The sequence below is a fragment of the Microbacterium sp. C5A9 genome (assembly GCF_022627955.1).
In the GTDB taxonomy this organism is placed as follows: domain Bacteria; phylum Actinomycetota; class Actinomycetes; order Actinomycetales; family Microbacteriaceae; genus Microbacterium.
Genome location: NZ_JABXGD010000002.1, coordinates 392,868 through 505,209, shown reverse-complemented (window position 1 = coordinate 505,209; position 112,342 = coordinate 392,868). Strand labels below are relative to the sequence as shown.

114 protein-coding genes and 3 tRNA genes (2 of these 117 only partly in view) are annotated in these 112,342 nt (G+C 66.8%); 64 read left to right on the top strand and 53 right to left on the bottom strand.

The genetic code is table 11. From position 1 onward, the window contains the following. The 4 genes from pyk to HWD99_RS05675 all read left to right on the top strand — a co-directional run. Window positions 1-1,058: the 3' portion of a pyruvate kinase gene (gene pyk / locus HWD99_RS05690; protein WP_241795254.1), read on the top strand. 394 nt of this gene lie to the left of the window's left edge; the window shows 1,058 of its 1,452 coding nt (coding positions 395-1,452); the start codon falls outside the window, past its left edge; the stop codon is at window positions 1,056-1,058. Window positions 1,059-1,069: 11 nt separating this feature from the next. Next, window positions 1,070-1,783, top strand: coding sequence for a triacylglycerol lipase (locus HWD99_RS05685; protein WP_241795253.1), 714 nt, complete (start codon window positions 1,070-1,072; stop codon window positions 1,781-1,783). Between the two features lie 118 nt (window positions 1,784-1,901). Continuing rightward, window positions 1,902-2,726 (top strand): sugar phosphate isomerase/epimerase, encoded by an 825-nt coding sequence (locus tag HWD99_RS05680; protein ID WP_241795252.1) that lies wholly within the window; start codon window positions 1,902-1,904, stop codon window positions 2,724-2,726. Next, entirely contained in the window at window positions 2,723-3,847 is a 1,125-nt protein-coding gene (locus HWD99_RS05675) for a Gfo/Idh/MocA family protein (RefSeq protein ID WP_241795251.1), read from the top strand. The genes HWD99_RS05680 and HWD99_RS05675 overlap by 4 nt, the downstream gene beginning before the upstream one ends. Window positions 3,848-3,959: 112 nt before the next feature. On the opposite strand, the gene HWD99_RS05670 is transcribed toward HWD99_RS05675, so the two are convergent. Beyond that, on the bottom strand, window positions 3,960-4,565 hold the full coding sequence (locus tag HWD99_RS05670) for a TetR/AcrR family transcriptional regulator (protein WP_241795250.1): 606 nt from the start codon (window positions 4,563-4,565) through the stop codon (window positions 3,960-3,962). A 130-nt stretch (window positions 4,566-4,695) separates the two neighbouring features. Continuing rightward, window positions 4,696-4,778 (bottom strand) — tRNA-Leu (locus HWD99_RS05665). A 100-nt stretch (window positions 4,779-4,878) separates the two neighbouring features. Between HWD99_RS05665 and HWD99_RS05660 the strand changes: the two genes are divergently transcribed. Then, window positions 4,879-5,499: an ANTAR domain-containing response regulator gene (locus tag HWD99_RS05660; protein ID WP_067118227.1), complete on the top strand. Its 621-nt coding sequence runs from the start codon at window positions 4,879-4,881 to the stop codon at window positions 5,497-5,499. Between the two features lie 4 nt (window positions 5,500-5,503). Continuing rightward, window positions 5,504-6,067: a GNAT family N-acetyltransferase gene (locus tag HWD99_RS05655; protein WP_241795249.1), complete on the top strand. Its 564-nt coding sequence runs from the start codon at window positions 5,504-5,506 to the stop codon at window positions 6,065-6,067. Here the strand turns inward: HWD99_RS05655 and HWD99_RS05650 are convergent. After that, window positions 6,042-6,470 (bottom strand): hotdog fold thioesterase, encoded by a 429-nt coding sequence (locus HWD99_RS05650; protein ID WP_241795248.1) that lies wholly within the window; start codon window positions 6,468-6,470, stop codon window positions 6,042-6,044. The genes HWD99_RS05655 and HWD99_RS05650 overlap by 26 nt on opposite strands. A 45-nt stretch (window positions 6,471-6,515) precedes the next feature. Between HWD99_RS05650 and polA the strand changes: the two genes are divergently transcribed. The 7 genes from polA (at window position 6,516) to HWD99_RS05615 (ending at window position 15,801) form a co-directional block, all read left to right on the top strand. Further along, complete coding sequence (polA, locus tag HWD99_RS05645) at window positions 6,516-9,149, top strand: DNA polymerase I (protein WP_241795247.1); 2,634 nt, start codon at window positions 6,516-6,518, stop codon at window positions 9,147-9,149. A gap of 64 nt (window positions 9,150-9,213) precedes the next feature. Beyond that, window positions 9,214-10,899: a DUF885 domain-containing protein gene (locus tag HWD99_RS05640; protein WP_241795246.1), complete on the top strand. Its 1,686-nt coding sequence runs from the start codon at window positions 9,214-9,216 to the stop codon at window positions 10,897-10,899. 45 nt (window positions 10,900-10,944) lie between these two features. Next, complete coding sequence (locus HWD99_RS05635) at window positions 10,945-11,979, top strand: LLM class flavin-dependent oxidoreductase (protein ID WP_241795245.1); 1,035 nt, start codon at window positions 10,945-10,947, stop codon at window positions 11,977-11,979. Window positions 11,980-12,025: 46 nt separating this feature from the next. Further along, window positions 12,026-13,378: an MFS transporter gene (locus HWD99_RS05630; protein ID WP_241795244.1), complete on the top strand. Its 1,353-nt coding sequence runs from the start codon at window positions 12,026-12,028 to the stop codon at window positions 13,376-13,378. Between the two features lie 37 nt (window positions 13,379-13,415). Continuing rightward, on the top strand, window positions 13,416-14,174 hold the full coding sequence (locus HWD99_RS05625) for an SGNH/GDSL hydrolase family protein (RefSeq protein WP_241795243.1): 759 nt from the start codon (window positions 13,416-13,418) through the stop codon (window positions 14,172-14,174). Then, window positions 14,171-14,929 (top strand): SUMF1/EgtB/PvdO family nonheme iron enzyme, encoded by a 759-nt coding sequence (locus HWD99_RS05620; protein WP_241795242.1) that lies wholly within the window; start codon window positions 14,171-14,173, stop codon window positions 14,927-14,929. Before HWD99_RS05625 ends, HWD99_RS05620 begins: the two co-directional genes overlap by 4 nt. Window positions 14,930-14,988: 59 nt before the next feature. After that, complete coding sequence (locus HWD99_RS05615) at window positions 14,989-15,801, top strand: arginase family protein (protein ID WP_241795241.1); 813 nt, start codon at window positions 14,989-14,991, stop codon at window positions 15,799-15,801. 13 nt (window positions 15,802-15,814) lie between these two features. Here HWD99_RS05615 and HWD99_RS05610 read toward each other — a convergent pair whose 3' ends face one another. Beyond that, window positions 15,815-16,240 carry a GNAT family N-acetyltransferase gene (locus tag HWD99_RS05610; protein ID WP_241795240.1) on the bottom strand — a complete coding sequence of 142 codons (426 nt, stop codon included), beginning with the start codon at window positions 16,238-16,240 and terminating at the stop codon, window positions 15,815-15,817. Between the two features lie 19 nt (window positions 16,241-16,259). Then, on the bottom strand, window positions 16,260-17,585 hold the full coding sequence (locus HWD99_RS05605; RefSeq protein WP_241795239.1) for a nitrate/nitrite transporter: 1,326 nt from the start codon (window positions 17,583-17,585) through the stop codon (window positions 16,260-16,262). Between the two features lie 95 nt (window positions 17,586-17,680). Between HWD99_RS05605 and HWD99_RS05600 the strand changes: the two genes are divergently transcribed. From HWD99_RS05600 to HWD99_RS05580, 5 genes are all read left to right on the top strand, one after another. Further along, window positions 17,681-18,049, top strand: coding sequence for a VOC family protein (locus HWD99_RS05600; protein ID WP_241795238.1), 369 nt, complete (start codon window positions 17,681-17,683; stop codon window positions 18,047-18,049). Window positions 18,050-18,064: 15 nt separating this feature from the next. Next, complete coding sequence (locus tag HWD99_RS05595; protein ID WP_241795237.1) at window positions 18,065-18,604, top strand: GNAT family N-acetyltransferase; 540 nt, start codon at window positions 18,065-18,067, stop codon at window positions 18,602-18,604. After that, entirely contained in the window at window positions 18,588-19,199 is a 612-nt protein-coding gene (locus HWD99_RS05590) for a GNAT family N-acetyltransferase (protein ID WP_241795236.1), read from the top strand. Before HWD99_RS05595 ends, HWD99_RS05590 begins: the two co-directional genes overlap by 17 nt. 56 nt (window positions 19,200-19,255) lie before the next feature. Beyond that, window positions 19,256-19,699, top strand: a complete 444-nt coding sequence (locus HWD99_RS05585; RefSeq protein ID WP_241795235.1) for an NUDIX hydrolase — start codon at window positions 19,256-19,258, stop codon at window positions 19,697-19,699. Between the two features lie 229 nt (window positions 19,700-19,928). Then, window positions 19,929-21,293, top strand: coding sequence for an amino acid permease (locus HWD99_RS05580; protein ID WP_241795234.1), 1,365 nt, complete (start codon window positions 19,929-19,931; stop codon window positions 21,291-21,293). Here the strand turns inward: HWD99_RS05580 and HWD99_RS05575 are convergent. Together HWD99_RS05575 and HWD99_RS18470 are read right to left on the bottom strand one after the other, a co-directional pair. After that, window positions 21,254-21,973 (bottom strand): hypothetical protein, encoded by a 720-nt coding sequence (locus tag HWD99_RS05575; RefSeq protein WP_241795233.1) that lies wholly within the window; start codon window positions 21,971-21,973, stop codon window positions 21,254-21,256. The genes HWD99_RS05580 and HWD99_RS05575 overlap by 40 nt on opposite strands. Window positions 21,974-23,315: 1,342 nt before the next feature. Further along, on the bottom strand, window positions 23,316-23,450 hold the full coding sequence (locus HWD99_RS18470) for a hypothetical protein (protein WP_274617976.1): 135 nt from the start codon (window positions 23,448-23,450) through the stop codon (window positions 23,316-23,318). 65 nt (window positions 23,451-23,515) lie between these two features. Here HWD99_RS18470 and HWD99_RS05570 point away from each other — a divergent pair, with 65 nt between their 5' ends. Then, entirely contained in the window at window positions 23,516-23,887 is a 372-nt protein-coding gene (locus tag HWD99_RS05570) for a metalloregulator ArsR/SmtB family transcription factor (protein WP_308220684.1), read from the top strand. Continuing rightward, window positions 23,887-24,828, top strand: a complete 942-nt coding sequence (locus HWD99_RS05565) for a cation diffusion facilitator family transporter (RefSeq protein ID WP_126893194.1) — start codon at window positions 23,887-23,889, stop codon at window positions 24,826-24,828. Before HWD99_RS05570 ends, HWD99_RS05565 begins: the two co-directional genes overlap by 1 nt. A 152-nt stretch (window positions 24,829-24,980) precedes the next feature. Here HWD99_RS05565 and HWD99_RS05560 read toward each other — a convergent pair whose 3' ends face one another. Both HWD99_RS05560 and HWD99_RS05555 read right to left on the bottom strand, forming a co-directional pair. Continuing rightward, complete coding sequence (locus tag HWD99_RS05560) at window positions 24,981-26,780, bottom strand: cation-translocating P-type ATPase (RefSeq protein ID WP_241795441.1); 1,800 nt, start codon at window positions 26,778-26,780, stop codon at window positions 24,981-24,983. 275 nt (window positions 26,781-27,055) lie between these two features. Then, window positions 27,056-27,430, bottom strand: coding sequence for a helix-turn-helix transcriptional regulator (locus HWD99_RS05555; RefSeq protein ID WP_241795232.1), 375 nt, complete (start codon window positions 27,428-27,430; stop codon window positions 27,056-27,058). A gap of 611 nt (window positions 27,431-28,041) precedes the next feature. Here HWD99_RS05555 and HWD99_RS05550 point away from each other — a divergent pair. From HWD99_RS05550 to ccsB, 16 genes are all read left to right on the top strand, one after another. Continuing rightward, window positions 28,042-28,614 (top strand): DUF3515 family protein, encoded by a 573-nt coding sequence (locus tag HWD99_RS05550; protein WP_241795231.1) that lies wholly within the window; start codon window positions 28,042-28,044, stop codon window positions 28,612-28,614. Window positions 28,615-28,793: 179 nt separating this feature from the next. Further along, a complete protein-coding gene (locus HWD99_RS05545) occupies window positions 28,794-30,512 on the top strand; it encodes a cytochrome c oxidase assembly protein (protein ID WP_241795230.1) in 1,719 nt (572 codons plus the stop codon). Then, window positions 30,509-31,168: a copper resistance CopC family protein gene (locus HWD99_RS05540; RefSeq protein ID WP_241795229.1), complete on the top strand. Its 660-nt coding sequence runs from the start codon at window positions 30,509-30,511 to the stop codon at window positions 31,166-31,168. Before HWD99_RS05545 ends, HWD99_RS05540 begins: the two co-directional genes overlap by 4 nt. A gap of 114 nt (window positions 31,169-31,282) precedes the next feature. After that, window positions 31,283-31,687 (top strand): hypothetical protein, encoded by a 405-nt coding sequence (locus tag HWD99_RS05535; protein WP_241795228.1) that lies wholly within the window; start codon window positions 31,283-31,285, stop codon window positions 31,685-31,687. An 87-nt stretch (window positions 31,688-31,774) separates the two neighbouring features. Continuing rightward, window positions 31,775-32,440, top strand: coding sequence for a thioredoxin domain-containing protein (locus tag HWD99_RS05530; protein WP_241795227.1), 666 nt, complete (start codon window positions 31,775-31,777; stop codon window positions 32,438-32,440). Then, window positions 32,437-33,450, top strand: a complete 1,014-nt coding sequence (locus tag HWD99_RS05525; RefSeq protein ID WP_241795226.1) for an NAD(P)-binding domain-containing protein — start codon at window positions 32,437-32,439, stop codon at window positions 33,448-33,450. The genes HWD99_RS05530 and HWD99_RS05525 overlap by 4 nt, the downstream gene beginning before the upstream one ends. Before the next feature lie 279 nt (window positions 33,451-33,729). After that, window positions 33,730-33,879 (top strand): hypothetical protein, encoded by a 150-nt coding sequence (locus tag HWD99_RS05520; protein WP_156149084.1) that lies wholly within the window; start codon window positions 33,730-33,732, stop codon window positions 33,877-33,879. Between the two features lie 2 nt (window positions 33,880-33,881). Then, a complete protein-coding gene (locus HWD99_RS05515) occupies window positions 33,882-34,424 on the top strand; it encodes a signal peptidase II (protein ID WP_045262819.1) in 543 nt (180 codons plus the stop codon). After that, complete coding sequence (locus tag HWD99_RS05510; RefSeq protein WP_241795225.1) at window positions 34,421-34,756, top strand: DUF6804 family protein; 336 nt, start codon at window positions 34,421-34,423, stop codon at window positions 34,754-34,756. Before HWD99_RS05515 ends, HWD99_RS05510 begins: the two co-directional genes overlap by 4 nt. 49 nt (window positions 34,757-34,805) lie before the next feature. Then, entirely contained in the window at window positions 34,806-35,744 is a 939-nt protein-coding gene (locus HWD99_RS05505) for a cytochrome c oxidase assembly protein (RefSeq protein ID WP_241795224.1), read from the top strand. Between the two features lie 3 nt (window positions 35,745-35,747). Beyond that, complete coding sequence (lnt, locus tag HWD99_RS05500) at window positions 35,748-37,370, top strand: apolipoprotein N-acyltransferase (RefSeq protein WP_241795223.1); 1,623 nt, start codon at window positions 35,748-35,750, stop codon at window positions 37,368-37,370. A gap of 337 nt (window positions 37,371-37,707) precedes the next feature. After that, window positions 37,708-38,388 (top strand): M23 family metallopeptidase, encoded by a 681-nt coding sequence (locus tag HWD99_RS05495; RefSeq protein ID WP_241795222.1) that lies wholly within the window; start codon window positions 37,708-37,710, stop codon window positions 38,386-38,388. A 639-nt stretch (window positions 38,389-39,027) separates the two neighbouring features. Next, on the top strand, window positions 39,028-39,693 hold the full coding sequence (locus tag HWD99_RS05490; RefSeq protein WP_241795221.1) for a TlpA disulfide reductase family protein: 666 nt from the start codon (window positions 39,028-39,030) through the stop codon (window positions 39,691-39,693). Further along, on the top strand, window positions 39,690-40,445 hold the full coding sequence (locus tag HWD99_RS05485) for a cytochrome c biogenesis CcdA family protein (protein WP_241795220.1): 756 nt from the start codon (window positions 39,690-39,692) through the stop codon (window positions 40,443-40,445). The genes HWD99_RS05490 and HWD99_RS05485 overlap by 4 nt, the downstream gene beginning before the upstream one ends. Next, window positions 40,426-42,147: a cytochrome c biogenesis protein ResB gene (locus HWD99_RS05480; RefSeq protein WP_241795219.1), complete on the top strand. Its 1,722-nt coding sequence runs from the start codon at window positions 40,426-40,428 to the stop codon at window positions 42,145-42,147. The genes HWD99_RS05485 and HWD99_RS05480 overlap by 20 nt, the downstream gene beginning before the upstream one ends. Further along, window positions 42,144-43,151 (top strand): c-type cytochrome biogenesis protein CcsB, encoded by a 1,008-nt coding sequence (gene ccsB, locus HWD99_RS05475; RefSeq protein ID WP_241795218.1) that lies wholly within the window; start codon window positions 42,144-42,146, stop codon window positions 43,149-43,151. Before HWD99_RS05480 ends, ccsB begins: the two co-directional genes overlap by 4 nt. A 23-nt stretch (window positions 43,152-43,174) precedes the next feature. On the opposite strand, the gene HWD99_RS05470 is transcribed toward ccsB, so the two are convergent. Continuing rightward, a complete protein-coding gene (locus tag HWD99_RS05470; RefSeq protein WP_241795440.1) occupies window positions 43,175-44,533 on the bottom strand; it encodes a peptidoglycan DD-metalloendopeptidase family protein in 1,359 nt (452 codons plus the stop codon). Between the two features lie 108 nt (window positions 44,534-44,641). Here HWD99_RS05470 and HWD99_RS05465 point away from each other — a divergent pair, with 108 nt between their 5' ends. Continuing rightward, the gene (locus HWD99_RS05465; RefSeq protein ID WP_241795217.1) at window positions 44,642-44,998 is read left to right on the top strand and encodes a helix-turn-helix transcriptional regulator; all 357 of its coding nucleotides are present in this window, start codon (window positions 44,642-44,644) and stop codon (window positions 44,996-44,998) included. A gap of 392 nt (window positions 44,999-45,390) precedes the next feature. On the opposite strand, the gene HWD99_RS05460 is transcribed toward HWD99_RS05465, so the two are convergent. Beyond that, entirely contained in the window at window positions 45,391-46,770 is a 1,380-nt protein-coding gene (locus tag HWD99_RS05460) for an SAVED domain-containing protein (RefSeq protein ID WP_241795216.1), read from the bottom strand. A 169-nt stretch (window positions 46,771-46,939) separates the two neighbouring features. Here HWD99_RS05460 and HWD99_RS05455 point away from each other — a divergent pair, with 169 nt between their 5' ends. The 4 genes from HWD99_RS05455 to HWD99_RS05440 are packed head-to-tail and all read left to right on the top strand — an operon-like array spanning window position 46,940 to window position 50,152. Then, window positions 46,940-47,896, top strand: a complete 957-nt coding sequence (locus HWD99_RS05455) for a nucleotidyltransferase (protein ID WP_241795215.1) — start codon at window positions 46,940-46,942, stop codon at window positions 47,894-47,896. Continuing rightward, window positions 47,893-48,405: a hypothetical protein gene (locus HWD99_RS05450; RefSeq protein ID WP_241795214.1), complete on the top strand. Its 513-nt coding sequence runs from the start codon at window positions 47,893-47,895 to the stop codon at window positions 48,403-48,405. Before HWD99_RS05455 ends, HWD99_RS05450 begins: the two co-directional genes overlap by 4 nt. Further along, window positions 48,402-49,685 carry a ThiF family adenylyltransferase gene (locus HWD99_RS05445; RefSeq protein ID WP_126893212.1) on the top strand — a complete coding sequence of 428 codons (1,284 nt, stop codon included), beginning with the start codon at window positions 48,402-48,404 and terminating at the stop codon, window positions 49,683-49,685. The genes HWD99_RS05450 and HWD99_RS05445 overlap by 4 nt, the downstream gene beginning before the upstream one ends. 8 nt (window positions 49,686-49,693) lie before the next feature. Further along, window positions 49,694-50,152 carry a Mov34/MPN/PAD-1 family protein gene (locus tag HWD99_RS05440; RefSeq protein ID WP_241795213.1) on the top strand — a complete coding sequence of 153 codons (459 nt, stop codon included), beginning with the start codon at window positions 49,694-49,696 and terminating at the stop codon, window positions 50,150-50,152. Between the two features lie 711 nt (window positions 50,153-50,863). Here the strand turns inward: HWD99_RS05440 and HWD99_RS05435 are convergent. Further along, window positions 50,864-51,691 carry a metallophosphoesterase gene (locus HWD99_RS05435; RefSeq protein ID WP_241795212.1) on the bottom strand — a complete coding sequence of 276 codons (828 nt, stop codon included), beginning with the start codon at window positions 51,689-51,691 and terminating at the stop codon, window positions 50,864-50,866. Window positions 51,692-51,728: 37 nt separating this feature from the next. Next, a complete protein-coding gene (locus tag HWD99_RS05430; RefSeq protein ID WP_241795211.1) occupies window positions 51,729-52,130 on the bottom strand; it encodes a hypothetical protein in 402 nt (133 codons plus the stop codon). A 196-nt stretch (window positions 52,131-52,326) separates the two neighbouring features. On the opposite strand from HWD99_RS05430, the gene HWD99_RS05425 reads away from it, so the two are divergent. Beyond that, a complete protein-coding gene (locus HWD99_RS05425) occupies window positions 52,327-52,611 on the top strand; it encodes a helix-turn-helix transcriptional regulator (RefSeq protein ID WP_126893216.1) in 285 nt (94 codons plus the stop codon). Window positions 52,612-52,623: 12 nt separating this feature from the next. Here HWD99_RS05425 and HWD99_RS05420 read toward each other — a convergent pair whose 3' ends face one another. From HWD99_RS05420 to HWD99_RS05410, 3 genes are all read right to left on the bottom strand, one after another. Continuing rightward, window positions 52,624-53,769, bottom strand: a complete 1,146-nt coding sequence (locus tag HWD99_RS05420) for a hypothetical protein (protein ID WP_241795210.1) — start codon at window positions 53,767-53,769, stop codon at window positions 52,624-52,626. A 341-nt stretch (window positions 53,770-54,110) separates the two neighbouring features. Then, window positions 54,111-54,437, bottom strand: a complete 327-nt coding sequence (locus tag HWD99_RS05415) for a helix-turn-helix transcriptional regulator (protein ID WP_126893218.1) — start codon at window positions 54,435-54,437, stop codon at window positions 54,111-54,113. A gap of 14 nt (window positions 54,438-54,451) precedes the next feature. After that, the gene (locus HWD99_RS05410) at window positions 54,452-55,528 is read right to left on the bottom strand and encodes a tyrosine-type recombinase/integrase (protein ID WP_126893219.1); all 1,077 of its coding nucleotides are present in this window, start codon (window positions 55,526-55,528) and stop codon (window positions 54,452-54,454) included. A gap of 355 nt (window positions 55,529-55,883) precedes the next feature. Between HWD99_RS05410 and HWD99_RS05405 the strand changes: the two genes are divergently transcribed. Then, a complete protein-coding gene (locus tag HWD99_RS05405; RefSeq protein ID WP_241795209.1) occupies window positions 55,884-56,729 on the top strand; it encodes a bifunctional 2-polyprenyl-6-hydroxyphenol methylase/3-demethylubiquinol 3-O-methyltransferase UbiG in 846 nt (281 codons plus the stop codon). 11 nt (window positions 56,730-56,740) lie between these two features. Here HWD99_RS05405 and HWD99_RS05400 read toward each other — a convergent pair whose 3' ends face one another. The 3 genes from HWD99_RS05400 to HWD99_RS05390 are packed head-to-tail and all read right to left on the bottom strand — an operon-like array spanning window position 56,741 to window position 59,929. After that, entirely contained in the window at window positions 56,741-59,089 is a 2,349-nt protein-coding gene (locus HWD99_RS05400; protein WP_241795208.1) for an excinuclease ABC subunit UvrA, read from the bottom strand. 26 nt (window positions 59,090-59,115) lie between these two features. Continuing rightward, a complete protein-coding gene (locus tag HWD99_RS05395) occupies window positions 59,116-59,526 on the bottom strand; it encodes a VOC family protein (protein WP_241795207.1) in 411 nt (136 codons plus the stop codon). Window positions 59,527-59,530: 4 nt separating this feature from the next. Continuing rightward, window positions 59,531-59,929, bottom strand: a complete 399-nt coding sequence (locus HWD99_RS05390) for a helix-turn-helix transcriptional regulator (RefSeq protein WP_241795439.1) — start codon at window positions 59,927-59,929, stop codon at window positions 59,531-59,533. 182 nt (window positions 59,930-60,111) lie between these two features. Between HWD99_RS05390 and HWD99_RS05385 the strand changes: the two genes are divergently transcribed. Next, a complete protein-coding gene (locus HWD99_RS05385; protein WP_241795206.1) occupies window positions 60,112-60,681 on the top strand; it encodes an HdeD family acid-resistance protein in 570 nt (189 codons plus the stop codon). Between the two features lie 62 nt (window positions 60,682-60,743). Here HWD99_RS05385 and HWD99_RS05380 read toward each other — a convergent pair whose 3' ends face one another. Further along, window positions 60,744-61,508, bottom strand: coding sequence for an SDR family oxidoreductase (locus HWD99_RS05380; RefSeq protein ID WP_241795205.1), 765 nt, complete (start codon window positions 61,506-61,508; stop codon window positions 60,744-60,746). A gap of 120 nt (window positions 61,509-61,628) precedes the next feature. Between HWD99_RS05380 and HWD99_RS05375 the strand changes: the two genes are divergently transcribed. The 4 genes from HWD99_RS05375 to HWD99_RS05360 all read left to right on the top strand — a co-directional run bounded on the left by HWD99_RS05375 (window position 61,629) and on the right by HWD99_RS05360 (window position 64,323). Beyond that, window positions 61,629-62,102: an NfeD family protein gene (locus HWD99_RS05375; protein WP_241795204.1), complete on the top strand. Its 474-nt coding sequence runs from the start codon at window positions 61,629-61,631 to the stop codon at window positions 62,100-62,102. Window positions 62,103-62,110: 8 nt separating this feature from the next. Beyond that, a complete protein-coding gene (locus tag HWD99_RS05370; RefSeq protein WP_241795203.1) occupies window positions 62,111-63,043 on the top strand; it encodes an SPFH domain-containing protein in 933 nt (310 codons plus the stop codon). Next, entirely contained in the window at window positions 63,040-63,813 is a 774-nt protein-coding gene (locus tag HWD99_RS05365; protein WP_241795202.1) for a glycerophosphodiester phosphodiesterase family protein, read from the top strand. Before HWD99_RS05370 ends, HWD99_RS05365 begins: the two co-directional genes overlap by 4 nt. 126 nt (window positions 63,814-63,939) lie before the next feature. Then, window positions 63,940-64,323 carry an RNA polymerase-binding protein RbpA gene (locus HWD99_RS05360; protein ID WP_241795201.1) on the top strand — a complete coding sequence of 128 codons (384 nt, stop codon included), beginning with the start codon at window positions 63,940-63,942 and terminating at the stop codon, window positions 64,321-64,323. Here the strand turns inward: HWD99_RS05360 and lnt (HWD99_RS05355) are convergent, their stop codons facing one another. The 9 genes from lnt (HWD99_RS05355) to HWD99_RS05315 are packed head-to-tail and all read right to left on the bottom strand — an operon-like array spanning window position 64,324 to window position 74,015. Then, the gene (lnt, locus tag HWD99_RS05355) at window positions 64,324-65,847 is read right to left on the bottom strand and encodes an apolipoprotein N-acyltransferase (protein WP_241795200.1); all 1,524 of its coding nucleotides are present in this window, start codon (window positions 65,845-65,847) and stop codon (window positions 64,324-64,326) included. 12 nt (window positions 65,848-65,859) lie between these two features. After that, window positions 65,860-68,334, bottom strand: coding sequence for an RNA helicase (locus HWD99_RS05350; protein ID WP_241795199.1), 2,475 nt, complete (start codon window positions 68,332-68,334; stop codon window positions 65,860-65,862). Next, window positions 68,331-69,089 (bottom strand): twin-arginine translocase subunit TatC, encoded by a 759-nt coding sequence (tatC, locus tag HWD99_RS05345; protein WP_241795198.1) that lies wholly within the window; start codon window positions 69,087-69,089, stop codon window positions 68,331-68,333. Before tatC ends, HWD99_RS05350 begins: the two co-directional genes overlap by 4 nt. Before the next feature lie 54 nt (window positions 69,090-69,143). Further along, complete coding sequence (gene tatA / locus HWD99_RS05340) at window positions 69,144-69,404, bottom strand: Sec-independent protein translocase subunit TatA (protein WP_241795197.1); 261 nt, start codon at window positions 69,402-69,404, stop codon at window positions 69,144-69,146. 26 nt (window positions 69,405-69,430) lie between these two features. Next, complete coding sequence (locus HWD99_RS05335) at window positions 69,431-70,420, bottom strand: YafY family protein (RefSeq protein WP_241795196.1); 990 nt, start codon at window positions 70,418-70,420, stop codon at window positions 69,431-69,433. Further along, the gene (locus tag HWD99_RS05330) at window positions 70,417-71,409 is read right to left on the bottom strand and encodes a YafY family protein (RefSeq protein WP_241795195.1); all 993 of its coding nucleotides are present in this window, start codon (window positions 71,407-71,409) and stop codon (window positions 70,417-70,419) included. The genes HWD99_RS05335 and HWD99_RS05330 overlap by 4 nt, the downstream gene beginning before the upstream one ends. Beyond that, window positions 71,409-72,320, bottom strand: coding sequence for a hypothetical protein (locus HWD99_RS05325; protein WP_241795194.1), 912 nt, complete (start codon window positions 72,318-72,320; stop codon window positions 71,409-71,411). The genes HWD99_RS05330 and HWD99_RS05325 overlap by 1 nt, the downstream gene beginning before the upstream one ends. A gap of 10 nt (window positions 72,321-72,330) precedes the next feature. Beyond that, window positions 72,331-73,368, bottom strand: a complete 1,038-nt coding sequence (locus HWD99_RS05320; RefSeq protein WP_241795193.1) for a tRNA (adenine-N1)-methyltransferase — start codon at window positions 73,366-73,368, stop codon at window positions 72,331-72,333. Further along, window positions 73,365-74,015, bottom strand: a complete 651-nt coding sequence (locus HWD99_RS05315) for an HAD family phosphatase (protein ID WP_241795438.1) — start codon at window positions 74,013-74,015, stop codon at window positions 73,365-73,367. The genes HWD99_RS05320 and HWD99_RS05315 overlap by 4 nt, the downstream gene beginning before the upstream one ends. A 124-nt stretch (window positions 74,016-74,139) precedes the next feature. Between HWD99_RS05315 and HWD99_RS05310 the strand changes: the two genes are divergently transcribed. Next, window positions 74,140-74,988, top strand: coding sequence for a PAC2 family protein (locus HWD99_RS05310; protein WP_241795192.1), 849 nt, complete (start codon window positions 74,140-74,142; stop codon window positions 74,986-74,988). 16 nt (window positions 74,989-75,004) lie between these two features. Here the strand turns inward: HWD99_RS05310 and HWD99_RS05305 are convergent, their stop codons facing one another. Then, on the bottom strand, window positions 75,005-75,829 hold the full coding sequence (locus tag HWD99_RS05305) for an undecaprenyl-diphosphate phosphatase (protein ID WP_241795191.1): 825 nt from the start codon (window positions 75,827-75,829) through the stop codon (window positions 75,005-75,007). 47 nt (window positions 75,830-75,876) lie between these two features. Then, window positions 75,877-77,172: a M20/M25/M40 family metallo-hydrolase gene (locus tag HWD99_RS05300; protein WP_241795190.1), complete on the bottom strand. Its 1,296-nt coding sequence runs from the start codon at window positions 77,170-77,172 to the stop codon at window positions 75,877-75,879. Between the two features lie 113 nt (window positions 77,173-77,285). On the opposite strand from HWD99_RS05300, the gene HWD99_RS05295 reads away from it, so the two are divergent. Beyond that, window positions 77,286-77,368 (top strand) — tRNA-Leu (locus HWD99_RS05295). 80 nt (window positions 77,369-77,448) lie between these two features. Here HWD99_RS05295 and HWD99_RS05290 read toward each other — a convergent pair. Together HWD99_RS05290 and HWD99_RS05285 are read right to left on the bottom strand one after the other, a co-directional pair. Then, window positions 77,449-78,549 carry a VIT1/CCC1 family protein gene (locus HWD99_RS05290; RefSeq protein WP_241795189.1) on the bottom strand — a complete coding sequence of 367 codons (1,101 nt, stop codon included), beginning with the start codon at window positions 78,547-78,549 and terminating at the stop codon, window positions 77,449-77,451. A gap of 139 nt (window positions 78,550-78,688) precedes the next feature. Further along, window positions 78,689-80,431 carry a DEAD/DEAH box helicase gene (locus HWD99_RS05285; RefSeq protein ID WP_241795188.1) on the bottom strand — a complete coding sequence of 581 codons (1,743 nt, stop codon included), beginning with the start codon at window positions 80,429-80,431 and terminating at the stop codon, window positions 78,689-78,691. A 146-nt stretch (window positions 80,432-80,577) separates the two neighbouring features. On the opposite strand from HWD99_RS05285, the gene HWD99_RS05280 reads away from it, so the two are divergent. Next, window positions 80,578-81,405: an SGNH/GDSL hydrolase family protein gene (locus HWD99_RS05280; RefSeq protein ID WP_241795187.1), complete on the top strand. Its 828-nt coding sequence runs from the start codon at window positions 80,578-80,580 to the stop codon at window positions 81,403-81,405. Window positions 81,406-81,422: 17 nt separating this feature from the next. On the opposite strand, the gene HWD99_RS05275 is transcribed toward HWD99_RS05280, so the two are convergent. Beyond that, window positions 81,423-82,226: an RNA methyltransferase gene (locus HWD99_RS05275; RefSeq protein WP_241795186.1), complete on the bottom strand. Its 804-nt coding sequence runs from the start codon at window positions 82,224-82,226 to the stop codon at window positions 81,423-81,425. 104 nt (window positions 82,227-82,330) lie between these two features. Between HWD99_RS05275 and HWD99_RS05270 the strand changes: the two genes are divergently transcribed. Then, the gene (locus HWD99_RS05270; RefSeq protein ID WP_241795185.1) at window positions 82,331-83,170 is read left to right on the top strand and encodes a Sir2 family NAD-dependent protein deacetylase; all 840 of its coding nucleotides are present in this window, start codon (window positions 82,331-82,333) and stop codon (window positions 83,168-83,170) included. After that, window positions 83,167-83,754 (top strand): histidine phosphatase family protein, encoded by a 588-nt coding sequence (locus HWD99_RS05265; protein WP_241795184.1) that lies wholly within the window; start codon window positions 83,167-83,169, stop codon window positions 83,752-83,754. The genes HWD99_RS05270 and HWD99_RS05265 overlap by 4 nt, the downstream gene beginning before the upstream one ends. An 82-nt stretch (window positions 83,755-83,836) precedes the next feature. Here HWD99_RS05265 and HWD99_RS05260 read toward each other — a convergent pair whose 3' ends face one another. From HWD99_RS05260 to HWD99_RS05240, 5 genes are read right to left on the bottom strand one after another with little or no spacing between them, the layout of a single operon-like run. Then, complete coding sequence (locus HWD99_RS05260; protein ID WP_241795183.1) at window positions 83,837-84,643, bottom strand: CoA ester lyase; 807 nt, start codon at window positions 84,641-84,643, stop codon at window positions 83,837-83,839. After that, on the bottom strand, window positions 84,640-85,125 hold the full coding sequence (locus tag HWD99_RS05255) for a MaoC family dehydratase (protein ID WP_241795182.1): 486 nt from the start codon (window positions 85,123-85,125) through the stop codon (window positions 84,640-84,642). The genes HWD99_RS05260 and HWD99_RS05255 overlap by 4 nt, the downstream gene beginning before the upstream one ends. Window positions 85,126-85,134: 9 nt before the next feature. Next, on the bottom strand, window positions 85,135-86,286 hold the full coding sequence (locus tag HWD99_RS05250) for an acyl-CoA dehydrogenase family protein (protein WP_241795181.1): 1,152 nt from the start codon (window positions 86,284-86,286) through the stop codon (window positions 85,135-85,137). Further along, window positions 86,283-88,202 carry a biotin carboxylase N-terminal domain-containing protein gene (locus HWD99_RS05245; protein WP_241795180.1) on the bottom strand — a complete coding sequence of 640 codons (1,920 nt, stop codon included), beginning with the start codon at window positions 88,200-88,202 and terminating at the stop codon, window positions 86,283-86,285. The genes HWD99_RS05250 and HWD99_RS05245 overlap by 4 nt, the downstream gene beginning before the upstream one ends. Before the next feature lie 7 nt (window positions 88,203-88,209). Further along, on the bottom strand, window positions 88,210-89,763 hold the full coding sequence (locus HWD99_RS05240; protein ID WP_241795179.1) for a carboxyl transferase domain-containing protein: 1,554 nt from the start codon (window positions 89,761-89,763) through the stop codon (window positions 88,210-88,212). Window positions 89,764-89,874: 111 nt separating this feature from the next. Between HWD99_RS05240 and HWD99_RS05235 the strand changes: the two genes are divergently transcribed. Further along, entirely contained in the window at window positions 89,875-90,468 is a 594-nt protein-coding gene (locus HWD99_RS05235; RefSeq protein ID WP_241795178.1) for a TetR/AcrR family transcriptional regulator, read from the top strand. Here HWD99_RS05235 and HWD99_RS05230 read toward each other — a convergent pair. The 3 genes from HWD99_RS05230 to pdhA are packed head-to-tail and all read right to left on the bottom strand — an operon-like array spanning window position 90,461 to window position 93,967. After that, a complete protein-coding gene (locus HWD99_RS05230) occupies window positions 90,461-91,843 on the bottom strand; it encodes a dihydrolipoamide acetyltransferase family protein (RefSeq protein WP_241795177.1) in 1,383 nt (460 codons plus the stop codon). The genes HWD99_RS05235 and HWD99_RS05230 overlap by 8 nt on opposite strands. Next, complete coding sequence (locus tag HWD99_RS05225) at window positions 91,840-92,850, bottom strand: alpha-ketoacid dehydrogenase subunit beta (RefSeq protein WP_241795176.1); 1,011 nt, start codon at window positions 92,848-92,850, stop codon at window positions 91,840-91,842. Before HWD99_RS05225 ends, HWD99_RS05230 begins: the two co-directional genes overlap by 4 nt. 1 nt (window position 92,851) lies before the next feature. Continuing rightward, the gene (gene pdhA, locus HWD99_RS05220) at window positions 92,852-93,967 is read right to left on the bottom strand and encodes a pyruvate dehydrogenase (acetyl-transferring) E1 component subunit alpha (RefSeq protein ID WP_374205453.1); all 1,116 of its coding nucleotides are present in this window, start codon (window positions 93,965-93,967) and stop codon (window positions 92,852-92,854) included. Window positions 93,968-94,137: 170 nt separating this feature from the next. On the opposite strand from pdhA, the gene HWD99_RS05215 reads away from it, so the two are divergent. Beyond that, window positions 94,138-94,611 carry an Lrp/AsnC family transcriptional regulator gene (locus tag HWD99_RS05215; protein WP_241795174.1) on the top strand — a complete coding sequence of 158 codons (474 nt, stop codon included), beginning with the start codon at window positions 94,138-94,140 and terminating at the stop codon, window positions 94,609-94,611. Here HWD99_RS05215 and HWD99_RS05210 read toward each other — a convergent pair. Next, window positions 94,583-95,482: an alpha/beta fold hydrolase gene (locus tag HWD99_RS05210; protein WP_241795173.1), complete on the bottom strand. Its 900-nt coding sequence runs from the start codon at window positions 95,480-95,482 to the stop codon at window positions 94,583-94,585. The genes HWD99_RS05215 and HWD99_RS05210 overlap by 29 nt on opposite strands. Window positions 95,483-95,562: 80 nt before the next feature. Here HWD99_RS05210 and HWD99_RS05205 point away from each other — a divergent pair, with 80 nt between their 5' ends. From HWD99_RS05205 to HWD99_RS05195, 3 genes are all read left to right on the top strand, one after another. Next, a complete protein-coding gene (locus HWD99_RS05205; protein WP_241795172.1) occupies window positions 95,563-96,300 on the top strand; it encodes an exonuclease domain-containing protein in 738 nt (245 codons plus the stop codon). Between the two features lie 17 nt (window positions 96,301-96,317). Beyond that, on the top strand, window positions 96,318-97,226 hold the full coding sequence (locus tag HWD99_RS05200) for an AraC family transcriptional regulator (RefSeq protein WP_241795171.1): 909 nt from the start codon (window positions 96,318-96,320) through the stop codon (window positions 97,224-97,226). An 85-nt stretch (window positions 97,227-97,311) separates the two neighbouring features. Next, window positions 97,312-97,641, top strand: a complete 330-nt coding sequence (locus tag HWD99_RS05195) for a hypothetical protein (protein ID WP_241795170.1) — start codon at window positions 97,312-97,314, stop codon at window positions 97,639-97,641. Between the two features lie 29 nt (window positions 97,642-97,670). Here HWD99_RS05195 and HWD99_RS05190 read toward each other — a convergent pair. Continuing rightward, window positions 97,671-97,744, bottom strand: a tRNA-Ile gene (locus tag HWD99_RS05190). A gap of 32 nt (window positions 97,745-97,776) precedes the next feature. Then, window positions 97,777-98,313: a gamma carbonic anhydrase family protein gene (locus HWD99_RS05185; RefSeq protein WP_241795169.1), complete on the bottom strand. Its 537-nt coding sequence runs from the start codon at window positions 98,311-98,313 to the stop codon at window positions 97,777-97,779. A gap of 140 nt (window positions 98,314-98,453) precedes the next feature. Between HWD99_RS05185 and HWD99_RS05180 the strand changes: the two genes are divergently transcribed. After that, window positions 98,454-98,939, top strand: coding sequence for a Dps family protein (locus HWD99_RS05180; RefSeq protein ID WP_241795168.1), 486 nt, complete (start codon window positions 98,454-98,456; stop codon window positions 98,937-98,939). 64 nt (window positions 98,940-99,003) lie between these two features. Here HWD99_RS05180 and HWD99_RS05175 read toward each other — a convergent pair whose 3' ends face one another. From HWD99_RS05175 to HWD99_RS05155, 5 genes are read right to left on the bottom strand one after another with little or no spacing between them, the layout of a single operon-like run. Then, a complete protein-coding gene (locus HWD99_RS05175) occupies window positions 99,004-100,500 on the bottom strand; it encodes an amidohydrolase (protein WP_241795167.1) in 1,497 nt (498 codons plus the stop codon). Beyond that, complete coding sequence (locus tag HWD99_RS05170) at window positions 100,497-101,138, bottom strand: FMN-binding negative transcriptional regulator (protein WP_241795166.1); 642 nt, start codon at window positions 101,136-101,138, stop codon at window positions 100,497-100,499. Before HWD99_RS05170 ends, HWD99_RS05175 begins: the two co-directional genes overlap by 4 nt. Window positions 101,139-101,161: 23 nt before the next feature. Continuing rightward, complete coding sequence (locus tag HWD99_RS05165; RefSeq protein ID WP_241795165.1) at window positions 101,162-102,160, bottom strand: Fpg/Nei family DNA glycosylase; 999 nt, start codon at window positions 102,158-102,160, stop codon at window positions 101,162-101,164. 1 nt (window position 102,161) lies between these two features. Further along, entirely contained in the window at window positions 102,162-102,647 is a 486-nt protein-coding gene (locus HWD99_RS05160; RefSeq protein WP_241795164.1) for a ribose-5-phosphate isomerase, read from the bottom strand. Between the two features lie 37 nt (window positions 102,648-102,684). Beyond that, window positions 102,685-103,872, bottom strand: a complete 1,188-nt coding sequence (locus HWD99_RS05155) for a ferrochelatase (protein WP_241795163.1) — start codon at window positions 103,870-103,872, stop codon at window positions 102,685-102,687. A gap of 121 nt (window positions 103,873-103,993) precedes the next feature. Here HWD99_RS05155 and pepN point away from each other — a divergent pair, with 121 nt between their 5' ends. The 4 genes from pepN to HWD99_RS05135 all read left to right on the top strand — a co-directional run bounded on the left by pepN (window position 103,994) and on the right by HWD99_RS05135 (window position 109,797). Further along, a complete protein-coding gene (gene pepN, locus HWD99_RS05150) occupies window positions 103,994-106,546 on the top strand; it encodes an aminopeptidase N (protein ID WP_241795162.1) in 2,553 nt (850 codons plus the stop codon). A 73-nt stretch (window positions 106,547-106,619) separates the two neighbouring features. Beyond that, a complete protein-coding gene (locus tag HWD99_RS05145; RefSeq protein WP_274617974.1) occupies window positions 106,620-107,696 on the top strand; it encodes a mechanosensitive ion channel domain-containing protein in 1,077 nt (358 codons plus the stop codon). Beyond that, window positions 107,693-108,142, top strand: coding sequence for a globin (locus tag HWD99_RS05140; RefSeq protein ID WP_241795161.1), 450 nt, complete (start codon window positions 107,693-107,695; stop codon window positions 108,140-108,142). Before HWD99_RS05145 ends, HWD99_RS05140 begins: the two co-directional genes overlap by 4 nt. After that, entirely contained in the window at window positions 108,139-109,797 is a 1,659-nt protein-coding gene (locus HWD99_RS05135) for an FAD-binding dehydrogenase (protein ID WP_241795160.1), read from the top strand. Before HWD99_RS05140 ends, HWD99_RS05135 begins: the two co-directional genes overlap by 4 nt. 7 nt (window positions 109,798-109,804) lie before the next feature. Here the strand turns inward: HWD99_RS05135 and HWD99_RS05130 are convergent, their stop codons facing one another. Beyond that, window positions 109,805-110,470, bottom strand: a complete 666-nt coding sequence (locus HWD99_RS05130; protein WP_241795159.1) for a hypothetical protein — start codon at window positions 110,468-110,470, stop codon at window positions 109,805-109,807. 50 nt (window positions 110,471-110,520) lie between these two features. Here HWD99_RS05130 and HWD99_RS05125 point away from each other — a divergent pair, with 50 nt between their 5' ends. Then, on the top strand, window positions 110,521-111,408 hold the full coding sequence (locus HWD99_RS05125; protein ID WP_241795158.1) for an acyl-CoA thioesterase II: 888 nt from the start codon (window positions 110,521-110,523) through the stop codon (window positions 111,406-111,408). A 15-nt stretch (window positions 111,409-111,423) separates the two neighbouring features. Here HWD99_RS05125 and HWD99_RS05120 read toward each other — a convergent pair whose 3' ends face one another. Next, window positions 111,424-111,912, bottom strand: coding sequence for a thioesterase family protein (locus tag HWD99_RS05120; RefSeq protein WP_241795157.1), 489 nt, complete (start codon window positions 111,910-111,912; stop codon window positions 111,424-111,426). Window positions 111,913-111,918: 6 nt separating this feature from the next. Then, on the bottom strand, window positions 111,919-112,342 hold the final stretch of the coding sequence (gene ettA, locus HWD99_RS05115; protein WP_201469684.1) for an energy-dependent translational throttle protein EttA. It continues 1,256 nt past the right edge of the window; the window shows 424 of its 1,680 coding nt (coding positions 1,257-1,680); its start codon lies beyond the right edge, outside the window; the stop codon is at window positions 111,919-111,921.

Below are 112,342 nucleotides of genomic sequence, written 5' to 3'. Positions count from 1 at the left end.
TCGTCGAGACCGACGGCGTGACCGTCACGACGAAGGTCATCGTGGCCGGAGCCGTCTCCAACAACAAGGGCATCAACCTGCCCGGCGTGGCTGTCAACGTGCCCGCGCTGAGCGAGAAGGACGAGGATGACCTCCGCTGGGGTCTGCGCATCGGCGCCGACCTCATCGCCCTCTCGTTCGTGCGCAACGCGGCCGACGTCAGCCGCGTGCACGAGATCATGGCGGAAGAGGGCGTCAAGGTCCCCGTCATCGCCAAGGTCGAGAAGCCGCAGGCCGTCGATGCTCTCGAGGAGATCGTCGACGCGTTCGACGCGATCATGGTGGCCCGTGGCGACCTCGGCGTCGAGCTTCCGCTCGAGGCCGTGCCGATCGTCCAGAAGCGCGCGGTCGAGCTCGCGCGTCGTATGGCGAAGCCGGTCATCGTCGCGACCCAGATGCTCGAGTCGATGATCAACAGCCCCGTGCCCACGCGCGCCGAGACGTCCGACGTCGCGAACGCCGTGCTCGACGGCGCCGACGCCGTGATGCTCTCGGGCGAGACCAGCGTGGGAGACTACCCGGTCGTCGTCGTGGAGACCATGGCCCGCATCATCGAGTCGACCGAGGAGCACGGCCTCGAGCGCATCGCGCCTCTGACGACCAAGCCGCGCACCCAGGGCGGTGCGATCACCCTCGCCGCTCTCGAGGTCGCCGAGTTCGTCGAGGCGAAGTACCTGTGCGTCTTCACCCAGTCGGGTGACTCCGCCCGCCGCCTGTCGCGTCTGCGCTCGCGCATCCCGATGATCGCCTTCACCCCGGAGCCCGGCATCCGCCGCCGCATGGCCCTCACCTGGGGCATCCAGTCGAACCTCGTCGACATGGTGCAGCACACCGACCTGATGTATCTGCAGGTCGATGACTATCTGCTCAGCAACGGTCTCGCGGCCGAAGGCGACAAGGTCGTCGTGATCTCCGGATCCCCTCCCGGAATCGTCGGCTCGACCAACGACATCCGCGTCCACAAGGTGGGCGATGCCGTCAACGGCGCCGCTCCCATCTACAAGGAGGCGACCGTCTGATCGGACGGACAGTGAAGGGGCGGAGCCACGGTTCCGCCCCTTCGGCGTATCCGCGCATCGCCGCCTGGCGGCGTCTGACCTGGTGGATCGCCGACTATGCGTACGCCGTGTACTGGCAGGTGCGTGCGGCCTTCGGGCGTCGCGATCCGGCCGACTTCCGCACGGGCGAACGAGCACCGATCGTCATCATCCCCGGTGTCTACGAGACGTGGCGATTCATGCAGCCGCTCGTGACCGCGCTGCATGATCGGGGCCATCCGGTGCACGTCGTCGAGACGCTGTCGAACAACCGGCGTCCCCTCCTCGAGACCGCGCGGCTCGTCACCGCGGTGATGGTGGGGGAGCAGATGACGGATGCGATCATCGTCGCGCACAGCAAGGGCGGTCTGGCCGGCAAGGCGGTGATGACCGGCGGCGAAGGCCACCGGGTGCGGGCGATGATCGCGATCGCGGCTCCCTTCGGAGGCTCTCGTTACGCGAGACTGTTCCCGGCGCGATCCGTGCGGGCGTTCTCCCCGTCCGATCCGGATCTCCGGGATCTCGCGCGCAGGCTCGAGGTGAACGACCGGATCGTGTCGGTGTACGCGTCGTTCGACCCGCACATCCCCGAGGGAAGCGAGCTCCGTGGTGCGAAGAAGAACGTCAGGCTCGAGACCGGTGGGCATTTCCGCGTTCTCGCCGATCCCCACGTCCTCTCCGAGATCGTGGAACTCACCGAGGCCTGACCTGATATCCCGACACGGGGACGGGCTGCGATTCTGACAACTTCCACATGGAGGTTTCTGCTAATCTGATCGCTGACGACGTGGGTCGTCAGCGATCGCACAACGAAGGAAGGTCACCGTGGCCCTGCCAGAAGCCTCAGTCCAGCTGTACACACTCGCAGCGGAGTTCTCCGCCGACATGGAGGGATCGCTCGAGAAGCTCGCGGCGATCGGCCTGCGCAAGGTCGAGGCATTCGACTTCGTGCGTCGCCCCGACGAGATCCGCGCCGCGCTCGATGCCGCCGGACTCGCCTCACCCACCGGCCACGCGCCGCTGCTGTCGGACGAGCTGTGGACGCCGGACGGCTCCATCCCGACCCCTGCTCCCGAGGTCGTCTTCGAGGCCGCTGCGAAGGTCGGTCTGACGACCGTCATCGACCCGTTCGTCGCACCGGAGCGCTGGTTCACGCTCGAGGGCGTGACGGACATCGCCGACCGGCTGAACGCGCTCGTCGAGACGGCGGCCGGGTTCGGGCTCTCGGTCGGATACCACAACCACGCACAGGAGTTCGTCGAGAGCTTCGACGGCGAGACCGCCTTCGAGCGCTTCGTGGCCCTCACCGATGCCCGGGTCGCCATCGAACTCGACCTGTACTGGGCGCTCGTCGGCGGGCAGGACGTGCCTGCGCTCGTCTCGCGCCTCGGCGACCGGCTCGTCGCGGCGCACGTCAAGGACGGCGTCGCTCCCGCGAGCAACCCCTTCGCGCCCGGCGCACCCGAGTTCGGCTCCGGCGCGCTCGACCAGCGTCACGCCGGCACGGGCGACGTGCCTCTCGCCGACGCGCTGCGCGCCGCGACCGACCTGAAGTACGCGATCATCGAGTACGACAACGCCCCTGGTGACGTCTTCGCCGACATCGCGGCCAGTTACTCGTTCCTCGTCGAGGGTGGGTTCGCACGATGAGCGCGGTCGGCATCGGAATCATCGGCGTCGGAGTCATCAGCGACACCTACCTCGAGAACCTGTCGTCGTTCCCCGACGTCGAGGTTCTCATCGTCGGCGATCTGCTGGTGGACCGGGCTCAGGCACAGGCCGAGAAGTACGGTGTGCCCGCGTTCGGCTCTGCGGCAGATGTGCTCGCCCACCCGGGCGTCGACCTCGTCGTGAACCTCACCATCCCGGCCGTGCACATCGAGGTCTCCCGCGCCGCGATCGCCGCCGGCAAGCACGTGTGGACCGAGAAGCCGCTGGGCCTCGATCGCGTCGGCGCCGCGGAGCTCCTGCGTGAGGCGGCAGATGCCGGCCTCCGGGTCGGCTCGGCCCCCGACACGCTGCTCGGCCCCGGCTTCCAGGCCGCACGCCGGGCGATCGACGACGGCGTGATCGGTCGACCGCTGTTCGCGCAGACCGTGTTCCAGACCCAGGGTCCCGACCTCTGGCACCCGAGCCCCGCCTTCCTGTTCGCCGAGGGTGCAGGTCCGCTGCTCGACATGGGGCCGTACTACTTCTCGGCGCTCGTGAGCCTGCTCGGCCCCGTCGACCGGGTGTCCGCTGTCGGTTCGAAGGCTCGGGAAGAGCGTCAGATCCACGCCGGGCCGAACGCCGGAACCACGTTCCCGGTGGAGGTGCCGTCGACGATCCAGATCGTCACGGCGTTCGAGGCCGGAGCGCAGGCGCAGAGCCTGCTGAGCTTCGACTCCGCGCTCGAGCGCCACGGCATCGTCGAGATCCACGGCACCGAGGGAACGATCGTGATCCCCGACCCGAACACGTTCGCGGGCCGCATCGCCTACGTGAAGCCGCTCGGCGTGATCCGCGACGGCATGTCCTTCACGCAGGAGTGGATCGAGATCGAGCACGAAGACACCGAGGTCGGCCGCGGTCTCGGTGCGCTCGACATGGTTCGTGCGATCGCCGAGGGGCGTCCGCATGTCGCCTCTGGCGAGCTCGGCTTCCACGTGCTCGACGTCCTGCTCTCCGCACAGGAGGCCGCGGCGACGGGTACCACCGTCGTGGTCGAGAGCACGGTCGCACCCGTGCCGCTGCTCCCCGCGGGCTTCGACCCGTTCGCAGCGACGCTCTGACGCGACCGCACTGCGCACCCAGGCCCTCGGGCCGCCGGACCTGACCGGCGGCCCGAGGGCCTTCACGTGTGATCAGGGGGCGTGGACGTGCGCCTGCCGCCGAGCCAGGGGCTCAGTCGCGAGCGAGCAGGCGGTCCAGCATCTCGAGAGCCGCTTCGTGGTCGACCGCGGGATCGAGCAGCCACTGCGTCTGCAGACCGTCGGACGCCGCGATCACGAGCGCCGCGACGAGGCTCGGGTCGAGATCGTCACGCAGTTGCCCGGACTCCTGCATGGCCCGCACGCGCCCCGCCATCTCCGTCCGAAGCCGGGAGAAGCGCTGCGTGGCGAACTCATGGGCCACCGGGTGGTTCTCCTCGAGGGCGGTGGTCACCAGCATCGAGTACAGCTGCACCAATCCGGGGATCGTGCGGTTCTCCTCGGCGGAGACCTTCATCATCATCGCGGGGCTCAGATCGCTCTGCTTCGGATGCTCGTCATCCGTACGCCGCTCCGACTCCCGATACACGGCGACGAGCAGCTCCTCCAGAGAGCCGAAGTAGTGCGTGAGGGCCGCGTGGGTCACGCCCACCTCCTCCGCGATCGCACGGAGCGTGGTCTTCTTCGAGCCACGTCGGGCGAAGACCTCGATCGCCTTGTCGAGGATCTCCTGACGCCGGGCGATGCCCTTCGCGTATCGGCCCCGGGCGCGGGGGGCACCGGGGGAGGGATCGGTCATCTCCCGATGATATCGAGGGTGACGGGGCATCACGGCTGCGGCGGCTCTCCGGGGCGACGCTCACGGCGCGCATCGCGACGGAGATCGCATCGTGGCCGAGCGGCGGATCGGTCGGACGAAAGACTGAGAGTGCCGGCGGTGGGACTCGAACCCACACGCCCTTTCGGACAAAGCATTTTGAGTGCTCCGCGTCTGCCATTCCGCCACGCCGGCTCGTGTGTCGCGTGTTCGACCTTATCGCAGGACACACCGCTCAGCGGCCACGCCCACCGCCTTCAGGAACGGCGACCACGCTCTCCAGTAGGATGGAGTCGTGACCGAGCAAGAACAGGCAGCTGAGCAGCCCACGGCATCCGCACCCCGACGCGTCGTCGTCGCCGAGGACGAGTCGCTGATCCGTCTCGACATCGTCGAGATCCTCCGCGACAACGGCTTCGATGTGGTCGGCGAGGCAGGTGACGGCGAGACCGCAGTCGCGCTCGCGACCGAGCTTCGCCCCGACCTGGTCATCATGGACGTGAAGATGCCCCAGCTCGACGGCATCAGCGCAGCCGAGAAGCTGCACAAGGGCAACATCGCCCCCGTCGTGCTCCTCACCGCCTTCAGCCAGAAGGAACTCGTGGAGCGGGCGAGCGAGGCCGGTGCGCTGGCGTACGTCGTCAAGCCGTTCACGCCGAACGACCTTCTCCCGGCGATCGAGATCGCGCTGGCGCGCCACGAGCAGATCATCACGCTCGAGGCCGAGGTCGCCGACATGGTCGAGCGCTTCGAGACCCGCAAGCTCGTCGACCGTGCCAAGGGCCTGCTGAACGAGAAGATGGGCCTGTCGGAGCCCGAGGCGTTCCGCTGGATCCAGAAGGCCTCGATGGATCGCCGTCTCACGATGCAGGACGTCGCGAAGGCGATCATCGAGCAGCTCGCTCCGAAGAAGTAGGGGAGTGCGTCCGCTCGACGCGGAGCACGTCCTTCGCGAGATCCGCGCCGGAGACGGTGAAGAACTCGCACGCGCCTATGCCTCGAACCGGGATCACCTGGCTCCGTGGGAGCCGCTCCGAGACGATTCGTTCTACACCGCGGAGTGGCAGGAGACGCATGTGCGTCAGTGCGTCGTGGATGCCGCGGACGGACGAGGCGCACGCTTCGTCATCGAGTCCCACGATGGTCGGATCGTGGGTCGCGTCAATCTCAACAACATCGTGCGCGGAGCGTTCCGCAGCGCCGATCTCGGCTACTGGGTCGACTCCGGCCACGCCCGTCGCGGCCTGGCGTCGCGGGGCGTCCGAGCGATCTCCGAGTACGCCCGTGACGATCTGCTTCTGCACCGCATCCAGGCTGCGACGCTGCTGCACAACCTCGCCTCGCAGCGGGTGCTCACCGCGAACGGCTTCGAGCGCATCGGACTGGCACCGAAGTACCTCCACATCGCGGGGGAGTGGCAGGACCACGTGCTCTTCCAACTGCTGCTGGAAGAGCCGCTCAGCCCGCGGCGGGAGCGTCCTTGATCACGTTCGTGATGCGGATCGTCGAGCAGCGGCGCCCCTGATCGTCGCTCACGACGATCTCGTGCACCGTGACCGTGCGCCCCAGGTGGACCGGCGTGCACACGCCGGTCACGATTCCCGACGTGGCGGATCGCGTGTGGGTCGCGTTGATGTCGAGGCCGACCGCGAGCCGACCCGGGCCCGCATGCAGATTCGCCGACATCGATCCGAGCGATTCACCGAGCACGACGTAGGCCCCGCCGTGCATGAGACCCACCGGCTGGGTGTTGCCCTCCACCGGCATGGTCGCGACGCTGCGTTCCACGGTGAACTCGAGGATCTCGATGCCCATCTTGTCGGCGAGCGCGCCCATGCCGCGGGCGGCAGCCCAGTCGAGTCCTGCAGTGGTCGCGGTCTCGGTCATGGTTCCTCCTCGGCGAGTGTCTGCCGTCATCGTTAGGCTGACAGGGTGACGGACTCCGCAAAGCCTACCCTCATGGTCGTCGACGGCCATTCGCTCGCCTATCGTGCCTTCTTCGCCCTCCCGGTCGAGAACTTCACGACCAAGGACAACCAGCACACGAACGCCATCTACGGCTTCCTGTCGATGCTGGTCAACCTCATCAAGGCCGAGCAGCCGACCCACCTGGCCATCGCGTTCGACACGTCCCGCCACTCGTTCCGCACCGACGAGTACCCGGAGTACAAGGCGACGCGGTCGGAGACGCCGCAGGAGTTCCGTGGTCAGATCCCGCTCCTCCAGGACTGCCTCGCGGCGATGTCCATCCCCGTCCTCACGAAGGAGGGCGTCGAGGCGGACGACATCCTCGCCACGCTCTCCTCTCAGGGCGCGGAGAAGGGGTACGACGTGCTCGTCGTCTCCGGCGACCGTGACACGATCCAGCTCGTCACCGATCAGGTCACCCTGCTCTACCCGTCGGTGCAGGGCGTCTCGCAGCTGAAGCGCTACGACCCGACGACCGTGCAGGAGCGATACGGCGTGCGCCCCGAGCAGTACCCGGACATCGCCGCACTGGTGGGGGAGACGAGCGACAACCTGCCCGGCGTGCCGAAGGTGGGCGAGAAGACCGCGGTGAAGTGGCTCACCCAGTTCGGCTCGCTCGACGAGCTGCTCGACCGATCCGGCGAGATCAAGGGCGTGGTCGGCGGCAACCTGCGCGATCACATCGAGGATGTGCGCCGCAACCGCAGGCTCAACCGGCTGCTCACCGACGTCGAACTCCCCGTCGCTCCCGACGACCTCGCGGTCACGCCGATCGATGCGCAGGCCGTGCGCGACATCTTCGCGCGCCTCGAGTTCCGCACGCTCCTTCCTCGCGTGTTCGAGGCGGTCGGCGCCGGCGAGGTGGCCGACGATCCGGCATCCATCGTCGTGCTTCCCGCACCGGTCGAGATCAGCGGGTCCGAGTTCGCGACCTGGGCCGGCGCGCAGACGGGAGAGGTGTCTCTGAAGATCGTCACTCAGGGCGGCGTTCCCACGCGACTCGGCGCCGCGACCGACGCCGAACTGCGGGATCTCGACTGGAGCGACGACGTCGCAGCCCCGGTGCGCGAGTGGCTCGAATCCGCGGCACCCAAGGTCTTGCACGACGCCAAGCCTCAGGTGAAGGCGCTGCTTCGCCAGGGGGTCCGCCTCGGCGGCCTCGCCTACGACACGAGCCTGGCCGGCTGGCTGCTGCGCCCGAGCTTCCCCGACAAGACGCTCAGCGATCTGGTCGAACGGTACCTCGGCGAGAAGCTGCCCGAGGCTGATCCCTCCCAGCTGGTGCCGGAGACCGAGGGGGCCACGCCGTCTCAGGAAGCCTGGTTCGCTCTGCGGGTGGCTGCCGCCCTCCGCGAGGACATCCCGGAATCAGTCGCCGCGGTGCTCACCGACATCGAGCTTCCGACCCTGACCACGCTCGCCGACATGGAGATCGCCGGTGTGGCAGTCTCGCATGAGGTGCTCTCGACCTTCTCCGGCGAGCTCGCCACGCGCGCCGAGACGATCGCACAGGAGGCTTTCGGCATCGTCGGCAGAGAGTTCAACCTCGGCTCTCCCAAGCAGCTGCAGGAAGTGCTGTTCGACGACCTGCAGCTGCCCAAGACGCGCAAGACGAAGACGGGGTACTCGACGGATGCCGCGGTGCTCGCCGATCTGCAGGAGAGTCACCCGCATCCGTTCCTCGGGCTTCTCCTGCAGCACCGTGAGGCGACCAAGCTCCGCCAGATCATCGAATCGCTCGACACGGCGATCGGCGCCGACGATCGTGTGCACACGACCTACGTTCAGACCGGAAGCCAGACGGGTCGCCTGTCGAGCACCGATCCCAACCTGCAGAACATCCCGGTGCGCACCGAGGAGTCCCGGCGCATCCGCAGCGCGTTCCAGGTCGGGGAGGGGTACGACGCCCTGCTCACCGCCGACTACTCGCAGATCGAGATGCGCATCATGGCGCACCTCTCCGGCGACGAAGGATTGATCGAGGCGTTCAACAGCGGCGAGGATCTGCACCGTTTCGTCGGTGCGCGAGTGTTCGGCGTCGATCCGAGCGACGTCACGGCTGCCATGCGCACCAAGGTCAAGGCGATGTCGTACGGACTCGTCTACGGCCTCTCGGCGTTCGGCCTGTCGAAGCAGCTTCGCATCGAGCAGTCCGAGGCGAAGCAGTTGATGGTCGAGTACTTCGCCCGATTCGGCGCGGTGCGCGATTACCTCCGCGCCTCGGTGATGCAGGCGAAGGAGGTCGGCTACACCGAGACGATCTTCGGTCGTCGTCGACCGTTCCCCGACCTCGCGAGCCCCAACCGGGTGCTGCGCGAGAACGCCGAGCGCGCGGCGCTCAACGCCCCCATCCAGGGGAGCGCCGCCGACATCATGAAGATCGCGCTGCTGCACATCCACAACGACCTCCGCACGGAGGGCCTGAGCTCTCGCGTGCTCCTGCAGATCCACGACGAGCTCGTCGTCGAGGTCGCCCCGGGCGAGTGGGATGCGACCGAGCGGATCGTGCGCGCGCGCATGGGCGATGCCGCCGATCTCACTGTTCCGTTGGACGTGCAGGTCGGTCGCGGACGCGATTGGAACGAAGCGGCCCACTGAGTCGCCGCGGCTCGGCTGATGCACCCGATATGTTGCGCCAGCCGAGCCGGACTACTCTGGAAGGATGACTGCAGCCCCCCGCACTCCGTCTGCCATCGACAAGGTCGCCGAAGACTGGGTCGACACCATCGCCGTACTCGCCCCGACTCTCGGCACCTACATCGGCCGGGATGAGGTCAACGACCGGTTCGGTGATCTGAGTCCGGAAGGGCATCAGGAGATCGCGAACGCGACGCGTGCGACCCTGGCCAAGCTCAGCGCGCTCGAGCCGGTCGACGCGATCGACGCCATCACGAAGACCGACCTCACAGCCGAGTTGACTCTCGATCTCGAGCTGCACGATGCCGACTGGCACCTCCGCGACCTGAACGTGATCGCCTCGGCCGCGCAGGACGTGCGTTCGGCGTTCGATCTCATGCCGACCGCGACCGCCGACGACTGGTCGGTGATCGCCACCCGACTGGCTGCCGTCCCCGATGCCCTGCGTGGCTACACCGAGACGCTGCGCGCCGGAATCGCGTCCGGCGTCACCCCCGCTCGCCGTCAGGTCGTCGAGGTCGCCACTCAGATCGACCGGTACACCGCAGACGACGGATTCTTCGCCGCATTCGTCGCCGATGCAGCGCCGGAGGACGGGAACCTGCCGGCATCCCTGGCGCGCACGCTCGCCGACAACTCCGCCGCTGCGCGCGTCGCGTACGACGAGCTGCGTCGATTCCTCGCCGAGGAGCTCGCGCCGGCCGCGACCGAGGTCGACGCGGTCGGACGAGAGCTGTACGCGCTCAACTCGCGTCGCTTCCTCGGCGCGACGATCGACCTCGACGAGACCTACGAATGGGGGCGCGAAGAACTCGCCCGGATGGTCGCCGAGCAGACGGCGATCGCGAATGAGATCCTCCCCGGTTCATCCGTCGAAGAGGCCGTCGCTCACCTGGAGGCGGACCCCGCCCGCAAGCTCGTCGGCACCGACGCGCTCCAGCGGTGGATGCAGGAGACCAGCGACCGCGCCGTATCCGAGCTCGGCGCCACGCATTTCGACATCCCCGACGCGATCCGCACTCTCGAGTGCATGATCGCGCCGACGCAGGAGGGCGGGATCTACTACACGGGCCCCACCGATGACTTCTCGCGTCCCGGCCGCATGTGGTGGTCGGTGCCCGAGGGCGTGACCGAGTTCGACACCTGGCGCGAACTCACCACCGTGTACCACGAGGGAGTTCCGGGACATCACCTGCAGATCGCGCAGGCCGTGTACAACCGCGCCGAACTCAACTCCTGGCGTCGTCTGCTCGCGGGCACCTCGGGGCACGCCGAGGGGTGGGCCCTGTATGCAGAGAGGCTGATGCAGCAGCTGGGCTACCTCGACGACCCCGCCGATCGACTCGGCATGCTCGACGGACAGCGTATGCGTGCGGCACGCGTGGTGCTCGACATCGGCGTGCACCTGGGCAAGCCACGCCTCGACGGCACCGGTGTCTGGGACGCGGATTACGCGCTGGACTTCATGCGGCAGAACGTCAACATGTCGGATCAGTTCGTGCAGTTCGAGGTCAACCGCTACCTCGGATGGCCAGGACAGGCGCCGTCGTACAAGGTCGGTCAGCGCATCTGGGAGCAGACGCGCGACGCGTATCAGGCCGAGCGCGGGAGCGATTTCGACGTCAAGGAGTTCCACAAGCGCGCCCTCGACATGGGCGGTGTGGGGCTCGACACGCTTCGCACGGCGCTTCTGTCCCGCCGAGGGGAATGATCGCCGCCGAACCGGTGTTCATTCACCTGAATAGAAAGGGCTGACATGAGCATCGAGTTCGGGCTGGACACCTTCGGCGACATCACACGAGGCGACGACGGCGAGCTTCTGACGGGCGCGCAGACGATCCGCAACATCGTCGAGCAGGCCGAGATGGCCGACCGCGTGGGGATCGACTTCTTCGGCGTGGGGGAGCACCATCGTCCCGAGTTCGCCGTCTCCGCCCCCGAGATGGTGCTCGCCACCATCGCCGGCCGGACGAACAACATCCGTCTCGGCACAGCGGTGACCGTGCTCTCATCGGATGACCCGGTGCGCGTGTACGAGCGCTTCGCGACTCTCGACGCCCTGTCGAACGGTCGTGCCGAGGTCGTGCTCGGACGAGGGTCTTTCATCGAGTCGTTCCCGTTGTTCGGCTACGACCTGCACGACTACGACGCTCTGTTCGAGCAGAAGCTCGAACTCTTCGTCCAGCTGCTCACCGAGCAGCCGGTCACCTGGTCGGGATCGATGCGCGCGTCGCTCGAGAACGCCGACGTCTTCCCGAAGACGGCGAACGGTCTGCGGACCTGGGTCGGCGTCGGCGGCAGCCCCGAGTCCGTCGTGCGGGTCGCGCGGCACGGACTGGGGCTCATGCTCGCGATCATCGGCGGTCCTGCCGGGCGCTTCGCCCCGTTCGTCGACCTGTATCACCGCTCGGTGGCGTCGTTCGGCACGACATCTCACCCGATCGCCGTGCATTCTCCCGGTCACATCGCCGACACCGACGACGAGGCATGGGACGCCGCCTACTCGGGGTTCGAGGCCATGAACAACACGATCGGCGCCGAGCGCGGATGGCCCCCGTACAGCCGTGCGCGATTCCAGAACGACATCGGCCCCGCCGGAGCGACTTATGCGGGCTCGCCGGAGCGTGTCGCCGCGAAGATCGCCGACACCGTGCGCACGCTCGGGCTCGGCCGGTTCGACCTGAAGTACGCCACCGGAACGCTCTCGCACGAGTCGATGATGCGCAGCATCGAGCTCTACGGCACCGAGGTCATCCCTCGGGTGCGCAGGCTCCTCGCCGATCGCGACTGAGACCCAGACGCACGGCCGGTGACGGGCGCACCTCTACGATGAGGGAATGGCCAACACCTCGTTGCCGAGCCGTGCCTCGCTCGCCGGACGACTCGACGATCTGCCGTTCACCCGCCGCCACCTGCGTCTGCTCACGGGGTCCGGGGTCGGCTGGGCGCTCGACGCGATGGATGTCGGACTCATCTCCTTCATCCTCGCCGCGCTGACCCAACAGTGGGGGCTGACGAAGACGGATGCCGGGTGGATCGCGTCCGTCGGATTCATCGGCATGGCGATAGGGGCGACTCTCGGCGGTCTTCTCGCCGACCGACTGGGGCGTCGACAGGTGTTCGCCCTGACGCTCCTCGTCTACGGGATCGCGACGGGTGCGAGTGCTCTCGTCGGGGGTCTCGCCGCACTGCTCGTCCTGCGCTTCCTCGTGGGGCTGGGGCTCGGTGCCGAGCTCCCGGTCGCATCCACGTATGTCAGCGAGTTCGCGCCGGCGCGGATCCGCGGCCGGCTGATCGTGATCCTCGAAGCGTTCTGGGCGCTCGGATGGACTGCGGCCGCCCTGATCGGCTACTTCGTGATCCCGGCATCGGAGAACGGTTGGCGCTGGGCGTTCGCACTCGGAGCCATCCCCGCCGTCTACGCCCTGATCGTGCGCTGGGGCCTGCCCGAGTCGCCGCGCTGGCTCGCCTCTCGCGGACGGATCGCCGAGGCCGACCGCATCGTGTCGATGTTCGAGGCGGACGCGGGTGTCGAACCGGGGCCGGCCATCCGCCGCGAGCCCGCGTCGCGCTCGATCGCCGTGACCACGCGGGCGCGCCTCACCACCCTCTGGAACGCTGAGTTCCGGGTCCGGACGCTGTGCCTGTGGGTCGTGTGGCTGTGCGTGAACTTCGCCTACTACGGAGCGTTCATCTGGATACCGAGCATCCTGGTCGATGCCGGGTTCGATCTCGTGCGCTCGTTCGGGTTCACGCTCATCATCACGCTCGCACAGCTGCCGGGTTATGCGGTCGCCGCGTGGCTGATCGAGGTGTGGGGGCGCCGCACCACCCTGTCGGTGTTCCTGATCGGGTCCGCCGTCTCGGCCGTGTTCTTCGGCACGTCGACGACCGAGGTCGCGATCATCGCTTCGGGAATGGCTCTGTCGTTCTTCAACCTCGGCGCCTGGGGAGCGCTCTACGCGGTCACGCCGGAGATCTACCCGACGTCGCTCCGCGGAACCGGGGCAGGATGGGCAGCGGGCGTCGGGCGCATCGCCTCGATCGTCGCGCCGCTCGCCGTTCCCGTGATGCTGGTCGCCGGCGGCGCCCCACTGCTCTTCGCGGTCTTCGGCGCCTGCTTCGTGGTCGCGGCCGCAGCCGCGTGGGGACTCGTCGACCGGCGCGGCGAAGCGCTCGACGATCGATGAGCGCCCCGACGTCTGCACCCGGCAATAGGCTGGATCCGTGACAGAGGTTCGGTATGTGGCAATCGGCGATTCCTTCACGGAAGGGGTCGGCGACGTCCTCCCCGACGGTCGCGAACGCGGCTGGGCCGACCTCGCGGCGCAGGGGTGGGCCGACGCGTCGGGGCACCCCGTCAAGTACGCGAATCTCGCGATCCGCGGAAAGCTCGCCTGGCCCATCGTCGAGCAGCAGCTCGAGCCGGCGCTCGCACTGCGCCCGACACACCTCTCGTTCAACGGCGGCGGCAACGACATGCTCCGTCCCCGCACCGATCTCGAGCACATCGCCGATGCCTTCAGCAGGGTTCTGCGTCGGTGCGATGAGGAGGGTGTGACCCTGATCCTCCTCTCCGGCGCGAACCCGAGCGGCCAGCTGCCCATGGGCGGCCTCGTGAAGAAGCGCGGCGACCTGCTCTCGGACGCCGTGCTCAGGCGGGTGCAGGATCGAACCGATGTGGTGCGCGCCCTGAACTGGCCGGATCGCGAGCTGTCGCAGCCGCAGTACTGGTCCGAAGATCGACTCCACATGAACTCGGCGGGGCATCATCGAGTCGCCGCACGCGTCCTGCACGGGCTCGGATTCGAGCCCGATCCCACCTGGTGGTCACCGTCGTCGCTAGCGGCGGCCGGTCCGGGAGGGCTCGCCTACTATCGCGAGTTCGTCGGCCCGTGGGTGAGACGACGGGTCACCCGCACGTCGTCCGGCGATGGGCGTGCGGCGAAGTATCCTGCCTGGGTCGAGCTGGCACCGCGCACGTGAGCGACATCGAGATGCGGCGGATCATCGGCGGACAGGTCACGCTGCACGATGCTCGGCGAAAGATCCAGCGCACCGTCGAGCTCGAGGACTTCGAGATCGGGGTCTTCCCCGTGACGGAGGAGCAGCTCGCGGAGATCCTTCCGATCCCGTCACGTCATCCGCGCCGACCGGCGGCCGATCTGAGCTGGCTTCGCGCCGTGCACTTCTGCAACGCCGCCTCGGAGTGGGAGGGTCTCGATCCCGTGTACCGATTCGACGGTGAGGACGTCTCCTGGGACACGACAGGAGACGGCTACCGTCTTCCCACCGAGGCCGAGTGGGAGTACGCCTGCCGCGCCGGTTCGGTCGGTCCCCACTACGCCCCGCTCGCGGATGCCGCGTGGACGAGCGGCGACGGCGTGACGTCGCCCCAGGATGTGGGCGGCAAGCTGCCGAACCTCCACGGTCTCTTCGACACGCTCGGCAACGTGTGGGAGTGGTGCTGGGATCTGCTGGACCCCGCCCGCTACGGCGAGTATCGGGTGTTCCGCGGGGGCGGATACGCCGACGATTCCTGGAGCGTCCGCGCCTCGGTCCGCCGGGGAGGGGCGCCGCGTATGCATCACGAGGATCTGGGCGTCCGCGTCGCCCGCGGCGCGTTCGACACGCCGGGGGAGGCCCAGGGGTGGTCGGATCGTGCGGACCGTGAGAATGCCGTTGTCGACGGTCCGGTGCCCTTCGGCTGGACGCCGCTGCGCGGCCCGGGGCGCCGGTGATCGACGGGGCGCCCGAGCGCGTTTTGCTCGCCACGGCATCGGAGTGAAAAGCTGAGGACATGGCGTCCTCTTTCTCTCTCATCGTCTCCCAGGGCCGCGTGGCCGACCGCACCGACGGAGCCCTGGTGGGCGCCCGTCGCGTGGGGTCCGCGCTCTCCGAACTCCTCGACCTGGAGCAGACGATCATCGGCACGCCGACTCCTGCCGCCGACGACGACTGGTCGGTCGCCCTGCCGCAGGCCGAGGCGACCCTGACCGGCCTCCGCCACGCGGTGACCGCGGCCATCGATGCCGGGGCTGTCCCGCTGCTCGCGACCAACACGTGCGCAGCAAGCCTCGGCACCCTGCCGACGGTCGCCGAACGTCACCCCGACGCTGTCGTGCTCTGGATCGACGCGCACGGCGACTTCAACACCCCCGACACGACGGATTCGGGGTATCTCGGCGGAATGGTCGTCGCGGCGGCGTGCGGCCTCTGGGACAGCGGGCACGGCGCCGGTCTCGACCCTCGGCAGGTGATCATCGTCGGCGGCCGTGACATCGATCCCGCCGAGGGGGAGCTGCTCGAGAGCGCCGGCGTGACGGTGCTCTCCCCGTCCGCGAGCACGCCCGAGCGGGTGGCCGAGCTGGTGGCCGGTCGCCCGGTGTGGATCCATGTGGACTGGGACGTGCTCGAGCCCGGCTTCATCCCTGCGGCCTATCGCGTCGCCGACGGCCTGCTCCCGCACCAGATCGCGGCCATCTTCGCGGCGCTTCCGACCGGCTCCGTCCGGGGAGTGGAGCTGGCCGAGTTCGAGGCGGGTGACGCGGAGGTTCCCGAGCGCGTGAGCATCGAGCTCATCCTCGAGACGTTCCAGCACCTCATCCGGTGAGTCGCCGGCTGCGTCAGGCTCGCTGCATCTGTCGGATCATGTAGCGGTTCGGACCGGGGGACTCGGCGAAACCGTATCGCGCATAGAGGCCGTCGGCCGTGCTGGTCGCCAGCACGATGCGTTTCACCATCGACGAGTTCTGCAGGTCGTCGATGACACCCTCGACGAGCATCTTGCCGAGGCCGTGTCCGCGTGAGGCCTCGTCGACGAACACGTCGCACAGCCACGCGAAGGTCACGCCGTCGGTGACCACGCGGGCATAGGCGACCTGCCTGTCGTCGGCATCGAGGATGCAGTAGTTGCGAGACGCATCCATCGCCGCATCCTGCGTCTCGCGCGTGCGGCCCTGCGCCCAGTAGGACTGGTCGCTGAGCCAGTGGTGCACGAGCTCGCGATCGATCAGGGCGACGTCGCGGGAGAACCTGAAGGTCGTGGGCATGCACGACATCTTAGGAGGGTCAGCGACGCTTCTCGGGGTCCAGCCCCATCCTGATGCGGGTGCGCTTGCGTTCGATCAGGATGAACACGACGCCGAGGATCCAGAGGGGGATCGGCATGAGGAACGCGATGCGGAACGCCTCGAACGAGTACGTCTCCGGGGTACCGGCGCCCTGGATGTCGAGCGCGAGTCCGATCAGCCAGATCGCGATGAGGGCGGCGATGAAGCCACCCGCGTTGGTGACGCCGGTCGCCGTGCTGAGACGGTGCGAGGGGTTGTGCGTGCGAGCGTGGTCGAAGGCGATCATGCTCGCCGGTCCGCCTGTGGCCAGGGCCACCGCGAGTACGTAGAGCAACCAGAGCGGAGCCGGCTCCGGCATCGCGATCACCGCCACCCAGGCGACGAACTGCACGCCGACCGCGGGGAGCACGAGCGCGAGCGAGCGCTGGTTCGGGAGCCGGCGCGAGAGGTCGCCGATGATCGGGCCGAGCACCATGCCTGCGATCACGTAGACCGAGATGATCCCCGCGGCGTGGGCGGTGTCGAGGCCCTGCGCGGCGGTCAGGAAGGGCATTCCCCACAGCAGGATGAATGCGGTGCCGGCGAACGGCGTGGTGAAGTGCGACCAGAACGCGAGCCGAGTGCCGGGATGCGCCAGCGCCGCTCGTATGCCGACGCCGGTGTCGATCGATGACGTGACGACGCGGATCACCCCGGTGTCGGTGTCGACCGTCACATCCGCTCCGCGTTCGACGGGATGGTTGCGGATCAGCAGCGCGACGAGGATCGTGAAGAGCACACCGAGCCCGGCGATGCTTCCGAAGGTGATCGTCCACGTCGTCGCATGGAGCAGAGCGGCCAGGGGCACCAGCGCGATCAGCTGCCCCGCCTGACCGATGATCCCGGTGAACTGCACCATGATCGGTCCGCGTTGCGCGGGGAACCACGTGGCGACGAGGCGGAGCACGGCGGGGAAGATCGCCGCATCGCCCGCGCCGAGCAGCACGCGAGCGAACACCGCGATTCCGATGCTGGGGGACAGCGCCATCGTGAGCTGTCCCGCGGCCATCAGGAGCATGCCGATCGTCATGATCGGGCGAGACCCGAAGCGGTCGAGGAGGATGCCGATCGGGATCTGCATCCCGCCGTACACAGCGAGCTGCACCACGGCGAACAGAGCCAGCGTCGATGCGTCCGCCTGGAATCGGTCGGCCGCCTCGACGCCCACGGCGCCGAGAGAGGTGCGGTTCGTGATCGCGAGCACATAGGCCGCCACGCCGACGGACCAGATGAGCCAGGCCCGCCATCCCGGGGTGGTCACGGGGGAGCGGGGTACCTGTTGCACCCTTCAACGCTACTCCTGATGCACGGATGCTCCGTCCGAGTGGAGAGCCTCGAGGAGGGGTTCCGGATGTCCGACGCCCTCGGTAGCGTGGCCGCATGACACCTGCGCCCGTCCATCACTCGATCAACTACGTCGAGCTCGTCGTGACCGACATCGATACCGCGAAGCGTTTCTATCAGGACGCGTTCGGATGGACTTTCGTCGATTACGGCCCGACGTACGCAGGCATCGCCGATCCGTCCGGCGACGGTTCCGAGGTCGGCGGCCTACTGCTGTCCGACTCCGGTCGTGCGGCCGGAGGCCCGCTCGTCCTGCTGTATTCCGACGATCTCGACGCCACGGCGCGAGCCATCACCGACGCGGGCGGAGCCGTGACGCAGGGCCCCTATGAGTTCCCGGGAGGCCGCCGTCTGCACTTCACCGATCCGACGGGCAACGAGCTCGGCGTCTGGGCCGCCCGCTGACGGCAGAATGGATACGTGACCCGGCATCCTGATCTCACCGCCCCTCCGCACGGCACCGGGCCTCGCGTGGCCGTCGTCCGCGAGGCCGTGTGGAGCGTCGACACGCGCGCCGTGAGTGATCTCATCCACGCGTACCTCGTGCAGACGGAGGGAGAGAAGCGTGAGCGTCAGCACGCGGACCCGGGGGCTTCGGAGTCACTGCCCGAGCGATACCGGCACGAGGTGCACGACCCACAGGACGCGTACACCGACAGCACGGTTCTCGTCGCCGAAGTCGATCGCCGGGCCGCGGGGGTCGTCGCCGTCCGGGTTCTCGAGGGACAGGTCGAGATCAAGCGGCTGTGGGCCGACCCCGACCTGCGTGGCCTCGGTGTGGGGTCGGCTCTCCTCGACGCCGCGCTGGCCCTGGCTCCCGGGCTCCCTGTTCGACTCTCGGTCTGGGAATGGCGCGCATCGGCGATCCGGCTGTACGAGTCCCGCGGTTTCCGCTCAGCACCATCCTGGGAAGACAGGCCGGGACTCGTCTGCATGGTCCGCGATGACGGGACGCGCTGAAGGAGTGCCCACGGCCGCCGCATCCGCCCCAGACCAGCGTCGTGGGCCGACCTATCGTGCGCTCGTCGTCGATCACGGTGATCTCTCCGGTGCGCATCTGGACGCGCTCCGAGTGCTCTTCGACGGCGAGTATCGCGCGACCCATGGCGACTGGGATCCGGACCGGCCGTACGGATACTCTCCCGCAGACGTGCATACGATGCTCTTTCACGGTTCGATGCTGGTCGGCCACGTCGGCTTCCAACGTCGCCGGGTGGCCGTCGGGACGACCGAGGTCTGCGTCGCAGGCACCGGGGGAGTGCTGGTCCACCCCGCACGGCGCGGCGAGGGGGCGGGGCGACGTGTCATGTCTCGCGCCCAAGAGACGATGCGCCTCGACGACCGGATCGAATTCGGCTATCTCGGATGCCGACCTGACGTCGTGTCGTTCTACGAGAGCACAGGGTGGTCGCGTGTGCACGCAACCGAGCGACACGTCTCGATGGTGACTCCTGGTGGGACCACCGCATCGTCCGATGGTCCGATCCTGATCTTCGATGCCTCGGGTTCGCGGTGGCCGCAGGGAGAGATCGATCTGCGAGGCACACCGTGGTGAGAGACGACCCTCTGCGGCCCCGAACGAGCGGTGCCACCGGGCGCCGTCTCGAATCGATGGTCCACACATACGTCAGTCCGGCGTGGTTGCCGAGCGGGGGCATCGCCGAGGTCGTCAGAGGTGGCCAGCCACAGCCGCCGATGGCCATGGTGCGCCTCCTGGTGCGCAGAGAGGGCAGCGTCTTCTGCGTGCCGCGAGAGGACAGCGGGTCGCTCGATCTCCCCACCCGGCGCCTGGGACGACTCGATGGAGACGGCACCGACATCGCCCGTCTTCTCGCATCCGAGATCACCCTCGCCGACGCCTCGGTCGAGTACGTGGGGTGCGTGCGCAACATCGTGTTCCAGCCGGATAAGGACTACGGGTGGCCCGTACCGGTCGCGCGGTTCGGCGTGTGGAGCACCCACGAGCCACCGCGGATTCCGGGTGTCTGGATCGCCACCGGCGAGGACTCGCCCCTGGTCACGCGACACTGGTATCCGCTGCTCTCGGGCGCGTGAGCGAGAGACCGCACTCACTCCCCGGCGGGGACACGCGACTGTATATCGGCTTCCCCTATCCCTCGGCGAAGGGTCGCACTAACCTCGCAGGGTATTCAGCAGAGGGGCGGCATACATGTCTGACGAGCGGGAATCATCGTGGAATCGGCCGGTGTCGCCGGAGACCTCGGCAGGCTTGAGCGCACCGGGGGAGCGGCACCCTCAGAAGCTACGATCGCGCCACGTCACGATGATCACCCTGGGCGGCATCATCGGCGCGAGCCTGTTCGTCGGATCCGGGAACGTCATCCGCTCGGTCGGTCCGGCGGCGGTGCTGTCGTACCTGATCGGCGGGCTGCTCGTCTTCGTCGCGATGCGGATGCTGGGGGAGATGGCCGCGGCACGTCCGGCGATCGGCTCGTTCATGGAGTACGCGCGCGTCGGCCTCGGCAATTGGGCCGCATACCTCGTCGGCTGGCTGTACTGGTACTTCTGGGTCGGGGTGCTGGCGTATGAGGCCGTGCTCGGTGGCGAGACCCTGAGCGGCTGGTTCCCCCTCGTTCCCTCGTGGTGCTGGTCGCTCGTCCTGCTGGCGACCTTCGTCGCGACCAACGTGATCTCGGTGCGCACATTCGGCGAGGTCGAGTTCTGGCTCGCGAGCATCAAGGTGCTTGCCATCGTCGTCTTCCTGGGCGCCGGCACCCTGTTCGCACTCGGGATCTGGCCCGGCTCCTCGAACAGCATCTCCAACCTCTGGGAACACGGAGGGTTCGCACCCCAGGGGCTCGGCGCGGTGGTCACGGGCGTCGCGCTGGTGATCTTCTCCTACTTCGGCACGGAGATCGCTGTGATGGCAGCCGCAGAGTCGGAGGATCCCGCGAAAGGCGTGCGGCAGTCGACCAGCACGATCATCTGGCGCATTCTGCTGTTCTTCGTCGGATCGGTCCTCGTCATCGTCACGGTCGTTCCCTGGAATGAACTCCCCGCACCGACCGACGTCGCTCACGCGCCTTTCACCTATGTGCTCTCCCTGCTCGGGATACCGGGAGCGAGCGCCATCATGCAGCTCGTCATCTTCACCGCGGTGATCTCGGTGCTGAACTCCGGCCTCTACTCCGCTTCTCGGATGCTGGCGGCGCTGGCAGATCAGGGCTTCGCCCCTCGTGTGGTCTCTCGACGATCGCGCGGCGGGGTGCCGGTCGTGGCGCTGCTCGCCTCGACGATCGGGGGACTGGCTGCAACGCTCGTCAACTTCCTGACGCCCGGGTCAGGAATCTTCGACTTCATCATGAACTCGGCCGGCCTGGTCGCCCTCTTCGTCTACGTCTTCATCGCGCTGACGCAGATGCGGCTTCGGCAGAGGATGACGCCCGAGGAGGTCTCGGGACTGACTCTCAAGGTCTGGCTGCACCCGTGGCTCAACATCGCGCTGATCGCCTGCATCGCGGGCGTCGTCGTCATCATGCTCACGAGCGACAGCGGCCGTACGCAGGTCTGGACGAGCCTGATCGCCACCGGCGTGCTCGTGGCACTCTGGCCGTTCGTGCGAAGTCACCTCGCACGTCGCACACCCGTTCAGCCGGCGGGTACGTCTCCGAACGTCCCGCTGACGTAGGTCACGCCCTGCTCGCCGATCGAACCCAGCACGAACTCGAGGGGATAGCCGTCGACATCGGCGCCAGCCCAGCGTGAGTCTCGCAGTCTGGCAGCAAGCTCCTGCTGCTGCGGGGGAGTGAGGCGGGCAACGGAGAATGTGGGGGACTGGGGCCCGCTCGTCATCGATTCCAGCAGGACCTCGGCGTCCGGATAGTCCTGGGCGATGGAGATGATCTCGTGGATCGCGTTCGCCGAGGTGCGGTCAGGCACATGCACGATTCGGAGGCGCTCGTTCATTGACTGCAGTGTGTAGGTCGCGCCACTGGCGAACACCCCCTGGGAGAGGGTGTCGAACACATCTTCGAACTGCTCGATTCGTTGGACGGTGACGAAACCCCATCCGGAGTGGCGGGTGATTCCGACGGCTCCGGGAACTGACGCCGCCTCTAGTGTGTCGCGCAGCGATGCCGCCAGATCGGTCGACTGCAGGGCATTCAGATCGATCTGCCACGAGAACGGAGGCGCGACCTCGGGATCGAGGACGAGTGCGTGCGACGAGCGGGCTTCGAGACTCACCGGTTCCGCGAACACGGCGGTGGCGCCGTGCAGAGACTCGGCGAACGCGATGACATCCTCCGCAGAAGCGTCCGCGTCGATCACGACGAGAGCCGACTGTGCGGCGCGATCGCAGGAGATCACGAGCGGATCCTCGCACAGCGTGTCGAAGGAGCCGCCTGTCACGGGTGCGCACGCACACAGGACCGCTCCCAGGCAGACCAGGCTCGTGACCCCGATGAGGGATCTCGGAAGACGATGCATCCATCGATTCTCCCGCAGAAGCCTCTGCAGGGTGGAGCGAGGAGCGGCTTATTCGCTCTACTGTTCTGACGGCGTAATCCGAACCGGCGTATTCGCTGCTTGGTCACCCGTCAGGGCGAAGTTCTCCGAACGACGCGGGCCGAGGCAGCGAACGATTCGGTAGACCAATGAGAGCTGGAGACCTTCGTCCGTTTGACTGTCGTTGTCGGCCGTTGCCGGTCGCGAAACGTGAGCGCAATGAAACATCCCACGATGGCCAGAACCGATGAATCGCGGGCGACTGTGGAGAGGCGCATGATTCTGCGCAGGTCACGGGAGATCAGACTGAAGATCGCTGGGCTCGAGATCGCATCGCAACACCGAGCACTTGGGCGCGCTGCGAGGACGCCACACTTGGCGGGAGTGAGTTTCATGCTGTCTGCCGTGGTGATCCCGATGCCGACGTCCACCCCGACCAGAGGCGGCTGACAACGTCAGCAGCCGTGCGAGTCTGCCGCGGTGAGGCAGTCCCCGCGACAGCGAGCAGTTCCGCGCCAGGGCTTGCAAGGCGGAGTTCAGGTAAAGCCGAACGGGCGAATCACATTGAACACCGCAGAAGCCACGCAAGAGGGCCCTCGATAGCAACCTTCCCCGCCGTGAACTCAAGGACCTGAAGGTCAGCTAGCTGCCTGAAGAGCTCCCGTTCCCGCGCCGGAACAGCTTCCGAGTCGCGCTTGACCACCAAGACTCTCCGGCCTCCCGGGGAGTCGCCGATGTTGATGAAGGTTCGACCTTAAGCAGCACGTCTGTGATGGGCCAGGAGGGCGCGCTCGCATGAATACTCAAAGCTGCGGTGTACCGTGCCTGGATATCATCGCCCTGTTCGCTGTCGTCCCATTCAAACACCCGGACGCGCAACGTGTTCGACAGACGACTGATGAGCACCGTGAGCGGGAAAGGGCATCGCAAGAGCAGTTCGGCATTATCGCTAGATCTCTCGTCGCGAACATGCTGGGGGTCACCAGCGTCGAGAGTGTTCTCGAGACAGCCGGGCTCACCCTGTCGGGCCGCACCCGGGTGCCGAGAGGATTCCCCGGACTTTGCGACCCGCGAGCCGCCAGGACCCCGCAGCAGATCTCCGGACCCAACGCGCTCGTGTTCCCCCTCTTGCAGGGCGTCCGAAGACCGCTGAGGGAACATCCTTCGGTTAGCCGTGTCTGATGGTGGCGTGCCGCGGAGGACATCATTGTTCGTCAGGCAACGTGCGCATCTCGTGGTTCATGGGGGCGACGTCCGCCAGCGTCTCGTGCGTCCCGGCGAGATCGTCATGCGGGATAGTCGACGGGCCAAGCGCGCCCGCCATCAGTTGGCCGTGCAAGTGAGTGTCCTTATCAGTTGCTCTAGAACCGTGACGGTGCAGTGTTTGCGTTCTATCATCGTCGTATGGTGATGATAGAACGCAACTTGCTTAAGTTGGACGCGGAGGCGACTGACGCGTACGCACACCTGTTCCAGGCGTTCGCTGACCCCACGCGACTGGCTATCGTTCAGCATCTCTCGTCCGGAGAGCATCGAGTGCGCGACCTCGTTGAGCACATGGGATTCGCGCAGTCGACCGTGAGCAAGCACCTTGGATTCCTCGTTGAATGTCGTCTTGCTGTCGCTCGACCCGACGGTCCAGCGACGTGGTACGCCCTCGCGCATCCCGAGGCTCTGCGAGTCGTGACGGTTGCCGCAGAAACGCTCCTGGCCGCCACCGGAAAAGACTTGGTGCTGTGTGAGCACTTACGAAGTGAGAGAAAAGGGGCAGCGTAATGGGTGCGGGACATGACCACGGGCCAACTATGACCGAAGAAGGCATGCCAGGGGACTTTCGCCGCCGGCTCTGGATCGCTTTCGCCATCACTGCCGCCATCGTGGCGGCGCAGGCGGTTGGCTCCGTCATCACCGGCAGCCTCGCTCTGCTCACGGACACGGCGCACGCCATCACCGACGCGTCAGGACTTCTCGTCGCGCTCATCGCGGCAACGTTGATGCTGCGCCCGCCGAGCTCGAAGCGCACCTGGGGCTTTCGACGGATTGAAGTGATAGCAGCACTCGCTCAAGCGGCGCTGCTCCTGGCGGTCGGAACCTACGCGGCAATCGAAGGTATCCGTCGCCTGTTCGAGCCGCCAGAAGTACCAGCGGGGGAGTTGCTCGTCTTTGGCATCATCGGGCTCACCGCCAACATCGTTGCAATCGCGGTGCTCGCATCGAGTCGAGGCGCGAACTTCAACATGAGGGCCGCTTTCCTCGAAGTTCTCAACGATGCTCTTGGTTCACTCGGTGTCATCGTCGCGGCCATCGTCATCGCGACGACAGGGTTTCAGCAGGCAGATGCTCTCGCAGGAATACTCATCGCCGCTCTCATCGTCCCCCGCGCGTTCATGTTGATGCGTGAGACCGGCAGTGTTCTCATGGAGTTCACTCCCAAAGGCCTGGACCTCGAGGACGTGCGGGCACACATTCTCAAGCTCGAGCATGTAGTCGATGTGCATGACGTTCACGCATCCACCGTGGCCACTGGGTTGCCCACGCTGAGCGCGCACGTCATAGTTCGCGACGAGTGCTTCCAGGACGGACACGCGATGACGGTGTTGGCTGACATTCGGGAATGTGTGGCTGAACACTTCGAAGTTTCGGTCGCGCACTCGACCTTTCAACTCGAGACCGAGACGGTCGCCGACCACGAGTCAACGTCTGTCCGGCATGCATAGGTGGACGCGGCTTACCGCGTTGTCTCAAGGTGATGCTGCTCCGATACGCGCCGAACGCTCGCTCTGGCACTCGCTGAAGCACAACTTCAGTGGTGATGCGTCCAAACCCCGAACTTCCGTCACGAGGTCCGTCGACTCGGCAACCGAAGTCGTCACCGCGAGAATCCGATCCCGCGGCGTCGGGCGGCACGGACGCCATTGAGAATGACGATGACTTCGGCGACCTCGTGGACAAGGACGACACCAGCGAGGCCGAGAACGCCGAACAAGGCGAGGGGGAACAGAACGACGATGATGGCCAGGGCGAGTGCGATGTTGATGGTCATGATGCGGCGTCCGCGGCGGGCGTGGGCGAGGGCTGCGGGGATGAGGCGAAGGTCGTTGCCGGTGAAGGCGATGTCGGCGGATTCGATGGCCGCAGCTGCGCCTTTCACACCCATCGCGATCCCGACGGTCGCGGTGGCAAGGGCGGGGGCGTCGTTGATGCCGTCGCCGACCATGGCCGTCGGACTCTCCGTGACGAGGGCCGTGATGGCGGCGGCCTTGTCGGCGGGGAGTTGCTCGGCGCGTACGTCGCTGATGCCGGCGCGGGCGGCGAGGGCGTAGGCGGTTCGCTGGTTGTCGCCGGTGAGCATAACGGTGCGTATGCCCTGCGCGTTCAGCATGGAGATGGTCTCGGCGGATTCGGGGCGCAGTTCGTCCCGCACGCCGATTAGGCCCGAGACCTGACCGTCGGTCTCGACGACGACGACGGTCATACCGTCTCCGGCCATCTCGTCGGCGGGCTCGGTGAGCTCACCCAGTTCCGAGAGCCAGCGTGCGTTCCCGACCCGAACGTGGGTGGAGCCGACGAGGCCGGTGAGGCCGTGGCCGGCATCTTCGACGACGTCTGTCGCTGCGGGGATGTCGGACGCGGCGCGAGTGATGGCGGCGGCAAGCGGGTGGGTGCTCGTGGTCTCGAGGGCGGCGGCGAGGGAGATGATCTCCTCGCGGGAGCGTCCGTGAGCAGGCACGACGGCGACGATCTCCGGCTCGTTGCGCGTGAGGGTGCCGGTCTTGTCGAGCGCGACGGTGCGGATGGTGCCGAACTGTTCGAAGGCCTCGCCGGACTTGATGACCACACCGAACTTCGAGGCCGAGCCGATGGCGCTGATGACCGTCACCGGAACGGCGATGGCTAGCGCGCACGGGGACGCGGCGACGAGCACGACGAGCGCCCTCTCGATCCACAGGCCGGGATCCCCGACGATGAACCCGAACACGGCCACGAGGGCTGCGATGATGAGCACGGCCGGCACGAGTGGGCGGGCGATCCGGTCCGCCAGGCGGGCCCGCTCGCCCTTGCGGGCGTGCGCCTGCTCGACCAGCTCGACGATCTGGGTGAGGGAATTGTCGCGGCCGTCGGCGGTTGCTTCGATCCGCAACGTCGCAGCCCCGTTCACCGATCCCGCGGGGACGGCGTGTCCCGGTCCGACCTCCACCGGGATCGACTCGCCCGTCACGGCAGACGTGTCGATGCCGGAGCGGCCCTCGACCACCACGCCATCCGTCGCGATCCGTTCTCCCGCACCGACGACGAGGATGTCGAGCTCGCGGACCTCCGCGGCGGGGATCGTCACGTCACCGTTCAGGCGCGAGACGCGCACGGTCTCCGGGATCAGCGACAGCAGCGCGCGTAGTCCCTCCTTCGCCCGATCCATAGCCCGATCCTCGAGAGCTTCGGCAAGCGAGAACAGGAACGCCAGCGCTGCAGCTTCGCCCACGTGGCCGAGAGCTACGGCGCCGATGGCGGCGATGGTCATCAGAAGGCCGACGCCGAGTCGGCCCCGCACCAGGCGGCGGATCGCCCCGGGGACGAACGTGTACGCACCCGCGAGGAGTGCGACCGTCTGGAGGACAAGCGCCGGAACCGGTAGTCCGGACCACTCGAAGACATAACCTGCCAGCAGCATCACGCCGGCAACCGCGGACGGCAGGAGCGCGGTGTCGCGCCAGAGCGGTGGCCTTTCTTCGTGCTCAGCGTCCCCGTGCGAATGATCCGCGTCGCGGGGGGAATCCGGTCCGCAGCAGGCGTCGTCCTCCAGGAGCGGCGTTCGCCTCGATGATGAAGAGGACGTGATTGGGTCGGGTCCGCAGCAGGCGTCTGCGGCGGCAGAGGGCTGGCGTAGCTCGAGCCGACGGACAGTTCTCGTCTGGCGTGGCTCGTCCGGGTCGCAGCATTCCTCGCTCATCGGATCTCCTCCATCGCCCTGTCGGTAGGCGCGCAGCATAGAGGCACGTCACACTTCTCGTCTGTGCACGCCTCTCCGTCGTCGACCGCGAGGACCGTGTTCACCAGCAGAGTGATGGCTCGAGTCACATGCGGATCCGCGATCTCGTACCGCGTCTGACGTCCCTCCGGCGTCGCGACCACGATGCCGCACCCTCGAAGACACGCGAGATGGTTCGACACGTTAGTGCGAGACAGATCCAGTGCCTCGGACAAGCGCGCCGGGTATCCCGGCCCGGAAAGCAGTTCCAGCAGAATCCGAGAACGAGTGGGGTCAGCCATGGCGCGCCCCAATCGGTTCATCACGTCGAGACGAGAAGCAATGGTCAGCATACAATGACTATACAGTGCATGCTGACTTATCTTTCAACAGAGCTCTGCGCTCGAGCTCTGGGTTCGGGTGTGGAGTTGCGTCGGGCGACCGCAACGTAGACTGGAGAGGATGATGCTGCGCACGGACACCGGACGCTCAGCGCACGTCCCCCGCGGGCCGCTTGCGATGAGGGTGCTCTTCGGGATCATTATTGCTCTGCTTCTCACGCTCGGTATCGCGAGCACTGTCCACGCAGAGACTGCGACGTCGGCCACAGCGTCACCGGAAAGCTTCTCGTTGTCGAGTGAGCACGACGAACGAGATCAGTCCGCGGTGTCCCCTGCTGGATCATCTGATGTCGCCGCCGCTGTGTGCATAGTCGGTGCGCTTCTCGGCGTGCTGGTGTTCGCCCGACTCGCCCGCGCGCGACTCCGCACCCCGATGCAAGCCCCTTCACCAGACTCCGCGCACCGCGCATCGATTCCGCGCATTCAGGGACCACATCTGCTGCGCCCTGACCGCGCGCAGCTGCAGATCTCCCGAACCTGACTCTCCGGCTCAATGCCGCCTTCATCCGTGCCATCGCGCGGATGCGGATCGACGCACGTCGTCGACAGCTTGGAGAGATGACTTGGAGAACACGCCCCTCACCCCGACCCCCGCCGAGGTCTCAGTCAATCGGCGCGCCGTTTCGCGGAACCTAATCTTCGGAGCCGTCGCACTCATCGGCCTGCTCGCGACATTGTCGGGATGCGCGTCCACTGTCGCATTGAAACCTGCGACAAATGCGAACGCCCCCGAATGCGCCGACGTGACGGTTCGGCTCCCCGCAGCCGTCGGAGAGTTCACCGGTCGCACGACCGATGCCCAAGCGACCGCCGCATGGGGAGACCCGACCATCGTCGTCTTTACCTGCGGGCTCGAGCCGCCAGCACCGACAACGCTGCAATGCGTGACCATCAACTCCGTCGATTGGATCGTCGACGAACAAGATTCCCCCTACCTGCGCTTGACGACCTACGGCCGAACGCCCGCAGCCCAGGCCTATGTCGATACGACGAAGCTCTCCGCGGATGCCGCGTTGCAAGCCCTCGCACCCGCGGTCCAGATGCTGCCGAAGACGTCCGCCTGCTCCGCGCCGGACACCGCGTCATCGGACGACGAGGATGCGCCGACCACGGGCGGCTCCGGAGACCTCCCGTGAACGCCAGGGGGCTCCGACTGGTCGGACCCGCACTCCTACTCACCTCGGCTCTGGTCGCGCTCCTCCTGGGATTGGCGATAGGTGGCGGGGCTGATCCACGAGTCACCAGCGACCCCGGCGCGGTCGTTCGGTGGGGACTGCCGGTCGCGAAGCTCATCGTCAACCTCGGGGCTGCCGTCATGGTCGGATCGGCCGTCCTTGCTGCGTACGCTCTTAAACAGGGTGAGAAGGAGTTCGATACCGCCCTGGATGTCGCCTCCATCGGTGCCGCAGTGCTCACCATCGGCGCAGGAGTCACTGGTTATCTCACATTCCTGTCATCGTTCAATCCTGAGGTGTCACTCGGCCCGGGATTCGGTCAGCAGTTCGGCAGATTCCTCCTCGAGACGGAACTGGGTCGCGTCTGGCTCATCACAACCGTGATGGCCGCGATTCTCACGGTGATCTCGTATGCGTTCCGGGGGTGGGCGGCCGCACTGTTGCTGACGTTTCTTTCGCTGGCGTCGCTGGTCCCGATGGCGACGCAAGGTCATTCCGGAAGCCTCGCCAATCATGATGCTGCGGTCATGTCGCTCGTCCTGCACATCACTAGCGCGGCGGTATGGCTCGGCGGTCTTCTCGCGCTGGTCTTCCTCAGGCCGTCTGCGCGCGAGCATCGTCTGCGGGCGGTGGTCGAGCGATACTCGACCATCGCATTCGTCGCTTTCGTGGTCGTCTCCGTCTCCGGAGTCGCTCGCGCGATGACGTCTGTCAGCAGCTGGCGAGACCTTCTCAGCGCGTACGGAGCTGTGCTCCTGGTGAAGGTGGTGGCGCTCACGCTCCTCGGCGTCGTGGGTGTCGCGCACCGTCGGTGGTTCATCCGCCGTGGGGTCAGAGAGCGGGCACCGTTCTGGACGTTCGTCACCGTCGAGCTCGCGGTCATGGGCATCGCGAGTGGTGCCGCAGCGGCGCTCGCCCGCACGCCAGCGCCGGCAGACACCTCTGCTCCGGTCCTGACGACACCGGCTGAGATCCTCACCGAAGCACCGCTTCCACCCGAACTCACACTCGTCGGTTGGCTGAGCGGGAACGACGTGAATCTCCTGTGGGCGGTGGTCGCAGGTTTCGGAGTCTTCTTCTATCTGATGGGTGTCCGTCGCCTGCGGCAACGCGGCGAGGGGTGGGGCGGCCTGCGCACGTTCGCCTGGATCAGCGGGATGGTGCTGCTGGCTTGGGTGAACGGTGGGGCGGTCGCTGTCTACTCCGACTACCTCCACAGCGTCGACGCGGCGGGACGGATGCTCATGCTCCTCGTGGTTCCCTCCCTCCTCGTGTTTGGCGCGCCATATCGCTTGGCATTGGAGGGAATCACCAGCCGCACCGATGGGAGCCGTGGAATCCGCGAGTGGCTGCAAGCAGGGGCGCGTTCGCGGATCTTCCTCTTCCTGTGCCGCCCCATGGTCGCGGTGTTCACGTTCGCTCTTATCGCGTGGGGCGCATCCGCCACTGGCCTCTTGCGCGATTCCCTCGCCGATCCCTTGGTGCATGAATTGCGCGTCGTCGCGCTGCTCGTAGCGGGAAGCTTGGTGACCGCTGCGATCCTCCGTCCTGCCGGCACATATCCCCGGCGGATGCGTGTGGTTGTCGTGTTCGGATCGGCTGCCGCGCTGGCGAGTGTAGGCAGTTGGGTGCTGCTTCAGAGCGGCCTGATTGCTGCGAGCTGGTTCGGGGCGATGGGTCGTCAATGGGGCCTGGAGCCGATGGCGGACCAACAAGCAGCCGGCATGGTGATCCTGCTCTCGGCGCCGATGCTGCTCCTCTTCGGCCTCAGCGTCGACTACATACTCAGCGGGCACTCCACCCGCTCACCACAGGAGGTCGACCGACCCCTCCACTCCACTCGAAAGGCCATCTCATGACATCCGTCTCCACCCGAATCCGCCGCGTGAGCGGCGCCGTGTGCGCCGCCGCTGTCGCAATCGTGCTGCTGACCGCAACCCCAGCCTCCGCACATGACAATCTCACCGACGCTGTGCCATCGGCGGGCGAGACAGTCACCAACCTCGACACAGTCGCACTGACTTTCAGCGGGGAGCTCATCGACTTCAGCCAGACGAGCTTCGCCCAGGTGCAGGGTCCCGACGGGCTCTTCTACGAGTCGTCGTGCTCCACCATCGAACTCAACGTGCTCACCACCCCCGTCGCCCTCGGAGCGTCGGGCACCTACACGGTGCTCTGGAACGCTGTGTCCAGCGACGGGCACCCCATCTCCGAGTCATACCAGTTCGACTACGCAGCGGATCCGACGGCGACCGTCGCACTCGGTTGGGACGCACCGGCGTGCGGGAACGAAGGCACCCGTACTCAACCAGGAGCAGCGCTTACCAGTACCCCGATGCCGACCGACGCCACCAACTCGGCGCCGCCCACACAAGATACCGACCGAGAGCCGCGCGCTGACGGGGCAGATGAGAGCGTCGTGGCCCTGGCCGTTGTCGGAGGCGTCGTCGGGCTCGGAGTTCTGGCGATGGCGACCGTGCTCGTGGTGCACCGTCGACGCAAGCGCGCGGAGTGACCGAATGATTACGGCTCATTCAAAGGAAGAAGTAGGAGCGACGATTACAATCGAATCGTGTTCCACTCGATCCGGGTCGCCTGCCACGGGCGGCCGGATCGCAGCCAGATGATAATGCGGCTCATTAGCATCATCGGGCTCACACTCCTCCTGATCTTCGCCGTCGGCGCAGCCGAGCACGGAAATGCCGATGTCACCACGGCGTCGACCACGGCCAGCACGTCGCTCGACGCCGATGAATCAGGCACCGACGCAGCCGCTGCGGCACCCGCAGGCGTCGTGATGCAGCTCGCCACGGGCGCTGCACAAGTAGACCCGGTCACGGGCGCTGTGCTGTGCGTCCTCGGTCTTCTCTGCGGACTCGTCGCAGCGGTCATGATGTATCGGCTGCTCTGGCGCACGACAGCCGTGGTAGTGGAGACCCACGCGGGTCAGCCGCGAACGAGTGCCGCTCCTAATCGCATCCCCCTGCGGCAGACCTCGCTGACTCTGGCGACGCTCGGCATCTCCCGGACCTGACCCGTCGAAGCGTCGCGCCTCGCGCGTGCGCATCCCATCGAGCACCCGCTCGACCTTCGACCGTGTCGACAGTCCTTGGAGTACCTGATGAAACCCGCCGTCAAAGCCGGCCTCGCTGCCCTTGCCGTAACCATCGTCCTGATTATCGTCGCGGTCATCGTCGTCGTCATAAACCAGCAGAACACTGCGCCGCCAGAATCCGAGAACGGAAGCTCTACGGCGCAGGTGCTCCGCGAGAACTCACACGTTCTCGACGACGGGGGAGACGGGGCAGTCACCGTCGTCGAATTCCTCGACTTCGAATGCGAAGCGTGCGGAGCCTTCTACCCCGTGGTCGAAGACCTTCGCGAGCGCTACGACGGCGAGATCACCTATGTCATCCGCTACTTCCCGCTACCGGGTCATCTGAACTCCAGGAATGCTGCGTTCGCCGCCGAAGCGGCTGCGCAGCAGGGACGCCTTGAGGAGATGTACCGCAAGCTCTTCGAGACGCAGGCTCAATGGGGTGAAGCCCAGGAATCGCGGGCGAGTCTGTTCCGAGGCTTCGCTGAGGAGATCGGCCTGGACATGGCCGCTTACGATGCCGCGATCTCTGACCCCGCGACGGTCGCACGAGTCGATCTCGACTACAACGACGGTCAGGCACTGGGAGTGAGCGGAACTCCGACGTTCTTCGTGAACGGCGATGCCATCACACTCGAGCGCTACGACGACCTCGAGAACGCGATCCTCTCAGCGGGTAAGGGAACATGACACTCCTAGGCCTCTCTCATCGTCGAGTCATCATCGTCGGCTCCGGCCACGCTGGTCTCTCCGTCGCCGCCGAACTCTCGCGCTCGGGCCTGAAGCCGCAACGGGATTTCGCCGTTATCGACAGCAATCCCGACGGGCGTCGTTCGTGGGCGTTCCGCTGGTCGTCGATGACACTCCTGACAGAGGCCGGGCGGAGCACGGTCGCCGGGCGGCATCTCACAGGCGACCCCTATCGACGCCCGTCACCGCGAGAGATCGAACAGCATCTTCTCGACGTCGAGGCCGCCTTGGGCCTCACGACGCTGTGGGGCATCAGAGCGACAGGCGTGGACCGTCTGGGGGACGGATCCACTCTGCTTCTGTCAACGAACGAAGGGCCGGTGCAGACGCGCAACATCGTCTGCGCGGCCGGGTCCGCGGCTCGACCTCGGATCCCGAGCTGGGCGGTAGACGCCGCGGCACCGGGGATCATGGTTCATAGCGCCGACTATCGCGGACCGAGCCAGATTCCCAGCGGTGACGTGCTGGTCGTCGGAGCCGGCCACAGCGGCCAAGAGATCGCGCGCGAGCTCAGTCGTACGCACCGCGTCACGCTGTCGTCCCAGCCCTCGGCGGTCTCCGCGGCTCGACCGGCACGACGCGGCGTCGGGCGGCGTCGGGCACTAGCGCGAGGTGGGGCAGCGCTCTCACTGGATCCGGGATGGGAACAACTCGGCATCGAAGTGCTGCCTGCGGCCATTGCCGCAGATGGAGCGCACATCGTCTTCGACGATGGTCGTCGTATCGCTCCACAGTCCATCATCTACGCGACCGGATACCTGCCCGCGGACGGCTGGCTTCCCCGTCCGGTACTCGATGCCACGTCCAGTCGCCGGAAGCGCGGGACTACGAGCGTCCCAGGTCTGTTCGTCGTCGGCATGCCGAACCACGGTAGCCAGGACTCAGACACCTTCGACGGGGCACGCCGTGACGCGATCTCGATTGCACGCCACATCATGAAACGCCCCTGAATACGTTCGTCCGAAATACACCGACCGAAACGAGGATCACACATGAGACATCCGATGGCCACGACGAAACATGCGTGGGGTGCCGTCGCGTGTGCGTTGCTGATCCTCGCGACGGTCCTGCTGGTTTCGCCTTCGGTTTCAGCGTCCGCAGTTGGGGACGTCGCACCAGTTACCGCGTCCCCCACTCCGGAACAGAGTTCAACGCCGTCGCCTTCGCCGTCGCCCGAAGAGACAGAGTCGGACAAGGACCGTCATCAAAGGCAGAACGGAGAGCGGCCGGTGGAACGAGACGATCTCGGGTTCCTCGGCATCCTGTTCGTCATCGGCATGGGGTTCGTTCTCGTAGCGGGCGCTGTCGGTGTCGCGTTCGCCGGGTGGAAGCGCCGCCGGCGCGACCGAGCAGCGGCCGACACGGAAGGAGGCGCGTGATCATGAGTGCGCGCGTGCCGAAGCTCGCCATCGCGTTCGCCGTCGCCGGTGCGACCGTCATCATCGACCAAGTGTCGAAGGCGGTCGCCTTGGCGCAACTGAGTACCACGGAGCGCATTCCGCTACTGGGAGACCTCTTCGGGCTGCAACTGGCGTTCAACCCGGGTGCCATCCTGTCGTTCGGTTCCAGCGCGACTCCGCTGCTGACCGCAGTCGGAATCGCAGCGACGGTCGTGCTCATCAGGAGCGCAATCCGATCCCGTACCACGTGGTGGGCGGTCGGTATCGGGTTCATTCTCGGGGGAGCCATCGGCAACGTCCTGGACCGTCTCTTCGCACCCCCTGCGTTCGGCCGCGGGTACGTCACCGACTTCCTCGCCTACTCGGACCTCTTCATCGGCAATCTGGCGGACGTGGCGCTGGGGGTCGGTGCCGTCGTGCTGGTCGTCGGGCTTCTTCGGCGCCGCCGTGGTCCAGAGGACGACGTCGTCACGCCTCCCGCTTCGATGCCACAGGACATGAGCGAAGGATGGGGACGCTCATGACACAGAAGAAGCGGACCCCGTCCACCTATCAGCGGAATGCCCTTGCTCCGAGTCTGCTCGCAGCCGCGGTGCTGTTCCTCGCCCCCGTGCTGCTGGCGAGTGACTGGGCCTCGGCCATCCTCTACGTCACGTCGATCCTCGCGGTCATCGTCGGATGGTTCGCCGTGCAAGCGCGCCACTGGTGGTGGATCCCGGTGTTCATCGCCATCGCCGTCCTGTGGAATCCCGTCATGCCCTTCCCGTTCGCCGGACCGGTCTGGACCGGAATCCAGCCCGCGGCAGCAGTCGTCTTCCTGGTAGCGGGAAGCCTTATCAAGTTCCCCCGACCCTGATGTCGGCACTCATCGCTCAGCTCATCGACAGGCCGGAGGGGGCCCGTCGATGACTCCGTGGATCCCCGACGTCGCGCCCACCTTCCCTGACTACTTCGCCGTGGTTCCGGGGGCGCTTCCGGTGCTGCCGGTGGTCGCTGGGCTGCTTGCACTTCTCTACATGGTCGGGGCCGTTCGCATGTGGACGCACGGTCGACGCTGGTCCATCTGGCGTACGTTCAGCTTCCTCAGCGGCTGCGCGCTCCTGGCTGGGACGACCGGTCTCGCCGTGGAGAATTACGGCTACGCGTTGATGTCGGTGTTCATGTTCCAGCAGCTCACTCTGATGATGGCGATTCCGCCGCTACTCATCCTGGGATCTCCGGGCACGTTGCTGCTCCGCGCCACCCCGCACGTAGGGCTGGGGCGTAGGGCACTCGCCGTCGCCCACGCGGGGCTGCGCAGCAGACTCGCGCGCTGGGCTCTGAGCCCATGGGCGGCGCTCCCTCTCTATCTGGCCGCGTTCTACGGCCTGTACCTCGCGGGGTTCGCAGACTCCCTCCTGAGCTCGACCGCGGGACACATCGCCCTCGAGGTGGCGTTCCTCGGCGCGGGCATCATCTTCACAATCCCCATCCTGAGCTCCGACCCGCTACCCGTTCGCCTCAGTCACGGCGGCCGCGCCCTCGATGTGTTCGCCGAAGCCGCGCTGCACGCCTTCTTCGGAGTGTTCCTCATGATGGCCACCACCATGCTCATCACCCACTTCGTCGCGCCCACGCAGGCCATGGGACTCGACCCCATCGAAGACCAGCGGCTCGCCGGCGGACTCGCCTGGTCGTACGGCGAGGCCCCCACGCTCCTGATGCTGATCTACGTCATGCACCGATGGTTCCGAGAGGACACCGCACGATCCCAGGCACAGGACCGGTACGTAGACATCCACGGATCATCCGAGCTGGATGAGTACAACGCTTACCTCCAGAAACTCCGCGAGCGGGACGCCTGAGCAATGTCGACGACACTCCTCACTGTGCCGACGTCTGAGGCCCGAACGACGAACAGTGATCTCACACGACCACTCGTCGGTGTATGGGTCGCCGTTTCGCTGTCGGCGGTCGGCGGACTCGCCATGGACCTCGCGACTCCCGAGGTCAGTTGGTGGCCCCTCGCGTTCGTCAGCGTCATCCTCACCTTGGTTGCGACCGTCGGACGTAGCGTCGGCGGAGCGCTGCTCGTCGGTCTCGCGTTCGGTGTCACCTTCTACGCGCTTCACCTCGATTGGGTTGGTCAGTTCCTCGGGCCGTTGCCACGCATCGCGTTGTCGGGGCTGCAGGCTCTCTTGTTCGGGCTCGGTGCGGTTCCCCTAGCGCTGGCATACCGATGGACGAGCCGCTTCCGCGGCCGTCGCGTCTGGCAGATCGTCGCCGTACCCGCACTGGTCGGCGGGTTGTGGGTTGCCCGCGAGATCGTGCTCGGATCGTGGCCGTACGGCGGGTTCCCCTGGGTGCGACTCGGGATGACCCAGGTCGAGAGCCCGTTCCCGGAAGCTACATCGTGGATCGGTGTGACCGGGCTCTCGCTCACCATCTCGGTCATCGCTGCGAGCATCGTGCAGTGGCTTCGTATCGGGTTGCGCGCAGTGTCCGTTCTGACGCCCGCTGTCGTCCTGATTTTCGGACTCAGTGTGACACCGCAATATGCGACGACAGACGCGGGCACATTCGCGGTTGGGTGGGTCCAAGGCAACGGTCCCTCAGGCTACTTCGACGGTAGAGCCTCGGGTGACCTGCTCAAAGCACAGGTCGCGGCATCGGAACCGATTCTCGACCGGAACATGGACGTGCTCGTCTGGCCAGAAGGATCGGCGGAGTTCGACCCGTTCCGCAACCGACAGGCCGCCTCTGAACTGAATCGGATCGTGTCCCGGACGGGGGCGCCGCTTCTGGCGAACGCGGCGACGGCACGAGGCGATGAGACGTTCAACACCTCCTTCCTGTGGACGGCAAACCCCGGCAGCTCCCAAGTCCACGACAAGGTCAATCCCGTCCCATTCGGCGAGTACGTCCCCGACCGATGGATGTACGAGCGCCTTGCCCCCGACCTCGTCGGGCTGATCCAGCGCGAGTACACTGCCGGCACGAACCCACCCGTCGTGACCGTCGGCGAGACCGTCATCGGTCTCGCGATCTGCTTCGACGTGATCTTCGACGACGTGATCCGTGCCGCTGCTGAGCAGGATGTGAAGCTCTACATCTTCCAAACCAACAACGCGGACTTCCGCGGCTCCGACGAGAACCTTCAGCAACTGGCCTTTGCCCGGATGCGTGCCATCCAGACCGGTAAGAGCGTGGTGAACGTTTCCACTGTGGGCACCAGTCAAGTCATAGCCCCGGACGGCGCGATCCTCGACACAGCAGGCGTCGACACGGTCGCTGCCGCAATCACGGATGTGCCGCTCCGCTCAGGCATCGCACCAGGCATCCTCGCGGAGAAGTGGCTCGCGTTGAGCGCGCCATTGCTCGCGTTCGGAAGCCTCGCAACACTTGCCCTCATCGTTCGACGCGCATCGTCGAACGGCCCCGACCCGACCCCCGAACCCGACTCCGGAGGCCCGAACCGTGACCACACATGACCCTCTCGAGCCGAACATTCGACCGGAGCCGCTTCCCACGCGGTCGGAGCTTCGACGCCGAGAGACCGCGTCGACAGCCTCGACTCCGCCAGTCACCCGCTCCGAACTTCGGCGCAGGCGCGAGGCCCTGTCCCATCCGCCGATTCCACCAATCAGCGCATCCGACCATCGACCTCGTGACGAGGGCATTCCGAGCCGAGAGCACGACGTGCTGACTCCGGCGGAGACGGTGAACACGACTCCACCCACCACCCCCACGGAGCAGGTCGCTCGACGCGTTGCGAAGCCCGCTCCTGCGAGGTCCATCGGGCGGCGAATCGGGAGAACGCTCATCGTGGTGGGCACATTGACCGTCGCTTCCTCGTTCATGGTCGGCATGACGATCCCGGCCGAGACCGTCGCGGCGACCAGGACGGATACCACGGCGCGGTTCGCGCCTTCCGAGAGCGACGGATCCGCCGCCGATAGTGACATTCAGGCGTTTGTCGTGCCGGAGGATGCTGCGGCGGAGGACCTTGGTCGGTCGAACGGCTTCAGCGTGACGTCCGTCCCGCAGCTCGCGGCGGCAGCAGGAATCCGTTATTTCAGCGGATCCCTGCTGCTCGATCCCGATGCTGAGGTGCAGTGGCCGTTCCCGGTCAGCGTGCCCACGTCGTCGAGTTTCGGGCCCAGGTGGGGGCGAATGCATGAAGGCGCCGACTTCACACCAGGTGAGGGAGCTCAGATCCGCGCCGTGGCCGGCGGGACGGTCCGTATCGCGACCGAGAACGGCGGGGCGTTCGGGGTCACGGTATACATTGAGAGCAAGATCGACGGGCAGACGGTATTCAGCCGTTACGCGCACATGTTGCGCGGCTCCCTCGGAGTTCGTGAGGGGGAGAGCGTCTCCGTCGGCGAAGTAGTCGGACGAGTCGGTAACACCGGACGCAGTTTTGGTGCGCATTTGCACCTTGAAGTCTCGACAGGAGACGGAACTGTCGATCCTGTCGCTTGGCTGCGGGAGCAGACCGGTGAATGAGCTCCGGCGCGTCCCGCTTGATGACCTCGACCTGAGCGGCGGGGCGATGAACACTCATCTAGGGCGAAAGGCGGCGACATCGCCGTTTGCCGTCGGTGTGATTGTCGTGGTCATGGCGTCACTGTTGCTCGTGTTGGGTGTCGCCTGCGCTCCGTATCTGGCGACACCTGATGTATCGACGTCCGTCGGCGTCGACGATTCCTCGGCGCTCGATGCTCGAAACGCTGCGCAGGACGTGCCCTCAGTTGCGTCGGTGGGGGAGCCCTCTGCATCGAGCATGGGCATGGGCCCCGTTGCGTGCGCTCTCGGACTGTTCTGCGGAGTACTTCTCCTGCTCCTCAGCGCTCTGCGTCGGCCAATACCTCTACTGAACCCGGGACGTATCAGGTCTCACCTGATACGTCGACTTCTTCCGAGCATCGTGGTGAGGGCCACCGCCCCCTCTCTGACGAAACTCCGCGTGTCGCGGACCTGAGCTTCCTCGATTCACGCCGTCCTGCTCTCGTCACTCGGGAGCGAGACGTGACGTCGCCCCCGGGACCCGCTCCTCGTCGAGCACTGACGGCCGGGGCGCGAGGCATGAGCCCGATTACCAGCGGCTCTGCCCTGCCAACGAGATTCAGATCCGAAGAGGAACCCATGCTCAGCGAGCCCGTCCCCCGACCACCCGCCACCCGCGTCCCCACCGCGCAGGACCACGGCCGACGACGACGTATTCGTCACGCCGTGCTCGCCTCCATACCCGTCCTTCTCCTGCTCGCAGGGTGCGCGTCCAACGACTCTCTCTCCCAGCAATACAGGGATGGCAACGAGAAAGGCTTCATCGCAGGAGACTTCCAAGTCGTCGAGATCCCGCAAGGCGAGCGCGGAGAGCCGGTGACATTCGAAGGGGTCACGGAGACCGAAGAGCAAGTCGCGAGTGACGACTACCGCGGCGACGTCCTCGTCGTGAACTTCTGGTACGCCGCATGCGGCCCCTGCATCGTCGAGGCGCCATACCTGGAACAGGTATGGCAGGACTATCGCGACGACGGCGTGGCCTTCCTTGGCGTGAACACCTACGACCAACCCGCCACCGCGCTCTCGTTCGCCAAAGACAACGGCGTCACGTATCCGAGCGTGATCGACGTCAACGACGGCAAGGTCAAGCTGGCCTTCGCGCAGGTGACGCCGATCCAAGCCACGCCGACCACCCTGGTCATCGACCGCTCCGGCAGAGTCGCCGCCCGCGTCATCGGTCAGCTCGACAGTGCCTCAATCCTCGCGACGCTCGTCGAGGACGTTCTCGAGGAGAGCGTCCCATGAGCCCCGGAACGCTTATCGTCGACGGAGTTCTGTGGATCGCCATCCCCGTGGCGATCCTCGCCGGGCTCGTCTCCTTCGTTTCACCGTGCGTCCTCCCTTTGGTGCCCGGGTATCTGGGGTACCTCGGCGGAACTGTGCGGCCAGAACAGGGCAAGAGCGGAAGCCAAGAGTCGCACCGCGGTCGACTGATGCTGGGGGTGACGCTGTTCATCGCAGGCTTCACGACCGTCTTCGTCGCCGTGACCATCCTCGGTGGTGCGTTCGGCTTCGTGCTGCTCCAGTACGCGAACATTCTCACCAGGGTGTTCGGCGTTGTCATCATCGTGATGGGCTTCGTCTTCATCGGACTCTTCGGCGTCGCGCAGCGAACGATGCGCCCACGGATCGGCAGTCGTGCAGGTCTGGTTGGCGCCCCGCTGCTGGGGTTCGCACTCGGAGTGGGGTGGACCCCCTGCATCGGCCCGACACTCGCCGCAATCATCTCGATGTCATGGAACATGGGTGACCCCGCTCGGGCCGGCCTGCTCGGGCTGGCGTACTCGCTCGGCCTCGGTATCCCCTTCATTGTCCTCGCCGCCGGGTGGGGATGGGCGTCCTCCTCGCTCGCCTTCCTCCGGCGCCATGTCCGCACGCTCAACCTCATCGGCGGAGCGATGCTCGTCGCTCTCGGAATCCTGATGGTCTCCGGCCTCTGGACCGCTCTCATGTCCCAACTTCAGCAGGTGATTATCAATGTCCCGCTCCCTCTCTGACCCCGACACCAAAGGCGATCCGCTCCGGCCAGCCGACCACGCCGATACCGGCACAACATCTGAGGTGACGAGCCCGGCGCTTAGCGTGACCGGGTGGCTGCGATGGGGGTGGACACAACTGACGAGCATGCGCACCGCATTGTTGCTGCTTCTGCTCCTTGCTGTCGCGGCGATCCCCGGTTCACTGTTCCCGCAACGCAGCGCAGACCCCAACGGCGTGGTGCAATGGCGAAGGAACAACCCAGAAGCGTTCTCACTCGCGGACGGTCTTGGACTGTTCGACGTCTACATCTCACCGTGGTTCTCCGCCATCCATCTCCTGCTGTTCGTCTCGCTCATCGGGTGTGTGATCCCGCGTGCGAAGCACCACTATGTGGCGCTGCGGTCACGACCTCCTCGCACTCCGTCCCGACTGTCGAGGTTGCCCGCTCATCGCGAGAGGATCATCGCTGGGAAGGGCGGCGATGCTGAGGGGGCTGTCTCGGCGGCGTCCGACATGCTGCGAAGATCCGGTTACCGCGTCGAGCGTTACGACCAGGGAGGCACTTACTCGGTGTCGGCAGAGCGCGGCTACCTCCGTGAGACCGGCAACCTCGTCTTCCATGTCGCGCTCGTCGGGGTGCTCCTCTCGGTCGCGGTAGGCGGATCCTTCGCGTACACCGGACAACGAGTCGTGGTGGAGGGGACGACGTTCGTGAACGCGTTGAGCGACTACTCGTCCTTCAACCCGGGACGATTCGTCGACGGCGCGGGACTTGTTCCGTATTCGCTCACGCTCGACGACTTCCGTGTCGCCTATCGACTGCCGGGCACACCGGGCGCGGGACAGGCAGAGAACTTCGATGCGCAGATCACGGTCCGCCAGCCGGGCGAGCAAGACAGTGAGCGCAGCGTTCGAGTGAACTACCCGACCACGATTGCGAATGACCGGATCTACCTCCTGGGGAACGGGTACGCCCCGACGCTCACCGTGAGGAACGGCGACGGCGACATCGTGTTCAGTGAGTCGCAGCCGTTCCTGCCGCAGGACTCGAACATGACCTCCCTGGGCATCATCAAAATCCCGGACGGGCTACCGAAGCAAGTCGGGCTCGTCGGGTTCTTCTACCCCACGCAGGGCACTCTCCCGTCAGGTGCGTTCACGTCCATCTACCCCGACGTCGTTGATCCTGTGCTCACCTTCAACGTCTTCAGCGGGGACCTCGGCATCGACGACGGCACGCCGCGCTCCGTCTACACGCTCGACGTGAGCGGACTTGACCAGGAGACGGGCGGCGACAGCGGCACCGACTCGTTGGAACTCCGACCCGGTGACACGGCCGACCTCCCGAATGGCTGGGGGTCCGTCACGTGGGAGATCGCGGAGGAACAGCAACCTGTGAAGCGATTCGCCTCGCTGCAGATCCAACAAGATCCAAGCAGTGGGGGAGTGCTCCTCTTCTCGGTGATCGCCATGGTGGGTCTCTTCGCAGGCCTGTTCGTGCCCCGGCGTCGCGTGTGGGTGAAAGCCCGCGACGGGTTCGACGGCATCCACATCGAGTACGCCGGCCTCGCGCGCGGCGACGACCCCACGCTGCAACGAGCGGTCGACGATCTCGCACATCGTCACTCGACTTCGCTCGGCGCGGAGCCTGTGAAGCCCGCACCGGCCACTTCTGACAACGACCAGCAGCACGACACGACCGAAAGCAACCCGTCATGAATCAGCTCAGCCTCGACGGCATCTCCCTCCTCCTCGTCTGGACCGCGATTGCCACCTACCTCCTCGCGTTCACCGCGCACACCATCGACCTCGCGCAGCGCAGCGCCGCACCAGTTGCCGTTCCCGTGCGAAGATTGGCGACCGTCGGCGGGCGTGGGCCGACATCCTCGTCCGAAGAGCTCGCCGGAGATGTTCCCGGCGCCGACGCCGCTCTACAGCGGCCACCGCGACGCTTGTGGGCGCGAATCGGAACGTCGCTCACGGTTCTGGCGTTCCTCTTCCAGCTCGGAGGAACTCTCGGCAGAGGCATTGCGGCCGAACGGGTCCCGTGGGCCAACATGTACGAGTTCGCGCTCACCGGGACGCTCCTCATCGTCGCCGTCTACCTCCTGGTGCTGCGGCTGTACGACCTTCGATTCCTGGGCGCGTTCCTGCTCGGAATGACCGTGCTGCTTCTCGGCGGTGCGACCCTCGGCTTCTATGTCGAGGTGGTGCCGCTGATGGATCCGCTGAAGAGCGTCTGGCTGGTGATCCACGTCTTCGTGGCCTCGCTTGCCACAGCTCTGTTCGCTCTCGCCTGCGGCGTGTCAATCACACAGCTGATGCAGGGCAGGCGCGAGCGTCTCCTCAGCGCCGCTCCAGACACGCGAAAGCAGAAGCGCAGTCCTCGCTTCCTTCGCACGATCCCGTCGGCGGACGCGCTGGAGACCCTGGCCTACCGCTTCACCATCGTCGGCTTCATGTTCTGGAGCTTCACCCTCATCGCGGGAGCGATCTGGGCGAACGACTCGTGGGGTCGCTACTGGGGATTCGACGTCAAGGAGGTGTGGACCTTCGTGATCTGGGTCCTTTACGCGGGGTACATCCATGCGCGCGCCACCCGGGGGTGGCGTGGTTCTCGGTCTGCGTGGCTGTCGATTGTCGGGTTCGCAGCAGTGCTGTTCAACTTCACCGTCGTGAACATCTACTTCCCGGGGCTCCATTCCTACTCCGGGCTGACGTGATCCGGTGGGGCCGCGGTGCTATCTCACACGTAGACGCCGCGGTCCTCCATGAAACGCACCGGGTTGGTGTAGCCACCGTTGAGGTACACCTCGAAGTGCAGATGGCACCCGAAGGATCGCCCGGTGTTGCCCGCGTATGCGATGACCTGTCCCGACTCGACCCACTGACCTCGACGAACGGCGATTCCGCCCGGCTTGATGTGTGCGTAGCCAGAGCTCACGCCGCCACCGTGCTGAATGCGAACGTAGTTGCCGTAGTTCCCGTTGGCGCCGGCGTAGTCGACCGTCCCCGAGTTCGCGGCGTAGATCGCTGCGCCGCATCCGTTCGCCAGGTCTGCGCCGTAGTGGTAACTCGATGAGCAGCCCTGGGGTCCGCAGATCGGGGTCCGGGGCCCGTAGCTCGAACTGCGCGCGCCACCATGCGGTCGAACCCACCCTCCGCTACCGGCCTGGCCACCTCCGCCCCCATTGCCGCCGCTGTTCGCGGCGGCCTCGGCGGCCTCTCGTTCCCGACGAGCCTTCTCCTCCGCGGCGCGGGCTGCGACACCGGCCTGATAACCGGCAACCGTCTGCGCGGTCGTATCCTGAAGCGCCGCGAGCTGTGCCTTCAGCGTCTCGAGGTAGGTGGTCTGCTCGTCGAGCGCAGCCTGTGCGGCGTCTGCGGCTTCCTGCGCCGCTGTCATCTTCTCCTCCGCGACCTGCTGAAGTCGGTCGCGCTCGTCTCGAGCGACGACCGCCTGATCTGTGAGCGACTGCGCCGCGTTCTTCGACGAGATCGCTTCGTCATAGACCGCACGGTTGTGCTGCATGAACTTGTCGAGCGTTCCCAATCGGGACAACAGCTCATCTGATTCGGCTGCAGAGCCTGCGAAGAACAACTGCAGCGTGGTGTCGTCGCCACCGTTGCGGTAGAGCTGCGCCGCCAGCTGTCCGGCTTTCCGCGACGCCCCCTCAGCGATGAGGGTCTGTTCGTCGGCTTGCGCCTGCAGGTCGTCTGCGACCCGGATCGCCTCAAAGTACTCCTGCTGCGCTGCGTAGAACTCGTCGGATGCGAGCAGGGCCGCGGCCTCGGTGTCAGCGACCTTCTGAGTCAGCGACTGAATGAGGCCTTGAATGCGTTGAACTTCGACACCTTTCGCTGCCTCGTTGCCCTTGGCGCGCTGAACGTCGTCCCACGACGGGTACGTCGCGGCATGCGCGGTAGAAACGCCGGATCCGACCCCGAACGCTGCGAGCGCCACCACGCTCAAGGCGCCGAGCTCGAAGACGCCGCGGCGATTAATCGGGCGCTTCCACAGTCGATCTCTCTCGGCGGGTGTCGGGGCACAGCCGCAGTCATCAGCAGCCGATGCGGAAGCGAGATCAGCGGCTGTCGGGCGCATCGGACTCACGCGTTCGGCTCCTCATCGCTCATATATCGCCTTCAAGTTACATCACGAATGCGTGATGTGTTGTCACCTCGGAGCGAGTGTCGCCGTCGTAGACTCACTATGGTGACGCGAGACATGCGCTTCGATGCGGCGACGATATTGCCGTCGAGCGCAGCCGTTCGGCTGGCGGAAGTCATGCATGGCCTCTCCTCTCCGGTGCGGCTGAGGATCCTCACCGCGCTGCGACAATCGTCACTGACCGTCACTCAGCTCTGCGAAGCTGTGGGAGCTGGTCAGACAGCCGTGTCGAACCACCTACGGCTGATGCGCGATCTCGGCCTCGTGTCAGGAAATCGCGACGGGCGCAACGTCCGCTACGACTTGTACGACGACCACGTCATGGCTCTGCTTGATGGCGTGCTTGGCCACGTGGCGTACCTCCCGACCGGTGTCGAGGCCAGTCCACAGGACAAGTAGCCGGCTCGCTCTCTGGTTAGGGATGTGCCGTCTCGAGAGACGACAGCTCCAGTTCTATGAGCTCTCGCACGAACTCGCCGAGAGCGCCTAGTACGAGCGCGACCTCCGCGAGCGATTAGGGAGAGTGTCACCTCCGAGGAGGGTGGAGGGTGTCGGTGCACATGCTGGATGAATCGAATGAACGTTCGAACCTTGCTACTCTGACTCTCGGCCGGAGCATGGGGCCGGTGACCAATATGCACTTCTGGATACTGTTCAATCACTCTCGGATTGATTTGGGCTACCCTCAGGGGTCGCTCTGAGCCGTACGGCGGCGACGGCGTCGGGACAGGCCGGATGCCGTCGCCGACTCTTCGTGAGGTCCCAGCGTCACCTATCTTGAGGCATTTTTGCTATCCCCGGGCTGCACGAGAGAAAACTGTCCGGAGACGTTCAATCAGCACTCGTACGCCATGATGGCTCGATTTCTTCTCATCGATGCTGCTTGACATGAGGACGTCCGTGATAGGACCGCTCGGGTTACTTGCCTGAATGTCGAGCGCAGCAACGTACCTGGCTGATGCGTCCCCCGGCAGTCTGCTATCGTCCCATTCGAAAACGCGCACTCGAAGTGTGTTGGAAAGGCGCCCTAGGAGGACGGCGATAGCAAAAGGGCATCGCAGAATGAGATCCACGGGTGCGTTATCGTGGTCGCCGGACAACACCCGAATCCTGGCGGCTATTTCCGAGGCGATAGTGTCGGCATCAGCTGGCGGAATGAGACCCGGGGTGGCGCGTCGAATAACGATAGCCGACAGATAGGCACCTGACTGCTCCGCTAAGAAGCGGGTGAATGCCGCGTCGCTCCGAGTTGGCAAGAGGTCGACATAAGCAAGCACACGCGAATCTTCATTGGCGTCTTGACCAATAGGTAGATCCTCTTGGAGTGTGTGCGGTTGGGGCGGAAAGTGCGCCTCGGACGAACCTCTCCACTCCTCCTCCCGTTGGTCGACGACGGCGATGGCGCCGACACGCGACGACGGGAGTGCTGCTCCGAGTGCGTATGCGACGGACAGGTGCGCGCCGCCTCGGAGTCTGACGGTCCTCGCTCCAGTTGTCACAACCGCGTCAGGTAGGAACGAGAGGGTGCGCTGGAGGTCTCGTAGTCCAGCAGGGCTGGGTAGCCGCTCGTGGGTCGACGGTCTGATGCGGATGTCGAGCTGTGCTCCGGTTCGGTCATAGACCTGTCCGACATTGCGTGTCTGGATGGTGAGGTCGAAGTAGCCCGCCGCGGCCACGCGGTCTCGATTCTGCACCATTCGGTGACTAACTGCCGATCTCGTCAGCCGAAGAAGTTCATCATCGTCCGTTCCGCGTTGGTCGACTCCCTTCAGTTCCTCCTGGGGTCTCGAAAGGAGCCTGTCGGGCGCGCCGTAGTCGACCTGACCCAGCTTGTTCCTTACGTCATTCGCGACGAGGAGTTGGAATCGAGGGTCTGCGAGATGGAGCTGGATGAGTTTCTCGGCCTCGATTTGACGAACCACGCGGCTGTTCACCACATCCGGCGTAATCACGAGAACGCCGCCGGACAATCCGTCGGCGAGAGCTTGCGAAAGCCGGTCGTCGGTGTCGCCTGGTGGGAGATCGTCCTGGTCCCGCCACACAGGAACGCCGCTGGCTCGGAGGAACCATGCCAGTCGTGCAAGGATCTTCGAACCGTCGAAATGGCGGTAAGAGAGAAAAATGGGTCCTGTCACGTCTGTCGGAGCTGATTGGGGTGCGGCGGTGGCCATTCGAAACTCCTCATGCTGAGGCCGTCCAGCTTCCCGGAGCGGTCAAGGGATCTTCCGTGATTCTTGCGCATAAGGTCGACACGGGAGCTGTCTGCCCAGGAGTGTCGGAGACCTGTTCTACGCTAGGCGTGCGGCCGCTGGGGGCCGCGTTCTAGGGGGAGGAGCCGCGATGACGGTGTTCGAATCGTTTACGGAGCTGCAGAGAATCGTTGATGCCGATCCGGCTATCGTCGCGACTGCTCGCGAGCGACGTGACATCTTCAAATCGGCTCTACTCACCGCGGTCGACGTTCACACGGTGTGGGGCTCGGGCTCACTTGCGCGAAGCACCCAACTCCAGCCGGTGCACGACGTCGATCTCGTCGTTGAATTCGATCCAGGAGAGCACCCGGAGTGGGGTCAGCCCGGTGACTCGGCTGAGCAAGCCATCGAGCGCTGCCGTGACCTCGTCACGGAGATGCTGTCAGTCAACCGAGGAACGAAAGCCCAGCTCGTGCGTCAGGTGAACACCGCGGATCGCAATCGCGCCGCGAAGTGTTTCATCGACGACCCCGGTGACAAGAACGCGTTCACCGTCGACGTGATGCCAGCCCTCCGGCTCGACAACGGTATTCTCATCCCCAGTAAGCGCAATCGTCGGTGGGACACCGCCAATCCGAGGTTCCTCATCGACGAAGTCGCCGCGCATCAGTCAGAGTGGCCCCTCTTTCGGCCCCTCGTCCGCCTCCTCAAGTACTGGTCGCGACAGCACGAGGACCAGACGGGTCGAGTGAAGTCGCTGGTGATGGAGGTTCTCGCTTTGGAATGTCTTGAGGAGGCGAGCAATCGGCCCACAGCGCTCAAGGACTTCTTTGAGCGGGCAGCCGTCCACTCGCTGTACATCGAGGATCCAGCGAAGCTCTGTGGCCTCATCCAACCGGATCTTGACACCGCGGGTCTGCGGCGTGCCTTGGAGGATGCTGCTGACGCCGCGGCGCAGGCGGTCAAGGCCGTCGCCGATAACGACCAGCCGGCGGCGAGGAAGCACTGGCAGTCGCTGTTCGGTCCAGCGTTCCCGCTCGTTCTTCCCGCTGGTACGGAGTCCGACCCCGGCCCGCGGCCCATTCGCGACTCGCCCCAGGGATGACGCTCGAGCGCCGCTCGTGGTGGGTGGACGACCCGGCACGGCTTGAACTGGAGAAACTCGATGTCGCGTCCGTCGCCCCGGATCTCGAGTGGGTGCCCGAGAACGCCGGCCGGTTCGAGGGCGAGATTCTGATCTGGCCGTTCTCGCGGCCCGAGCCTATCGGTTTGCGCGACCTCGTGAAGGTTCCGGGGCGTGTCCACGTCGAGTATCGACATGCGTTTCCCGCCGTCCCGCCCACAGTCATTTGCAAGCAACCGACACCGCCCATCGTCCTTCGCAGCTTCGAGGCGTTCCACGTCCTCCCAAACGGCGCTCTGTGCCTTCTCCGTGACGCAGATCAATGGACGCTCAACTCACGGACGAGCGAGCTGCTTCTCAAGGCCAGCGGGTGGATCATCGAGTACGCCCTATTGGAAGCCGGCGCGGTCGACAGAATGACGAAGAACGGAATCGTCGAAGATGACATGCTCGATGAACTCATCTCCTCGACCGCCAAGGAGCCGAAATGACGTCACCTTGGCTCGTCCTGCTTCCTAGCGAGGCGATGGAAGTCATCGATCTCTCATATGGGTGGGGGAACCTTACCTGCCGGCTATCGATCCCGGATAGCACCGCGCTCATTATGGCTATCTCCAACGAAGACTCCGACCGCGTCAAGCTCAACGAGGCCCCCGAGCACTTCCTGACCGTGGCGGACTGGTATCCATCTGGCTACTGGTACCGCGTTGATGAGCGTGTTGCGGTGCTCGCATGGCAGCTCCGTGCGCAAGACTCTCGACTGCCGTTCGATGACTTCCAGAGCATCTTGCCGGCTGCTTTCCCACCCAAACCCGGCAGTTGGTATCTTGCCGTGACCTACTGCGAGGAGCCGCCCGAATTCCGGGAGGGCGAACGACTACCCAAGTGGAACGCGTGGAGGATTACTCCGGACTATGTCGAACCGGCCATGCTTGACATTCAGACCGGCGCCGAGCTGGTGACATCGCTCGAGGGGCTTTGGCCCGCTAAGCTGCTTGAGTCGCAACGCGCTCTGGTCATCGGCACGGGGAGCATCGGCTCGGCTGCGGCCGAGGCGTTGGCGAGTTACGGCATAGGTCAGATGGATCTCGTCGATCCCGACCGCCTCCTGTTTCATAACGTCCCTCGTCATGTCCTGGGCCGCGGAGACGTGGGCAAGATGAAGGTTGACGCTCTCCACGAGCACCTCAGCCGGGAGTGGCCAGAGACCAAGACGTCTCCTTTCCCGCTGGACGTCATCGAAAACGCCGATTTCATCCGTCCGATGCTCGACATCTCCGACATTGTCGTGTGCACGGTTGACGGAGTTGAACCGCGACGAGTGGTCAGTCACCTCGCCCGGCGTGCGGGCAAGCCTGTCGTGTTCGCATGCGTTCTCGGCGATGGCCAGTACGGCGAAATCCTACGCATTCGGGCGTTGCCCGAGGTCGGCTGTCTCGACTGCCAACGTCGACGCCTCCGTGACACGGGTCAGATGGATCCCGAACCAACACTGGACCGCGGCTATGGTGAGGGCACGCGCCACAACCCGATGACGGCCGTCGGTGGTGACCTTCACCTCATCGGAAGTATCGCAGCGAAAATTGCTATCGCAACCCTTCTGAGGCAGGCCGGCGAACCTGGCCAGTCCCTCGAGGACGACAACCTCGTTCTCGCACTCCGCCCTTCTGGTTCATTCGGCCCGCCATTCGATGCCCGGCGGACTATGAATATGCAATGGTACGCAGCAACGCGGCCCTATTACGACTGCCCGTCATGTCATCACGCTTGAGAAGCGACATGGCCCTGAAGATCCGTCCACGAGCGGTCGAGGCCATCGCCGAGGTGATCCGCGGGGGCAGCGGCGCGCTCGAAACGGGCGGTGCCCTGTTCGGCTCGGACTCCGCCGAGGTCATAGAGCACGCCACCACCCCCGGGCCCAAGGCCATCCATGGACCCGCGAACTTCTCTCGCGACCGTGAGCACACGAAGGCCGAGTCCTCGCGTTTGTACCGGCTTGATAGGTCCCGCTGGATCGGCGAGTGGCACACTCACCCTGCTACTGAACTGATTCCGAGCGAGGTTGATCTGGCGACATACGTTCGGCATCTCACTGATCCCGAACTTCGATTCGAACGATTCCTCGCGCTGATCTGTTCGGCCAGCGCACCCATTCAGGTCGCCGCATGGCGAATCCGGATCGTCTCCGGAAGGGTAACCGTTGACTCGCCGAGGCTTGAGGTGATCCACCCAAGCTGAGGTCGGCACGCTCGCGCGGGTCGATCTCCCGAGCTCGTCCTTCACCCCGGACGGCATTACCCTCACCACCCAAACCGGCGACGTTGACAAGCCCGAAGAGTGGCGGGACACTTTCGTCGAGGTTCAGTACGACGCACTGAGCAACCAGGCTGTCGCGCTGGCGAAGTTCCTCGACGAGGGCCTCCGAGAGTCGCCAATCCATACCCTCGACGAAACCGTTGCCGTGCTGAAAACCATCGACGAGATCCGCCACCAGCTCACGGTTACCGAGCGACCATAACCTCAATGCTCGCGGAGTGGACTGCTGCGCGAGGTCGGCTCCACCGTCAGGTCATGTGCTCCACGTCCAAGCGACGTGACGCGCGCTGTGAAGGACATCACCCAGATGTCCTTCGCGCAGCTGTTCGATGGCGCTAGGACCCTCTTCGCCCGAGTCATCATCGACCCGCGTGTTCAGCCACTGCGCCCACGTCCACCGTGACTGCGTCCCGTTGCTCAGGACCTGAAGGACGGCGTCGAGTCCTCCCACCATGCGCCCCTCGTGCACTTGAAAAGTGGGATAGAGCCGGACACGCTCCACGGTGAGAAGCTCTAGCACCGTCAACCTAGCGGCTGCTGTGACCACTTCTGCTTCGGTCCACCCGAGGACACGAGCCAAAGACTCGGACGTGTAGCACGACCCGACGATGGAGTCCCACGGATTCGTACTGTTCATCGCCCGGCGGCCTCTCGGATCTGCCGGAGCGTCGGCGTTTCGATTCGCAGGGTCCGCATGTCGAGAAAGCCAAGGTTGCCCTGTTGCGCATCCTGACCAAGGCTCGCCACACGGAGGCCATCATCAGTGGCGCCACCGCCGGGTGCGTGCATGTGGCCGTGGACGAGAAGCTCTGGGAACACGATGTTCCACACCTTCGCCACCCGAGCGCGAGAGGTAGCCGAGTCTGCTCGGGCATCGTCGGGGAATCCGAACGGGTTCGTCCGCAGGATCTCCCGGACTGCGCGCACGGGCGTGCCAGCGGGCGACTCGTGAGTCAGCATCAAGTCCGCGGGTCCTCCCGCAATGGCCGCCGCCACGTGGTCTCGGGTGATCTCCTCGTCCGGCCACCAGCTCACCCCCTCGACCCGCCATGCCCGGTCGACGGACACCGCGCCGCCAAGCGAGAGGACGCTGCGGCCGCCGATAGTCAGGCGTGCGGGCCTCGGCAGAATCCAGGTGATCTCAGAGACCCGTATAGCACAGCCGGGGTGCGCGTTCAGCAGCGGGGTGATCTGGCCCCAGGGCTCGTGATTACCCAGCGTCACGTAGACGCGCTCGATGCCAGTTCCATCGAGAGCCTCGTCCGTCGTGCCGGGATCCATCGCCCAGTCGCCGAGCTGCAGCATGGTGGTGACGTCCGGTGCGAGCGTCTGAACGGCCCTAGCGACGATGTCCAGCCATCGGAAGTCGCCGTGGATGTCGCCGACCACAGCCACGCGCTGGTCAGGTAGGTCGACCGTCGATGCGAGCTCGAGAGCTTTCAGCGGCGGCGGTGTCCTCATGATTCAACCCCAGTTCCCTGGCTGATGTGGGGGAGTGTCATCTCGCCCTCGCGGCCTGACGAGCGCGTGACCGCTCCCGGAACGTAGGGCCCACCCGCAGGCTGCGTTCCACGCCCGAATCCCAGCAGATCCAGCCACGTCGCTTCCATTGAATCGCCACGTGCAGACGGAATGCATGGTGGATCGTCGCCCGCACCGGGTAGGTGAGACCCGGAGGCCATTCGGGGTGGAGCTGGCTACTCGGGAAGAGTTCGGCGAACGTCTCTGAGAACGTCGGTCCGCGGCCAGTGCGTCGGCGCACGCGCGCGATGAAGATGGCCGCCGTCAGGCCCATCTCGTCGGCTCGCTCCTCATCGGTGAGCGCGTCGAACGCCTCAATCCAAGTGTCGGGAGCATCGACCTCCGTGGCACTCCACCAGATCGGTCGGGGATCAGTCACTACAACTCCGCAATCGGGGTCGACCTGAACGGGACCTGCACATCGAGGCGACCCGGAGCCGAAGCGCAGTGGCACACGTGCAGGTCGAGACGCGCGGGGTGCGCTCCGTCGATGAAGTGAATGTTTCGTATGACTGCGGCCAATTATGTCACATAGACAAAACCATGACCGATGGTTTTGTCACAAGGCTGGATGAGTGGGCAGACAGGAGACGACCAGCAGCGAAGCGTGGGGAGCCTTCGCCGCCGCGTTCGGACTTCGGGTTCATCGCCTGCGAGTTGCACGCGGTCTTTCGCAAGAGGCCGTGGCGTACAGAGCCGGTCTTTCACGACTGACGTACATCAGGTACGAGCGTGGGCAGGCCCAGTCGGGAGCACCGGCGAACCCTAGCCTGAAGACGCTTCTCGCACTGTCCCAAGTGTTTGAGATTCCCCTTCAAGAGCTCTTACCTGACGACAAGCCAGATGTGACGGCTCGCTAGCTGGGGGAGGGGCTAGCCATCCGCGCCGGCGTCGGGTTCGTCCGCCACCATCAAGGAGACGTACCCCAGGTGTATGGCACCCGCGTCCAGGCGGTGCCGTTCGGCGACGTTGTAACTGTAGCCAAGTGAGTCTGCGACCACCGGCGCAGGTAGCTCGAGTACGAGCCTACGCAGTACTGCGTTCTTCGCGGCCCTTAGATCAATGCCGTCGTTCCTGAGTCCGGTCATCAGGTGATTGGAGCTCAGGTGCTTTCCCGGCGATCCCCCAGGGAACAGCCATTTGTTGTCGCGGTGAGCTGAGGTGTTGAGATTCGGCAAGGCGACGATGTGCTCGCGGATCAGGCGGTCGAATGGTGGGGGCACGATAACCTCGTCCTGAGTGATCCGCAGTACGATGACTTCGCCGACCTCGACCTGGTCCAGGGTCATCGCGGCGATTCGCGTAATCGGCTGCGCGAAGAGTAGGAGTAGCGCGCCAGCGACACGCAGGTAAGTCGAGATCGCCTCATCTGATGCGACCCGCCGAAGGTGTTCCAGTCGTTCTTGCTGGGTGAGAATCGGCACCGACTTCGCTACACGATAAGGAAAGTTGACAGGCGGCAAGTGGTTGTGCTGAATGCACCAGCGCACGAAGGGTCGCGCGAGACTGCGAGTCGTGGGCCCCTCGCTGAGCCACTCGTCGATATCGATCTGTTCAAGGTCTCGACGAAGCGTGTGACGCGACCCGACGTAGGCAAGGAAGTCGATTGCAGCGGTGATGGATTGACGGGAGTAGAGGACGGAGCCGGGCTTGAACTTACCTGCGCTCAGCAGATCCCGGATTCTGCGGACATGAACCCAGCGCGCGTACTGGAGAATGATCTGCTTGTCACCCGCGGGTAGAGAGGAAACCTCGGTCGTGACCCACGCGTCGAACTTCTGAACCTCGATGTCGGTCTTCTCTAGGATGCCGTGCTCGACAAGCAGCGTGCGAAGAAAGGCCACGCGCTCCGGCGCGGGGTGCGTATCGAACGCGGCATGCGTCATCTCAATAGCGCCAGTGGCGAATGCGCGAAGAAGTTCCCGCGTCTCATGATTCTTTGTCAGCCAGATCGTGGCGCTGCGTGCGTTCCGCTGAGTTGTCAGCGCAAAGAACAGAGGCTGTACGGCGGGGGACACCTCTCCATCTGGTCCGGCTAGGAGGACCGTGAGATCGTCGTTGAGGCAGCAATGTGCGCAGAGTCCTCGCCGTACAGGCTCGTCCTCACGCCCGCATCTCGAGCAGTGGAAGTCCTTGGGAATTCCGGTGCAGTCGACGCAGGCCGGCTCCCCGCTCGCCAGGAGTCCTGGCAACAAGCGGTTGACACCACATTTTGGACAGGTGCCGTGGATACGGGTCGCCCGTTGATAGCAGCGGCGGCAGATGCGTCCTTCGGGCCAGGTCGTGGCGAACCGGACTTCCTCGCGGTCGCATCGGGCACAGGCGGGATCGGTCCGCGTATTGCTCATCTAATGAAACTTCATTCTGGTCTGTGTATTCGCGCGCGGCGAGGGCGCTGTGGGTCGTTGGTTCGGCCATGGGTGCCGGTGTTCTTGAGCCTCGTGGGGGTCGCGACAACGTGTCGCACCGACAGGTCAGTAAGTTCGCAATCAAGTGCTTCACAAATTGTGTGCAACAGAGTGAGATTTATACGCTCTGGCGAGCCGCCGAGAAGCCGGTATAGCTGGGAGGGCGACAGTTCAATGCCATAGTCAACGAGAATCGGGATCAAGTCGGAGATGTTAAATAGCCCTCGCGAGGCCATCACCTCGCGCAGTCTCCATGTGTGCGTGACCTTCTTCTCCATGCCTGATCTCTCCTCTAGTCGGCTTCAGAGTCCATTTCATCAGCCATTCGCGCAATCGCGTCAGTCACGATGCGAGCTCGATAGTCGGGGGAGAGGCCAGTGTAGATGCTCGTAGTTGATCCGTGCTCGTGTCCCACTTGCTGTTGGATGAAGAAGGCGTCGTACCCGAGCTCCACCAGATGAGTAACGTACGAACGTCGCAGTGAATGGAAGTCGAGTCCGTCGTCCAATCCGACTTCTCGCCGGACCGCAGTGAACATGCGTGAGACGGAGTCCGCTGTGATGGGCGCAAGGCCACCGCCACGCTCGGAGGGCCAAAGACTCATCGACCCGGCTCCTGCAATTAGAGGTCGAACATCCTCGAGCCACTCTTCGACGCAGTCGACGGCCCATTTGAACTGGGGGAGCGTCGCTACGGCTCGCCGCTTGGGAGGCGAACCCCTCATCGCCTTTCCGAAGCGGACGTAAACGAAGCCGACGTTTCGGAAGGCTCGGCGATGTTGAGGGTTGGCCGCAAGATCGACGACCTCGAGAGAGCGCACTTCGTTACGCCGTAACCCCCAGGCGTATGCGACCTTCATCATCGTCGCGATACGGAAAGCAGGGATCCATCCCTTACTGCCGGACTCACGAATCCGCGCGACTCGGTCATCCGCACAATCGAAGAGGTCCTGCAGCTCGTCACGTGTGTACGGGCGCTTGCCAGGACGGCCCATCGCCTCCTGAACGTGGCGCGCTGTGTTCCATTCGTGGAAGACCTGAGCAGGATGCTCGCCGAAGCGCTTTCCACATTCTTCTACCCACCCGTATCGCGCATCCGTCACGTAAGCCAAGAACATGCGAAGGGCGTTCTGATATCCCAACACAGTCGAATGAGCGGCGTGGCGCACGGTCCTGAGTTCGAGGAAGAAGCTGTCGACGTCTTCGACGTTCCATTGCCAGGGATACTTCTCGGCGAACTTGAAGAAGCGGTTGAGGATGGATGTGCGGCCGACGACCGTGGCCGAAGACAGGTTTCTGGCCATCTGTTGCGCAGCCCACCCGGCCTGCATCGCCCGCCACACGGCCTCCTTCTCGTCGAAGTAGACCATCCCGCCGGGCAAGAAGTGTGACGCGTGCTGCCGGGAATGTTCCGGGTCAAAGTCTCGCATAAAACAGGAATTTATCGCACAAACTGCGAATCACGCAACTTTGGACTTGCCACCTCCGCCAACCCGCGTAAATTCAAGGGTTCAGGATGGCGCAGACAGGCGGTAGGGCTCCCAACTTGCTCCAGACTGCAGCTCCAACTAGCCTAAAACACGATCTACTCCAGTCCATCAAAGGGGAGTGGTGGCAGACCGGCGGATTCGCAGTAAACGACAAGATGTCGTCTTCAAACTGACATAATGTGCATTATCAGCTTTACCGGGTCAGGGCGATCGGGGCGATCGCTAGGCTCGAGACGTGAACGGGAGCAACGTCGAGATCGATTGGGAAGCTGCACGCAGCGCGAACCTGCAGAACTGGGACGACCGCGTGCCGTTGCACCAGGCCGCCTACGGTGTGGATGCGTTCGACGATCCCGCCCACATCAGCGATGTCGTGGCCGACGACCTGCCCGTGCTCACTCGGTTCGTCCGTGGCGGCGACCTGTCAGGACTCGACCTGTGCCACCTGCAGTGTCACATCGGCACCGACACGATCTCCCTGGCTCGTTCCGGTGCCCGCGTCACGGGCGTCGACTTCTCCGAACCGGCGCTGCGGGCCGCAGCGGGTCTCGCCGAGCGAGCGGGCGTCTCTGCGACCTGGGTGCGCACCGACGTCCTCGATGCCAGGAAAGCCGTCGCTGGCGACTTCGACGTCGTCTACACGAGCATCGGCACGATCTGCTGGCTGGAGGATCTCGACCGCTGGGCCGCTCAGGTCGTGGCCCTGCTGCGCCCGGGTGGCACCTTCTACATTCGTGACGGCCATCCCGCGCTGCTCGCCCTCGACGAGGACGCACAGGGTCTCGCGACTCGATACTCCTACTTCGGCGACGGTCGCGCCCAGCAGTGGGATGACGAGTCCACCTATGCGGGCGAAGGAACGGTGGCTCATTCCCGCACCTACGAGTGGCCGCATCCGCTGTCCGAGATCCTCGGAGCGCTGCTCCGCGCCGGCCTGCGACTTCTCCACTTCGACGAGGGCCGAACGCTTCCCTGGCGGTTCAGCCGTCGGATGGTCGAGGTTCCCCGCGGATACGCCTGGCCCGAGGCCGAACGCGACCTCATCCCGTGCACCTACACGATCGTCGCCCGCAAGGATTGACCTGCCGTTCCCTACGCTCCGACGTACGCGGCGAGGTGCTCCCCCGTCACCGTCGACCTGGCTGCGACGAGTTCCGCCGGGCTCCCCTCGAACACCACTCGGCCGCCGTCGTGCCCGGCACCCGGTCCGATGTCGATGAGCCAGTCGGCGTGGGCCATGACGGCCTGATGATGCTCGATGACGATCACGGTCTTGCCGGACTCCACGAGCCGATCGAGCAGGCCGAGGATGTTCTGGACGTCCGCCAGGTGCAGACCGGTCGTGGGCTCGTCGAGAACGTAGGTGTCGCCCTTCTCCCCCATCTGGATCGCCAGCTTGATGCGCTGACGCTCGCCGCCTGACAGTGTCGAGAGCGGCTGGCCGAGCGAGAGATAGCCGAGTCCGACGTCTTCGAGGCGACCGAGTATCGCCGCGGCCGCGGGGAGCTTCGCCTCGCCCTCGGAGAAGAAGATCCGTGCTTCGGAGACCGGGAGATCCAGGACCTGCGTGATGTCCTTCCCCGCGAGCGTGTACTCGAGCACGGCGGCCTGAAAGCGCTTGCCGCCGCAGTCCTCGCAGGGCGTCTCGATCGTGTCCATGAAGCCGAGCTCGGTGATGATGACGCCCGCGCCCTTGCATGTCGGGCAGGCGCCCTCGGAGTTCGCACTGAACAACGCCGGCTTGACTCCATTGGCCTTCGCGAACGCCTTGCGGATGGGCTCGAGCAGACCTGTGTACGTCGCCGGGTTGCTGCGCCGCGAGCCCTTGATCGCGCCCTGATCGATCGCGACCACACCTTCGCGCTTCGAGACCGACCCGTGGATGAGGGAGCTCTTGCCGGACCCGGCGACGCCGGTCACGACGGTGAGCACACCGGTCGGGATGTCGACATCGACGTTGTGCAGATTGTTCGCCGTCGCACCGCGAACCTCGATCGTGCCGGTGCTGCGGCGCACGGTCGGCTTGAGCGCGGCCCGATCGTCAAGGTGCTGTCCCGTGCGGGTCCCGCTCGCCTTGAGCCCCTCCACCGTGCCTTCGAAGCAGATCTCACCGCCCGCGCTGCCGGCGCCGGGGCCGAGGTCGACCACGCGGTCGGCGATGGCGATGGTCTCGGGCTTGTGCTCGACGACGAGGACGGTGTTGCCCTTGTCGCGCAGGCGCAGCAGGAGCGTGTTCATCCGCTGGATGTCATGGGGGTGCAGACCGATCGTGGGCTCGTCGAAGACGTAGGTGACATCGGTGAGCGACGATCCGAGGTGCCGGAGCATCTTGATGCGCTGTGCCTCTCCCCCGGACAGCGTGCCCGACGGACGCTCGAGACTCAGGTACCCGAGTCCGAGGGTGACGAAGGCCTCGAGGTTCGCGCGCAGCGCCTCCAGCAGCGGCGCCGCCCCCGTCAGCTCGAGACCACGCACCCAAGCCGCGAGATCGGTCACCTGCATCCGGCATGCGTCGGCGATGCTGATGCCGTCGATCTTCGAGGAGCGCGCCCCTTCGGTGAGTCGGGTTCCGTCGCACTCGGGACACGTCGCGAATGTCGCCACCCGCTCGACGAAGGCCCGGATGTGCGGCTGCAGCGCATCGAGGTCCTTCGAGAGCATCGACTTCGTGATCTTGGGGATCAGCCCCTCGTAGGTCATGTTGATCCCCGAGATCTTGACCTTCGTGACCTCGCCGTAGAGGAACAGCTGCCGCTGCTTCTCGGTGAAGGATGCGACCGGCTTGTCGGCCGGGTAGAAGCCCGAGGCCGAGAAGCCCTTCACCATCCAGCCGTCGGCGGTGTACCCCGGCACCATGATCGCGCCCTCGTCGAGGGACTTCGATTCGTCGACGATCTGCGCGAGGTCCAGGTCGGAGACCGCTCCCCTGCCCTCGCATCGGGGGCACATGCCGCCGAGGTAGATCGCGTCTTTGACGATCTTCTTCTCGCCGCCCGGCCCCGTCATCACGCCACTCGCCTTCTGGGTGGGGATGTTGAACGAGAACGCCGTCGGTCCGCCGATGTAGGGCTGGCCGAGCTTGCTGAACAGGATGCGCAGCATCGCGTTCGCATCGGTGACCGTGCCGACGGTGGAACGCGGGTTCGCCCCGAGTCGCTCCTGATCGACGATGATCGACGTCGTGAGCCCCTCGAGGACATCGACGTCCGGTCGCGGCACCGAAGGCATGAAGCCCTGCACGAAGGCGCTGTAGGTCTCGTCGATCATCCGCCTCGACTCCGCGGCGATGGTGTCGAAGACCAGCGAGCTCTTGCCCGAACCGGAGACCCCTGTGAACACCGTGAGACGACGCTTCGGGATGTCGACGCTGATCTCTTTGAGGTTGTTCTCTCGGGCTCCCTGAACGCGGATCAGATCGTGGCCGTCGGCGACGTGGGTCATGGTGGAGTCCTCGAGTTCGTGGCCGGTCAGCCGGCCTGATTGATACGGAGAAGGTTGCCTGCTGGATCGCGGAAGGCGCAGTCGCGCACACCGTACGGCTGGTCCATGGGCTCCTGAACGACGTCGGCGCCCTGCTCGACCAGTCGTTCGAACAGCCCGTCGAGGTCGTCGCTGGCGAGCGTCAGCGCGCCGTAGCTGCCCTTGGCGATCAGTTCGAGGATCGTCTGCCGCTCGGCATCGGTGATGCCGGGGTCGGTCGCCGGAGGATGCAGGACGATCGAGGTCTCGGGTTGGCCCTCAGGGCCGACCGTGAGCCAGCGGAGGCCGTCGTACCCGACGTCGTTGCGCACCTCGAAGCCCAGGGCGTCGCGGTAGAAGCCGAGCGCCGCGTCGGCGTCGGTGTGCGGAAGGAATGCGTAGTGGATGTTGATCTTCATGGCTTCAGGTTAGGTTCGCGTCGGTGCGGGGTGCTTCTTGATTCCTGTTCGGTCTGATGACCTGTTTGGCCTGGAACGTGGGTATGCCGTCGATGTTCGCGGCGCGTTCACGGTACACCCGAGGTGAGACACCGACGAGTTCGGTGAATCGCGTGCTGAACGTGCCGAGCGACGAACACCCCACTTCGACGCAGACCTCGGTCACCGACAGATCGCCCCGACGAAGCAGTGCCATCGCTCGTTCGATCCGACGGGTCATCAGGTACGAGTACGGTGACTCGCCGTATGCGTCGCGGAAACAGCGACTCAGGTGACCCGCAGAGATGTGCACCCCTCGCGCGAGGGCTTCGACGTCGAGCGGCCTCGCATACTCCCGGTCGATGCGGTCCCGCACCTTCCGCATCGTGATGAGCTCGCGGATGCGGGCCTCGGAGTCAGATGTCACGGATAGATAGTCCCATGTCCGCGGACGTCGCGAGATGAACCCGCGAGACGATCACCGAGGGTCCTCCCCCACTCGCCCCCCGCTTGGCGCTACTCTGTGAGCATCCCTTCACAGGGATTTCTCAGAAAGGTTCCCCACCCATGTCTGATTCGATCGCCGCAGAGGCGAAATCACTGTTCAAGTCCATCCGCATCACGCTCGCCGTCTCCGGCGTCATCGCGCTCATCGCCGGCGTCGTGCTGCTCGTGTGGCCGGTGAAGTCCGCCGTCATCGTGACCGGCATCTTCGCCACCTACCTGGTCATCGCCGGTCTCGTGTACATCGGACTCGGCATCTTCTCGCACAGGAAGGGCGGATGGGCCCGCGTCGGCCACATCGCCCTCGGAGTGCTCTACATCGTCGCCGGTGTCATCGCGTTCGCCAACCTGGGCGCCGCGGCCGCGACGCTCGCGCTCGTCGTCGTGATCTTCATCGGCATCAGCTGGATCGTCGACGGCGTCGTCTCTCTCACGCTGCTCGGACAGGACGGCTCGCGGGTCTGGACGCTCCTCTACGCGCTGCTCAGCATCATCGCGGGTATCGTCGTCCTCTTCTCCCCGCTGTACGCAGCCGCCGTGCTCTGGCTGGTCTTCGGCATCTCGCTCGTCGTGCTCGGCATCGTGCAGATCGTGCGCGCGGTCACGATCGGCAAGGAGTCGAAGTCGGTCTGATCTCCGCTTCGACGACGAAGGCGCCCCGTCCGATCGGACGGGGCGCCTTCATCGTTCCGGGGTCACTCCGCGGCGAAGCCGCTGACGTCGCCCACAAGACGTGTATTGTCGGTCGGCACTGCGTCGACGGCGGCGCGAGCGACCTCCGCCGCGAACTCCGAGACGTTGTAGAGCTTGCCGGCCGACTCGCGCCGTTCGGCGATGGCACCGGGGTTCGCTCGCTCGAGGAGCGTCGCGGTGATCGTCCCCTCGATCATGTCGCCGGAGACGACCGTGAAGCCGATTCCCTTCTCGGCCAGAGCGGGGATCCGCTCACGGAGGGCGTCCTCGCCGGCGCGCTTCGAGAGCGCGACCGGCTCGTACTCCGGCATCGTCGGGGTCGTGCGGATGAAGTGCGCCTGGTGGCTGGTCACGAAGACCACCCGAGATCCGTCGGACAGCAGCGGAGTCGCCGCGTCCAGGACGTTGAGCTGAGCGTCGCGGTTGAGCGTGAGCGCATAGTCCTCGGCCATCCCCGACTCCATGCCGCCGGAGGCGTTCAGCACGAGCACGTCGAGACGCCCGAACTCGTCCTTCACCGCGTGGAACATCTCGCCCACGGATGCCGGATCCGTGAGGTCGGCGGCCACCACGAGCACGCGGCGCCCGAGCTCACGCAGCTGCGTGGCGAGCTTCTCTGCCCGCGGCGCCTTGTTGCGGTAGTTGATGACCACGTCCGCGCCGGCTTCAGCCAGGTATCGCACGGTGTCTGCGCCGATCCCCCGCGACGAACCGGTGACAAGGGCGACCTTGCCGTCGAGAGAACCTGCGGGAAGAACGTCGGTCACAGTGACTCCTCAAGTGCGTGAAGCGCCGTGATCGCACGGCGCTCCCAGACTACCAAGCGGACGCTGCGGCACCCGGATCAGCCGCCCGGTGCGTGATAGGTTGACCGCAAAGGAGGCCGTATGGACACTTTCGCGACATTCGTCGAGTTCATCGACCAGTGGGCCTGGGTCGGATGGCTGGTTCTGATCGCGCTCTTCCTCGTGATCGAGATGCTCACCCTCGACTTCACCTTCCTCATGCTGAGCTTCGGAAGCGCGATCGGGCTCGTGACCGACTTCCTCGGCGTCCCCGTCTGGGTGCAGGTCCTCATCGCGGCGGCCGCCGCCGCGCTCTTCATCCTCTTCCTGAGACCGCCGCTCATCAAGCGGCTCCACCGCGGCGAAGACCCGACGAAGTCGAACGTCGATGCCCTGGTCGATCTTCGCGGCATCGCGCTGCAGGACATCACGCAGATCTCCGGTCAGGTCAAGCTCAGCAATGGCGACACCTGGACCGCTCGCACCGCCGGTTCCGTGGCGATCCCCCAGGGGTCACCGATCGCGGTCAACGCGATCCACGGCGCAACCGCCACCGTCCGCCCCGTCAACGACTAGGAGAAACCGTGGACGACTCCTCGTTCATCCCCGCAGCCATCGGCTGGATCCTGGTCATCGCGATCATCATCTTCGTGGTGGTCACGCTGGCCCGCTCGATCCGCATCATCCCCCAGGCCACGGCGGGAGTCGTCGAGCGCCTCGGTCGCTATCACAAGACCCTCACGCCGGGTCTGAACATCCTGGTCCCCTTCATCGATCGGCTGCGTCCGCTGATCGACATGCGCGAGCAGGTCGTCTCGTTTCCCCCGCAGCCGGTCATCACCGAGGACAACCTCGTCGTGTCGATCGACACGGTGGTCTACTTCCAGGTGACCGATGCCCGCGCCGCGACGTATGAGATCGCCAACTATCTCGGAGCCGTCGAGCAGCTCACCACGACCACGCTGCGCAACGTGGTCGGTGGCCTGAATCTCGAAGAGGCGCTCACCAGCCGCGACAACATCAACGGTCAGCTCCGAGTCGTCCTCGATGAGGCGACCGGCAAGTGGGGCATCCGCGTCGGTCGTGTCGAGCTGAAGGCCATCGATCCGCCCGTCTCCATTCAGGACTCCATGGAGAAGCAGATGCGCGCCGAGCGTGACCGTCGAGCGGCGATCCTCACCGCCGAAGGATCCAAGCAGTCCCAGATCCTCGAGGCCGAGGGCCGCCGCCAGGCAGAGATCCTCCGAGCCGAGGGAGACAAGCAGGCTGCGGTGCTCCGGGCCCAGGGTGAGGCCGAGGCGATCCAGAACGTCTTCACCGCGATCCACCAGGGGCAGCCGGACGACAAGCTCCTCGCATATCAGTATCTGCAGATGCTGCCCAAGATCAGCGAGAGCTCCTCGAGCAAGCTCTGGATCATCCCGAGTGAGCTCACCGAAGCGCTCAAGGGCATCGGATCGGCCTTCACGCCGAAGCCCGGACCCGGACAGCCGCCGACGGGCATCCCCGGCGCGTGACGCACCCGTACTTCGAGAAGAGCGCGCATCCTCGAGTCTTCGCCCACCGCGGCCTGATCACCGCGGCGGGCGAGGAATCCGGCATCTGGGAGAACACCGCGGCCGCGTTCGCCGCGGCACATGCCGCCGGTGCGGAGTACATCGAGACCGACTGCCGGGTGACGGCATCCGGCGACGTCGTGCTCTTCCACGACGCGACGCTGACGCGTCTCCTCGGTGACGACAGGCGCGTCGACCAGGTGTCGACACGCGAGCTCGCAGCGATCTTCGCCGACCACGGCGGACTGCTGACGGTGGCTGATGCGATCGACGCGTTTCCGCGGACCCGTTTCAACATCGACGTCAAGACGCCCGACGCGGCTGCTCCGCTCGGCGCGATTCTGGCGGGTCACACCCACCGCGTGCTGGTCACCAGCTTCACGGATTCGCATCGACGAGCCACCGTCGCCTCGGTGCTCCGCGCCGGTGCGGATCTCCCTCCGGCGACTTCGGGGAGCAGCCGCACGATCGCGGCAGTGCGCGCCCGCTCGGCCCTGCGACTGCCTGTCGCGAGCGCGCTTCGCGGCATCGATGCCCTGCAGATACCCGAGCGCCACGGACCTCTCCGAGTCCTCACCCCCTCGTTTTTGCGCGCCGCGCATCGGCACGGCACCGAGGTCCATGTCTGGACCGTGAACGACGTCGACGAGATGCTCCGGCTGCTCGCGTCGGGCGTCGACGGCATCGTCACCGATCGTGCCGATCTCGCGATAGCCGCCCTGTCTCGCTGACTCTCGGCGCGCCGTGCATACGCGCTCGCGCTGGGATTCCGCTGTGAATAGCGCGCAGAACGCTGCCGCGTGGATGAAGCGCACAGGCTGGAGCGTTATACCTGACAGCGACGAGAGGACCACACAATGGCAGATCGCAGCCTACGCGGCATCCGACTCGGCGCCCAGAGCCTACAGAGCGAAGAGGGCGTCGTGTTCATGGAGCGCCGAGAGACCACCTACACCTGTGACACCTGCGGCCACGTCACGAACCTGATGTTCGCGGCGGACGCAGAGCCGCCCCAGACCTGGGAGTGCCGCGCGTGCGGCGCCGACGCCCGTCTCAACGTCGACGGTCAGGCCGTCACGCTCGAGCCGTCCGACGACAAGGCAGCCCGCACGCACTGGGACATGCTCATGGAGCGTCGTACCCGGGCAGAGCTGGAAGAGCTGCTCGAAGAGCGCCTCGCCTTCATCCGCGCACGCCGCGGTGCGGGCGAAGACCCGACACGCGAGAAGATCGGCGCCTGACTAGCGCCGGCGGGCGCGCCACCACCCGATGAGAAGAGCGCAGAGCCCGCCCCACAGCAGCACCTGCTGAATCCACGACCCCAGCACGACCCCCGCAGTGAGGCCGGTGCGAAGCTCGACATCCTCGAGCAGCGCACCGGCCTCATCTGCGTCCAGGCTCGACACCGTGACGCCGTCGGAACGGATGATCTGGCTGGTGCCGACGGTCGAGACGTTCACGACGCTGCGCCCGGTCTCGATCGCGCGCATCCGCGCGAAGGCGAGCTGTTGCACGTTCTCTTCGGTGCCGCGGAAGTCTGCGTTGTTGGTCTGGAAGACCAGCACCTCGGCACCGCTGTCGATACCCGCGCGGATGACGTCGTCGTAGATCACGTCGAAGCAGATCGCGAGCCCCACGATCACATCGTCCACATCGACCACGGGGGTGTTGGTCCCGGGCGTGTAGTCGCGCTGCAGCAGCCCGATGAGATCGGGAGCGAGTGCGTTGAAGAACGCCCGATCGGGCACGTATTCGCCGAACGGCACCGGATGCCGCTTGTCGTGGATCTGCTCCGCGGTCCCCTGCGCGGTCCAGAGCATGGACGTGTTGTAGAACCGACCGTCGCGCTCCGTCGCCGCGTTCGCCAGCAGGGGCGCTCCGATACGCGACGCGATGAGCGTCAAGCGCCGTGCGAGCGGCTCCGACTGGAACGGGTCGTAGTCGAGCGAACCCTCGGGCCAGACGAGGAGGTCGATGTCCTCGCCGACCAAGGGCGCGGTCGCCTCGGTCTGCGCCTGCACGACCGAATACGGCTCTCGTTGGTCGAAGTACCCGGTCGGCCCGTTCCCCTGGACCGCCGCGATGCGCATGGTGCCTGTGGCGGTGGTCGGGAACAGCGGCGTCAGAAGGAGCACGACGAGCACCAGAGCAGGCGCGACGAACGCGACAGGACGCCGCCATGCCCGTGCGCGGACGATCTCGATGGCGAGGGCCGCGAGGAAGACCATCAGGAAGCTGAGTCCGCTGATCCCCACCCAGGAGACCACAGGGGCGAGCGGACTCTGTGCCTGGCTCATGCCGAGGCGCGCCCAGGGGAAGCCCCCGTAGGGCCAGGAGCCGACGAGGAGCTCCCGGCCGACCCACAGAGCCGCGACCACCGCGGGGAGCAGCAGGAGCCGCCCCCAGCGGCCGGGGACGGCACGAGGGATCCACCGGTACGCCAAGGTGATGGGGATCAGCGCCACCGCCGTCAGCACGCCCTCCAAGACGCTCAGCGCCGCCCACGGCACCGGACCGAGGTACCGGGACGTCCACGAGACGAGCAGGCCGAAGAACAGCACCCCGTAGACGGCCCCGACCAGCAGCGCTCCGCCGGCACGGCGTCCGATGAGGCTCAGGAGAAGCAGCGCGGTCGCCGGGAAGGCGAACACCCAGATCCCCGCGTCGGGGTACGAGAGATCCATCAGGAGCGCTGCGAGAGCAGCACCGAGAACCGCTGCCCACAGCGGAAGAAGAGGGCGCTGGCGCGCGCGGGAATCAGGCATCGACCCTGTCTCTCACATCGACGAGTAGGCCACGATCCCGCGGCGCACCCCATCGAGGGCGGTACGCGCGTTCCTCGCGAGCGCGGAGTCCTCGGCGACGATCGAGAGCTGATCCAGGAGATCGATCGTCTGCTTGGTCCATCGGACGAAATCCCCCGCCGCCATGTCGGCGTCGACGAGCACTCGGTCGAGCGATGCGCCACGGGCCCAGGAGTGCATGGCGCCGGCGAGGCCTGCGGCGAGGGGCTCGGAGCCGGGGAGGTGATGATCCTTTTCGAGATCGTCGAGCTCGGCCCAGAGCGTGGTCGTCTTCTCGTACGCGCTGCGGAACGAGCCGCGAGGCAGGCCCCGCTCCCCCGAGTTCGCCTCATCGCGTCGGGGCTCGTACACCAGGCAGCACGCCATCGCGGCGAGCGAGGGCGCGTCCAGCCCCTGCCAGAGTCCCTGGCGGAGGGACTCCGCGATGAGCAGGTCACGTTCGCCGTAGATCCGGCGCATCGTGCGGCCCGCGGCCGTGAGCGACATCTCGGCGCCGTCGCGGTGCAGGTAGTCCAGCGTCTCCAGCACCTCCACCACACGATCGAACACCCGGGCCACGGTGCCCGTGCGGTTCTCGATCTGCCGGCGGATGCGATCGGTCTGCCTCTTCAGCTTCCAGTAGCGCTCGGCCCAGCGGGCGTGCGCCTCCCGGTCAGGGCAGCGATGGCATCCGTGCCGCTGCATCCTCGTGCGCAGGTTCTGGACCTGCTTCATCCGCTTCTCGCGCGCGACGCGCGGTGCATTCGAGTCCTGACGGTTCTTCTTCTCGAGATCGCTGAGCTCGCGCCTGATGGCCGCGTACTCCATGAAGTCGCCGTGCTCGCAGACCATCGAGGCCTGATACCCCTCGAGCGATGTCTCCGCTTCGCGCACCTGGCGGGCGAGACCGACCACGGCTCGGTCGGCTTGGAACTGAGCGAACGACGACTCGAGAACCTCACGCGCACGCGGCTTCCCGAACAGGTCGATGAGGTTCACCGCCATGTTGTAGGTCGGGCGGAAGCTCGAGTTGAGCGGATAGGTGCGACGCGATGCGAGAGCGGCGACCGCCTGCGGATCCATGCCCTCGGTCCACTGCACGACCGCATGCCCTTCGACATCGATCCCTCGACGTCCGGCGCGGCCGGTCAGCTGGGTGTACTCGCCGGAGGTGATCGCCACCCGCGCCTCACCGTTGAACTTCTCCATCTTCTCGAGGACCACCGTGCGCGCGGGCATGTTGATCCCCAGCGCCAGCGTCTCCGTCGCGAACACCACCTTGACCAGCTTTCGCTGATAGAGCTCCTCGACGACCTCCTTGAAGGCCGGCAGAAGCCCGGCGTGATGCGCGGCGACGCCCCGCTCCAGGTTGTCGAGCCACTCCCAGTAGCCGAGGACCCCGAGGTCCTCGTCCTGCAGGGTGCGAGTCCGCTCCTCGACGATCGCCCTGATCTCCTCGCGCTCCTCCGTAGAGGTGAGGCGGAGCCCTGATCGGCGCACCTGCTGCACCGCCGCATCGCAGCCGACACGACTGAAGATGAAGAAGATGGCGGGAAGGAGGTTCGCACGCTCCAGCAGCTGGATGACGTCCGGTCGGTCGAGCCGTTCGATGCGGCGCACGTTCGCCGAGCGAACGGGGCGCCGACCGCCCCTCGGCGGGCGCTGGGCCTGCCTGCCCGCATGGCGGTTGCTGCGGTAGGACTGCGCCTCACGATTGCTGTCGTAGTGCGAGCCGGTGAACGAGCGTATCCGCATCAGCTCCTGGTTCACCTTGGCCGTCGCGAGGCCGGCGCGGTCGTCGAACAGCGGAAGCAGGTCGTCACGCACGAGGACGTGCTGCTCGAGAGGGACGGGGCGGATCTCCGAGACGATGACCTCGGTATCGCCGCGAACGGTGTCGAGCCAGTCGCCGAACTCCTCGGCGTTCGAGACGGTCGCGCTCAACGACACCAGCCGCACATGCTGCGGCAGGTGGATGATGACCTCTTCCCACACCGCACCGCGGAAACGGTCGGCGAGGTAGTGGACCTCGTCCATCACGACGAAGCGCAGATCACGAAGGGCCGCGGAATCGGCGTAGATCATGTTGCGCAGGACCTCGGTCGTCATCACGACGATCCGGGCGTTGCCGTTGATGTTGGTGTCGCCCGTGAGCAGACCCACCTCGTCGGCGCCGTAGACATCGACGAGCTCGCGGAACTTCTGGTTCGAGAGCGCCTTCATCGGGGTCGTGTAGAAGGCCTTGTCGCGAGGCGTCTGCATGGCCAGATGGATCGCGAACTCGCCCACGATGGTCTTGCCCGCTCCGGTCGGCGCGGCGACCAGAACGCTGCTCCCACGTTCGAGCGCGTGACACCCCTCGATCTGGAAGGGGTCGAGCTCGAACCGCTGCCTCGCGGCGAAAGCGGCCGTCTCGGGGTTCCCCGCTGCTGCACGCGCCGCGGCGTACCGCTCGGACGGGGACGTCATGCGGCGTCGGTGACGATGCCCGCGGCGCCGTCGAGCTTGCGCTTACGTCGGTCGAAGAGCATCGAGACGAGGGTGGCCGCGAAATACAGCACGATCATCGCGCCCATGAGCAGGAGCATCGAGAAGACATCGGCGGGGGGCGTGGTCACCGCGGCGAAGAGCGTGCACACGAGGATCGCGACGCGCCATCCCTTGAGGATCTCCTTGCCGGAGATCACGCCTGCGAGGTTGAGCGCGACGAGGAAGACGGGAAGGACGAACGCGATGCCCACCACGAGGAGGAACTTGAAGACGAAGTCGTAGTACGCCGAGTAGTCGAAGAACTGCGCCATGCCCTGGGGCACGAATCCCGCCATGATCTCGATCACATGCGGGAGGACGAAGAACGCGACCGTGCAGCCGCCGAAGAACAGCGGGATGGCCGCACCGAGGAATCCCCAGGTGTACTGGGTCTCCTTCTTGGTGAGCCCGGGCATGATGAACGCCCAGACCTGCCAGAGCCAGACCGGGGCCGAGATCAGCAGGCCGATCGCGAACGCGATGCGCATCCGCAGATCGAAACCGCTCGTCACGGTGGTGAAGTTCAGACCGACGTACTCTTTGCCCTGCTGCTCGGCGATCGTTCGGATCGGGATCGACAGCAGTTCGATGATCGGCTCTGTCACGATGAAGGCCACGATCATGCCGATGACCAGCGCCGCGGCAGCGATGACGAGGCGCCTACGGAGCTCGATCAGGTGCGAACCGAGTGACATCCGCTTGTCGCGGCCCGGCGCCTGTCGATCGGCGGATTCCAGAGCCGACACGGACTAGGCGGATCGAGGAGGCTGACCCGGGTCGGAGTCGCGAGCCGTCACCGTCGTCTCCGGAGCGACGGACTGCTGCGGCACGGCCGCGTCCTTGTTCGTCTCGTCGGAAGCGTCGTCGTTCTTCATCGCCTTCATCTCGCCCTTGAAGACCCGGGCGGACTGACCGAGGCTCTTAGCCAGCGCCGGCAGCTTCGCCGCACCGAAAAGCAGCAGGATGACGGCGAGGATGATCAGCAGATGTGGCCAACCGAAAGCGCCCATGATTCTCCTTCGTCGTTTTCTAGAGTCTAACCGGCGTCGCCCTGGTCCGGGTCACGATAGAGGGCGAGTCCCGCGGCCGCCCACTCTCGCGCGGCGGTCCGGGCGATGGCGGGCTCGATGACCTCGAGAGCACAGCCGAACCGGCCGGCAAAGCGCTTGATACCGCGGGGATCGGCGAGGCGCAGTCTCGCCGTGACGATGCCGTCCACCGCCTCCGCGTTCTCGGGAGTGAGGAAGTCCCCGAGGAGCGGGGCCACCCTCTCGGGAAGACGCACTCGCACCTCGCCTTCGTCATCGACGGCGGCGAACGCCTCCGGCAGCTGGTCACCGGCGTGCGTGATCGGGATGTCGGTGAGTCGAGCGTCGCTGACGCGGTCGAGGTGGAAGGTGCGCATCGCCTCGCGCATATGGCACCAGCCCTGCAGGTACCACTGCGCGTTGGTGATCAGGATCTGCACGGGATCGACCGTGCGAGTCGTCGGTGCCGCATCCGGCGCCTGATACGTGAACGAGACGGCGACGCCCTGCTGCACGGCACGCGAGACGACCTGTCTGACCTCGTCGACGGCGCTCGGCGCCACCACGACCTCCGCCGGGGCGTCTGCCGCCCCGCGGGAGAGCTTCGAGATCAGGCCGCTCACGAGTCCCGAGTCGGAGACGGCGGGCACCGCCGCGACCATCTGCAGCCCGGCGAGCAGAGCGGCGGCTTCACGAGCAGTGAACCGCGGCACACGCCGCAGTGCGACGTCGTTCGTGATCTCGATGACGTCCTCCTGATCGAGGAGGTCCCAGTTGATGTCGAAGAGCTCCTGCGGCTGCTGCCAGAAGCCGGCATCGCCGGGCAGTCCGATCACCGTGAGCTTCTCGACCATCTGTCGCATCTCGTTTGGCGTGACCCCGAACTCTTCGGCTGCCTCGGCGAGCGAGACCTGCCCGAGCTCGAGCAGGTAGGGCACAAGGGTGAGATAGACCCTGACGCGATCCGACGCCAGGAGCGGCTTCGACTGCGCACTCATCGACTCTCCTCCGGATCGGAGTTCGCGGCGACCACGGCCGTGAGCCGGGCGATCACCGCGTCACGCAGGGCTGCAGGCTCGACCACGCGCACCTCAGGGCCGTAGGAGGCGAGCTCGTCGGCGAGGATGTGCAGGTCGACGAACGGGACATGGATGCCCTGCGTCGCGGGGGTGGCCCGGCGTCCGAGCCGCAGCGCCGCCTCGGTGCCGGGAGTGACCTCGAGAAGTGCGGCGTTCTGCGCGGCGACGCGCTCGAGACCTGACAGTGCGCGCTCCCCCGCTCCGTCCCGCAGATCAGGACCGAACGATGTCGGAGTGATGCGCACGTCGCCGACGATGCGGCTGAGAAGGAACATGCGGTCGGCCTCGATGTCGACATCGACACCGTAGACGTGCCAGCGCGCCTCGTAGTCGACGAGAGCGAGCGGGCGGATGCTCCGGCGGCGCGGAGACTCCTCCCCCGGCTTCAGGTAGTCGAAGACGACCACCCGGCACTTCTCGATCGCCTCCTGGAGCTGTGGGAATGCCGCATCGCGTGCGGTGATCCTCGGCGCGAAGCCGATGATGGGCTCGTCGCCGTCGATGCCGAGCGCGCGGATCTTTCGCACCCCCGCCTTCGCATCGCCAGAGGCCGATTCGGCACTCCACACGCTTCCGGCGAGCTGCAGAACCGCCAGCTCCGCAGGAGTGAACTCGATATCCCCGGGGAGGTCGTATTCCGCCTGCGGAATGCGATACCGGGCCTCGCGGAGGTCATTGGGATCCGCGGGATCACCGATGGTCTCCACCGGGACGCCGAGCGTACGGAGCTCGTCCTTGTCACGCTCGAACATCTTCTCGAGGGCGTCCGAACGCGCTCCCGCATCCGCGCGCTGACGGTACCCCGAGACGTTGTCGAGGATCTGCTGCTTGGTCAACCCGATCTCCGTGGCCATCAGCGCCACGACGAGATTCGTCAGACGCTCCTCCGCGGGAATACGGGTCGCCATCACTGCTCCGGAACGGGAACGGTCCCCAGGATGTCGACGACGATCGCGGTCGCCGATGCGCCTTCCGCGCCGGGCGCCACGACGAGCAGCTGAGAGCCGACCGTCGCGCCGACGAGTTCCTTCGCAGCGATCCCGATGTTGGGCTCCGCGCCCCAGGTGCTCGAGACGACCGTCTTGTCGTCCCAGCCCACGGCCATGATGTTCGTCACGACGATCGAATCCTTCTCGACCTTCGCACCGTCGCCCGCGATCAGGGTCTGCGTGACCGTCGATTTCGGCGCCGCGCTGTCAGGGATGATCACGCCGGGCGTGCCGTCGGGAGCGCGGACCACGCTCGGAAGGCCGCGCGCGTCGTTGAACTGCGACGCGCCCTCGGCCTTGGCGAGGTGCACATCGAGGACGTCGATGACGGCGACGACGTTCTCGCCGTCGGCAAGGCCGAACGCCTGCACGTTGGTGTCTCCGAAGTCCTCGGGCGTGAGCACGGCGACCGTCCGCGTGCCACCGGTCGCGCACTCGAGCACGGACTCGAGTCCGGGCGAGCGCTGCGACCAGTACGCGATGTTGTGCACACGGCTGAGATCGCCGTTGTACTCGGACTCGTAGAGCTTGTCGCCGCTGTCGCCGCCGTAGAACGAGATGTCGAGCACCATCGGCTGGACGTCGGTCGTCAGCGGCTCGCCGTCGCCCACGACGACGTCGGAGAACGACGTGGACGAGGACTTCACGGGTGTGAAGACGGTCACGTCCGGGGTCTCGCCGAGGTCGCCCTCGACCGTCACCGAATCGGCGACGGCTGAGGAACCGGTGCGATCACAGGTCGCGCCGGCGAACGTCGGTGCCGACGTGCACCCTGTCAGGGCGAGGACGGCGAGGCTGAGAGTGGCCAGAACGGCGGACGTTTTACGCACGCGCTCCAGTCTATTCCGTCGCAGCGTCGGATTCGCGCGATGCCGCCGCGATGCGCGCACCTTCCGCAGCCTTCGTGGCCTCGCGGGCGCGCTTGCGGAGGTTCTTGTCGTTGATCACCCGATCGCCCACCGCTCCGGGCGTCCAGAGTTCGACGTCGTCGTCGCCGTAGCTGCTCTTCGACGCCCTGCGCTTGACGGACGGTGCGATCGCCCCGGGTGCGAGCCGTCGCGCGGTCAGCAGGAATCCGGTGTGCGCGACCATGCGGTGATCGGGGCGCACGGCGAGGCCTTCGACATGCCACCCGCGCACCACGGTCTCCGACGCGTCCGGATCGGTGAAGAGCCCGGTTCCACGGATGTACTCCGCCACGCGCGAGAGCTGCGTCGCGGTCGCGACGTAGCAGAGGACCACGCCACCCGGTGTGAGCGCCTCGGCGACGACGTCCATGCACTCCCAGGGTGCGAGCATGTCGAGCACGACCCGATCGACGGTCCCCGACGGGAACTCGGAGGGCAGAGCCTCCGCGAGGTCGCCGACGACGACGTTCCACGTGTCGGGGGTCTCGCCGAAGAAGGTCTCGACGTTGCCGCGAGCGACCTGCGCGAAGTCCTCGCGGCGCTCGAAGGACACGAGCCGACCCGCCGGGCCGATCGCGCGGAGCAGCGACAACGAGAGCGCACCCGAGCCGACACCGGCCTCGACCACGACCGCTCCCGGGAAGATGTCGGCCTGCATCACGATCTGCGCGGCGTCCTTCGGATACACGATCGCCGCGCCGCGGGGCATCGACATCGCGAAATCCCGGAGCAGCGGACGGAGCGCCAGATAGTCGTGGCCCGAGCTGTTCGCCACCACAGACCCGTCGGGCAGGCCAATGAGGTCACGATGACGGAGCACGCCCTGGTGCGTGTGCAGTTCCCCGTCTTCGCGAAGCGTGACGGTGTGCAGACGACCCTTCGGTCCCGTCAGCTGCACACGGTCCCCCGCCCGGAAAGGCCCGCTCGGCCTCGACGCGCTGCTGTCGCTCGGTGCGGTGATGTCGGTCATCGGGTGGCTCCCGTCATGGAGGTCTGGCGGTCGAAGAGATCGATCAGATCGGCGGCGGTGCGGCCCTCGAGCGTCGGCCACAGCTCGTGGGCGCCGACGTGATCGAGGGCGACGATGTGCGGCACGCCCAGCGCGACGGCGCCCGCCGCGAGGCCGGCACGCAGCCCGGTCGGCGAGTCCTCGATCACCACGGCGTCGGCGGCATCGATGTCGAGCAGCGAGGCGGCGTGCAGGTACGGCTCGGGGTGCGGCTTGGGATTCGTGACGTCATCGCCGGCGACCACGATGTCGAAGGCGTCGAATCCCATGAGGTCGACGACCCCCATGGCCATCCGGCGCAGCGACATGGTCACCAGACCCGTCGGGATGCCGGCCGCACGAAGATCCTGAAGAAGCTCGCGAGCGCCCGGACGGAAGGGAACGCCCTGCGTCCGGAGCGCGTGCTGCACGCCGTCGGTCAGAAGCGAGATGATCGCCTCGGCCTCCATGTCGACGCCGGCGTTCTGCAGGATGATCGCGCTGTCGATCAGGCCGTTGCCCACGAGCTGCAGCGCATCCTCATGGGTCCAGCTTCCGCCGAAGGATTCGACCAGCGACGTCTCCGCGGCCATCCAGTACGGCTCGGTGTCGACGAGTGTTCCGTCCATGTCCCAGAGGATCGCGCGGGGCTGTCTGCTCACCGAACCATGTTACCCGTGGCTGCGCCCGCTCCCCGTCCGGGCGGGCTAGCCTGGAGGGACACTGTTCCGGCGACCACGAAGGGAGACCACGATGGATGTTCTCGGTTCGCGCATCGTCATCGCCGCCTTCGACGGCTGGAACGACGCCGGTGAGGCCGCGAGCGGCGCGATCGCCGCGCTGCGTGCCCAGTCGGAGTACGACCTCGTCCACTCGATCGACCCGGAGCTGTACTTCGACTACCAGTACACCCGACCCGCGACGAAGATGGATGCCGAAGGTCGCCGTCAGCTCACCTGGCCCGAAGCCGGTCTCTGGCGCCCCCGCGATCCCGGGCCCGGGCCGGAGTTCTGGGTCCTGACCGGTGTCGAGCCGGCGCGGACCTGGCAGTCCTTCGCCGCGGAGTTCATCGACGTCGCGCTGCGCGACGACGTCACCGGCCTCGTCACACTCGGCGCCATGCTGTCCGACGTGCCGCATACGCGGCCGATCTCGATCTTCGCCTCGAGCCAGAACGAGCAGGTGCGTGAGGCTCATGGCCTCGAGCGATCCCTGTACGAGGGGCCGGTGGGCATCCTCAGCGTCTTCGAGCACTTCGCGGAGAGCGCAGGCATCCCCACCGCGAGCCTCTGGGCGAGCGTTCCGCACTACGTCGCATCCGCCACGCCGTCGCCGAAGGTCACGCTGGCGCTCCTCGACCGCCTCGAGGAGCTGACCGGGGTGCAGGTCGCCCACAGCGGTCTGCGCACCGAGGCCGCCGCGTGGGAGGCGTCGATCGACGCCGCCGCGGCGGACGACGAGGACATGGCGGAGTACATCCGCCAGCTCGAGCAGACCCGAGACACGTGGGACTCCCCCGATGCCTCCGGTGACGCGATCGCCCAGGCCTTCGAGCGCTATCTGCGTCGGCGGGGCGACGGCCCGAGCGACCACAAGCGCTGAGGCCGTCGCTCTCGCGTCAGGCTGCGATCACACCCGTCCCGAGCAGGACCAGCAGGACGGTTCCGAGCAGGATGCGATAGATCACGAACGGCAGGAAGCTGCGCTTCGAGATGTAGTTCATGAAGAACGCGATCACGCCGAGCGCCACGACGAACGCGATTCCCGTCGCCGCCAGGGTGTCGCCGAACGAGAAGAACGAGGGCTCGTCCCAGCTCTTGAACAGCTGGTAGAAGCCGCTTCCGAACACCGCGGGGATCGCGAGCAGGAAGGCGTAGCGCGCTGCCGCCGCACGCTCGTAGCCCAGGAAGAGGCCCATCGTGATGGTTCCACCGGAGCGTGAGACCCCGGGGATCAGCGAGAGCGCCTGCGCGACACCGTAGGCGACGCCGTGCGGATAGGTCAGCTGGTCGAGAGTGCGGCGCTTCGCGCCCACGTGGTCAGCGATGCCCAGCAGGATGCCGAAGACGATCAGCATGATCGCGACGATCCACAGAGACCGGAAGACGGTCTCGATCTGGTCCTGGAACAGCAGCCCGAGCACGACGATCGGGATGCTGCCGATGATGATCATCCAACCCATGCGCGCGTCGGGGTCGGTGCGGGGCACCTTGCCCGTCAGGGAACGGAACCACTGCGAGATGATCCGGACGATGTCGCGCCAGAAGAAGACGACGACCGCGGCCTCCGTACCGATCTGCGTGATAGCGGTGAACGCCGCCCCCGGGTCCTCTCCCGACGGGAGGAACGTGCCGAGGATGCGCAGGTGCGCGCTGGAGGAGATCGGCAGGAACTCGGTGAGTCCCTGGACGATCCCGAGGATGAGCGCTTCGAACAGGTGCATGGAAAGGCCTTCTCGGTCGTGGGCGGCGCAGATGTGGCGCGGAGCGCTCAGTATGTGCGCAGCAGATCGGCCAGCACCCGCTGACCGAAGACAAGTGATTCTACGGGTACGCGCTCGTCGACTCCGTGGAACATGCCCGTGAAGTCGAGATCGGCGGGCAGACGGAGCGGTGCGAAACCGTAGCCCGTGATGCCGAGAGCGGCCAGAGCCTTGTTGTCGGTGCCGGCTCCGAGAAGATACGGGATCACCGGAACGCCGGGATCGTGGCGGTTGAGGCTCGCCACCATCGCCTCGACGAGCTCGCCGGCGAACGGGGTCTCCATCCCGATGTCGCGCACGACGGTCTGGATCTCGATGTCGTCGCCGACGATGGTCTGCAGCTCGGCCAGCACCTCGTCCTCCGTGCCGGGGATGACTCGCACATCGATGAGCGCCTCCGCGCGTTCGGGTATCACGTTGTGCTTGTACCCTGCGGTCAGCGCCGTGGGGTTCGTGGTCGTCCGGAACGACGAGCGCAGGAACGCCTCGGCCGGCCCCGCTGCTGCGGCCAGGGCGTCCGGGTCGTCCTGCGAGCGCCCGGACAGCTCGCTCAGGCCACGGAGCAGAGCCTCTGTGGTGGACGTGAGGCGGATCGGCCAGCGGGTGCGACCGATCGCCGCGACGGCCTCGGCGAGCTTCGTCACCGCGTTGTCGTCGTGCAGACGGCTCCCGTGACCTGCCCGTCCCTTCGCGACGAGGCGGATCCAGATGAGAGCCTTCTCGCCCACCTGCAGCAGATACGCTCGACGGTCGTCGACGCTGATGGAGTACCCACCGACCTCGCTGATCGCCTCGGTCGCTCCGTCGAACCAGTGCGCGCGGTGCTGCACGGCGAGGGCGGATCCCTCCACTCCCCCGTTCTCCTCGTCGGCGAAGAACGCCAGGACGAGATCACGCTCCGGCAGTTCGCCGGCGCGCAGGATGTCTGCGACGGCCGTGAGGATCATCGCGTTCATGTTCTTCATGTCGACCGCGCCGCGGCCCCAGAGCATCCCGTCCCTCACCTCCCCGGCGAACGGGTCGACGGTCCAGTCCTCCGCCATAGCCGGGACCACGTCGAGGTGACCGTGCACGACCAGGGCCGACTTCTCGGGGTCACGACCGCGCACCCGCGCCATCACGTTCGTGCGGCGGTCGATGGGCTCGTAGTACTCGACGTCGAGCCCGAGTTCCTGCAGGTACGCCCCCACGTACTCCGCAGCCTCACGCTCTCCCCTGGCGTCACCGCCGCCGAAGTTCGATGTGTCGAAGCGGATCAGGTCCTGCGCGATGCGCACGACCTCGGGAAGCGACGGTTCGGTCATGATCATCAGGCTATCGAAAGGCCGTGGCGCGCCCGGGAAACGCGCTCGGTTTCGGGGTGAGGTGAAGCCCGTGCTAATGTAAATCTTCGTTCGGCAACGAACATCCAACACCTGCGCGGGTGGCGGAATGGTAGACGCGCTACGTTGAGGTCGTAGTGCCCGTAAGGGCGTGGGGGTTCAAGTCCCCCTCCGCGCACAGAAGAAAAGGCTCCGGAACCCGATGGTTCCGGAGCCTTTTGCGTTGCTCGCTCCAGCCCGGGGCTGGGGCCGCCTGACTCAGACGGCCCCGACTCCGAACAGCAGACCCAGACCGTAGGTGATCGCTGCCGCCCCGAACCCGATCGCCAGCTGTCGGAGAGCCCGGCGCAGAGGCGGTCCCCCCGACAGGATGCCGACCATGGCACCGGTCGAGAGCAGCGCGACGCCGACGAGAACCAGCGCGACGATCACGGCCACCGTGCCCTCGAGTCCGAAGATCCACGGAAGCACGGGGATGATCGCCCCCGAGGCGAACAGCAGGAAGCTCGAGAGCGCCGCCGTCCAGTCGCTGCCGACGATGTCGTGGTCCGTCCCCGCGTGCACGTTCACCGGCCCGGTCGCGGTGCGCTCCACCCCGGCGCGGGCGGCCGCCACGATCCGACGCGCCCGCTCGAGCGCTTCCTCCGGGGCGATTCCGCGCGCACGGTAGACGAGCGCGAGTTCGTTCTCGTCGATGTCGAGGTCCGCGGCGGATGCCGCCGCATCCTCGTTCGCCTCGGTCGCCGCCAGCAGCTCACGCTGCGACCGGACGGAGACGAACTCCCCCGCCCCCATCGACAGCGCTCCTGCGAGGAGGCCCGCGATTCCGCTGAACAGGACGAAGCCGGAGCTGGCACCGGTGGCCCCGATGCCGAGCACGAGCGCGAGATTGCTGACGAGTCCATCGTTGGCGCCGAAGACGGCCGCGCGGAACGAGCCGGAGAGCCGACGTCGACCCCGCGCCGCGAGGCCGCGCACGACCTCGTAGTGCACCTTCTCGTCGGCGCGCATGGCGGGTGTCGCATACTGCTCGGAGTCGTAGGGCGAACGGGCCTCGGCGCTCTGGGCGAGAGCGAGCACGAAGATCGATCCGAAGCGTCCCGCCATCCAGCCGAGCAGGCGAGAGCGGACGCCCGCGCGGGGCAGCCGCGTCGGCTCGGAGCCGAGCAGATCGAGCCAGTGCTGCTCGTGTCGGCGCTCCGCATCCGCGAGGCTCAGGAGGATCTGCTGCTCCTCGCCTGTGCGACGCTGGGCGAGCCGCTGATAGACCATTCCCTCGGCGCGCTCCTCGACGAGGTAGCGGGCCCAGCGACGGCGGTCGGCGGCAGTCGGCTCGGTGGTGGCAGCAGGGGCTGTCATGCGATCTCCTGGGTGAGGGTCCCCGATGTGGGACGACCTTTCCACGCTAGCTCCGGCGCCGACGACGCATCGAGTCGAGAGCAGGATTGCCAGGATTTCGGGAATCCGAACCCGTACGTCGAAGGACCGCCGAGACGCGTCAGGACCGCACGCGCTTGCGCAGAACCTCGATGCGCGCCTGCAGCTGGGTCACCGTCGCCTGCGCGACAGCCGGGCCACCGCAGATGCGGCGAAGCTCGGCGTGGACGGCGCCGTGCGGTTCACCCTTCTGCCGTGCGTACAGGCCGACGAGGCTGTTCAGCAGCTGGCGCTGTTCCTTGAGCGTCCGGTGCAGCGGCGCGGGGAGGGTCGTCGTCTCGGTCGGTGACGCCGTCGCCTCTCGCGCTTCGCGCAGTCGGGATTGCCGCGCCTGACGCTGCATGAGGAGTTCGTGGACGTGTTCGGGTTCGAGCAGCCCCGGGAAGCCGATGAACTCCTCCTCCTCCGGCGTCCCCGGCTCGGCGAGCTGACCGAACTCCTGTCCTTCGAACACGACGCGATCGAAGTGCGCGACGGACGACAGGGCCTGGTAGCTGAACTCCTGCGTCAGCGCGTCGGACGCGTCGTCCTCACGGTTCGCACTCTCGAGCAGAGAGTCCTCGAGGCCGTCGTCGTCTTTGGACTGCCGGTCGAGCGCATGATCGCGCTGCTTGTCCATCTCGTTCGCGAGGCCCATGAGCACCGGCACCTGGGGCAGGAACACACTCGCTGCCTCGCCGCGACGGCGTGCTCGCACGAAGCGCCCGATGGCCTGAGCGAAGAACAGCGGCGTCGATGAGGAGGTGGCGTACACCCCGACCGCGAGTCGGGGGACGTCGACTCCCTCCGACACCATCCTGACCGCGACCATCCAGCGCGCGTCGCCGGCGCTGAACTTCTCGATGCGCTCGGAGGCCGTCGCGTCGTCCGACAGAACGACCGTCGGCTGCTGACCCGTGATGCTGTGCAGGATCTTCGCGTACGCGCGGGCGACGGTCTGATCGGTCGCGAGGACGAGCCCGCCGGCATCCGGCACATGGTGTCGGATCTCGCTGAGTCGACGGTCCGCCGCGGAGAGCACCGCCGGCATCCACTCGCCCTCCGGGTCGAGGGCGGTGCGCCAGGCCTGCGACGTGACGTCCTTGGTGTTGTCCTGGCCGAGATGCGTCTCCAGCTCGTCGCCGGTGGTCGTGCGCCAGCGCATCTTGCCCGCGTACATGTGGAACAGCACCGGTCGCACGACGCCGTCCGCCAGGGCGCGACCGTACCCGTAGTTGTAGTCCGTGCGCGATATGCGCGCGCCGGACTCGTCGGGGTGATACTCCACGAAGGGGATCGGGGCCGTGTCGCTGCGGAAGGGCGTGCCGGAGAGCAGCAGTCGACGCTTGGCAGGTCCGTACGCATCGCGGATCGCGTCGCCCCAGCTGAGCGCATCACCGCCGTGGTGCACCTCGTCGAGGACCACCAGTGTGCGGGCGTCTTCGGTGAGATGCCGGTGGACCGAAGACTTCGCGGCCACCTGGGCATACGTCACGACGGCCCCGTGGTAGTGCCGCGCCGGAGCCCAGTCGCTGTTGCGGAAGCGAGGGTCGAGGCGGATGTGCACCCTCGCCGCGGCATCCGCCCACTGGGTCTTGAGGTGCTCGGTCGGCGCAACCACGATAATGCGGTTGACCTCGCCCATGCGCATCAGCTCGACGGCGAGCGTCAGCGCGAACGTCGTCTTGCCGGCGCCGGGCGTCGCCGCGACGAGGAAGTCGCGCTGATCGGCCTCGAAGTACTGCTCCAGCGCCTCCTGCTGCCAGGCGCGCAGCTTGTTCGCGGTACCCCAGGGGGCGCGCTGGGGAAAGGACGGAGAAAGCATCGACTCCACGATAATCGCTGCCGCAGACACTCGGCGTGCCGACGGCGCGGCGCGGACCGTCTCGCGCCGCGGTGGGTCGCACGAGTAGGCTCGGTCGGTGCGCCGCCACCACCGATGCGCGGCGCTCGTTCGCGAAGGAGAGCTGGATGACCGACCAGGATTCGACTCGGACCCCGCACCTCGACAATGAGAGTCCGCACCCGTGGCGACGCTTCGTCGCGATCGGCGACTCGTTCACGGAGGGCATCGGAGACCCCGACCCCTCGCACCCCGGCACTCACCGCGGGTGGGCGGATCGTGTCGCCGAGGTCCTGTCGCAGCAGGTCGACGACTTCGCCTATGCGAACCTCGCCGTGCGCGGCAAGCTCATCGCGCAGATCGTGCACGACCAGATCGAGCCGGCGGTCGCCCTGCATCCCGACCTCATCTCGATCTGCGCCGGCGGCAACGATGTGATCCGTCCCGGCACGGATCCGGACGCGATCGCCGCGCAGCTCGAGGACGCCGTCGCACGCCTGTCGTCGACGGGTGCCGCCGTGCTGCTCTTCACCGGCATCGACACCGCCTTCACGCCGGTCTTCCGTCCGTTCCGCGGCAAGGTCGCCATCTACAACGAGAACGTGCGGGCCATCGCCGACCGGCATGACTGCATCGTCGCGGATCAGTGGGCGCTGAAGACCGTGCAGGACATGCGGTTCTTCGACGACGACCGGCTGCACTACAACGCGCTCGGACATCACGAGGTGGCGCGCATGGTGCTCCGCGCGCTCAACGTCCCGAACGATCTCGAGTCCATGCAGCCCGAGCCCCTGCCGCTGCGGACGTGGCGCGAGGCACGGGCCGAAGACCTGGGCTGGGCGCGCGAGCACCTGGTGCCCTGGGTGCTGCGACGTCTGCGCCACGAGTCCTCGGGCGATCACATCGTTGCCAAGCGCCCCGAGCCCTCGCCTGTCGTGTTCCCTGGCCTCGACTGACGGCCGCGTTCAGCGGGTCAGCGCGGTCCGAGCGCCCACAGTGCGACCGCCGCGGCGGACGCGACGTTCAACGAGTCGACTCCCCCGAACATGGGTATCGTGACGACGGTGTCGGCCATCTCGAGGGCCGTGCGGGAGAGCCCGTCGCCCTCGGCGCCCATCACGACGGCGACCCGCTCGCGACGTTCTGCCGCATAGGCGTCGAGCGTCACCGCGTCGTCGCGCAGCGCGAGCGCCGCGATGTCGAATCGCGCGGCGTGAAGGTCGGCGACGGCCGACTCCCAGTCGGTGATGCGGGTCCACGGCACCTGGAAGACGGTGCCCATGCTCACGCGCACGCTGCGTCGGTACAGCGGGTCCGCGCCGCCGGGCGAGACCAGCACGGCGTCTGCACCGAGACCGGCAGCCGCACGGAACGCGGCACCGACGTTGGTGTGGTCTCCGAGGTTCTCGAGGATCAGCACGAGGCGCGCGCCGTCGAGCACCTCGCGCACGGTGGGCAGCTCAGGGCGGTGCATCGATGCGATCGTGCCCCGGTGCACGGCGAAGCCGGTCACCGATTCGGCGACCTCGTCCGGAACGACGTACACCGGCACGTCGAGATCACCCACGATCGCCCTGATGTCGTCGATGCGTCGCTCCTGCACGAGGACCGATCGCGGGCGATGGCCGGCAGCGACGGCGCGGGCGATCACCTTGGTCGATTCCGCGATGTACAGCCCGCCGGCGGGGTCGTTCACGGTGCGGAGCGCGGTGTCGGTGAGCGCGCGGTACTCGTCGAGTCGTCGGTCGTCGGGATTCGTCACGCGCAGCAGTTCCACGCGCCCCAGTCTGCCATCGCTCTCTCCGCTCTCTCCGCTCGCTGCGCGCGGGGCAGCGAGGCAGCAGGCGCTCCGCACGCCTTAGACTCGACGGAGGAGGTCCCGTGAGTGCATCGAGTCCGGTCGAGTCGTCGACCGCCGTCGCTCGCGCTGCCGAACTCCTGCAGGGACGCCGCATCGCTCTCCTCACCGGGGCGGGCATCTCCACGGATTCGGGAATCCCCGCGTACCGGGGCGAAGGCGCGCGAACGCGTTCCGACCCCATGACCATCCAGCGCTACCTCGGCGACGAGGCCGCGCGACGCCGCTACTGGGTCGGCGGTCATCTCGGCTGGCGCGCTTTCGCGCAGGCCGGCCCCAACCGCGGCCACACCGCCCTCGCCGAGATGGAGGCGTCCGGGCACGTCAGCGGGGTGATCACACAGAACGTCGACGGACTCCACCTCCGCGCGGGCAGCTCGCATGTGATCGAGGTGCACGGCACCATGCGTCGGGTGCTCTGCCTGCACTGCGGGCAGGTGTTCGACCGCCGTGACATCGCCGTGCAGATCGAAGAGCTGAACCCGTGGATCTCGATCCCCGAGAACGTCGCCCTGAACCCCGACGGCGACGTGCTCCCCGAGAGCACGGCCGGATTCATCGTGCCGACCTGCACGGTGTGCGCGGGGATGCTCAAGCCCGATGTGGTCTTCTTCGGCGAGTACGTGCCGCAGGACCGCTTCCGGGCGGCGGAGTCGCTGCTCCGATCGAGCGACGCCCTCATCGTCGCCGGTTCATCGCTCGTCGTGAACTCGGGGGTGCGCCTCGTCGAGCGCGCCCGACGCCGCAGCATCCCTCTCATCATCGTCAACCGCGAGCCGACCCGAGCGGATGTCTGGGCCGATGTCACCATCGCCGCAGGCACCAGCGACGTGCTCCCCGCGATCCAGGAGCTTCTCGAATGACACTGCTCACCCTCGTGCGACATGGCCAGACGGACTGGAACCTCGACCGTCGCATCCAGGGATCCACAGACATCCCCTTGAACGAGACAGGACGCGCAGACGCGCGCACCGCGGCGGCGCACCTCGCGGGCACCACGCATCACGCGATCTACACCAGCCCGCTCCTGCGTGCGCGGGAGACCGCGGAGATCATCTCGGCCGAGCTCGGCCTCGGCGCGCCGGTGCTCGTCCCCGACATCCGAGAGCGGGAGTTCGGGGAAGGCGAGGGCATGCTCGTCTCCGAGTACATGGAGGCATACGGCGGCTGGCACGCGGAGGTACCGGGTGCGGAGACGCTGGGCGACGTGGCGGATCGGGCGCTGCGAGCGCTCGATGCGATCGCCCGGGATTCGCGTCGGCGCTCGACGCCCGTCGCGGAGTCGGTGGTCGTGGTCGCGCACGGAGGGGTGATCCGCTCGCTCATCGACCATGTCTCGGGAGGCACACTCCCCCGGGTCGGCGATCAGATCGTGAACGGATCCGCCCATCGCTTCGAAGCGTCTCCGGGGATGCTCCGCCTCCTCGACCAGACGGTCCTCATCTGAGACGACAGTTCGGTCCGGAGCCGCGCTGACCCGGGGCTCAGCACCGGGTCAGGGCGGACCGGACTCGGCGCGCCGGCTGCGATCAGCGCGCTCGCGCGAGCACGGAGCGCGCATGACGGAGCACCGGCTCGTCGATCATCCGTCCCTGGAAACGGAAGACGCCGCGCTCGCTCTCCGCGGCGGAGAGCACGGAGCGCGCCCACTCCACGGCGGCCGTGTCCGCGGCATAGGCCTCGCGGATCACCGCCACCTGATTCGGGTGGATGCAGGCGGTCGCGGCGAACCCGGACGCCGCAGCATCCTCCGCCTCCGCAGCGAGTCCGTCGATGTCGTCCAGAGCGATGTGCACCGCGTCGATCGCGGCCTTGCCCTGTGCACCGGCCTCGAGGAGGACCCGCGACCTGGCGTATCGCGCGATGTCCCGGTACGACCCGTCGCCGCGCCGGCTGGACGTGCCCCCGAGCGATGCGACGAGGTCTTCCGCCCCCCACATCATCGCGACGACGCGCGGATGCGCCGCGATCCGATCTGCGGCATGGATCCCGCGGGCGGTCTCGCACAGAGCGATCACCGAGAAACGCTCGTCGAAGGCGTCCAGGCTGTCGGCGTCCTGAGTCTTGGCGACCATGACGGTGCGGAAATCGGTCTGAGCGAGAGTGGAGAGGTCCGACACGAAGGCGTCGGAGTCCGGTGGATTGACACGGACGATCACGCGGTCCGGATCGAGATCGGCGTCGATGATGTTCCCCCGTGCGGTCGCCTTGGACTCCGGCAGGACCGCATCCTCGAGGTCGAGGATGACCGCGTCGGCCTTCTCGAGAGCACCGCGAAAGCGCTCGGGTCGATCTGCGGGGCAGAAGAGGAGCGCGGGGCCGAGAGCGAGCGTCATCGCGCACCTCCGGGACGGCAGAGCACGAGAACTGTGCGGGTCGCGGTGCCGACGACCGTCCCCTCCTGGTTTCGGCCGGTGTGGGCGATGGTGACGATGCCCTGGCCAGGACGCGATGTCGAGAGCCGCTTCTCGACGATCACGCTCTCGGTGTAAAGGGTGTCTCCGGCGAACAGCGGATGGGGGAACGCGATCTCGCCGAGACCGAGCTGTGCGACCAGAGTGCCCTGCGTGAGCTGGGCCACGGAGGCCCCGACCATGGTCGAGAGAGTCCACATCGAGTTGATGAGACGAGCGCCGAACGGCTGCTGTGCGTCGGCGAACGCCGCATCGAGATGCAGCGCCTGGGTGTTCATCGTCAGCGTCGTGAACATCACGTTGTCGGCTTCGGTCGCGGTGCGTCCCGGCCGATGAAGATACCGTGCATCCTCGTCGAACTCCTCGAAGTAGAGTCCTCGTTGCACGATCTCTCTCTCGGTCATGCTGCCACGCTACCCGGCGAGACCGAGCGCACGTGCGATCACCAGCAGCTGCACCTCGGTCGTGCCCTCGCCGATCTCGAGGATCTTCGAGTCGCGATAGTGACGTCCGACGGGGAACTCGTTCATGAAGCCGTTTCCTCCGAAGATCTGCGTCGCGTCCCTGGCGTTGTCCATCGCCGCTTCCCCCGACACGAGCTTCGCGATGGCCGCCTGCTCGGCGAAGGGCAGGCCGGCATCGCGCAGACGGGCCGCATGGTGCCAGGCGAGGCGCGCCGTGTGCACCCGCGCGCGCATACGGGCCAGAGTGAACTGCGCGTTCTGCCTGGTGCTGAGCGCGCTGCCGAAGATGGTCCGGGACTTCGCGTAGTCGACGGCGGCCTCGAGGCATCCCTCCGCCGCTCCGGTCGCCAGCGCCGCGATGGCGATGCGTCCTTCATCGAGGATGCTCAGGAAGTTGCGGAAGCCGCTCCCCCGTTCGCCGAGGAGGTTGGCGACGGGGACACGGGCACCGTCGAAGCTCAGCGGATGCGTGTCCGAGGCATTCCAGCCGACCTTGTCGTAGGGCGGGTCGACGGTGAAACCGGGTGTGCCGTTAGGCACGATGATCGTCGAGATCTCTTTGCGTCCGTCCGTCGATCCGGTGACGGCGGTGACGGTGACGAAGCGCGTGATGGGGGTGCCGGAGTTGGTGATGAACTGCTTCGAGCCATCGATCACCCACTCGTCGCCGTCCAATCGGGCGGTCGTGCGCGTTGCTCCCGCATCGCTGCCCGCCTCCGGCTCCGTAAGACCGAAGCCCGCAAGGGCCCGTCCCGAGAGGAGGTCCGGCAGCAGCTCGCTCTTCTGCGCCTCGGTGCCGAACCGGAACACCGGCATCGCGCCGAGGCTGACCCCGGCCTCGAGTGTGATCGCGATCGACTGATCGACGCGTCCGAGCGCCTCGATCGCGATCCCGAGCGCCATGTAGTCGCCGCCTTGGCCTCCGTACTCTTCCGGGAAGGGCAGTCCGAAGAGTCCGAGGTCGCCCATCTGCGCGACGACGTCCATCGAGAGCGTGTGCGTGCGATCGGCCTCGTATGCCTGCGGGGCGACGACCGTCTCGGCGAACTCCCGCACCATCCCGGCGAGTTCACGTTCCTCATCCGTCAGCTGAAACGTCATCGGTCCTCCTCCATCGTGACGCGAGCGACCACCTGGTCGCGTCGCACCTGATCGCCCTCGGCGACCAGCAGTCTCACAGTGCCGTCGTGGGGTGCCACCACGGGATGCTCCATCTTCATCGCCTCGATCGAGACGAGTGACGTCCCGGCCGTCACCTGATCGCCGTCGGCGACATGGACGGCCACGACGCTGCCCGGCATGGGTGCTCGCGCGTCCGGGCCCGAGGCCGTGACGCGCTCGTCCTGTGCCGCGAGCCGCCGCAGCAGGCGCTGACGGCGGTCGAGTGGACGGAGCCGCATCGTGCGGCCGTCCTCGGACACCCACACCGCGCCGTCGGAGTCCGAGGCGACGGATGTCCTGCCGGGCGCCGTACCGGGCGCGGCGACGAAGACCTCTTCAGCGTCCGTCTCGAACACGCACTCGACCGCCGACTCGTCGCTCCGTCGCTTCCAGACCTGACCCGCGCGTCGTTCCAGGGCGTCGTCACGGCGACGAGCGAGGAGGTGCTCACGGGCCGCCGACAGCATGGACGGCGAGGGCGGCCGGCGGCGCAGGGGCAGCAGCGACTCGATGAGGCCGGTGTCGAGGTCGCCCGCGACGACACGCGGGTCGCGACAGAGCTGACGCAGGAAGTCGATGTTGGTGTCGACCCCGAGCACGGTCGTCCGGCCGAGCGCCTCATCCAGCAGATGCAGTGCCGCGGCACGGTCGTCCGCGTGAGCGATGACCTTCGCGATCATCGGATCGTAGAAGCCCGTGACCTCGGAGCCGGTCTCCACCGCGGCATCCACCCGCACTCCGGGCGGCGCATCGAAAAGCAGCACGTGGCCGGTCGACGGCACGAATCCGCGCTCGGGCGACTCGGCGTACACACGCGCCTCCACCGCATGCCCGCTCGGCCGTGGCGCAGGTCCCAGCGATCCCCCCGCCGCGACGTCGATCTGCAGCGCGACGAGATCCAGGCCGGTGACCGCCTCGGTGACCGGATGCTCGACCTGCAGCCGTGTGTTCATCTCGATGAAGAACACCTCGTCCTGCCGATCGGCGTCGACGAGGAACTCGACCGTGCCGGCGCCGACGTAGTCGACGCTCTGCGCGGCCTTCACGGCGGAGTCGAGGAGGCGCGCTCTCGTCGGCTCAGGTATCCCCGCAGACGGCGCCTCTTCGATGACCTTCTGGTGCCGTCGCTGCAGAGTGCACTCCCGTTCTCCCAGCGCGATCACCCGTCCGTGCGCATCGCCGAACACCTGCACCTCGATGTGTCGCGGACGGCGGATGAGACGCTCCAGGATCAGTGCGTCGTCGCCGAACGCCGCAGCAGCGATCCTCCGTGCCGAGGCGAGCGCGGATCCCAGGCCCGCCGCATCCTCGACCACCTCCATGCCCTTGCCGCCGCCTCCCGCGCTCGGCTTCACCAGCAGCGGGAACCCGACGCGCTCGGCCTCCTCGCCGATCTCGGCGTCCGACAGACCTCGCGCATCGAAGCCGGGGACGACGGGGACGCCCGATCGGGCGACATGCTCGCGAGCCCTGGCCTTGTCTCCCATGATCTGGAGCGCGTCTGCGGACGGTCCGATGAAGACGATGCCGCTCTCCGTGCATGCCTCGGCGAGTCCCACGCTCTCGGAGAGGAACCCATACCCCGGGTGGATCGCCTGAGCCCCGCTCGCGCGTGCAGCCGCGATCACCGCATCGATGTCGAGGTATGACTCGGCCGCCGGCGCCGGCCCCAGACGCATCGCGAGGTCGGCCTCCGTGACGTGCGGCGCCCCGGCATCGGCATCGCTGAAGACCGCGACGCTCCGGATGCCGCGAGCCCGCAGGGTCCGGATGATGCGTCGGGCGATCTCCCCCCGATTCGCGACGAGGATCGTGTCGAAGCCGTTCGGGTTCCGTACCGTGGTCGTGCTCGTCATGTCTTCCTCACATCCGGAACAGGCCGAAGCGCGGCTCGGGCAGCGGAGTCCTCGCGGCCACGTCGAGAGCGAGACCCAGCAGGTCGCGCGTGTCGACGGGATCGATGATCCCGTCGTCCCAGAGCCGGGCCGTGGCGTAATACGGCTCGCCCTGTGCGTCGTACTGTGCGCGGATCGGCTCTTCGAAGGCGTGGCGCTCGTCGGCATCCCAGGCCTCCCCACGAGCCTCGAGCTGGTCCTCCTTGACGGTGGCGAGGACGGATGCCGCCTGTGCGCCGCCCATCACGGAGATGCGGCTGGCCGGCCACGTCCAGAGGAAGCGAGGCGAGTACGCGCGCCCGCACATCGAATAGTTGCCGGCGCCGAACGAACCGCCGATGATGACGGTGAACTTCGGCACTCGGGTGCTCGCGACGGCCGTGACCATCTTGGCCCCGTCTTTGGCGATCCCGCCGGCCTCGGCCTCGGTGCCGACCATGAAGCCGCTGATGTTCTGCAGGAAGAGCAACGGGATGCCGCGCTGGTCGCAGAGCTCGATGAAATGGGCGCCCTTGAGGGCGGACTCGCTGAACAGGACCCCGTTGTTCGCGACGATGCCGACGGGGTGCCCGTGCACCCGTGCGAAACCGGTGACCAGCGTCGTTCCGTAGTCGGCCTTGAACTCGCGGTAGGAGTCCCCGTCGACCAGGCGCTCGATGACCTCGCGCACATCGTATGGCGCAGTGACGTCGACCGGCACCACCTCGTAGAGCGAGCCGGTCTCGGAGGGCTCACGACTCTCGAGAACCTCCCACGCGGGTGCGGGGGGCGGCGGGAGCAGCGCGACGATGTCCCGCAGTATCTCCAGCGCATGTTCGTCGTCCTCGGCGAGGTGGTCGACGACGCCGCTCCGCCGCGCGTGCAGCTCCCCGCCACCCAGCTCTTCGGCGGAGACGACCTCGCCGATCGCCGCCTTCACCAGGGGCGGCCCGCCCAGGAAGATCGTGCCCTGTCCACGGACGATGACGGTCTCGTCGCTCATGGCCGGCACGTACGCGCCTCCCGCGGTGCACGACCCGAGCACCGCGGCGAGCTGCGGAATGCCCTGGGCCGACATACGGGCCTGGTTGAAGAAGATGCGACCGAAGTGGTCGCGATCCGGGAAGACCTCGTCCTGCCGCGGGAGGAAGGCCCCTCCGGAATCGACGAGGTACAGGCAGGGAAGACGGTTCTCGAGTGCGATCTCCTGCGCGCGCAGGTGCTTCTTCACCGTGAGCGGGTAGTAGGTGCCGCCTTTCACCGTCGCGTCGTTGCAGACGACCATGACGTGTCGTCCGTGCACGAGCCCGATCCCCGCGATGACTCCCGCTGCGGGTGCGTCGCCGTCATAAAGCCCGTCGGCCGCGAGAGGCGCCACTTCGAGAAACGGACTGCCCTCATCGAGCAGGCGTGCCACACGGTCACGCGGGAGCAGCTTCCCCCGCGCCACGTGGCGCTGACGAGACGCCTCAGGGCCTCCCTGTGCGGCCGCTGCGCGGCGATCTCTCAGCTCGGCTGCCAAGGACTCCTGGGTCGCAGGCATCGTGATGTCCTCCTCGACACACGCGCGCATTCGTCACACTCTGGTGCGACTCGTGCTTCTTCGGTTAGTGTGCACTAACCAGTTACTTCAGGTTAGCGAGGATTAACTGAGATGACAACCCCGATCACCGCCCGAGATCGGGCCAAGGCGGAGCGTTCCGGTGCGATTCTGCGCGCCACCGCGCACCTGTTCGCCGAGCGCGGGTACAACGGGGTCAGCTTGGAGGACATCGGGGCAGCGGTGGGAGTCTCCGGTCCGGCCGTCTACCGTCACTTCGCCGGGAAGCAGGCGCTGCTCGGTGCGGTGCTGGTCGAGGTCAGCCGCGATCTCGTGGACGGCGGATCGCGGGTCTCGGCCTCGGCCACGACCCCCGACGAGCGGGTCCGCGCTCTGATCGCCTTCCACGTGGACTTCGCGCTGCGCCATGCCGACGTCATCCGCGTTCATGACAGCGATGTCGCCCACCTCGCCCCCGGTGACCACAGCGAGGTCCGACGTCTGCAGCGCGCGTACATCGAGCTCTGGATGGACGCACTCGCCGCAGTCGTCGACGCCGAGACCGACGAACTCCGACTGCGGGTCCAGGCGTGCTTCGGCCTGATCAACTCGACGCCGCACAGCACGACGTCCGCCGCCCGCCGCCATTCCGCCACCGCGACCGTGCTGGCCGCGATGGCGGAATCGGCGCTACGGGCCGCTATCTGAACAACAGGGCTCTGCCCGGCTCCTCGAGGATGTCGGCGATGTCTCGGAGGAACCGCGCCCCCTCCGCTCCGTCGACGACCCGGTGGTCGAACGACAGGCTCAGCGTCATCATCTGGCGCAGGGCGATCTCCCCCCGGTGCTCCCACGGCTGACGTCGGACGGCGCCCACGGCGAGGATTCCCGACTGCCCCGGCGGCAGGATCGGAGTCCCCGCGTCGACGCCGAACACCCCGATGTTCGAGATGGAGAACGTTCCGCCCGCGAGCTCCGCGGGCGCGGTGCGACCCGCGCGAGCGGTCTCGGCGAGTTCCTGCAGTGCGTCCGCGAGTTCGACGAGCGTCAACCGCTCCGCGCTTCGGATGTTCGGCACCAGAAGACCGCGCTCGGTCGCCGCGGCGATACCGAGGTCGACATACCCATGCTGCACGATCTCACCTGCGGCGTCGTCCCACCGGGAGTTCAGCCCGGGGTTTCTCCCGAGCGCCAGGCACACGGCTTTGGCGACGAGCACGAGTGGGCCGATGCGATGTGCCGAGAGAGATCGGTCGGCGCGGAGCGACGACACCAGATCCATCGTCGCCGTCACGTCGACCGTGTGGAACACGGTGACGTGGGGCGCACTGAAGGCGCTCTCGACCATCGCCGCAGCCGTGTGCTTGCGGACACCCCGGATGGGGATGCGCACGTCGCGATCGTCGTCGTGCCGTGCGGACGCCCGGTCGCTCGTAGACGAGGCGTGAGCCCCGGGGCGCTGACTCGGAGCCGGGATGCCGGAGATCCGATCGGCGTACGCATCGATGTCCGCGCGAGTGATCAGCCTGTCTCCGACCGATGCGGCCACGAGGACGAGATCGATCCCGAGGCGCTTCGCATAGGCGCGAACGGGCGGAGTCGATCGCGGTCGTTCCACCACGACATCGATACTCGGCGTCGGAGCCGCATCGTGCGGGGCCGCCTCGAGGACGGCGGTGTCCTGGGCGGGAGCCGCGCCGCCGATGCGTCGCGCGCGACGCGCCGGACGACTCGCCGAGGTCGGAGCTGCGCCGTATCCGACGAGATTCGGCTCGGCCTTGGCGTCGTCACGCCGCGGGGCGCGCTCCCCCTTGTCATCGTCATCGTCATCGTCATCGTCGGCACCCTCCACGTCGAAGGCGATCAGCGGGGCGCCGACGGCCACCGTCTCCCCCGCATCGGCATGAAGGGTCGAGACCGTGCCTTCGTAGGGCGAGGGCAGCTCGACGATCGCTTTGGCGGTCTCGACCTCGGCGAGCGTCTGGTTCAGCGCGACGCTGTCGCCGGGAGCGACCAGCCACTGCACCACTTCCGCCTCCGTGAGCCCCTCTCCGAGATCCGGGAGGCGGAACTCCGCGATCATGCGTCAGCTCCCGTCAGGCTGTTCGGCCGGTCGAGCACTCGATCGACCGCATCCAACAGGCGATCGAGGTCCGGCAGGTGATACTTCTCGAGCTTCGCCGGCGGGTAGGGCACATCGTGACCTGTCACTCGCAGCGGCGCCGATTCGAGGTAGTCGAAGCATCGCTCGGTGACGCTCGCGATGACCTCCGCGGCGACTCCGGCCTCACGAGAGGCCTCATGGGCGACGACCACTCGGCCGGTCTTGCGGACGGACGCCGCCACGGAGTCGTAATCGACGGGCGAGAGCGAGCGCAGATCGATGATCTCCAACGAGATGCCCTCATCCTCGGCCGCTTCCGCCGCTTGGAGTGCGGTCGTGGTCATCGCCCCGTAGGTGATGAGCGTCACGTCCGTCCCGGGGCGCACCACCCGCGCGAGACCCATCGGCGGCGCATCCGCCAGGGGCGCCTCGAGATCGACCTCTCCCTTGTGATGGTAGAGACGCTTCGGCTCGAAGAAGATCACCGGGTCGTCGGAGGCGATCGCCTGGCGAAGACTCCGGTACGCGTCCTCGGGGTTCGACACCGCGACCACGCGCAGGCCCGCCGTGTGCACGAAGTAGGCCTCCGGCGACTCGGAATGGTGCTCGGCCGCGCCGATGCCGCCCGCCCACGGGATCCGGATGGTGATCGGCATCCTGACCCGCCCCTGCGTGCGGTAGTGCAGTTTGGCGACCTGGGCGACGATCTGGTCGAAGGCCGGGTAGACGAACCCGTCGAACTGGATCTCGACCACGGGACGGTACCCCCGGAACGCGAGCCCCACCGCCGTGCCGACGATGCCGGACTCGGCCAGCGGCGTATCGATCACGCGGTGCGCGCCGAATTCGTCGAGCAGTCCGTCCGTGATGCGGAACACTCCGCCCAGGCGGCCGATGTCCTCGCCGAGGAGGACGACCCTGTCGTCGTCGCGCATGGCCTGTCGGAGTCCAGCTCCGAGCGCCTTGCCGAGAGTGAGCTCCGTCATCTCAGGCCTCCTCGTCGAACGACGCGAGATACGCGGCGTACTCGGAGCGCTGCCGGTCGAGACCCGAGTGCGGCTCGGCGTACACCCCGTCGAACACCGCGAGCGGCGGACGCGTCACCATGCCGAGGCATTGAGCGCGCATCTCCTTCGCGATGCCGTCGGCCGCTGCGCGCGTGGCCGACATGTGCTCCTCGGTGAGCTCGCCCAGGGCTCGCAGATGGGCTTCGAGGCGCGCGATCGGGTCACGCCGCCGCCAGGATTCGAGCTCCTCACTGCTGCGGTACCTCGTCGGGTCGTCCGCGGTGGTGTGCGGTCCCATCCGGTAGGTGACCGCCTCGATGTACGCGGGGCCCTTGCCCGACCGTGCATGCTCCGACGCCCACCGCATCGCAGCCATGCACGCCAGGACATCATTCCCGTCGACCCTCATACTCGGGATGCCGAATCCCGGCGCGCGTCCGGCGATCGGGAACTGCGACTGCACGGCGACCGGCTCCGAGATCGCCCAGTGGTTGTTCTGGCAGACGAAGACCACGGGCGCACGGTAGGAGGCCGCGAAGACCATAGCCTCGTTCACGTCGCCCTGGCTCGTGGCGCCGTCGCCGAAGTAGGTGACCGCGACCTCGTCGGCTCCGTCGTGCAGGATGCCGAGGGCGTAGCCGACCGCGTGCAGGGTCTGGGCTCCGATGATGATCTGCAAGGGCGCGACACGCAGAGCAGCGGGATCGTGCCCTGCCCCCTCTTCCCCTCTCCACATCCGCACGAAGTCGGCGGGCTGTGCTCCGCGGGCGTAGATCACGCCGGTCTCGCGATAGCTGGGGAAGACGTAGTCCTGCGGGGCGAGTGCTCTCGCCGTGCCGATCTGAGTGGCTTCCTGGCCCTGACACGGTGCCCAGAGGCCCAGCTGCCCCTGACGCTGAAGGGCGACGCCCTCCGCGTCGATACGCCGGAGGACGGTCATGTCGCGGAGAAGATCCCTCAGCGTCGCGGCGTCGACGTCAGCCACGTAGGGGTCCAGCTCCGGGTGCGGGATCCGCGTCCCGTCGGGTGCCAGGATGCGTTCGGACAGCTCGAGATCATGCTCGGTGTCGACTATCGGAGTGCTCTGCGGTGACATCATCGTCCTCCTCGCTCGTGGTCGCCCTCGTGAGGCGGCACACGCGTCTCCCGGCATCATCGCCGGACGCTTCGAGCGTACGTCCGCTCAGCAGCTCGCTCAAGCAATGAGCAGGCGGTTGAGCATGTTGCCAAATCAGAGGTGGTGCGACGCTGCTACTCTTTGGCACTATGGCCGGACTTGACCGTATCGATCTGGAATTGCTTGCCGCGCTCGCCGACGATCCGCGCATCACGATCGTCGCCCTGGCCGAGAGCCTCGGACTGTCGCGCAACACCATCCAGGCGCGGATGGCCCGCCTGGAGGAGACCGGGATCTTCCTCTCCTACGAGAGATCCTTCTCCCCCGACGTGCTCGGGTTCCCGCTTCAGGCGTTCGTCAGCATCGGGGTCCGACAGACCGAGCTGCCGCGCATCATCAACGAACTGTCGCGCATACCCGAGATCGTCCAAGCGCACGGCCTCAGCGGATCCGTCGACCTTCTCGCGCGCGTCGCCTGCCGCGACGCGCGCCACCTCTTCGACACCGATGCGCGCATCCTGTCGGTCGACGGCGTCGAGCGGACAGAGACCTCCCTGGCGATGGGCGAAGTCATCCCGTTCCGCGTCGCCGGCCTCATGGGCGTCGCGCGACGGGAATCCTGAGGAATCGACGGACGGCGCCCGCGGCCTCTGCCGGGGTCTCGTAGTGGATCAGGTGCCCGACGTGCGCGATCTCCACGAGTGATGAGTCGACGAACCGCGTCGCGAGCTCTCGCTCCACGTCGATGGGGGTGATGTCGTCGTTCTCCGCCGCGATCAGCAGCGTCGGGACCGTGATCTGCTCGGCCACCTCGCTCACGTCATGCGACACGCTCGCCACGAAGGCGTCGCGCAGCACGTCGCGGTCGGCGAACCGCGAGAAGTAGGTGTCGTGCTGGTCGTGGATGAACCGACGGAGCTGTGGGTCGGAGGTCTTCGCCATCGTGATGCTCATCACCCGCACGATCAGACGGTTGCGCAGCAGCGCAGTGCCCAGGCGTTCGGGCAGGCGTGCTCCGAGGGCGTAATAGAGGACGGCGAGGCGGGTCATGATCCCCTTGGGGCCTTCGAGTGCGGGAGCACCGATCGGGTTGATCAGGATCAGCCGCGGCGTCTCCAGCCCTCGCGCGACGGCCGCCGATGTCACGATCGAGCCGAAGGAGTGTCCCAGGATCACGGCGCCCGGCGCGACGGCCGCCGCGAACTCCGTGAGCCATTCGACGTACTCGTCCAGGTCGTACGGCCGTCCGGGCACAGGCGCCGACTCTCCGAAGCCGGGAAGATCCGGAGCGATGACGCGGAGCTCGGGCAGGTACGCGAGGACCGGCTCGAGACCGTGATGGTCACCGCGGAAGCCGTGCACGGCGATGACGGTGGTCGGGGCGTCGGCCTGGCCGTACTCCCAGAACGCGGTGGTCGCGCCCCGGACCTCGACCTCGCGGCGGACGACCGGGAGGCGGCTCAGGCGGTCGGCATACGGCGAAGGCACGGTCATCCTCTCAGTCTACGAGCGTCGCTCGGGCGATCACCGTGCGCCTTCCCGCCGATGTCCGAGGCGGGCTCTAGCGTGAATGCATGACCGCGGCTCCCGACACCCCCTCGTGGATCCGCCGCGTGGGAGTCTTCGATCTCGAGACGACCGGGGTGGACGTCGAGAACGATCGCATCGTCACGGCGCATGTGGGCCTGCTCGACGGCGACGGCCGCGAGCTCGCCTCGAAGACGTGGCTCGTCGACCCGGGAATCGACATCCCCGCCGGCGCGACGGCGATCCACGGGATCACGAACGATCAGGTGCGTCGCGACGGGCGCCCCGCCGCGATCGCCGTCACGGAGATCGTCTCCGCTCTCGGGTCGCTGCTGTCGCAACGCGTTCCCGTCGTGGCGTACAACGCGTCCTACGACTTCTCACTCCTCGACCACGAGGCCCGTCGTCACGGCGTCGCACGGCTCGAGAATCCTCAGCCGATCATCGACCCTCTCGTCATCGACAAGGCGTACGATCGCTATCGGCCCGGCAAGAGGACTCTCGAAGCAGTGGCCGCCCGATACGCGGTGAGCCTGGAAGACGCGCACGATGCCTCCGCGGATGCGGTCGCGGCGGGGCGAGTCGCCCAGGCTCTCGCACGGCAGTTCACCCTGCCGGATTCGATCGATGACCTCCACACGCGCCAGGTCGCGTGGGCACGTTCCCAGGCGGCGAGCCTGACCGAGTACTTCATCAGGATCGGGCGGTTGGATCCCGAAGAGAGACTCGACGGGACGTGGCCGGTCCGCCCGCCTCGTGACGAAGAAGAGAGACAGAGAAGATGAGGTTCCGTACTCGAGACGTGACCCGTGTCGAGAGCACCTGGAAGCAGTTCGTGCCCTCGGCCGTGCTGCATGATGTGGATCCGCACCGCTTCCTCTTCGACTGGCACTCGGCTGACCTCGGCGGGGCCGACCTCGTGCGTTACGACCTCGCTGCCGAGGTGCTCTCGACGGCAGAGCCGCACGACCAGTTCCTCGCCTGCCGCGTCGACGGCGCGGACGCACAGGTCTGGTCCGATCGCGAGGATCTCGACGCGACGAGGCCGTGGATCTCAGACGGCCCAAGTGTCCACGCCCGCTGGCAGCAGGGCGCGCGGGTCACGGCGTTGGTCTTCGAGCGCGACGATCTGCAGCGGCTCGCCCAGCAGATCAGTGGCGACGACACCCTGTCGCTCCATGTCGCCGACCTGTCGTCTCACTCGGCGGAGGCGGCCGCGCGATGGAATCGGATGTTCTCCTATCTCGAGCTGAACGTCTCGGCCCTGGGCGACGACGACGCGCTTCTTCGGGCCGAGTACGCCCGGCACGCGGGTGCCACGACGCTGTCGACCTTCGCGACGACGATGTCGCAGAGTCGGCACCGGCCGGTGCAGACGGCTCCTGCGCCCGCGACCGTGCGACGCGCGCTCGCATACATCGCCGAGAACGCCCACCTCCCCATCACGGTCGACGACATCGCCGCATCCGTGCACATCTCGACCAGGGGCCTCCAGTACGCGTTTCGGCGCGCACTCGACGCCACGCCTGCCGAGTGCCTTCGCCAGGCACGCCTCGACGGCGCTCATCGCGAGCTGCGTTCCGGAGTGCCGACCTCGGTCGCGGCTGTCGCGCGGCGCTGGGGTTTCTCCCACCCCTCGCGCTTCGCCGCGGCGTATCGCGACGCGTTCGGCGTGCTGCCGTCTGCGACCGCCGGCAGGCATCGCCGATGACACCACACGAAGAGGATGTTCGCATCGGACGCGCGTCGCCCGTCAGCGTCACGACGACCTCATCCTGACGCCGTAGATTCCGACCATGGGTTCTCTGTACTACGGTGCCTCCGCTCCGATCTCGATCGAGGATCGTGCGCTCGCACACCTCAAGGTGGTCGTCGCGACCAAACTGCGCCGGAACGAGAGCTTCACGCTCTCCTGGCAGCATCAGGACGGCGACCAGCAGGGCCGTTCCACGGTGTGGCTGCACCCCTCGATCCCGCTGCGATTCGTCTTCGACGAGCCCGAGGCGCCGGAGTTGAGCCGACGCTGGATCGAGGAACTCGCGCATTCCGCCAACTCGAGCGGCGGGATCACCCTCGTGGCCGAGCACCTGGAAACCGCCGAACCGGCCGAAACCGTTCTCTCCTGAGCGGGACGCGCGGGACGACGAAATGACGGTAGGGCGGGCGGGACTTGAACCCGCGATCGTTGGGTTATGAGCCCACTGCCTTAACCAGCTTGGCCACCGCCCCGTCACTCCAGCCTAGCGGCAGCGCGTCGGGCGTCAGATCGGTGTCGCCTCGGCATGCGTCTGCAGGTGTCCGAGGTAGATGTCCGCATTGCGGATCAGTCCGGCGCGCTCCTCGTCGCTCAGCGCACGACGCACTTTCGCTGGGACGCCGGCGACGAGGGAGCCGTCGGGAACGACGGTGCCGCCGAGCACGACAGCACCGCCCGCGACCAGACAGCCGGCGCCGATCACGGCACCGCTGAGCACGACGGCGCCCATGCCGATGAGCGATCCGTCGCCGATCGTGCACCCGTGGACGACGGCGTTGTGGCCGATGGACACCCTCTCGCCGACGATCGCGGGATGGTCGACGTCCACGTGGATCGAGGCGTTGTCCTGCACATTGCTCGCGGCTCCGATGCGGATCCCCTCGGAGTCCCCCCGGAGCACCGCGTTGTACCAGACGCTCGCGCCGGCGGCGAGGGTCACGTTCCCGACGATCCGCGCACCATCCGCGACGAACGCCTCCTCGTGGATCGACGGCGATGCGGTGGGAAGTGCGAGAACGGATGCCCCTGGCGCGATACTCATGAGGTGAGACTACCCTCACACCCCCGTTTTTCCGCGTGATTCCGGGGCACTAAGCCGAGCCTTCGCTTGCTTGCGGAATGTTCCAGGCTGAGTAGCGTTGTCATCATCAGGCACGAAGCACACCACTTGGAGGAGCCAAGATGAGCAAGGCACACACCGTTTCCACCACCGCGAGCGACCCGACCGTGGCAGCCGCTGCAGCCCAGTTCCTCTCCCCCGTCGTCCTCGGCCTGCAGGCGCTGACCGTCAACGGCAAGCAGGCTCACTGGCACGTCCGCGGAGCCAACTTCGTCGGCGTGCACGAGCTGCTCGACACGATCGTCGCCCATGCGGGTGACTTCGCCGACACCGCCGCAGAGCGCATCGTCGCTCTCGGACTCCCGATCGACGCGCGCATCAGCGCCGTCGCCGCCAAGGGCGCAGCCACTGCTGTTCCTGCCGGCTTCACCCAGTCCGACGAGCTCGTGCGAGCCGTCATCGCCGATATCGACGCGATCCTCGTCGACACCAAGTCCGCCATCGACGGCCTCGATGAGGTCGACCTGACCAGCCAGGACGTCGCCATCGAGATCATGCGCGGGCTCGAGAAGGACCGCTGGTTCCTCGTCTCGCACATCGCTGCCTAGACAGCACGACGCACGAGAAAGGGCACCGGTTGATCCCGGTGCCCTTTCTCGTGCCTGCCGATCGTCAGACGCCGTGGGTGAGGCGCCCGGCGACCATCGTCGCCAGCACCGGCATCGCTCGCAGGTCCGCCCCCGACGCCGAAAGCGGATCGAACCCGCAGAGCGCGATGTCAGCGGGCTCGCCCGGGCGCAGAGCGGTGCGCACACTGGCCTGGAGAGCTTGTTCCCGGGTCAGTCGCTCTTCGGGATGCCAGGGATCGCGGTCGTCATCGGTGCGAGTCACCGCCGCCGCGATCGCCTGCCACGGGTCGAGCGGCGCGACGGGAGCATCCGAGCCGAACCGCAGTTCGACTCCCGCATCGCGCAGCGCACCCAGCGGATATCCGATCGACGTCTGACCCGCCCAGTGCCTGCCGACGAGATCTCTGTCGTCGAGCGCATGCTGCGGCTGGACGCTCGCGATGACGCCGAGGCGACCGAATCGCGCGAGATCGGCGTGCCGCACGAGCTGGGCGTGTTCGATCGTCCCGACCGCACCGGAGACCGTGAACGCATCCAGCGCGCCGGTGACGGCTCGATCGCCGATCGCATGGACGGCGACCCCGAGGCCGGCCCCGGTCGCGACCGTGAGCAGCTCGGTGAGTTCCGCCGGCGGAACAGTGAGCACGCCGAAGTTCTCCGGGTCGCCGGGATACGCATGCGAACAGGCAGCGGTTCGCGTACCCAGGGATCCATCGCTGATGATCTTCAGGGGACCGACGCGGATCAGGCCTCGCCCGGCAGCGGGGACCTCGGCCGCCTCGTGGAATTCACCGGTTCGAAGCCCTGCGGAGATCGCGCGCGTCAGGTCGAAGGGATAGATCGCGAACTCGACACGATGTGCCGCGAATCCCGCCGCCACGCGACGTGGCCACGCGTCGGCATTCCAGGCCATGTCGAAGTCGACCAGCCCGGTGACGCCGCGTGACGCCGCACGATCCCCCGCTGCGACCACGGCGGCATCGCCGCGCTCCGGATCGACGGCATTGAGGCGACGCGAGATCTCGAACGCGTCCTGCTCGCGGAGCATGCCGTCCGGACTCGCGAACCCCTCGAGTCGGAGCGCGGCGGAGTTGAGCCAGGTGCTGTGCACGTCCGCGTTGATCAGATAGGTGGGAATAGGTCCGGTCGCGCCGTCGAGGAGGGCGAGACTCGGAGCGTCGGGCCACATCGCGTCGCGGAACCCGCTGCCCACCTTCCGTCCGTCGGGCAGCGGCGCCGCAGCCGACATGATCGCCGCGGCCTCCGCTGCCGAGGTTGCCCCACCGAGCGCGACTCGCTCGGTGGCGAGAGCCCACTGCACCGTATGGACGTGATTGTCCCAGAGACCTGGTGTCACCCAGGCGCCGTTGCCGTCGAGCACCTCGCCCCGAGGCCGGAGCGCGCCCGCGGGGGCGATGTCGCTGATGCGGCCGTCGTCGATGAAGATGTCCACCGGCTCGTCATCGATCAGGAACTCCTGCCCCGGCCCGACGATCCGCACGGCCCGGATGGTCCCGATCCGGGTACCGACGGCGCTCACTTGGTTCCTCCCGTACGCGCGTCCTGAGCTCGCCGCATCTCCGCAGCGAGCTCGGGCTGCGCGTACGGCCCCTCGCCCTCGAGCTCCGCGATCACCGTCTCGACGGTCTCTGTCGGCTTGTTCTGGCTGAGCTTCCGCTTGGCGACCACACGTGTCGGGCTGAGTCGGAACCCGACGGTCCCCGCGGCGAGCCGAGTGACGAACGCCGGATCGTTCGGGCGCTCCCACATTCGGCGCGGCTCGGGCATCCGCCCCTCGAAACGATCGACGAGCCTGTCGAGCACCGCGAGGTTCTCCTCGTCGCTGAGGATCTCGGGGGTGCCCGCCAGGTGCACGGCGGTGTAGTTCCAGGTCGGGACGGCCTGCACGTCGCCGTACCAGCTCGGCGAGATGTAGCCGTGCGGCCCCTGGAAGATGACGAGCATCTCCCGCTCGCCGATCCCGTGGATGAGGTCATCGGGGCGGCCGACGTGGCCGACGATCGTCAGGTCGTCGCGGTCGTCGTCGAGCAGGACGACATAGTGCGACGAGACGAGTCCATCGGGCCCGTCGCTGACGATCGTCGCCCACGGGTTGCCGTGGATGACGCGGCGTATCTCCTCGACGTCCGCGAGCGAGAAACTGGGGTTCTGACGCATCCTCTCAGCCTATGACCGAAGAGTCAGGCCTGGCACCGGGGGCACCAGTAGAGCTTCCGCGCACCGATCTCCTCGAGCGCGATCTCCGTGCCGCACACCCGGCACGGAAGGCCCGCTCGGTGATACACCCAGTGCCGATCGTCGCGACTCGCCATCGCCGCGCGATACCGCTCAGGCGACAGGTCGTCCATGGTCATCATCTGACCGGTCTCGACGCCGATCGCGAGCAGGCGCACCCAGTCGTGCCAGAGCGCGCGGACGACGTCCTCCGGCACGTCGCGACCCGGCGTGTGCGGATTGAGTCGCTGCCGGAACAGCATCTCAGCCCGGTACACGTTGCCGATGCCGCTGACCACCGCCTGGTCCATCAGCAGCAGAGCGATCACGGTCTGCTTCTTGCGCACGGCTCGCACGAAGCGCTCCTCGTTCTGCTCCGGATCGCCCACGAGCGGGTCGGGTCCGAGCTTCGCGACGCTGGCGAGCATCTCCTCCGGAGTCTGCAGCACACACGCGGTCGGCCCTCGCAGGTCGGCCGCGGTGATGTCGGTCATCAGGCGCAGGCGCACCTGACCGACGACCGGTGGCGGCCACTCCAGTCCCTCGTCGGCGAGGCCCTTCGTCTGCTCGGACATGCGCACATGCACCCGGGCCCGTCGCGGTGCGCCGATCGAGGAGAGGGAGTTCTCCCCCGCGTCGTCGAGGATCTCCTCGTCCACCACGGTGCCGCGCTGGTTCGTCTGCCCCATGCGGCCGTTCGCGGAGGCGATCGTGGGGTCCACCAGGATCTCTCCCGCGAAGTCCCACGCCCCGTAGAGTCCCAGATGCACGCGCAGCCAGAGATCGCCCTCCGCCTCGAGGAACATCTGCTTGCCGACCGCCTGGACGCTGAGCGCCTCCCGGCCGTCGAGGAGAGCCGCCCCCTCGGCGAATCGCCCCTGCGGGCTGGACGCGCTCATCGTCTTGCCGATGAAGTTCCGCTCGAACTGGCGCGCGATGCGGTGGACCGAATGCCCCTCGGGCATGTCAGGCCCGAGGGTCCGGGAGAAGGGAGCCGTCGCGCTCGAAGTCCGCGATCTGACCGATCCGCCGGACGTGGCGCTCCTCGTGCGAGAACGGCGTCGAGACGAAGGTGTCGATGAACGAGGTCACCTCGTCGAACGTGTGCTGCCGTGCGCCGATCGAGATCACGTTGGCGTCGTTGTGCTCCCGTGCCAGTTCGGCCGTCGAGAGGTTCCACACCAGAGCGGCGCGGATTCCCTCGACCTTGTTCGCGGCGATCTGCTCGCCGTTTCCTGAGCCGCCGAAGACCACCCCGAGCGCGTCGACGCCTTCCCTCTGGTCTGCGACGACGGCTTGCGCCGCCCGGATGCAGAACGCCGGGTAGTCGTCGAGTGCGTCGTGCTCCACAGGGCCGTGATCGATGACCTCATGCCCCGCACTCCGAAGATGCTCCTGGAGCTGCGTGGAGAAGTCGAGACCTGCGTGATCGGTGGCGATGTGGATGCGCATGGCATCCATCCTAGAAGCGCGGCGACTCAGTGGGTGATCACGGAGCGACGCCCGCCGCGGCGGGCTTGAAACCGGCGCGCACGTTCTCGCAGCATCCGGGTCGACACACGTCGAACGCGCCGGGCAGCGGCGTCACGTGCGGTCGTTCCTCATTGGGACGCCCTTCGAGACGCTCGACGATCAGATCGACGATTCCCGCGACGAACGACGGAGCGACTCCGGGAGTGGGCGTGCGCGTGAACGCCAGGCCGGCTTCCTCCGCAGCCTCCGCCGCCTCGGTGTCGAGGTCCCAGAGGACCTCCATGTGATCGCTCATGAAGCCGACGGGCACCACGGCGACGGCCTTCCGCCCGCGTGTGGGCAGCTCGCCGATCACGTCGCACACGTCCGGCTCGAGCCACGGCTGCGAGGCGGGGCCGGACCGCGACTGGTAGACCAGCTCCCACGACACGTCGACGGCGGCCGGGATGCTCTCGCGCACTCGGTCCATGACCCACGCGGCCACGGCGAGATGCTGCGCCGCGTACGCCCCGCCTTCGCCCCAATCGATGTCCCGGGCACCCGAGCGCTCGGCGTCGGCCGTGGGGATGCTGTGCGTCGAGAAGAGGATCTGGATGTCTGCGGCCGCGATGCCCTGGCCGAGGAACTGCTCGATCGCCTCGCGCACACCGGTCTCGAAAGACTCCACGAAGCCGGGGTGATCGTAGAAGGGACGGATCTTGTCGATCGTGACGGTGTCGCCGAGCTTCGTCTCCTCGAGCACACGGGCGAAGTCCTCGCGGTACTGCCGGCAGCTCGAGAACGAGCTGTACGCGCTCGTCGCGAAAGCGAGCAGCGTGGTGCGCCCGTCAGCCGCAGCCTCGGTGACCACCTCTTCGAGGTAGGGGCTCCAGTTCCGGTTGCCCCAGTAGACGGGGAGATCGATGCCGCGACGGGCGAGCTCACCCTCCAGAGCCTCCTTGAGGATGCGGTTCTGGCCGTTGATGGGGCTCACTCCGCCGAAGTGCCGGTAGTGGTGCGCCACCTCCTCGAGACGCTCGTCCGGGATACCTCGGCCGCGCGTGACGTTGCGCAGGAAGGGGATGACGTCATCCTGTCCTTCCGGTCCGCCGAATCCTGCGAGGAGGATTCCGTCGTACGCCGTGGGCGTCGTCACGTAGGGCACGCCCGAGGCGGCGGCGGGGGATGCAAAGGGGACGGTGTTCGGCTCGATCGCGGTCACCATCCCATCCTCGCACCTTCCGAGAGTGGGACAGGCCGTCGCGCTGGCGTAGGCTGTCATGGTTGCCGTGGGCGCCAACTGCGCTGGGTTGCGGCAGCATCCCCTCACCCCTGGGAGTAAAGCTGTGCCTGGAGAGAATCTCACCCGCCTCGAAGCGCAGGAGCGCCGCGACGTCATCGATACCCAGTCGTACGAGGTCTCGCTCGATCTGACGAAGGGCGCGGAGGTCTTCGGCTCCCGCAGCGTCGTGCGCTTCACCGCCACCCCCGACGGCGTCACCTTCATCGATCTGATCGCCCGCGAGGTCCGCGAGATCTCGCTGAACGGCGAGCAGCTCGACCCCGACGAGGTCTTCGCCGACTCGCGCATCGCCCTGTCCGGCCTGCAGGCCGAGAACGTGCTGGTGGTCGACGCCGACTGCGAGTACACCAACACGGGCGAGGGGCTGCACCGCTTCGTCGACCCGGTCGACGGTGAGGTCTACCTGTATTCGCAGTTCGAGGTGCCCGACTCGCGTCGCGTGTTCGCCGTGTTCGAGCAACCCGATCTGAAGGCCACGTTCCAGTTCACGGTGACCGCGCCCGCGTCGTGGAAGGTCGTCTCCAACTCCCCCACCCCCGAGCCGATCGTCCATGACGACGACACGGTGGCGACATGGGGCTTCGAGCCCACTCCCCGCATCTCCTCGTACATCACCGCGCTCGTCGCAGGGCCGTACGAATCGACGTTCTCCGAGCTCACGAGCGCGTCGGGTCGCGTCATCCCGCTCGGCGTCTACGGCCGTAAGAGCCTGTGGCAGCACCTCGACGCCGACTACATCTTCGACAAGACGCGCGAGGGCTTCGCCTACTTCGAGTCGAAGTTCGGCGTTCCCTACCCGTTCGCGAAGTACGACCAGCTGTTCGTCCCGGAGTTCAACGCGGGCGCCATGGAGAACGCCGGCGCGGTGACCTTCACCGAGACCTACGTGTTCCGCAGCAAGGTGACCGACGCCGTCAAGGAGCGTCGTGTCGTCACGATCCTCCACGAGCTCGCTCACATGTGGTTCGGCGACCTCGTCACCATGAAGTGGTGGAACGACCTCTGGCTCAACGAGTCGTTCGCCGAGTGGGCGTCGACGATCGCGACCGCTGAGGCCACCGAGTGGACCGAAGCGTGGACCACCTTCAACGCCATGGAGAAGACCTGGGCGTACCGCCAGGATCAGCTCCCCTCGACCCACCCGATCGTCGCCGAGATCAACGACCTCGAAGACGTGCAGGTGAACTTCGACGGCATCACCTACGCGAAGGGGGGCTCGGTCCTCAAGCAGCTCGCCGCCTGGGTCGGCATCGAGGAGTTCTTCGCCGGCGTCTCCCAGTACTTCCAGAAGCACTCGTGGGGCAACACCGAGCTCAGCGACCTGCTCACCGAGCTCGAGGCCACCAGCGGCCGCGACCTCAGCACCTGGTCGAAGAAGTGGCTCGAGACCGCCGGTGTGAACACGCTGGAGCCGGTCATCGCCGAGGACTCCGACGGCACGATCTCGCGCTTCGCCGTCACTCAGACGGCCCCCGCCGACTACCCGACGATCCGCCCCCACCGCCTCGGCATCGGGTTCTACACCCTGACCGACGGGGCTCTGGTGCGCACACACTACGCCGAGGTCGACGTCGACGGCGACCGCACCGAGATCCCCGAACTGCACGGCCACAAGCGGCCCGACCTCGTGCTCCTCAACGACAACGACCTCGCGTACGCGAAGATCCGACTCGACGAACGCTCCCTCGCCACCGCGATCGAACACCTCGCCGACATCAGCGACCCCCTCGCCCGCTCCCTGGTGTGGGGCGCCGCCTGGGACCAGACCCGTGACGCGGAGACCCCCGCATCCGACTACATCGACCTCGTGCTCGGCAACATCGGCCGCGAGACCGAGTCCACCACCGTGCGCACGACGCTCGCACAGCTCCGCACCGCCGCGACCCTCTACGTCGCCCCGGATGCCCGCCTCGCGGCTCGCCAGAAGATCGCCGACGGACTCTGGTCGCTCGCAGAGGCAGCCGAATCGGGCAGCGACAGCCAGCTGCAGTTCGTCACGGCTTTCGCGAGCGCACTGGTCACACACGACCACGCCGGAATCGTCGGCCGCCTGCGTTCGGGCGAAGAGACCCTTCCCGGTCTTGAGATCGACGCGGACCTGAACTGGCAGCTCCTGGTCGGACTGGCCACGATCGGTGCCACGGATGCCGCGACGATCGATGCAGCACTCGCCGCAGACAACACCGCCAAGGGCGGCGAGTTCGCCGCTCAGGCGCGCGCTGCGCTGCCGGACGTCGTCTCGAAGAAGGCGGCGTGGGCATCGCTCATCGAGCGCGACGATGCGCCGAACACGATCGTGCGCTCCGCCGCACTCGGGTTCGTGCACCCTGCGGGGGCCGACGTGCTGCGGGAGTTCGTGCCGGCGTACTTCGACATGCTGCTTCCGGTCTGGGAGTCGCGGACGTACCAGATCGCGCAGTATCTGATCGTCGGCCTGTTCCCGACAGCGATCGCCGATGTCGAACTCCGTGACGCGACCCGCGGTTGGCTGTCCGCCAACCAGGACGCCGCGCCCGCGCTGCGTCGTCTCGTGCTCGAGAACCTCGCCGACGTCGAGCGCGCGCTCGCCGCGCAGGCCCGCGACGCCGAAGACTGAGCGCACTTTCCCGATCAGGCCTCTGCGCGGTGCGTCCAGCCCGCGCAGAGGCCTGATCGCTACGCTGGAGGGGATGATCATGCTGCCTCTCCAAGCCCCCGACGCTCCTGACGCCACAGAGCTCCCGAAATGGTGGGCCGACGTCCTCAACGTCCTGGGCGTGGTCGGCCTGAGAGCCCTACATGTGGCGGTGATCATCGTGTCCTGCGTGGTCATAGCCTTGGTCCTGCGGGTCGTGATCCGTCGAGTCGTGCACCGCATCGTCGACAGCGCGAAGAACAAGGCCGATGTCGACGACACCCAGGCCCTCGAGCGCTCGCCTCTTGCCGACATGCGGCTCGTGCAGCGCACACGCACGCTCGGCACGATCCTGCAGAACATCGTCAATGTGATGCTCGTGGTGATCGCCGTCGTGCTGATCGTGAATGCCCTCGACAACAGTCTGCTCGGCTCACTCACCCTGCTGACCGCCGCTGTGGGCGCCGGTCTCGGTTTCGGCGCCCAGAACATCGTCAAAGACGTCTTGAACGGCATGTTCATCGTGGCGGAAGACCAGATCGGCATCGGCGACGTGGTCGATCTCGGATTGGCGAGCGGCGTGGTCGAGTATGTCAGCGTGCGCATCACCCAGGTCCGCGACGTCAACGGCACCCTCTGGTACGTGCGCAATGGCGAGGTCCTCCGCATCGGCAATATGTCGCAGGGATGGGCACGGGCGATCATCGACCTGGGTGTCCCTGCCGACTCCGACCTCGACCAGGTCGAGAAGATCATGCTCGAGACCGCTCAGGCGATCGCGAAGGATCCGAAGTGGCGCACCCGCATCATCGAGAAGCCCGAGCTCTGGGGCCTCGAATCGGTCGACGGCGATGCCCTGGTCGTGCGGCTCGTGATCAAGGCACGGGCGAACGCGAAGGACGATGTCGCCCAGGAGCTGCGCAAGCGCCTGCGCGCCGCGATGCTCGAGAACGAGATCGCCTTCCCGAGCATGACGACGGTGATCCCGACCGGGCTCGACGGCGCCCGTCGCGTCCGTGGCGCCAACCCGCCCAAGACCCGTCCCAATGCGGTGACGGGCGTGCCTGTGATCCCCGACCGCGGCATCTGGCGGCGCAAGAAGACGAATGACGACGGGGGCACCCAGAAGTGAGCTTCTACGACGAGGTCGGCGGCCGCGAGACGTTCGCGAAGATCGTGTCCGTGTTCTACCGCGAGGTCGCGCTCGATCCGGTGCTCAAGCCGATGTATCCGGAAGAGGATCTCGGGCCCGCCGAAGAGCGCCTCCTCCTGTTCCTCGAGCAATACTGGGGCGGACCGACCACCTATGGCGAGACGCGCGGTCACCCCCGTCTGCGGATGCGCCACATGCCGTTCCATGTCGATCCGGATGCTCGTGATCGGTGGCTGCGCCACATGCGCACGGCTCTGGATGAGGCAGGGTTGTCGCCGCTCCACGAATCCACCCTGTGGGACTACCTGGAGCGCGCCGCGTATGCCATGGTGAACACATTCGAGCCGTCAGGCATCGGCACGACTGCCGCGGGACGCCCCACGCTCGAGACCCGATCGCGTCAGGAATCAACGGAGAAGCCATGACCACGAAGCCCCTGTCTGCCGACGTCCTGGTCATCGGATGGGGGCTCGCCGGTCTCGTAGCCGCCAGCGAGGCATTGGATGCCGGTCGGCGGGTGATCCTCGTCGACCAGGAGCCGCGCACCAACCTCGGCGGGCAGGCGTGGTGGTCGTTCGGCGGACTGTTCCTCATCGACTCGCCCGAGCAGCGACGCATGGGAATCCGGGACTCGCACGCCCTCGCCACGCAGGACTGGTTCGGCAACGCCGCCTTCGACCGTGCCGAAGACCACTGGCCGCGCAGATGGGCCGAGGCCTATCTCGAGTTCGCCGCCGGAGAGAAGCGCGCATGGCTGCGTGAACGCGGGGTGAGCTTCTTCCCGGTCGTGGGCTGGGCTGAGAGGGGCGGCTACGGCGCACTGGGCCCCGGCAACTCCGTCCCCCGATTCCACATCACCTGGGGAACCGGACCCGGTGTCGTGGCCCCGTTCATCGCCGCAGTGGAACAGGGCGAGCGCGACGGACACCTCACTGTGCTGCCCCGTCACCGGGTGACCGACCTGATCACCACCGACGGCGTCGTGACGGGCGCGCGCGGCTCGATCCTGGCGTCGACCGCGGCGGCTCGAGGTGTCGAGACCTCGCGCGACGTCATCGACGATTTCGAGATCGCTGCAGGTGCGACCGTCGTGAGCTCCGGTGGGATCGGTGGCAACCATGACCTCGTCCGCGAGGCGTGGCCTGAGCGGCTCGGCATACCGCCCGAGCACATGCTCACGGGGGTGCCCGCGTATGTGGACGGTTCCATGCAGCCGATCGTCCGGGCGGCAGGTGCCCGCCTGATCAACGGCGATCGCATGTGGCACTACGTCGAGGGCATCGCCAACTGGGATCCGGTCTGGCCGTCGCACGGCATCCGGATCCTCCCCGGACCCTCGTCGCTCTGGCTCGATGCCACCGGTGTGCGGCTCCCGGTGCCGCTCTTCCCCGGATTCGACACTCTCGGCACTCTCTCACACCTGCGGAAGACGGGTCACGATCACTCGTGGTTCATCACGTCGCGTCAGATCGTCGAGAAGGAGTTCGCGCTGTCAGGCAGCGAGCAGAACCCCGATCTCACGGGGAAGGACGTCGGGCTTCTGCTGAAGTCGCGTCTGGCGAAGGGACCGACCGGTCCCGTGCAGGCGTTCCTCGACGAGGGCCCGGACTTCATCGTCGAGAACGATCTCGAGTCGCTCCTCGAGCAGATGCGCCATCACCCGGGCGGCGAGATCCTCGATATCGACCATGTCCGTCGCGAGGTCGTCGCCCGGGATCTGGAGATCGAGAACGACTTCACGAAGGACGCGCAGATCGGGATGCTCCGGTCGATGCGAGGCTACCGCGGCGACAAGCTGATCCGGACGGCGTCGCCGCACCGCCTCCAGGATCCCGCAGCCGGACCGATGATCGCCGTGAAGCTGCACGTGCTCACCCGGAAGTCGCTCGGGGGCATCAACACCGATCTCGACGGCCGCGCGCTCGGATCGGACGGCGAGCCGATCCCTGGCCTGTTCGCGGCGGGTGAGGCGAGCGGTTTCGGTGGCGGGGGCGTTCACGGGTACCGCGCTCTCGAGGGCACGTTCCTCGGCGGTTGCCTGTTCTCCGGGAGGCAGGCAGGCCGCGCGGCAGCGCGCTGACGTCGTTCTACTCGGAGATTCCGGTACCGCGCACCGCGGTGAGTCCGGTCGCGACCGGACCCCGGGCGAGTACGTGGCCGCGCCGGAATGCCAATCGGGTCCAGCGCCCCGAGACCGTGACCGGAACCTGCTCGTCGCCGGAGATGAATCCGAATGCATCCGCGGCGAAGGCCACCCCGCGAGGCAGACCGCCGAGATCCTCGTCGGGCTCCCCCCATATCGCCGCCCGCAGCGCGCGCACCGCTTCCTCCCCCGATCCGGGCGTCGCTCCGCGGGCGACGGCGCTGATCCCCCACTGCGCGCGCTGCGCGATGACAGACGCTGCGATGCTCGTCGTCGGCTGCCACGGCCCCCGTGGCGGGGCCACGCCGGCCCAGGCCGGTGAGAGCCCGGTCTCGGGGAGGCTCAGCGCGCGATCGTCGTCCGTCGCTGTCAGGGATCCGACGACGACGTCGCATTCGAGCTCGGGGTCGGCATGGACGATGCGCATCGCCAGCACGGTGGGAGTGTGGTCGAAGAGCCCGTGCGGCGCCAAGGCGGCCGCGGTCAACGCCAAGACGCCGTTCGAGGCCTGAAGCCGCACCCCTTCGTCGGAGATACGCAACGCTCGTCCGACGAAGGTCAGGACGTCTTTGGAGGTGTCGGAGTCTGCGAGAAGGAGCTGTTGCGGCACACCCTCTAAACTATCAAGGCCGTAGCGACCGCAGTCGCGGGAAGGAAGTCATGACCGCCGACGAACACGCGATCCGCACCGTCCAACAGCTTCTCGATGTGCTGGACCTCGACTCGACGCAGGCCCGCACGACGGAGGACATCTTCACGGGCGCCTCCCATCCCATGCCCTCAGGGCGGATCTACGGCGGCCAGGTGCTCGCGCAGAGCCTGCTCGCGGCGGAGCGCACCCTTCCCGAGGATAGGGCCGTGCATTCGATGCACGGATACTTCCTCCGCCCCGGCGACGCCAGTCAGGGCCTCACGATCGCCGTGGACCGCATCCACGACGGTCGTTCGTTCTCGACGCGCCGCTCGCAGGCCTACCAGAACGGCGTGCCGATCTTCTCGATGATCGCTTCCTTCCAGGATGACGATCCCGGAGTCGAACATGCCGTGACGATGCCCGAAGGCGTGCCGTCACCGGAATCGCTTCTGCCCGATGAGCAGCGGGTCGACGGTCTTCCGTCGGGGGCTGCACGCATGCTCAGCGAGCGCGCCGCCGATGTGCGCCATATCGACAGCCCGCTGTTCCTGCCGAGTGATGACGCTCGTGTGCCTCAGCAGGGGGTCTGGATGCGGATCAGGGCGGCTCTCCCCGACGATCAGCGCATTCACCGGGCGACGCTGGCCTACCTGAGCGACATGACGATCCAGGAATCGATCCTGCGGGCGCACGGCCTCCACTGGTCTCTGCCCGGCCTCAAGGTCGCGAGCCTGGACCATGCGATGTGGTGGCATCGTCCTGCCCGAGTCGACGAATGGCTCCTGTACCTGCAGGAGTCTCCGAACGCGCGCGGCGGGCGCGGTCTCGCTCAGGGGCGCATCTTCACCCGTGCCGGCGAGCTCGTCGCCTCGGTCGCGCAGGAGATCATGGTGAGGGTGCCGACGCAGGACTGAGGTCGCGGGCCCTGTTCAGCGGTGCGCGTATGCGATCGAGGGGCCGATGTAGGGCTCCCACGCATCGCGCATCTCCTGAGTGAGCCGAGTCGGCCGACCCGTTGCAGCGTCGACGAGCACGATGACCGCCGTCGAGCGGGCGTAGATCGTGCGAGGCTCTGCCTCAGGATCGTTGTGCACCTCGTAGCAGACCTCGACGCTCGAGCCGCCGAGCTTGCCGAACCACATCTGCACCTCGAGCGGACGACGCTGGTACGGCACCGGTGCGAGGTACTCGATCTCCTGACGCGCGATCAGCGTCAGGATCCCCTCGTCGATGCCCGAGTCGAGCACCGCAGTGGAGGGGGCCTGCTCACCGGGACCCGCACGCCAGAACGCGCGGACGCGCGCCTCCTCGAGCAACTTCAGCATCGAGGTGTTGTTGACGTGGTTGAACGCATCCAGATCTCCCCAGCGGAGATGGATCGGGATGTGCAGGCGGGGTCCCGGTGACAGGTCGGACATCGTCGCTCAGTCGCGCGTGAGCTTGCGGTGCGTCGAACGGTGCGGCTTGGCGGCGTCCGCACCGAGTCGCTGGATCTTGTTCTCCTCGTACGCTTCGAAGTTGCCCTCGAACCAGTACCACTGGTCGGGCTTCTCGTCCGTGCCCTCGTAGGCGAGGATGTGGGTCGCGATGCGGTCGAGGAACCACCGGTCGTGAGTGATGACCACCGCGCATCCGGGGAACTCGAGCAGTGCGTTCTCGAGCGAGCTCAGGGTCTCGACGTCGAGGTCGTTGGTCGGCTCGTCGAGGAGGAGCAGGTTTCCGCCCTCCTTGAGCGTCAGCGCGAGGTTCAGACGGTTGCGCTCACCACCGGAGAGCACCCCGGCCTTCTTCTGCTGGTCCGGTCCCTTGAAGCCGAACTTCGAGACGTAGGCGCGCGAGGGGATCTCG

Coding starts and splice junctions, on each gene's coding strand:
- HWD99_RS05230 (WP_241795177.1), bottom strand. CDS start 91,843: ATGATCGCGGAGTTCCGCCTCCCGGATCTCGGAGAGGGGCTCACGGAG.
- HWD99_RS05555 (WP_241795232.1), bottom strand. CDS start 27,430: ATGCTGACCATTGCTTCTCGTCTCGACGTGATGAACCGATTGGGGCGC.
- HWD99_RS05525 (WP_241795226.1), top strand. CDS start 32,437: ATGACACTCCTAGGCCTCTCTCATCGTCGAGTCATCATCGTCGGCTCC.
- HWD99_RS05440 (WP_241795213.1), top strand. CDS start 49,694: ATGGCCCTGAAGATCCGTCCACGAGCGGTCGAGGCCATCGCCGAGGTG.
- lnt (WP_241795223.1), top strand. CDS start 35,748: ATGTCGACGACACTCCTCACTGTGCCGACGTCTGAGGCCCGAACGACG.
- HWD99_RS05185 (WP_241795169.1), bottom strand. CDS start 98,313: ATGAGTATCGCGCCAGGGGCATCCGTTCTCGCACTTCCCACCGCATCG.
- HWD99_RS05165 (WP_241795165.1), bottom strand. CDS start 102,160: ATGCCCGAGGGGCATTCGGTCCACCGCATCGCGCGCCAGTTCGAGCGG.
- HWD99_RS05330 (WP_241795195.1), bottom strand. CDS start 71,409: ATGGCGACCCGTATTCCCGCGGAGGAGCGTCTGACGAATCTCGTCGTG.
- HWD99_RS05400 (WP_241795208.1), bottom strand. CDS start 59,089: ATGACCCACGTCGCCGACGGCCACGATCTGATCCGCGTTCAGGGAGCC.
- HWD99_RS05215 (WP_241795174.1), top strand. CDS start 94,138: ATGGCCGGACTTGACCGTATCGATCTGGAATTGCTTGCCGCGCTCGCC.
- HWD99_RS05470 (WP_241795440.1), bottom strand. CDS start 44,533: ATGCGCCCGACAGCCGCTGATCTCGCTTCCGCATCGGCTGCTGATGAC.
- HWD99_RS05395 (WP_241795207.1), bottom strand. CDS start 59,526: ATGAAGATCAACATCCACTACGCATTCCTTCCGCACACCGACGCCGAC.
- HWD99_RS05125 (WP_241795158.1), top strand. CDS start 110,521: ATGACCGCCGACGAACACGCGATCCGCACCGTCCAACAGCTTCTCGAT.
- HWD99_RS05540 (WP_241795229.1), top strand. CDS start 30,509: ATGACATCCGTCTCCACCCGAATCCGCCGCGTGAGCGGCGCCGTGTGC.
- HWD99_RS05615 (WP_241795241.1), top strand. CDS start 14,989: ATGGCGTCCTCTTTCTCTCTCATCGTCTCCCAGGGCCGCGTGGCCGAC.
- HWD99_RS05670 (WP_241795250.1), bottom strand. CDS start 4,565: ATGACCGATCCCTCCCCCGGTGCCCCCCGCGCCCGGGGCCGATACGCG.
- HWD99_RS05155 (WP_241795163.1), bottom strand. CDS start 103,872: ATGGTGACCGCGATCGAGCCGAACACCGTCCCCTTTGCATCCCCCGCC.
- HWD99_RS05630 (WP_241795244.1), top strand. CDS start 12,026: ATGGCCAACACCTCGTTGCCGAGCCGTGCCTCGCTCGCCGGACGACTC.
- HWD99_RS05205 (WP_241795172.1), top strand. CDS start 95,563: ATGACCGCGGCTCCCGACACCCCCTCGTGGATCCGCCGCGTGGGAGTC.
- HWD99_RS05335 (WP_241795196.1), bottom strand. CDS start 70,420: ATGAGTGCGCAGTCGAAGCCGCTCCTGGCGTCGGATCGCGTCAGGGTC.
- HWD99_RS05170 (WP_241795166.1), bottom strand. CDS start 101,138: ATGCGTCAGAACCCCAGTTTCTCGCTCGCGGACGTCGAGGAGATACGC.
- HWD99_RS05385 (WP_241795206.1), top strand. CDS start 60,112: ATGTCTGATTCGATCGCCGCAGAGGCGAAATCACTGTTCAAGTCCATC.
- HWD99_RS05260 (WP_241795183.1), bottom strand. CDS start 84,643: ATGACGCTCGCTCTCGGCCCCGCGCTCCTCTTCTGCCCCGCAGATCGA.
- HWD99_RS05135 (WP_241795160.1), top strand. CDS start 108,139: ATGACCACGAAGCCCCTGTCTGCCGACGTCCTGGTCATCGGATGGGGG.
- HWD99_RS05310 (WP_241795192.1), top strand. CDS start 74,140: ATGGATGTTCTCGGTTCGCGCATCGTCATCGCCGCCTTCGACGGCTGG.
- HWD99_RS05640 (WP_241795246.1), top strand. CDS start 9,214: ATGACTGCAGCCCCCCGCACTCCGTCTGCCATCGACAAGGTCGCCGAA.
- HWD99_RS05390 (WP_241795439.1), bottom strand. CDS start 59,929: ATGCGGAAGGTGCGGGACCGCATCGACCGGGAGTATGCGAGGCCGCTC.
- HWD99_RS05635 (WP_241795245.1), top strand. CDS start 10,945: ATGAGCATCGAGTTCGGGCTGGACACCTTCGGCGACATCACACGAGGC.
- HWD99_RS05280 (WP_241795187.1), top strand. CDS start 80,578: ATGACCGACCAGGATTCGACTCGGACCCCGCACCTCGACAATGAGAGT.
- HWD99_RS05600 (WP_241795238.1), top strand. CDS start 17,681: ATGACACCTGCGCCCGTCCATCACTCGATCAACTACGTCGAGCTCGTC.
- HWD99_RS05535 (WP_241795228.1), top strand. CDS start 31,283: ATGCGGCTCATTAGCATCATCGGGCTCACACTCCTCCTGATCTTCGCC.
- HWD99_RS05435 (WP_241795212.1), bottom strand. CDS start 51,691: ATGAGGACACCGCCGCCGCTGAAAGCTCTCGAGCTCGCATCGACGGTC.
- HWD99_RS05225 (WP_241795176.1), bottom strand. CDS start 92,850: ATGACGGAGCTCACTCTCGGCAAGGCGCTCGGAGCTGGACTCCGACAG.
- HWD99_RS05245 (WP_241795180.1), bottom strand. CDS start 88,202: ATGACGAGCACGACCACGGTACGGAACCCGAACGGCTTCGACACGATC.
- HWD99_RS05585 (WP_241795235.1), top strand. CDS start 19,256: ATGGTCCACACATACGTCAGTCCGGCGTGGTTGCCGAGCGGGGGCATC.
- HWD99_RS05515 (WP_045262819.1), top strand. CDS start 33,882: ATGAGTGCGCGCGTGCCGAAGCTCGCCATCGCGTTCGCCGTCGCCGGT.
- HWD99_RS05195 (WP_241795170.1), top strand. CDS start 97,312: ATGGGTTCTCTGTACTACGGTGCCTCCGCTCCGATCTCGATCGAGGAT.
- HWD99_RS05580 (WP_241795234.1), top strand. CDS start 19,929: ATGATCACCCTGGGCGGCATCATCGGCGCGAGCCTGTTCGTCGGATCC.
- HWD99_RS05350 (WP_241795199.1), bottom strand. CDS start 68,334: ATGACGTCCCCGTCCGAGCGGTACGCCGCGGCGCGTGCAGCAGCGGGG.
- HWD99_RS05450 (WP_241795214.1), top strand. CDS start 47,893: ATGACGCTCGAGCGCCGCTCGTGGTGGGTGGACGACCCGGCACGGCTT.
- HWD99_RS05410 (WP_126893219.1), bottom strand. CDS start 55,528: ATGGTCTACTTCGACGAGAAGGAGGCCGTGTGGCGGGCGATGCAGGCC.
- HWD99_RS05610 (WP_241795240.1), bottom strand. CDS start 16,240: ATGCCCACGACCTTCAGGTTCTCCCGCGACGTCGCCCTGATCGATCGC.
- HWD99_RS05250 (WP_241795181.1), bottom strand. CDS start 86,286: ATGACGTTTCAGCTGACGGATGAGGAACGTGAACTCGCCGGGATGGTG.
- HWD99_RS05465 (WP_241795217.1), top strand. CDS start 44,642: ATGGTGACGCGAGACATGCGCTTCGATGCGGCGACGATATTGCCGTCG.
- HWD99_RS05145 (WP_274617974.1), top strand. CDS start 106,620: ATGATCATGCTGCCTCTCCAAGCCCCCGACGCTCCTGACGCCACAGAG.
- HWD99_RS05235 (WP_241795178.1), top strand. CDS start 89,875: ATGACAACCCCGATCACCGCCCGAGATCGGGCCAAGGCGGAGCGTTCC.
- tatC (WP_241795198.1), bottom strand. CDS start 69,089: ATGTCACTCGGTTCGCACCTGATCGAGCTCCGTAGGCGCCTCGTCATC.
- HWD99_RS05485 (WP_241795220.1), top strand. CDS start 39,690: ATGAGCCCCGGAACGCTTATCGTCGACGGAGTTCTGTGGATCGCCATC.
- HWD99_RS05320 (WP_241795193.1), bottom strand. CDS start 73,368: ATGACCGACATCACCGCACCGAGCGACAGCAGCGCGTCGAGGCCGAGC.
- HWD99_RS05455 (WP_241795215.1), top strand. CDS start 46,940: ATGACGGTGTTCGAATCGTTTACGGAGCTGCAGAGAATCGTTGATGCC.
- lnt (WP_241795200.1), bottom strand. CDS start 65,847: ATGCCTGATTCCCGCGCGCGCCAGCGCCCTCTTCTTCCGCTGTGGGCA.
- HWD99_RS05490 (WP_241795221.1), top strand. CDS start 39,028: ATGCTCAGCGAGCCCGTCCCCCGACCACCCGCCACCCGCGTCCCCACC.
- HWD99_RS05180 (WP_241795168.1), top strand. CDS start 98,454: ATGAGCAAGGCACACACCGTTTCCACCACCGCGAGCGACCCGACCGTG.
- HWD99_RS05650 (WP_241795248.1), bottom strand. CDS start 6,470: ATGACCGAGACCGCGACCACTGCAGGACTCGACTGGGCTGCCGCCCGC.
- HWD99_RS05285 (WP_241795188.1), bottom strand. CDS start 80,431: ATGCTTTCTCCGTCCTTTCCCCAGCGCGCCCCCTGGGGTACCGCGAAC.
- HWD99_RS05460 (WP_241795216.1), bottom strand. CDS start 46,770: ATGGCCACCGCCGCACCCCAATCAGCTCCGACAGACGTGACAGGACCC.
- HWD99_RS05315 (WP_241795438.1), bottom strand. CDS start 74,015: ATGGACGGAACACTCGTCGACACCGAGCCGTACTGGATGGCCGCGGAG.
- HWD99_RS05160 (WP_241795164.1), bottom strand. CDS start 102,647: ATGCGCATCCACATCGCCACCGATCACGCAGGTCTCGACTTCTCCACG.
- HWD99_RS05510 (WP_241795225.1), top strand. CDS start 34,421: ATGACACAGAAGAAGCGGACCCCGTCCACCTATCAGCGGAATGCCCTT.
- HWD99_RS05240 (WP_241795179.1), bottom strand. CDS start 89,763: ATGCCTGCGACCCAGGAGTCCTTGGCAGCCGAGCTGAGAGATCGCCGC.
- HWD99_RS05255 (WP_241795182.1), bottom strand. CDS start 85,125: ATGACCGAGAGAGAGATCGTGCAACGAGGACTCTACTTCGAGGAGTTC.
- HWD99_RS05120 (WP_241795157.1), bottom strand. CDS start 111,912: ATGTCCGACCTGTCACCGGGACCCCGCCTGCACATCCCGATCCATCTC.
- HWD99_RS05505 (WP_241795224.1), top strand. CDS start 34,806: ATGACTCCGTGGATCCCCGACGTCGCGCCCACCTTCCCTGACTACTTC.
- pdhA (WP_374205453.1), bottom strand. CDS start 93,967: ATGTCACCGCAGAGCACTCCGATAGTCGACACCGAGCATGATCTCGAG.
- HWD99_RS05375 (WP_241795204.1), top strand. CDS start 61,629: ATGGACACTTTCGCGACATTCGTCGAGTTCATCGACCAGTGGGCCTGG.
- HWD99_RS05675 (WP_241795251.1), top strand. CDS start 2,723: ATGAGCGCGGTCGGCATCGGAATCATCGGCGTCGGAGTCATCAGCGAC.
- ccsB (WP_241795218.1), top strand. CDS start 42,144: ATGAATCAGCTCAGCCTCGACGGCATCTCCCTCCTCCTCGTCTGGACC.
- HWD99_RS05360 (WP_241795201.1), top strand. CDS start 63,940: ATGGCAGATCGCAGCCTACGCGGCATCCGACTCGGCGCCCAGAGCCTA.
- HWD99_RS05290 (WP_241795189.1), bottom strand. CDS start 78,549: ATGACAGCCCCTGCTGCCACCACCGAGCCGACTGCCGCCGACCGCCGT.
- HWD99_RS05265 (WP_241795184.1), top strand. CDS start 83,167: ATGACACTGCTCACCCTCGTGCGACATGGCCAGACGGACTGGAACCTC.
- HWD99_RS05565 (WP_126893194.1), top strand. CDS start 23,887: ATGGGTGCGGGACATGACCACGGGCCAACTATGACCGAAGAAGGCATG.
- tatA (WP_241795197.1), bottom strand. CDS start 69,404: ATGGGCGCTTTCGGTTGGCCACATCTGCTGATCATCCTCGCCGTCATC.
- HWD99_RS05305 (WP_241795191.1), bottom strand. CDS start 75,829: ATGCACCTGTTCGAAGCGCTCATCCTCGGGATCGTCCAGGGACTCACC.
- HWD99_RS05545 (WP_241795230.1), top strand. CDS start 28,794: ATGGTCGGATCGGCCGTCCTTGCTGCGTACGCTCTTAAACAGGGTGAG.
- HWD99_RS05300 (WP_241795190.1), bottom strand. CDS start 77,172: ATGACCGAACCGTCGCTTCCCGAGGTCGTGCGCATCGCGCAGGACCTG.
- HWD99_RS05415 (WP_126893218.1), bottom strand. CDS start 54,437: ATGGAGAAGAAGGTCACGCACACATGGAGACTGCGCGAGGTGATGGCC.
- HWD99_RS05210 (WP_241795173.1), bottom strand. CDS start 95,482: ATGACCGTGCCTTCGCCGTATGCCGACCGCCTGAGCCGCCTCCCGGTC.
- HWD99_RS05445 (WP_126893212.1), top strand. CDS start 48,402: ATGACGTCACCTTGGCTCGTCCTGCTTCCTAGCGAGGCGATGGAAGTC.
- HWD99_RS05590 (WP_241795236.1), top strand. CDS start 18,588: ATGACGGGACGCGCTGAAGGAGTGCCCACGGCCGCCGCATCCGCCCCA.
- HWD99_RS05560 (WP_241795441.1), bottom strand. CDS start 26,780: ATGCTGCTGGCAGGTTATGTCTTCGAGTGGTCCGGACTACCGGTTCCG.
- HWD99_RS05480 (WP_241795219.1), top strand. CDS start 40,426: ATGTCCCGCTCCCTCTCTGACCCCGACACCAAAGGCGATCCGCTCCGG.
- HWD99_RS05570 (WP_308220684.1), top strand. CDS start 23,516: ATGGTGATGATAGAACGCAACTTGCTTAAGTTGGACGCGGAGGCGACT.
- HWD99_RS05530 (WP_241795227.1), top strand. CDS start 31,775: ATGAAACCCGCCGTCAAAGCCGGCCTCGCTGCCCTTGCCGTAACCATC.